Origin of the sequence: Pseudomonas sp. SWRI179, from assembly GCF_014268705.1 — a bacterium.
Taxonomy (GTDB): Bacteria; Pseudomonadota; Gammaproteobacteria; order Pseudomonadales; family Pseudomonadaceae; genus Aquipseudomonas; species Aquipseudomonas zanjanensis.
In genome coordinates this window covers 1-115,343 of record NZ_JABWRA010000004.1, presented here as the reverse complement: position 1 = coordinate 115,343, position 115,343 = coordinate 1, and the positions used below count along the sequence as shown (strand labels likewise).

Sequence of the window (115,343 nt, the reverse complement as noted above, 5' to 3'; positions counted from 1 at the left end):
TTCTGTTCGGAAGCAGCGCATCGCCCATTTTATCCAGAGCCATACGACAACTGGAACTGGATGAGATCGTGGCTACACGGCAGGTCAGCGAAAATGCATCGAATATCTCCGGAGGCGAAGCCAAACGCCTATCGCTACTGCGCCTGATCAACAAGCCTGGAAAATTCAATATGTTCGACGAGCCAAGCGCATCCATCGAACCCAGGTTGACCACGCCCCTTTGGGACCTGTTATTCGAGGTTTTTGCCGGGCAGGGATTGATATGTGTCACCCACGACGTTGATCACCTGCATCGGTTTGACCGGGTCATTGTGATGCATGCTGGGGCAATCGTGGAGGATGGTCCGTGGCGGGAGCTGGTCGACAGACCAGCAATCAAGCTGCTGGTGGATGAGATTCGGATGCAAAACTAGCGAAGATTGGAGGTGTATGTGCCGCCATCATCGCGAGCAAGCTCGGCTCCCACAGTTGTTTTGGAGTGGCCTCAGGATTCGCATATGCCGCAGATCTCCTGTGGGAGCGAGCCTGCTCGCGATGGCAGTCTGCCTGGGACGACGATGCTGGATGTGCCGGCCTCTTCGCGAGCAGGCTCGGCTCCCACACTGATCTCGGGTGTACACCACAGATCCCTGTGGGAGCGGGCTTGCTCGCGAAAGCGGTGTGTCAGTTGACGAAAATGTTGCCTGACACTGCGTCTTCGCGAGCAAGCCCGCTCCCACAACGACTCCAAACCGATCACAAATCCGCACACCAGACAAAATCCCGTTAGTCGCCACCCCCTGCCATGCATTAAAGTAACGCCCCCAGCCCCGGCGTTATCCGAACGCCTGGGGCCACCCTTTCCAGGAACAGTCACCGATGGAACATCGTGAAGCGCTGCTGGCGCTGCGAACCTTTCTTTCAACGCAGATTCTCGGCCAGGAAAAACTCATCGAGCGCCTGCTCATCGCCCTGCTCGCCGACGGTCATATGCTGGTGGAAGGTGCGCCCGGGCTGGCCAAGACCAAGGCCATCAAAGAGTTGGCCGAAGGCATTGAAGCGCAATTCCATCGCATTCAGTTCACCCCTGACCTACTGCCTGCCGACATCACCGGCACCGAAATCTACCGGCCAGAAACCGGCAGTTTCGTGTTCCAGCAAGGGCCGATCTTCCATAACCTGGTGCTGGCGGATGAAATCAACCGCGCCCCGGCCAAGGTCCAGTCGGCCCTGCTCGAAGCCATGGCCGAGCGTCAGGTCAGTGTCGGGCGCAGCACCTATGAGCTGTCGCCGCTGTTCCTGGTGATGGCCACGCAGAACCCGATCGAGCAGGAAGGCACCTACCCGTTGCCCGAAGCCCAGCTCGACCGGTTCCTGATGCACGTCAAGATCGGTTTTCCCGATGCCACCGTGGAACGCCGCATTCTCCAGCAGGCCCGGGGTGAAGCGCTGAACGGCGAGACCAAGCCCGAGCGTCGCGTGAGCCAGCAGGCGATCTTCTCCGCACGCAAGGAAATCCTCGGCTTGTACATGGCCGACGCCGTGGAGGAATACCTGGTGCAACTGATCATGGCCACCCGCAACCCCGCCAAGTTCGACCCGGAGATGGCCGAGTGGATCGCCTACGGCGCCAGCCCGCGGGGCTCCATCGCCCTCGACCGCTGCGCCCGCGCCCATGCCTGGCTGGCCGGACGCGACTTTGTCAGCCCGGAAGATATCCAGGCCGTGCTGTTCGACGTGCTGCGCCATCGCATCATCCTGTCGTTCGAAGCCGAGGCCGCCGGCATCGACCAGGACCGGGTCGTGCAGCGGATTCTCGACGTCGTCGCTGTCGCTTGAGCATGCGTCATGAATAACCCCCTAGCGCCCGCACCGGGCATCCGCGTCAGCCTTTCGGAGCTGATCGAGATGCGCCATCGCGTGCGCGAGGTGCAATTGTTCTCGACACCAGGCCAACGCAGCCCGCTGATCGGCCTGCATCACTCCAAGCTGCGTGGACGCGGGGTGGATTTCGACCAGGTGCGGGTCTACCAGGCCGGCGACGACGTGCGCACCATTGACTGGCGCGTCACCGCCCGGACCCAGGAGCCCCACACCAAGCTGTTCCACGAAGAACGCGAGCGGCCGATCTTCATCATGATCGAGCAAAGCCACCGGCTGTTCTTCGGCTCGGGGTTGATGTTCAAGTCGGTGCTCGCCGCCCAGGCCGCCAGCCTGATCGGCTGGGCCGCGCTAGGGCACAACGACCGGGTCGGCGGCCTGGTGTTCGGCAACAACACCCATTACGAGGTCAAGCCGCGGCGCAGCAAACAGAGCCTTCTGCAATTGCTCAACCGGCTGGTGCGGGTCAACCAATCGCTGCACACCGAGGGCGAGCCGGACCGCGACTCGTTCGGCATCGCCCTGCGTCGAGCCCGGGAAGTGCTGCGGCCCGGCAGCTTGGTGATCGTGATTTGCGACGAGCGTGCCTTGTCCGACAGCGCCGAGCAGCAACTGAGCCTGCTGTCGCGCCATTGCGACCTGTTGCTGCTGCCGCTGTCGGACCCACTGGACCACGCCTTGCCCGCCGCCGGCTTGCTGCGTTTCGCCCAGCGCGATGCCCAACTGGAGCTCGACACCCTGAATGTCGAGTTGCGCCAGGCCTATCGCGCCCAGGCCGACGCTCGCCAGGAACGTTGGGAGCTGCTGGCGCAGAAGCTGCGAATCCTGATGATGCCCCTGAGCACCCAGGGTGACATGGTCGAGCAATTGCGCGAATACCTGAACCCCAAGCGGGCCGGGAAAAGCCGATGAGCAGTCTCGATCAACTGCAACCGTTGATGGCGCCACCGCCCATCGGCTTCTGGCCACCCGCGCCGGGCTGGTGGTTGCTGCTGGTGCTGTTGCCGCTGCTGGGCCTGGGGCTGTGGCATTTGCGCCGCTTCATTCCCGCCAAGCGCACCACGGACCGCAATGAGCAACCCCTGGACCCGGTGCGCGTGGCCGCCCTGGCCGAACTCGCCCGGCTGCCCAAACCCTACGACGGCGCGCCGGCCGGTGCCTGGCTGCAGCAGCTCAACGGGCTGCTCAAGCGCCTGTGTCGCAATCACTATCCCTACAGCCAGAGCCACACCCTCAATGGGCGCAAATGGCTGGCCTTCCTCGACAACCGTTGCCCGGCCGCCGGCCTGACACGCTGGATGGTACTGGTGGAAGGCGCTTACAAACCCGAATGCAAGCTCGACGACAAAGCCATCGCCGGCCTGACCCAGGCGGTGGAAATCTGGATTCGCAAACATGTTTGAATTTGCCTGGCCATGGGTGTTCGCCCTGTTGCCGTTGCCCTGGCTGATGCGCCTGGTGCTGCCGGCGGCCGACAGCGGCGAGCCGGCGCTCAAGGTCAGTTTCCTCGGCGACCTGGAAGGCCTGGTGGGCCGTCGGGCCCGGGCCAATCTGCCGACCTGGCGACAACAGGCACCTTTTATCCTGCTCTGGCTGCTGTTGCTGATCGCCGCCGCCCGGCCGCAGTGGTTGGGGGAACCGTTGCCCATTGCCGCCAGCGGTCGCGACCTGCTGGTGGCGGTGGACGTCTCCGGTTCCATGGACTTTCCCGACATGCAGTGGAAGGACGAAGAAGTCAGCCGCCTCACGCTGGTCCAGCACATGCTCGGGGATTTTCTCGAAGGCCGCGAAGGTGACCGGGTCGGCCTGATCCTGTTTGGCAGCCAGGCCTACTTGCAGGCGCCGCTGACCTTCGACCGTCGCACCGTGCGGCGTTGGCTCGACGAGGCGCGCATCGGTATCGCCGGCAAGAATACCGCGATTGGCGACGCCATCGGCCTGGCCCTCAAGCGCCTGCGCCAGCGTCCGGCCCACAGTCGCGTGTTGATCCTGGTCACCGACGGTGCCAACAACGGCGGCGAAATCGATCCATTGACTGCGGCGCAGCTGGCCGCCGACGAAGGCGTGAAAATCTACCCGATCGGCATCGGTGCCGACCCGGAACAAAGCGGCACGGCGGGCTTCCTCGGCGTCAACCCGAGCCTGGACCTCGACGAGCCGACCCTCAAGGACATTGCCCAGGTCACGGGCGGTCGTTATTTCCGCGCCCAGGATGGTGAGCAACTGCTGGCGATCAAGACCACCCTCGACCAGCTCGAACCGGTGACCCAGCAACCGACCCAAGCGCGCCCTGCCCTGGCGCTGTATCACTGGCCCCTGACCGTTGCACTGTTGCTGAGCGTGCTGCTGGCGGCCCGGACGCGCTGGCCGGACAATCCATTGCAGCGCCTGCTCAACCAGGCGCTGTTCAAACCGGCCCAACACACCGAGTGGCGTCAACGGCTCAAGCGGCTGCGCTTGCGGAGGCGTCGATGATCGCCCTCTGGCCACACTGGCTGCGCCCCTGGTTCGTGTTGCTGCTGCCGTTGCTGGGCTGGTTGCTCTGGCAACTGTGGCATCGACAGAAGCGAGTGGGCCGCTGGCAGATGATCTTGCCCCCGGCCTTCCACGCCGTGCTGCTCAGCGGTGGCACGGGTCGGGAAAGCCGGCTGCCATGGATCGCCCTGGGACTGGGTTGGCTGTTGATCGTGCTGGCGTTGCTGGGGCCGAGCTGGGCGCGGGTCGAGCAGACCAGCCAGAAACCCGCCGATCCGCTGGTGGTGATACTGGAGCTGACCCCGGAAATGCTCGCCACCGACGTCCCGCCGACGCGCCTGGAGCAGGCTCGGCGCAAGCTGCTGGACCTGCTGCAGAACCGCAGCGATGCCCAAACCGCGATCATTGTCTATGCCGGCAGCGCCCACACGCTGGTGCCGCTGTCCGACGACCTGGCCACCAGCGCCAACCTGCTCGAAGCCCTCGCGCCGTCGATCATGCCCCAAGGCGGTCATCGCGCCGACCTGGCGGTCCATAAGGCCATGGCCCTGTTGGACCAGGGTGAACTCGGCCACGGTCGGATCCTGCTGATCGGTTCGTCGTTGAACGAACAGGAACGTGAAGGCATCCGCCAAGTCCTGGACGGTTCCGCCACGCAATGGCTGATGCTGGGCATCGGCACCCGGGAAGGCGCACCGGTGGCCCAGGAAGATGGCAGTTACCTCAAGGATGCCCAGGGTTCGATCCTGGTGCCGCGCCTGGACAGCCCGGGCCTCAAGGCCTTCGCCAACGAATTGGACGGTCGCTACCGACCGGCGCGGCTGGATGACAGCGACCTGCGCGGCCTGGGCCTGCTGGACGGTCCTCGCCATCTGCGCAGTGACGGCCAGACGTTGCGCCTGGACACCTGGGCCGACCAGGGTTATTGGCTGCTCCTGCCATTGTTGCTGCTTGCCGCCTGCGCCGGACGTCGCGGCTGGCTGTTCTGCCTGCCGCTGCTGTTCGTGTTGCCGCAAACCGGCCACGCCTTCGAATTCCAGGACCTGTGGTTGCGCGCCGATCAACAGGGCCAGCACTTGCTCAAGCAAAAGCGCCCCGCCGAAGCCGCCGCCCGCTTCGAGGACAGCCAATGGCAAGGCGTCGCCCTGTACGAAGCCGGTCAATACAGCGAAGCCGCCCGACGCTTCGCCGAAGGCAACGACGCCCGTGCCCACTACAATCGTGGCAACGCCCTGGCCAAGAGCGGTGAGCTGGAGGCCGCACTGGATGCCTACGAACAAGCCCTGGAATTGCAACCCGACCTGCGCCCGGCCCAGACCAACAAAGCGCTGGTGCAGAGCCTGTTGAAGGAGCAGGCACCACCGGCGCCAGAGCCCAAGCCCGCGGAAAACGAGGAACCAGCCCCCTCCGAGCAAGCGCCGGATAGCACTTCGACGAGCCAGTCTTCCGAACCGGGACAGCCATCCACCGAGACCGCCGCGACGCCGGACGAATCCCAGCCCCCACGGGCCGCACAGCCGCCCACCGCCCAGGATGTGCCGGGCAGCGAGCTGCCTGACGAACAGACCACCACGCCACCGCTGCGTCCCGCCGGCGGCCAGCGCAATGAAGAAGAACAACGCCAGGCCATGGAACAATGGCTGCGCCAGATCCCGGATAACCCCGGCGAGCTGCTCAGGCGTAAATTCTGGTATGAACAGCAAAGCCATCAGGCCCAGGGAAAAACCCCATGACCCGCTTCACCGCCTACCTCCTCGTCTTGCTGCTCTGGGCCTCTGGAACCCAGGCTGCACAGCTGACGGCCAGTGTGGACCGCAGCCGCCTGAACTCCGGGGAAACGGTGGAACTGACCCTGGAATCCAATGACGCCACGTTGTTCGGCAAACCCGACCTGGGCCCGCTCCAGGCCTTGTTCGATGTGCGCGGCACCCGCCAGGTCAATCAGTTGACGACCCTCGACGGCGAGAACCGCGCCACCACCCGCTGGATCATCACCTTGCTGCCACGTCGAAGCGGCACCGTGGTCATTCCGCCGCTGCAACTGGGCGAAGTGAGCACTCAGCCGATCACCCTGCAAGTCATCGAAAGCGAAACCCGCAACGCCTCGGGAACCCTGGCGCCAGTGTTCATCGAGGCCAGCCTCGACCAGCGCGACGTGTATGTGCAGGCCCAAGCGATCCTGACCCTGCGCATCTACCATTCGGTGTCGCTGTATGACGACAGCAGCCTGACGCCGCTGCACATCCCCGATGCGCGCACCGAACAACTGGGTGAATCGCGCACCTACGAAAAAGTCATCAACGATGTACGCCATGGCGTCATCGAACTGCGTTATGGCATCTACCCGCAGCGCAGCGGCGAGCTGACGATTCCGGCCCAGACCTTCAGTGCCACCCTGGTCGAACCGGTGGCCCAGGACGCCGCCCCTTCAGGCCCCAAGCCCGGCCAATTGATGCGGGTCAGCTCCGAGCAACTGCTGCTGAGCGTCAAACCCAAGCCGGCCAGCTACCCGGCCGACGTGCCCTGGCTGCCGGCACGCAGCCTGTCGTTGAGTGAAAGCTGGAGCCCGGAGCCGACCCACAGCCAGGTCGGCGACTCCCTGACCCGAAGCCTGACCCTGGAAGCCGAAGGCCTGGCCAGCGCCCAGTTGCCGCCGTTGCCGGCCACCGAGATCAATGGCCTGCGGCGTTATCCAGACCAACCGGTACTGAGCAGCCGCAGCAGTGAACGCGGACTGGTGGGCAGCCGCGAGGACCGCGAGGCACTGGTGCCCAACCGCAGCGGCACCATCGAGCTGCCACCGGTGGAAGTGGTCTGGTGGAACACCCTGGAAGATCATCTGGACCGCACCAGTCTCCCGGCGCGGACCCTGCAAGTGGCGAACAATCCGAGCCTGATGGTGGATACGCCGGCCAGCACGACACAGATCGTGACCACGGTGGACAGCGAGACCCTGTGGTATTGGCAACTGAGCAGCCTGATCCTGGCCTGCACGACGCTGCTCGGCTTCGGCTTGTGGTGGCGCGCCCGTTGGCAGCCGGCGATCCTGCGCTCGACCCAGGCCGGACCGAGCCCACGCACCCTGCTGGACGACCTCAAGCGCACCTGCCTGGCCAACGACCCCCACGCCACCCGCCAAGCCCTGGACGCCTGGGCCCGCCAGCAACCGGAAACCCTGGCCGACATGGCCGCGCGTTTCGTGCCGCTGTCCGACGCCCTGGATGGCCTCAACGGCGCGCTCTACAGCGAGACCGGCCAGCATTGGCAAGGCGAAGACTTGTGGCGGGCCATCCGTACCATTCCGCCCACCGAAGGGGCGCTGGATTCGGCCGGTGATTCCGGATTGCCGCCGCTTTATCCCAAATAACCCGCGTTTTGTTTTGCAGCTTTTTCAGCCTTGTGGCTTTTGTGGCTTTTGTGGCTTTTGTGGCGAGGGAGCTTGCTCCCGCTGGGCTGCGCAGCAGCCCCCTCTTGCGATTGCTGCGCAATCGAGCGGGAGCAAGCTCCCTCGCCACAGGGTCGTGTTCAGATAGATCCAATGAAGTTGAACAGATCCTCCCCCCCGTTTCCCAGTAAACTCCCCTTCTTTTAGCCGCCCTCCTCTTCAACGCGGCCATCATCTGTTTCTGGAGTTCACCTTGCGTCTGTTTCACACCTCCGACTGGCACCTGGGGCAAAATCTGCACGGCCAGGAACGCGATTTCGAACACGCCTGCTTCCTCGATTGGCTGCTGCGTCAGCTGAGCCAGGAAAAACCCGACGTGCTGCTGATCGCTGGTGACATCTTCGACACCGTCAACCCGCCGGTCAAAGCCCAGGAACGCCTGTACGATTTCATCGTCAGCGCCCATGAACAAAACGCCAACCTGACCATCGTGATGATCGCCGGCAACCACGACTCCGGCTCGCGCATCGAATTGCCCGCGCCGCTGATGCGCCGCTTGCGCACCCACGCCTTGGGCCGGGTGCTGTGGCTGGACGACGGCCAATTGGACGTCGAGCGGCTGTTATTGCCGCTGCCCGATGCCAAGGGCAAGGTCAAGGCGTGGTGCCTGGCCCTGCCGTTCCTGCGCCCCGCCGAAGTCACCGGCGCGCAATTGGGCGATGACTACCTGCGGGGCATCGGCCAGGTGCATGAGTGGCTGATCGCCGCCGCCAACAGCAAGCGCAAGAAAGGCCAGGCGCTGATCGCCGTCAGCCATGCGCACATGGCCGGCGGTTCGGTGTCCGAGGATTCCGAACGCAGCCTGATCATCGGCAACGCCGAGGCCCTGCCCGCCAGCCTGTTCGGCCCGAGCATCAGCTACGTCGCCCTGGGCCACTTGCACAAGCCGCAGAAGGTCAACGGTGAAGAACGTATCCGCTACAGCGGCTCGCCAATCCCACTGTCGTTCTCGGAGATTGGCTACCAGCACCAGATTCTCGACGTCACGCTGGACGGCGAGACGCTGGTCAAGGTCGAACCACGCCTGATTCCCCGGGCCGTCAACCTGCAACGCCTGGGCCCGGCCCCCCTGGCCGATATTCTCGGGCAACTCAAGGAGCTGCCCGACATCGACCTGCTGGCCGACATCCAGCGCCAACCCTGGCTGGAGGTGCGGGTGCGCCTCGACGAACCACAGCCAGACCTGCGCCACCAGGTTGAAACCGCGTTGCAAGGCAAGGCCGTGCGCCTGGTACGGATTGGCGCCGAGTACGCCGGCAACGGTGGCACTGGCGGCGCCGATGACGACGGTGCGTTGGTGGAGCTGGATCAGCTCAGCCCGCAGGAACTGTTCAGCCGCGCCTGGCAGGACACCTACGGCAACGAAGTGGATGAACAAACCCTCAAGGACTTTGCCGTGCTGTTGCAAGACGTGCAGATGGAGAGCGAGCAGCCATGAAGATTCTCGCGATCCGCCTGAAGAACCTGGCGTCCCTGGCCGGGCCTTTTGAAATCGATTTCACCGCCGAGCCCTTGGCCAGCGCCGGCCTGTTCGCCATTACCGGCCCCACGGGCGCCGGCAAGAGCACGCTGCTCGACGCCTTGTGCCTGGCGCTGTTCGGCGCCGTGCCGCGCCTCAACAACACCGGTCGCGACGCCAAGGTGCCGGACGTCGATGGCGAGATCGCCACGGGCGACCCGCGCACGCTGTTGCGCCGTGGCACCGGCGACGGCTTTGCCGAAGTGGATTTTCGTGGCATCGATGGGCGCCGCTATCGAGCCCGCTGGGAAGCCAATCGCGCCCGGGAAAAGGCCGGCGGCAAGTTGCAAGCCAGCCGCCAGAGCCTGCGGGACCTGGACAACGATCAACTGCTGGCGAGCCAGAAAGGCGAATACAAGACCCAGCTCGAAGCCGCCCTGGGCCTGAACTTCGAGCAGTTCACCCGCGCCGTGTTGCTGGCCCAGAGCGAGTTCAGCGCGTTCCTCAAGGCCGATGACAACGACCGCAGCGAACTGCTGGAAAAACTCACCGACACCGCCCTGTATACCCGCCTAGGCCGCCGCGCCTTCGACAAGGCCAAACAAGCCAAGGACAGCCACCGGCAATTGCAGGACCAGGCCAGCGGCGTCACGCCGCTGGCTCCCGAAGCCCGGGCCGAGCTGGACCAGCGCTTCAACGACGCCCAGCAGCAGCTCAAGACCCAGCAGGCGCAGCTCAAGCAACTGGAACAGCAACACATCTGGCTGCGGGACCTGCGCCAGTTGCAGGACGAACACGCCAGTGCCGCCGAGCAGTTGCAACAGGCCCAGGTCGATTGGGACGCCCTGGCCGACAAACGCCTGAAACTGACCCGCCTGGAACAACTGGCACCCCAGCGCCATCAATTCATCCGCCAGGCAGAACTGCGCCGACAGCTCGACCCGTTGGCCGGGCAGATCCAGCAGCTCACCCAACAGCAGATCGACTTGCATGAACAACAGGCCGAACTGGAAAAACGCCTGGACGTCGCGCAACTGGCACAGGCCGCAGCCCGGCAACAAAGTAGCGACTGTGCGCCGTTGCTGCGCCAGGCCTTTGAAGAGCAAAACAGCCTGGCCCGCCTCGCCAAGGACACCAGCCAGGCCGCCGAGCGCCAGGAACAGGCGCAACAGGCGTGCACCGAAGGCCAGCGCACCATCGATACCTTGCTCGATCAGCAAAAACAGGTGGCCGAGCGCTTGCAGCGCATCGCCGGCGAACTTGAGCAAAGCACCCACCTGGCGCCGCTGAGCGACGCCTGGAACGCCTATCGCGATCGCCTCCAACAACTGATGCTGATCGGCAATCGCCTGAACCAGGGCCAGGCCGAACTCGCCACCTTGGAACACAGCGCCGCCCGCGCCGCCGAAGAACTGGCCAGCCGCCGGCAAGACCTCGAGGTACTGTACAAGGAAGCGGGCGCCGAGCCCGACGCGGTGGCCGAACAGATCCAGTTGCTCGGCAATTTGCTGCAAGACAACCGCAAGCAACTGCGCGCGTTCGAAGAACTGACCCGGCTATGGGCCAGTCAGCTAGAGCTGGACAAACGCGGCGCCGAACTCGAACAACGCCAGCAACAGGCGTTGCAGGAACGTGACCGCTTGGTGCGTGAGGGCGGCGAAGCCAAGGCCGAACTGACCATCGCGGAGCAGGCCCTGACCGTGACCCGCGAACTGCTGGCACGCCAGCGCCTGGCCCGCAGCGAAAGCGTCGAGCAACTGCGCGCCCAGTTGCAGGACAAGCAACCCTGCCCGGTGTGCGGCAGCGTCGAGCATCCTTATCATCAACCCGAAGCCCTGCTGGAAAACCTCGGGCGCTTCGATGAATCCGAAGAGGCCAACGCCCGCAAAGCCGTCGAACTGCTCAATGAAAAAGTCATCGAGCTACGGGCGCAGTACAGCGGCGTCATGGCCCAGCTCAAGGAGCTTAAACAGCAGCAGGAGCAGCTCGCCAGCCAGCAACAGGGCTTGGCGCCTAGCCTGGAAGCCCACCCGTTGTCGGCGCAACTGCTGGCCCAGGATTCGAGCAAGCGCGACGCCTGGCTTGCCCAGCAGAACAGCCAACTGCACCAGCACATCAGCCAGGACGAACAACGGCAAGCCGCCCTGCTGACCCTGCAGCAAGACGCCGCCCGGATGGGCCAGCGCCTGCGCGAGGCCGAAGTCGCCAGCCAACAGGCCTCACAGCACCTGGACAACCAGCAGCAAGCGCTGGCCCGCGACCGCCAGCGCCTGGACGAGGAATTGAGCCACTTCAGCACCCTGCTGCCGGCGGATACCTTGCAGGCGTTGCGCAGCGATCCCGCCGCGACCTTCTTGCAGCTCGACCAGCAGATCGCCCAGCGCCTGGCGCAACTGGACCAGCAACGCGACGAACTGGGCGAACAGCTCCAGCGCCAGCAGACCCTGGAAAAAGAACAGGACCGCCAGCAGACTCGCGTCCAGCAACTGGACGCGGCCCGCGTGCAATTCAGCACCTTGAGCGAGCAACAGCAGGCCGGCCAGGAAAAACTCGCGCAACTGCTCGGTGAGCACATCAGCGCCGAACATTGGCAACAACAACTCGACCAGAGCCTCGAACAGACCCGGGAGGCCGAGGCAGCGGCCAATCAGCAGTTGCAGCAATTGCGCAACAACCTCGTGCAACTGGCCGCCGAACTCAAGGCCCGCCAGGAACAGGCACAATCCCTGGAACACGAGCTTCAAGCCCTGGCTACGGGCATCGCGCAGTGGCGCACCGGTCATCCTGAACTGGACGATGCCGCCCTCGAAAGCCTGCTCAGCCTGGACGAGCAACAGGTCAGCCAGTTGCGCCAGCGCTTGCTCAACAGCGAAAAAGCCATCGAACAGGCCCGAGTCCTGCTCACCGAACGCGAGCAACGCCTGCACAATCACCAGGCCCAGCACAACGGCAACCTGGCCGCCGAGCAACTCGCCGAAGCCCTCACCGAGCTGCAAGCGCAATTCGCCGCCAGTGAACAGCGTTGCGCCGAACTGCGCGCCGAACAGGCCGAGGACCAGCGCCGGCAGAACGCCAACCAGGCCCTGGCCCAGCAGATCGACCAGGCCTACGCCGAATACCAGCGCTGGGCACGCCTCGATGCCCTGATCGGCTCGGCCACCGGTGATCGTTTCCGCAAGCTGGCCCAGGCCTACAACCTCGACTTGCTGGTGCACCACGCCAATGCCCAACTGCGGCAACTGGTGCGCCGCTACCGGCTCAAGCGCGGCGGCAGCATGCTCGGGTTGCTGGTGATGGACACGGAAATGGGCGACGAACTGCGCTCGGTGCATTCGTTGTCCGGCGGCGAAACCTTCCTGGTCTCCCTCGCCCTGGCCTTGGGCCTGGCCTCGATGGCGTCCAGCACCTTGAAGATCGAATCGCTGTTCATCGACGAAGGCTTCGGCAGTCTCGACCCCGAATCGCTGCAACTGGCGATGGACGCCCTCGACGGTTTGCAGGCCCAGGGTCGCAAGGTCGCGGTGATCTCCCACGTGCAGGAAATGCACGAGCGGATCCCGGTGCAGATCCAGGTGCGGCGCCAGGGCAACGGGTTGAGCACGGTGGAGGTGAAATGAGTTGCGCCACGCTCTACTCCTTCCGTCGGTGCCCCTATGCGATGCGGGCGCGCTTGGCCTTGCGCTACAGCGCGGTCGAGGTGACGATTGTCGAAGTCAGCCTGAAGGCCAAGCCCGCCGAGATGCTCGCCCTCTCCAGCAAAGGCACGGTGCCGGTGCTGCAAGTCGATAACCGGGTGATCGATGAAAGCCTGGAGATCATGAGCTGGGCCTTGGACCTGCATGATCCGCAAGACTGGAGGCTACGGGACGACCCCGAAGGTCAAGCGCTGACAGCGGCGTTGGTCGAGGAAAACGACCGGGTGTTCAAGCTTCACTTGAATCGCTACAAATACCCCGAACGCCATCCCGAGTACTCGAAGGAACATTACCGTAGCGAGGGTGAAAATTTTCTGCGCAGACTGGAGGCATTGCTTGAAGCCCGGCCATTCCTGGCGGCGGAGCACCCGAGCCTGGCCGACGTGGCCGTGCTGCCCTTCATACGGCAGTTCGCCCATGTCGACCGCGACTGGTTTGCCCAGGCGCCCTACCCTCGGCTACAGGACTGGCTGCAGGGGTTTCTGGATTCCGAGCTGTTCGTGGCGATCATGGCTAAGTAACCATTTGCCCAGTTAGCGCGGTTTTTGTGGGTAATGAGCTTCTATGGCTAAGGGGGCTTTTGTGGCGAGGGAGCTTGCTCCCGCTGGGCTGCGCAGCAGCCCCCTTTTAGCGATTGCTACGCAATCGAGCGGGAGCAAGCTCCCTCGCCACAAAGGCAATCATGCAACCCATTGCTGTCTGATCCAATCAGTCGCCCAACAAACTCAACAATCGCTCACGCGCAACTTCCAGCTCACCGGGAACGGGCTGGGCCGCCGAGACAATCGGGGTGGAATAGAGGAACAGCAGCATCACTGCCAGACGCATCGCCATGGTGTCGATCCTTATTGGTAAGGAGTCAATTAACGAGCGTCAAATTTAAACACATGGCCATGTGATATCACAACGGTGATTTTCAACCCTACGCACGAAGCCTGCGATCTTTTCTCTCCCCCGGGATCCAGGTAGGAAACGAAAAGATCGCAGGCTTCAAGGGTCAGCGTTATTCAGTGTTGGGTCTTGTGGTCCAGCGCCGCATAGAAGTTGGCGCTTTGTTGCAGGTACTTCTCGGTGTAGCTCTGGGTGCGGTTTTTCTTGTCACTGATCTCGATGCTGGCACTGGCTGGCAATGCCACGGTGGCGGAGATGGCGGAAGCGGCGATCACGGAAAAAAGATTCAGGTTCATGGCGGTAATCCTCGGATTCAGTTGGCTGATTTGCCCGGTGGGGCCGTGAAGCAAACTTACGCGCCGAGGCGTCTCGCCTTGAAATGCTTTGTAATACTAGCGACTATCAGTCTTGTTGATACAACGGCGAAGGCCCCTGAAATCGGGGCCTGAGCGTTATTGACCCACCAGGAATTTCACATCGCTTGGCGCATCCATGGGCAGTTTCTGAACGGTTTTGCCCAGCAGGCCGGTCTTTGGGTCGCGCTCGATAACCACGATCTGGTTGCTTTTCTGATTGGCGACCAGGACGAATTTTTCGCTTGGATCGAGACTGAACTCCCGGGGGTGATCACCCTCGACGGAGCGTCGTTGCACTTCTTTCAAGGTGCCAGAAGACGGGTCGACAGCGAACACCAGCATTTCGTTGGTGGTGCCACGATTGCTGACGTACAGGAACTTGCCGTCCCTGGACGCATGCAACGCTGCCGCTGCCTTACCCGGCTGGGGTTTGCCGTCGGCCAGATCGACCAACTGGCGCTGGGTCAGGCGGCCGTCCTGGTAATCGAATACCGCGACCTGAGCGGTCATCTCCATCGTCAACCAGGCATGCTTGCCATCGCTACTGAACAACAGATGGCGCGGCCCGCTGCCCGGCGGCAGTTGCACGAAGGGCGGATCGGCAGGCGTCAGCGGCAGTTCGGGGTTGGCCTTGGGGTTGTAGCGGTAGACAAACACCTTGTCCGCCCCCAAGTCATTGGCGAACACATAGTTGCCGTCTGGTGACGGCACCGCGGAATGTACATGAGCGGATTTCTGCCGCTCGGGATTGACCCGGCTCGGCTGATGGCTGCCCGATTGGACCACTGGCGCCAGCTTGCCGTCCGCCCCCACCGGCAGCACCACCAAGGTGCCGCCCGGGTTTTCCAGCACGGAATAGTTACTGACCAACAAATGCTGGCCGTCGTGGCTCAAGCTCGAATGGGTCGGTTCGTTGCCCAGGGATTGCATTTGGTTGATCAGGCTGATGGCATGGGTCTTCGGGTCGATGGCGTAGCTGCTGACCTTGCCCACCGGGTCTTCTTGGCCCGGCCCGTTTTCGTTGACCACGAACAGCCGGGTCATGTCCTTGGACAGGGTCAGCCATGAAGGGTTGTCTGTCTTGATCACTTGCAACGGGTTGGCGTCGATCTGGCCGGTGCGGCTGTCGAACTGCAACCGGTAGATGCCTTGGCTCTGACCGGCGGTGTAGGAGCCCACCAGCAGTTGATGACGTTCTTCGGTGTCCGCCTGGACGCCCATGGCGCCCAAGGTGCCGGCCATCAACAGCGGCCAGAAACTACGCACTTTCATCTTCGTCGTCCTCATCGTCGTCGCCGCCGAATGCCTCTACGCATTCCAGGTGATGATCACCCGAATCACTGGTGATAACCCAGTGATTGCAGGTTGTATCGAAGGTCGCGGCCTGCATTTGCGCCGGTGTGAAACGCCAATGCTCGCGGGTGCGACCGTTCATGCACTCGACGTGCAATTGGTTCTGTTCGTCGAGGAAAAAATCGAACGCATGCAGCCCGTCGATGATGAGCATGTCGCAGGTTTCAAGGGCATGCAGCAGGGTGTCGGTTACGGCAGTCATGGTGATCAGTCGGTCATTGGGAAAGTGGCCATGATAACCCAATGTGGGCGTGGGCCTTGGGCCATAAGGTTCGAAAGCAACTTAGACTGGTAGATCGCCTTCGCGAGCAAGCCCGCTCCCACAGTTGGATTTCCAGCAAACACAAATTTTGCATTCACTGGAGATCCCCTGTGGGAGCGGGCTTGCTCGCGAAGAGGCCGACACATTCAACTTGAATGCATCTGCCTCACCGCAACCCTCAGAGCGCCTCGCGCCCCGGCACCCCATCCACCAACCGCTGGATCCCCAACGGGTTGGCGTTCTTCAGTGGTTCCGGCAACAGGCTGTCCGGATAGTTCTGGAAGCACACCGGACGCAGGAAGCGATCGATCGCCAGGGTGCCCACTGACGTACCACGGGCATCGGACGTCGCCGGGTAAGGCCCGCCGTGCACCATCGAATCACACACCTCCACCCCGGTCGGGTAACCGTTGAGCAAGATGCGGCCGACCTTCTGCTCCAGCAACGGCGTCAGTTCGCCGAACTGTTCGAAATCCGCCGGCTCGCCAATCATCGTCGCGGTGAGTTGGCCGTGCAGGCCGTTCAGCGCGGCGGTCAGTTGCGCCTGGTCGGCGACTTCGACAAACACCGTGGTCGGGCCAAAGACCTCTTCTTGCAGCGCCTCGTCACCGTTGATCAACAGGCTGGCGTCGGCCTTGAACAACTGCGGCTGGGCCTGGTTGCCCTGTTGCTCGCGCCCGGCCAAGTGTTCGATGCCCGGGTGCGCCAGCAGCTTTTGCAGGCCCTTGCCGTAGCTTTGCAGCGTGCCGGCGTTGAGCATGGTCTGGGCAGACTGGTCGCCGATCAGCGCGGCCACCTGTTGGGTGAAGGCGGTGAACTGCGGCGAGCGAATGCCGATCACCAGGCCCGGGTTGGTACAGAATTGGCCGCAGCCCTGCACCACCGAGGCGGTCAGGTCGCGAGCGATGCTTTCGGCGCGGGTTTCCAGCGCCTGGGGCAATACGATCACCGGGTTGATGCTCGACATTTCGGCGAACACCGGGATCGGCTGGGGCCGCGCGGCCGCCATGTCGCACAGGGCACGCCCGCCCTTGAGGGAACCGGTGAAACCCACGGCCTGGATCGCCGGATGCTTGACCAGCCATTCGCCGACGCCACCGCCATAGATCATGTTGAACACACCGGCCGGCATCGCGGTTTTCTCGGCGGCGCGAATGATCGCGTCGGCGACGTGTTCTGCCGTGGCCATGTGGCCGCTGTGGGCCTTGAACACCACCGGGCAACCGGCGGCCAGCGCCGCTGCGGTATCACCACCGGCGGTGGAGAATGCCAGGGGGAAGTTACTGGCGCCGAACACCGCCACCGGGCCGAGGCCGATGCGGTACTGGCGCAGGTCCGGACGCGGCAGCGGCGTGCGCTCCGGCAAGGCGCGGTCGATGCGCGCGCCGTAGAAATCACCACGGCGCAGGACCTTGGCGAACAGACGCATCTGGCCGCTGGTACGCCCGCGCTCGCCCTGGATCCGCGCCGCTGGCAGCGCGGTTTCACGGCAGACCACGGCGACGAAGTCATCGCCCAAGGCGTCCAGTTCATCGGCAATGGCTTCGAGGAACTCGGCCCGACGCGCCGCACTCAGGCTGCGATAGGTCGGGTATGCCGTGGCAGCGGCCTTGGCGGCGGCATCGACTTCTTCGGCCGTGGCCTGGACGAATGCATGGGGCAAGGCCTCGCCGGTGCTGGCGTCGACGCTCTGCAGGCGGGTCTGGCCGGCCGCGCTGCGCGCCCCGCCGATGTAGTTGTGGCCAAGGATCTGGTTCATCGCAAGTCTCCTTTAAAGTGTGCCGATAGTACCCGGATTGAACACCGCGTCCACCGGGGCAATACCGTTGACCAGCGGCGCGCCGAACTCCGCCTGGCTGATTTCGAACACATCCCCCGGCTGGGTGCGGATGCCATCGGCGAACGACAGCGTCGCGGTGCCGAAGAAGTGTACGTGGACGTCCCCCGGGCGCAGGAACTGACTGTATTTGAAGTGGTGGAATTCCAGGTTTTCGAGGCTGTGGCACATGTTCGCCTCGCCACTGAGGAATTCGTTCTGCCACAACACTTCGCCGTTGCGCAGGATACGACTGGTCCCGGACAGATGTTGAGGCAGTTCACCCACGCGAAGTTCCGGGCCAAAACTGCAACTGCGCAATTTCGAATGGGCCAGGTACAGGTAATTCTTGCGCTCCATCACATGGTCGGAAAACTCGTTGCCCACGGCAAAGCCCAGGCGATACGGCTTGCCATCGTGACCGATGACATACAGGCCGCTGATTTCCGGCTCTTCGCCGGCGTCTTCGGCGAACGGCGGCAACGGAAACGGATGGCCCGGACGGACGACAATGCTGCCGTCGCCCTTGTAGAACCATTCCGGTTGCACACCGGCCTGCCCGGCCTGGGGCTTGCCGCCCTCCACGCCCCACTTGAAGATGCGCATGGTGTCGGTCATGGTCGCTTCGTCACCGGCCTGCTGGTGCATCTTGTCCCGGGCCGAGGCACTGCCCAGGTGGGTGAGGCCGGTGCCGCTGACCAACAGGTGGGCCGGATCGGGGTGATCCAGCGGCGGCAGGATGCGCAGCTCGCCGAGCAACTGCGCGTAGTCATGGCTCGCCCCCAGGCCCAGGCCGTTGACCTGCTGCTCAAGCTTCACACCCGCCTCGATGGCCGCCAGCGCCAGCTCGCGCACGGTGCCGGCGCCCTGCACTTCGCGCACTTGATCGCCTTCGACCACACCGACGCGGCGTTCGCCGTTACTCAATTCGAACTGAACTAAACGCATGGGTTTTCTCCCTGTAAACAAAACATGAATAGGCGTAGCAGGCTTTTGTGGCGAGGGAGCTTGCTCCCGCTAGGGGGGCGAAGCACCCCCAACTCCAGGCGCCGCGTTCATTCAGGCAAAACACAGCGCGTGTTTTGCGACTGCTGCGCAGTCGAGCGGGAGCAAGCTCCCTCGCCACAAAAGCTCTCGTCCACAATTGCAATAAGTTCAGGTACGTGTCGCTCCCCGGGCGCTGGCGGCAAACTGATCCGCCGGCAACACATGCTTGCGCTCCAGCAGGCGATAGACCACGCCCGTCAACACCAAGCCAAACACCATCACACAGGACAGGAAATACAGCCCCGAAGCCAGGTTGCCGGTGTACTCCTTCAGCGCACCGATCACGAACGGACCGATGTAGCCACCCAGGTTGCCCACCGAGTTGATCAGCGCGATGCCCGCCGCCGCACTGGCGCCGGCAAAGAACCGTCCCGGCAAGGTCCAGAACACCGCCGTGCAGGAAAACAGCGCGAACGCCACCAGGCACAGCGCCGCCAATTGCAACACCGGCACCGACAACCAGGCGCTGAGGAACAGGCCGATGGCGCCCAGCACGTACAACACGGCCAGGTGACCGTAGCGGTCGTTCAAGCGGTCGGAACTGCGGGGAATGATCAGCAGGCCGACGATGCCGAAAATGTAAGGCACCGATGACACGAAACCGGTCACCAGATCGCTGCCGCCGAACTGCTTGATCAGCGTCGGCAACCACAGGCCCAGACCATAAATGCTCAAGGTCACTGGCAGGTAGAACAGCGCCAGCAGCAACACACGCTTGTCCTTGAGGGCATGCAGCGGATTGCCATGGCGGGTCTGTCCGTATTCCTCCAGGTCTTTTTTCAGCTCACCGGTCAGCCAGTCCTTCTCGGCCTGGTCCATCCATTTCACTTGTTGCGGGCCATCCGGCAGGTAGCGCAGCACCGGCCAGGTCAACAGCACCGCCGGCAGACCGATGACAATGAACAGCCATTGCCAGCCATGGAGGCCAAGGATGCCGTCCATGCCCAGCAAGCCGCCGGATACCGGGCCGGTAATCATCATCGCGATGGGCTGGGAGAGAATGAACAGGCCCAGAATCTTGCCGCGATGGCGCACCGGGAACCATTGGGTGATGTAGTACAGCACGCCCGGGAAGAACCCGGCTTCGGCCGCGCCCAGCAAAAAGCGCATCACATAGAAGCTGTAGGGCCCTTGCACGAACGCCATGCCGATGGTGATGGCGCCCCAGGTAATCATGATCCGGGCGAACCAGCGCCGGGCACCGAAGCGTTCCAGCATCAGGTTGCTGGGGATTTCCAGCAGGAAATAACCGATGAAAAACAGCCCGGCGCCCAGGCCGTAGGCCGCGTCGCCGATGCCGATGTCGGCGCCCATGTGCAGCTTGGCAAAGCCCACCGCAGAGCGGTCCACGTAGGCGATCAGGTACAGCAGGATCAGGAAGGGAATCAGTTTGAGGGTGATGCGACGAATAAGCCGCAGTTCCTGGCTCATGGGACCGGTCTCCGATTGTTGTTGTTATAGAACCTCGGGGGATTTCTCTCGCGAATGACCGCCAGGACAATCCCTCCGTTGAATCGGACTATATAGTAATACTATTTACCCAACAACACTTCCAAACCGCACAAATTGCGCTTATGTTACGCTTCAGCTAGAACAATATAGTCATACAATAAGAGAATCGATCATGTCTGATAAGAAACCCTCCCTGCGCTCGGCCCAATGGTTTGGCACCGCCGACAAAAACGGCTTCATGTACCGCAGCTGGATGAAAAATCAGGGCATCGCCGACCATCAGTTCCACGGCAAGCCGATCATCGGTATCTGCAACACCTGGTCGGAGCTGACGCCGTGCAACGCGCACTTCCGGCAGATCGCCGAACACGTCAAGCGCGGCGTGATCGAGGCCGGGGGCTTCCCCGTGGAATTCCCGGTGTTCTCCAACGGCGAATCGAACCTGCGCCCCACCGCCATGTTGACCCGCAACCTGGCGAGCATGGACGTGGAAGAGGCGATTCGCGGCAACCCCATCGACGGCGTGGTGCTGCTCACCGGTTGCGACAAGACCACTCCGGCGCTGCTGATGGGCGCCGCCAGCTGTGATGTACCGGCCATCGTCGTGACCGGCGGGCCAATGCTCAACGGCAAGCACAAGGGCCAGGACATTGGCTCGGGCACCGTGGTCTGGCAGTTGAGCGAGCAGGTCAAGGCCGGCACCATCACCATCGATGATTTCCTCGCGGCCGAGGGCGGCATGTCCCGCTCGGCCGGTACCTGCAACACCATGGGCACGGCCTCGACCATGGCCTGCATGGCCGAAGCCCTCGGCACTTCCCTGCCCCACAACGCCGCGATTCCGGCCGTGGACGCCCGTCGTTATGTATTGGCCCATATGTCCGGCATGCGTGCGGTGGAAATGGTCCGTGAAGACCTGAAACTGTCGAAGATCCTGACCAAGGAAGCCTTCGAAAACGCCATTCGCGTCAACGCGGCTATTGGCGGCTCGACCAACGCGGTGATCCACCTCAAGGCCATCGCCGGACGCATCGGCGTGCAGTTGGACCTGGACGACTGGACCCGCATCGGCCGTGGCATGCCGACCATTGTCGACCTGCAACCGTCCGGGCGCTTCCTGATGGAAGAGTTCTACTACGCCGGCGGCCTGCCCGCCGTGCTGCGGCGCCTTGGCGAAGCGAACCTGATTCCCCATCCGAACGCCTTGACCGTCAACGGCAAGAGCCTCGGCGACAACACCAAGGACGCGCCGATCTACGGCCAGGACGAAGTCATCCGCACCCTGGACAACCCGATCCGCGCCGACGGTGGTATCTGCGTACTGCGGGGTAACCTGGCGCCATTGGGCGCGGTGCTCAAGCCCTCCGCCGCCACCGCCGAACTGATGCAGCATCGCGGCCGTGCGGTGGTATTCGAGAATTTCGACGAGTACAAGGCCCGGATCAACGACCCGGAACTGGACGTGGACGCCAACTCGATCCTGGTGATGAAAAACTGCGGGCCGAAGGGTTATCCGGGCATGGCCGAGGTGGGCAACATGGGCTTGCCGGCCAAGCTGCTGGCCCAGGGTGTGACGGACATGGTGCGGATTTCCGACGCACGCATGAGCGGCACCGCCTACGGCACGGTGGTGCTGCACGTGGCGCCGGAAGCCGCAGCCGGCGGGCCTTTGGCCGCCGTGAAGGAAGGCGACTGGATCGAGCTCGACTGCGCCAGCGGCCGCCTGCACCTGGACATCCCCGACGCCGAACTCGCCGCGCGCCTGGCCGACCTCGCGCCACCGCAGCAGCTGTTGGTGGGTGGCTACCGCCAGCTGTACATCGACCATGTGCTGCAAGCGGACCAGGGCTGCGACTTCGACTTCCTGGTGGGCTGTCGCGGCGCCGAGGTGCCGCGTCACTCTCACTGACCCAAATCGACCGGTAAGGATTGGATGATCTGAATGTGGGAGCGGGCTTGCTCGCGAAAGCACTGTATCAGACACATAGTTGTTAACTGATACACCGCTTTCGCGAGCAAGCCCGCTCCCACATTGGATCCGCGTCCACATCAAAAACTCGCACTAGCGACCCGCCATCGCCGCGCCTGCTATCATGCGCAACACTCCCCTCCCACAGGATCGCGCAGCGCCCCATGGATTACCGCAAACCCTCCGACCGCAAAAGCATGCACGCGCGCATCGTCCAGGAACTGGGCATGCAGATCGTCTCCGGGCGTTTCAAACCGGACGATAAACTGCCCGCCGAAGCCTTGTTGTGCGAAGAGTATGCGGTCAGCCGCCCGGTGCTGCGCGAAGCCACGCGAGTGCTGGTCGCCAAGGGCCTGGTGTATTCGCGTCCGCGGGTGGGGACGGTGGTCAAGGCCCGCCGTGAATGGCACATGCTCGATCCGGACGTCCTGCACTGGTTGATGCAGAGCAGTCCGCAGAACGAATTCTTCAGCCTGCTGACCAGCGTGCGCAGCATCATCGAACCGGCCGCCGCCGCCCTCGCCGCCCAGTTCGCCACCGACGAGGACATCGCTGCCATCAACGAAGCCTACCAGCGCATGGAAGCGGCCCCGACACCTGAAGCCCTGCTGCAACCGGACCTGGACTTCCACAGCCGCATCGCCGAAGCCACCCACAACGACCTGCTCGCCAACCTCTGCAACATGTTGTCGGTGGCCATCGCCGAAGCCCTCAAGCATTCCAACCAGCGGCCCAACCTGCATGAACTGGCGATGCCGCGGCACAAGGCGATCCTCACTGCCATCGAGAATCGCGACGCCCTCGGCGCCCGCCATGCCACGCTGGTGCAACTGGACGATGCCCGCAGCGCGTTGAATGTAGTGCTGGGCAGCGATCCCGTTCAGGCCTGACACCATCCTCGCTCAATGGGTGGTATCTATATACCGCCCACAGAAGACGGAAATCCTGACACTCGACGCTGGTCGTCATTCCGACGGCCACGCGTTCAGGAAAAGGATTTCTCATGACCTCACCCACCCCAGTCGACAGCCTCTCTGCGCTTGCACAAAATGTCAGCCGGCAATTCGCCGATCGTCCAACGTTCGCGCAGATCGCGCAGCGAACACTTGAGCAGGCCATCAAGGCCCACTACCCGTCGCTGATTATCGACCTCTCCAAGACACGCCTCGCGGTACCGGATGCAACTGCCCGCAGCTGGAGTTTTCAGCCCTTCATGCCGCTGGTGCTCGATTACCTGGCCTTCGGTACGCCCTTGGATCTCAGTCCACGGGGCAACCTTGACTGTTATCTTTCCGACGTCCCTCCACAGCGTCTGTGGTCAGGCACTCAGAAACCGGACATGAAGGTCCTCGAAAAGCTATTGCTTGAATTGCCCTGGCGTATACCGATCGTGCTGGAAGACGCATTGACCCGCTATTGGAACGCTGATATCGGCACCCACGCCACGCCCGCCAGCCGCTGGCAATGGCTCAGCGACACCCTCCATAACCTGTTGCAGATCCGCGCGCTGCAACAGCCAGGCCTCACTGAGCCGGCCCGTGAAACCCTTGATCAACTCGCCCGCTGGCCCGACCGTGCCGCACGTTTCAGCCGCAATACCTCTCCCGTCTACGCCTACAGCCTGGAAAGCACGCTCACCCAAGGCGCCAGCAGCACGATCCTGCCGAGCAACGATATCCTCTTGCTTCATTACACCCCTAACGGGCTCGTCATCCTGCTTTGCAACCCCGGCAGCCCCGTGCAGTCCTTCGCTTCCATGGAAGCCTTCCATCACCATTGGCGTGATCAGATCGCCAGCCGCTATGTGGTCGATACCCTCACCTGCCGGCGCTACGAAATCAGCGGCAATGTGTTCGACACCCAAGCCGCCAGTATCCTGGAGCAGCAGTTGGCCGACTTGAAGGCGGTGCAATTGCCCTCGCGTATTGGCCTGCAAAGCCTCGACGCACTCTATGACGAGCTGAGTGGCCCGGCCCGTTATCTGGACGACACACCGCGCCTCACGCCTGAAACCTCGACACGACTCAAGCCACTGCTCCCCGACTGGTTGAAAAAGGCCTCCCTCGTCGACCAGACCCGGTTCCAGCGCTACAGCCTGGCGCTGGCCAGCGTCAAGAAGCGCGATCAGGGCCGAACCCATCTGAGTGACATCAAGGCATTCACGACCGACGCTTTACTCACCCAGATGCACAAGGCCAACGACAGCAGCCCGGCCAAGACAACCCCCAGCCACTTCCAACCCGACGATGTGGAACTGACTTTTACCGTCTCTGCGGGGTTCCCCGGAACGGCCGGCATCAGCGAGAAACGAACGATGAGCCTGACTCGGCTGGCCATCGACAATCTCGTCGCACGCCCCAGTGGTCATGTGCAGCTCAGCCATCGCCAGGGCCTGGCGTTGCCTGCATGGCTGACGCTGGACTTCATTACCCGCAAGGACGGGCTGATCGAGCAAGTCGATATCGGCACCACATACCCTCGCTACCTGCAACAGGAGTTGTTGGGCGATTCGCTCCAGGCGCAGGAATATCAACGTATGTTTGCCGAGCAGATCCCGGCGCAGTTGCCCCTTGAGGCGCTGCTGGACATGCTCAACCAAAAAAATGGCATGACCCGCCAAGGGCTGCGACTGATCGAGGCGCTGCTGCAGCCCGACGCCGAGGGTCGGCAGGTGGACGGCCGCCCCGTGGTCATTCGGCACCTGGCTTTCCTGCGCAAGCCCCAGGCTCGCCCCGACCTTGTGACCAACATGTTCATCGTCGAAGCACAAGACATCAACACGGGGCCGCACCTTTTGTATCGCCCCTTGTATGCGCCCGCGTTGACGGAGTTCACTACCCGAGAAGCACTGTTGCAGGCTGTCGTCAGCGGTGGGGATTTGCAGGACAGCATCTTGACCTGGCTGTCCGACGACGCTCGCCCGGTCTATGCCAATGGTGGCTTCCTGGAGCCGCACATCGTGCGTTTTTTCCAGGGCGACGAATTCAGTGCTCCTGAAAAACCCGCTCCGGCGACACTGGCTATGGACGGCGCCAATGATGAGTTGCTGCAATACCTGCACAAAGGTGAGTTGATGCAGTACCTCTACGGCTGCAATGCCCGGGCCCTGGTGACCCAGGCCGACCGATCCGCAGTGTCCAACAGCGAAAGCCGCTGGGCCGTGTACCTCAAGGGCGGCAGCCTGCTGTTCAACACCCTGTTGTTTCCGTTACTGCGTGGCCCGGCCATGGCCAGTGTCTGGCTATGGAGCCTGATGGCCAGCGCCAGCCAAGACATCCCGGCGCTGCTCAGTGACGACTCGGCGACCCGTGAACTCGCCGCTGTCGACCTGTTGGTCAACCTGGTGATGCTCGTGGCTCAGCTTCCCTCGGCCGCAGTGCCCTCTCGCCCCGCCGTGCCCGTACGAGTCAGGGACCAGGCAATGCGTGCCCCCGCGCCGCGCCTCCTTGCCGAGCAATGGCCCGCGCCGGAACTGCCGAACTTTCAGGAAGGCCCCATTGCCTTGCCCGGCGAACAATCCGTGGCCGCCAGCCGCACGCTGGACCTGAGCTTCGCCAACGCCCGTCATCGACTGACACCGGAGCAGTCGGCCCAGTTGCGACGCATGCAGGTACCACGCCCCGCATCATTGCCCGAACCGATTGAAAATGGTCCGTTTACCGGTTTGTACGTGATCGACAACAAATGGCACGCCCTGGTGGACCGCAACCTGTATCGCGTCAACACAGAATCGGACGCCAGTGTGACGATCATCGATCCCCTCGCCCCGTCAGGAGGGGGGCCACAACTGCAATCGGATAATCAGGGCAATTGGTCGCTGGATCTGGGTTTGCGCTTGCGCGGCGGAATGCCTCCCAGACGAATGGCCGAACAGCGGCGCCTCAACGTAGAAAGAACAATCGAATTGGTCGATGAATTGAAGACGCACATGGCCCAGGAGGCCGAACGGCAAAAGGCCTTGGACGTGGCCCAACAGGTCATGGTCCGGCTCGAGCAAGGCAGCACGTATACCGAGGAGCAGCGCGCGCCAAGACGCAAGGTGTTTTACGACCTGCTCAACGCGCAGACTGACGGTTACCTCAAACTGCTGGACAGCGCGCCGGAACGCGCCAGGCTGGGAATCGACCTACCCACCCCAAGCATCCGCGGGCTGATGGAGAATGTGATCAACAACGCCCGCAAGGCCTTCCTGATCGTTGACGCCGAGCATAGAGCCTTGATCATTGCTAATCGTCAATTCTCGGATGAGACTGCCACAGAGCTTGTGGTCGCAAATTTGCCTGGTTATCTGAAGTTCCTCGATAGCTCGAGTGAGCTCCTTGATCGTTCGATTCACTGGCTGGACCTCAAAGACGAATACCTGGAAAAACTACTGAATCTGGATTCCGCGGGCGCTCGCGCATACGAACGCCTCACCCGCGACCGACCGTTGGATGAGAGGAATTCGTTAGCATCAAAAGCCATGCTATTGTCGACACTGCCTATGCTGGCGATCAAAAACCCCAACGGCGATTTGCCCGATAGCCTGCGGCGCATCCTTGGTTCCGTGGCCGTACAGGTACGCTCGCACGCCGACCTGGGCCTGCATGAACTCTCCCCGTCGGAACAGTTCGAGGTCCTGGAAAGCCTGAGCGAACAATACGGCAAGACGTTGGACGCCTTGCACGGCATAAAGACGCTTTACGCGGACGACATTGACGAATTTCATTTCGACCGGCTGCTGAAGGTGCTCGACAGTCTCTACCAGGACGCTTCCCGCCAACTGGCCGCCGCCGTCAAGCCTGAGCCCAACCCACGCAAGCGACCGCCCCAGCACACCGGAACGGCTACCGGGCGCCTTCGAAAAAAAGTGATCAATACCCGCAAAAACGGTGTGCTGATCGGTGATCTGAAACCAGCCGACGAGAGCATGCCGATCGACGTCGTCGAGCTGCGCTCCCAGGTCGAGGACACCGTGCTGGCGTCCTATTCGCGTCATGACGATGTCTGGGATGTCATCGAAGTACGCCGCCCAGCGCCCTCCCCAAGCACTCGACCGGTCAAGGCAATCAGGGCTGACGCGCAAAAACTGCTCGATGAATTGGATGAACGCTTGCGCCGGGCCGAAGGCTACAAAAAACGCTGCCGTCATCCTCAGGAAATCGAGGAGATCATGAACAACGAGGCGAGTAGATTCGCAAAACTGGCAGAGGAATTGGATCGCGCCCTGACGTTGTCGAAAACACCGGCGACTGCCGCTGAACAGGCGCTGGTCAAACAGCTGGCAGATGCCATCACCCACCTGAAGGCCAAGGGCAGCGCCCTGCGCACCGAGCTGAGCCTGCAACTGCCTCCCACCGATGGCAACCTTCGCTACCTGTTCGAAAAGAACCTGATACAAGTTGCGCGACTGGGCGAACGCAAAGCCTTGAAAGGAACCCGCAAGGACTTCCTGCAGGAATACGCGATCAACGACCGTAACGGCTTCCCTCTCTGGTACGCGCATTTTCACTACGAAACCGCCGGGACGCCGAAAGCCGATTACAGCGTCGCCCATCTCAAGACCAAGGAGCAGCGTCGGGAGCACTATCATTCGCTGCTCGCCAAGGCGGACAGCCCCTATGCGGTGGTGAACGTGCATCGCGGGCAGATTGGCAAATCCTTGGCCCGCGACAAGTTTCTGCCGTTGGCGCCCTGATGGTTCACTTCAAGCGGGTGTGATCGTGGCGAGGGAGCTTGCTCCCGCTCGGTTGCGCAGCGACCGCCCGAGGGGCCTGCTTCGCAGTCCAGCGGGAGCAAGCTCCCTCGCCACAGAGGGTGTGTTTAGGCAGGAATGATCAGTACCTGAGCGACAAAAAGCCTGTGGGAGCGAGCTTGCTCGCGATGGCGGACGGACATTCAACACCTTCATTGACTGTCACACCGCTATCGCGAGCAACCTCGCTCCCACATGGGGTCGCCACCAGGGCTGTGCCGGGCAGGTCCTGCCCATCCATCAATGGGCAAACAATGAATTGCCCTTCTGCCCCGCCAGCTTCTCGGGCTTGATCAGGAACCGCGCCAAGGCTGGCAGCAGCCACAGCGCACCAAACATGTTCCACAGCAACATGAACGTCAACATCAGCCCCATGTCGGCCTGGAACTTGATGGCCGAGAAGATCCAGGTGCACACGCCAATCGCCAGGCACAGGCCGGTGAACAACACGGCTTTACCGGTGGATTTCAGCGTCTGGTAGTAAGCCTCCTGCAACGGCAAGCCGGCCCTCAGGAAACTTTCCAGGCGGCTGTAGATGTAGATGCCGTAGTCCACGCCAATCCCCACCCCAAGCGCCACCACTGGCAAGGTCGCGACCTTCACGCCAATGCCCATGAAGGCCATCAGGGCGTTGCCCAGCACCGAGGTCAGCACCAGCGGCAGCACGATGCACAGCGTCGCCGCCCAGGAACGGAAGGTGATCATGCACATGGTCGCCACGCAGATGTACACCAGGATCAGAATGGTCAGTTCCGATTCCTTGATCACCTCGTTGGTGGCCGCCTCGATGCCGGCGTTGCCGGCGGCGAGGATGAACTCCAGGCCCTCGCGGTTGTTGTCCTTGGCAAAATCCTGCACCGCCTTCACCGCGCGGTCCAGGGTCTCGGCCTTGTGATCGTTGAGGAACACCAGCACCGGCGCCAGGGAGCAACTGTTGTTGTACAGGCCATCGGCCCGGGCGATGGAGTTGTTCAGCACGTCAGGGTTGCGCGACAAGGTCTCCCATTTCAGGTTGCCCTCGTTCATGCCCTTGATCATTTGCTTGGACACGGTCACCAGGGAAATCGCCGACTGCACCCCCTCGGTGTTCTGCATCTTCCACATCAGCTCGTCGATCGGCGCCATGGCCTCATAGCGCGAGCAGCCTTCGGCCTTGGTCTTGACCATCACCACCAGCACATCGGAACTGGTGGAGTAATTGCTGATGATGAAGTTGTTGTCCTGGTTGTAGCGCGAATCCGGGCGTAGTTCCGGCGCGCCCTGGTCCAGGTCGCCGATCTTCAGGTTCTGGCTGTACCAGAGGCCACCGCCAAAGGCGATCACCGCCAGGGCAATGGACACCGGCGCAACCTTGGCGCTGGCGAAACTCGACAGCAGGCGCCAGAACGGGTGTTCACGGGTCGCGTCTTTCTTGCTGCGCTCGACCGCCCGCTTACTGATGCCGACGTAAGAGATCGCCACCGGCAGCAGGATCAGGTTGGTGAACACGATCACCGCCACGCCGATGGAGGCGCCGATGGCCAGTTCACGGATCACGCCGATGTCGATGATCAGCAAGGTGATGAAGCCCACGGCGTCCGCCAGGATCGCGATCATCCCCGGCAGGAACAACTGCCGGAAAGTACGCCGCGCCGCCGTCAGGGCGTTGTCCGCCTCGCTGGACTGCAAGGCGATGCCGTTGATCTTCTGCACGCCATGGGAAATACCGATGGCGAAGATCAGGAACGGCACCAGCATCGAGTAGGGATCCAGGCCGAAACCGGCCGCGTGCATCAGCCCCAGTTGCCAGACCACCGCCACCAGGGTGGTGCTCAGCACCGCGACGGTGCTGCGCATGCAGTTGGTAAACCAGTACAGCAGGACCAAGGTGATGACGAAGGCCACGCCGAAGAACAGCACCACCATGACCAGGCCGTCGATCAAGTCGCCGACTTTCTTGGCGAAGCCGACGATATGGATCTGCACATTCGGGTTCTGGGCTTCGAACTTGTTGCGAATCTTGTCTTCAAGCTCATGGGAGAACTTGCGGTAGTCGAGGGCGAGCAACTTGCCCTGGTCCTGCGGGTCGGGATAGGACTCCAGCAATGGGATATCGATGATGCTCGACTTGAAGTCGTTGGCCACCAGGCGCCCGACCTGGCCGGACTTGAGCACGTTGTTGCGCAACAGGTCGAGGCTGTCGGCCGAGCCGTTATAGCTCTGGGGGATCACCTCGCCGCCGGCGAAGCCCTCCTCCGTCACTTCGGTCCAACGCACGCTGGGGCTCCACAACGACTTGAGCCCGGAACGATCGACACCGGAGATGTAGAACACCTCGTCATGGATCTGGCGCAGGGTCTCCATGTAGTCCTTGGAGAAAATATCGCCGTTGGTGGCTTCCACGGAAATACGCACCGTGTTGCCCAGGTTCGCCAGGTCGTTGCGGTGCTCAAGCATCTTCTCGATAAAAGGATGCTCGAGGGGAATCATTTTTTCGAAACTGGTGGAGGGACGGATCAGCGTGGCCTGCCAGAACAGGAAAACGCTGACCAGCAGGCAAATGACGATTACTGCCGGGCGGTTGTTGAAAATCAGGCGCTCGAGAAACGTTGCCTTGTCTTGGTGATGACTGCTCATGGGGTCCGCCTTCTTGTTTTTATGCCCGTCTCGCAGGCCTGACTCATTTGCTCAGTTCGGCGCCGGTGGACGTGGTGGCGCGCACGCCGCCTTGCCCCGCCAGGATCAGGTTGCCATTGCCTGCCGCCGTGACGGCCGCCACGGAGATTCGGTCCGGGCGGTTGAACACGCTGAAGGTCTCGCCATCGTCGGTGCTGCGCACCACGCTGCCGCCGTTGCCGACAATCACGATGGAACCGTCCGCCAGCAACGTGGCGCCGGACAGGCCGAACTCCAGCGTTCCACGGGCGGCCTTGAGCTCGACTTGCTCCCAGGTGCCGCCAAAATCGGTGGAACGGTACAGGTTGCCGCGCAAACCGTAGGCCAGCAGCGTCGAAGGCTGGGCGGTGCCGATGACACCGAACAGCGAGCCTTCGTACGGGCCTTCGACCTTTTCCCAGGTCTGGCCCCAGTCGGCGGAGCGGAACATGCTGCCGGCCTCGCCGACAATGAACAGCCCGGCGTCTTTCACGGCCGCGATCGCATTGAGGTGGAACTGGTCTTCGTTTTCGAGGCGGTCGCTGGCGTCTTCCCAGTGCTTGCCGCCGTCAGTGGTCTCGTACAACGCGCCATACGCACCCACGGCAAAACCATTGCCGGCGTCCTTGAACCAGACATCCAACAGCGGCGCTTCACGGGTGAGGTCTTCGAATTGCTTGGTCCAGGTGCTGCCGCCGTCAACACTGGCGAGGATCTGCGCGTCGTGCCCCACCGCCCAGCCGTGCTTGTCGTCAACGAAAAAGACTGCGGTGAGCAGTTGGCGGGTCGGCACCTTGGCCTGAGTCCAGGAAGTGCCCTGGTCATCGGAATAGACAATGTGCCCCCGATCACCGACCGCCACCAGGCGCTGGCCCGCGTGGGCCACATCGAGCATCAGGGTTTTGCTGGCCTTGGCCGATTCGACGGAATAGATGACATCGGACGTCGACGCCGCAACGGCCATCACCGGTGCCGACAACACCGCAGAGCCCAGCAGCGACAGCGCCGAAGCCAGCAGCGCGACTCTGCGCAGCAGCGGCGGCCGGCAGCGGCCCACAGCCATGACAGGCTCATTCATAGACCTTTCCCCCATTATTATTGTTATGGCTTGGTACGTTGCCGGTCTTGGAGCATAGTCCTGAAACCTGCAATCTAGAGCCACTTCGGAAGCTGGCGTTATCCTATCGGGCTTTCGAAAGGTCTGACAATCGACGCCGCGTTATCTTTTGTTAACCGGGGGGATATCGATCAAGGGTGAATCAGAAGACATTCGTGAGGGTGATGGATGTGGCGAGGGAGCTTGCTCCCGCTGGAGGCCGAAGGACTCCCTGATCTTGGTTCGCACGCCTTCTCTGGCGAAATGAATCAAGATCGGGCCTGCTTCGCAGGCCAGCGGGAGCAAGCTCCCTCGCCACAAAAGGCAGCGCCAAGCCTGTTTACGCCAAGCTCTTGCTCACCACCTCGAACACATCGGCGGAAAGCCCGCCGGACGCGAGGATGCGTTCCAGCTCGGCTTTCATTAGCGCCTGGCGGGCGCTGTCGTATTTGCGCCAGCGGGTCAGCGGGGCCAGTTGTCGCGAGGCGATCTGCGGGTTGAAGCCATTGAGCTGGATGACCAGGTCCGCCAGGAAGCGATAACCCGAGCCGTCAGCGGCATGGAAGTTGATCAGGTTCTGCCCGGCAAACGCACCGATCAGGGCCCGCACCTTGTTCGGGTTCTTGATGTTGAACGCCGGGTGCTCCATGAGCGCCTTGACCCGCGCCAGCCCACCCGGCAATGGGCTGCCGGCCTGGACGCTGAACCACTGGTCCATGACCAACGGATTGCCCTTGAAGTTTTCCGCGAACACTTCCAGTGCCTTGGCCTTCTCGGTCTCGAATGGCGAGTTGACCAGCACCGCCAGCGCAGTCAGGCGCTCGGTCATGTTGTCGGCGGTGTCGAATTGATCCAAGGTCGCACTCAGCACTTCCGGCTTGTCGGTCAGCATCAGATACGACAACGCAATATTTTGCAGCGCGCGGCGGGCGAAATGCTCGGCCTCGGCCATGTATGGCGTGCGTTTCGACAGGTCGCGATTGGCTTCATAACGCAGCCACAGGCCTTCAAACAGGTTCTCGGCCAACTGCTGGCGGGCGAACTCACGGGCGACGTGGATCGCCTCGACGTCGGCCACTTCGCTGATTTCCGTCAGGTAGGCTTCGCTTGGCAGCGAGAGCATTTCCGCGACCATGGCCTGGTCCAGGGATTCGTCCGACAGTACGCTGCGCAGCGCACTGACCAGGCGCGGATCCAGCGTCAGGCTGGCGCCCTGCTGATGCTGGGCGATCAGTTCCTGCAACACCTGCACCGACAACTGCTGGCCGGCATCCCACCGGTTGAAGCCGTCGCTGTCGTGTTGCATCAGGAACATCAACTGGTCGCGGTTGTACGGGAAGCTCAGTTTCACCGGCGCCGAGAACCCACGCAGCAACGAAGGCAGCGGTTGTTCAGGGATATCGACGAAGGTGAAGGTCTGCTCGGCCTCGGTCACCGAGATGACCCGGGACGTACCGTTTGCCGCCGCTTCACCGGCCAGGCGCAACGGGATCTCGGCGCCCTGGCTGTCCAGCAGGCCAAGCTCCACGGGAATCACGAACGGCAGTTTTTCCATCTTGTCCGGGGTCGGCGGACAGCTCTGGCGGAAGGTCAGGCTGTAGGTCTTGGCGGCGGCGTCGTAGGACTCGCCCACCGCCAGCCGTGGTGTACCGGCCTGGCTGTACCAGCGCTTGAACTGGGTCAGGTCGACGCCATTGGCATCTTCCATGGCCTTGATGAAATCGTCACAGGTCACGGCCTGGCCGTCGTGGCGTTCGAAGTACAGGTCGCTGCCCTTGCGAAAGCCCTCAGGCCCCAGCAACGTGTGGATCATGCCAACCACTTCCGAGCCCTTTTCGTACACGGTCAAGGTGTAGAAGTTGGAGATCTCGATGAAGCTGTCCGGGCGAACCGGGTGGGCCATCGGGCCGGCGTCTTCGGCAAACTGATGGGTGCGCAGGTAGGCCACGTCCTGGATACGCTTGACGGTGGCCGAGTTCATGTCCGCCGAGAACCCGGCGTCGCGGAACACCGTGAAGCCTTCCTTGAGCGACAGTTGGAACCAGTCGCGGCAGGTCACGCGGTTGCCCGACCAGTTGTGGAAATACTCGTGGGCAACGATCGCTTCTACCCGTTGGTGCGCGGCATCGGTGGCGGTTTCGGCGCGGGCCAGCACGGCGCTGGAGTTGAAGATGTTGAGGCCCTTGTTCTCCATGGCGCCCATGTTGAAATCGTTGACCGCGACGATCATGAAGATGTCCAGGTCGTACTCGCGCCCGTACACCTCTTCGTCCCAGCGCATCGACTTCTTCAGGCTGGTCATGGCGTGCTGGCACTTGTCGATGTTTTCCGGCTCGACATAGATGCGTAGCGCCACGGTGCGCTCGCTCAGGGTGGTGAAAGTGTCTTCGACGCACCACAAGTCACCGGCCACCAGGGCAAACAGGTAGGCCGGTTTCTTGAACGGGTCTTCCCAGGTCGCCCAGTGCCGGCCGTCTTCACCGGGGCCGCTGGCAATCGGGTTGCCGTTGGACAGCAGCACCGGATAGCTGTGCTGCTCGGCCACCACGGTGGTGGTGAACTTGCTCATCACGTCCGGGCGGTCGAGGTAATAAGTGATCTTGCGGAACCCTTCGGCCTCGCACTGGGTGCAGAACATGCTGCCGGACTTGTACAGGCCTTCCAGGGCGGTGTTGGTTTCCGGGTGGATCCGCACGGTGGTGTCGAGCGTGAAGACCTGGGCCTTGGGCTGCAACGTCAGGTGACTGTCGTCCACCTGATAGTCGCCCTGCCCCAGGTCGGCATCGTCGAGCTTGAGCGAGACCAGTTCCAGGTGCTGGCCATCGAGCACCAGCGGCGGCAGCCCGGCGCCGCGCTCGGGGTTGCGGCGCATCACCAGTTGCGCATGGACCAGGCTGTGGTCCTCGAACAACTCGAAGGTCAGGTGTGTTTCGTCGATCAGGTACTCGGGGGCCTGATAATCCTTGAGGTAAATCATCTTCGGTTGTTCGGTGCGCATGGGTCGAATCCTTCTACTGATGCACGGCGAGCTGGTAGGCCGTGTATTTACGAATGTTGATCACGCCGGTGTCGAAAATCAGGTACTGGCCCTTGATCCCCAGCAGCGTGCCCTCGGCGATCGGGTTCTTGTCCAGGTTGAAGCTGACGATCTTGGTCGGGTATTGCTCCACCGGATAACGGATCTCGATGGGTTCGACGTCCGCTATGGTCTGGATCGCTTGCAGGCCGAATCGTTCCTGCAAGCCCTGCAATCCCTGGGCGCAGCTGTCGAACAGCGCGTCGCGGATCGCCGGCAAATCCACCGCCGCCGCGTCGCCCTTGAGCAAGGTGCGCCAGTTGGTCTTGTCCGCTACCTGGCTGCGAAACAGGTCTTCGACGAAGCCCGACTGCTGGCGGGTGGCGACGCGCAGGATCGGCAGCGCCTGGCTCGCGCCCTGGTCGAGCCAGCGGGTCGGCAACTGGGTGGCACGGGTGATGCCGACTTTCACGCCCGAGGAGTTGGCCAGGTAGACCACATGATCGGTCATGCAGAACTGCTCGCCCCAGGCCGGATCACGGCACGTGCCCGCGTCGAAATGGCAACGCTCGGGGCTCATGATGCACAGGTCGCACTGGGCCAGCTTGGTCATGCACGGGTAGCAATAACCCTGGCTGAAGCTGGTCTTGGTCCGGCGCCCGCAATGGGTGCAGTGGATCGCACCGAGGTATTCCAGGCGGATCGTGCTGCCGATCAATGGATTGACCGGCACCTCGACCTCGCCCAGGCGAAAGGCGTATTGAACAGTCGGCCCGTCAAGGCGCGCCGACATCTTGCTGATTGCACCGCGGCCAATCTCGATCAATGGATGGCGTCCGACTTGAACAGGATATTCGGAACGATGGTGGCTTTCGACTGGCACTCCTGCGGTCCCATGTAGCCGGTGCGCTCTTCTTCGGGCAGGTTCTGGATTTCCCAGGCGATCATCGCCTGCAAGGACAGTTCGCGCTGCTCGGCGGTGAGCTTGTTGCCATCGGCCCATTTACCGATTTCCACGGCAAGCTTCAGGCTGCGGTAGATGTCGGGGGTGATGTTCTGGATCATTTCGTTGAAGGAAGACATGGGTTCTCCGCGCAATCGCGCATTCTCAAAAGACACAGGCGCCGGTCAAAGGGCCATTTTACGGCGAGCGAACAGCCCGCCCAATAACCCAGTGAAGCAGCCGACGAGCAGCCCGCCGACGTGGGCCGCGTTGGCGATCTCGCCAAAACCGATCAGCGAAACCAGCCCGGACAGGCACAGCAGCAACCACACCAGCATCATCACCAGCACCCCGCGGGGCAAGTGATAGGCCGGGTTCGGTGCGAGCAGTTGGTAGATCCAGCAATGGCCCAGCAGGCCGTACAACACCCCGGACAATCCGCCGAACAGCGTCGCACCGCTGAAAAAGTACTGGGCGAAATTGGAGACAAGGCTGAACAGCAATGTCAGCCCTAATAAGTTGATACCACCCTGGCGCGCTTCGATCCGCCGCCCCAGCTCCCAATACCACATGCCGTTCATGGCGATGTGCAGGAAACCGAAGTGGATCAGCATCGGCGTCACCAGGCGCCACCACTGTCCCGCCGCCAGGCTGTCGGCCAATGGCGTGAACTGGATGTAGTCGCCAACGACGCGGAACTCGAGGAAGGTCAGCCAGCGCAGGGTCTCAAGATTGTCTCCCAGCAGGGTGACCGCGCTGACGATCAGGCTCAGCAACAGCACCACGGCCGTCACTGGGCTGCGAACCAGTTGCTGGACGAACCCCGCGCGCCGGGACGTGCTGGCGGTGTCCGGCAGTTCCAGTTGCTGATCGGGATCGCCAGCAGGAAAACGCGCGTACAACGAACGCACGTCCTCACTGATCTCGTCCGGCACCCAGAGCACCTGCTCGCCCGCCTCTTCGCTGACGCGATGGGGCACCTGCATGCGTTGCAGCAGCTTGACGAAGCCGCTCAGGTCCACTGCCAGGGGCAGGCGCAAAACCGCGACAGCACTCATTGCACCACCTCCGGCCGTTCGACATCGACCCAGACGAACTTGTGCGGATCCAGGCGGGTTTCCTGATCGAGGCGATAAGCGACCAGCTTGCCGTAGAGCACCGCACTGTAGTCCAGGCAGGCCAGGTTCGGGCGGATTGGCGCGGGTTTGCCGCTGCGCCAATAGTGGCCGACGAACAGCAGCGGCTCATCGACGCCATAACGCAGCAGGTTGTTTTTTTCGTCCGGCGACAGCGGCGTGCGGGCGACCGGCTCCGGCAAGGCGTCGGGCTGGAACACGATGTCGCCGTAGGTCTGCGGGTTGTCTTCCCAGAACTTGGTACGGAAAAACGAACGGGTCAGGCCATCGCCACCGGTCAGTGTCAGGCCGTGGGGCAGGCGCATGTCCGTGCCGCGCAGCAAGCGATCGAACACCGTGCAGGCGAAACTGCCCGACTCGGCCGAGGCCTGGAGAAAATGCTCGTCGATACAACCGTCCGGGAACAACCCCCGCAGCGGTTCGATCAGGCCCGCATCCCAACAGGCATGCACGACCCGGAAACGGCCGGCGTCGACAAACAACGGCAGCTCATAGAACCATTTGAGAAAGTCATGCCAGTCGCCGGGATGCTGCTCGAACTGGGTCAGGGTCTCGTTGAGCAGGCGGGCATGGCGCGGGGTGTGTTCGCGCACGTAGCGCTGGCCGCTGCCCGGCAATGCCGGTGTGCTCCAGCCCAGGGCGTTGAACTCGTGGTTGCCCATGATGCACAGCGCCTGGCCGGCCACAACCATGTCATGGACGATGTGCAGCGCCTCGCGAATCCGCGGGCCACGGTCGATGATGTCCCCCAGGAACACGGCCATGCGCGACGGATGCCGCCAGACCCCGCCCTGCTTGTGGTAACCGAGTCGGTCCAGCAGGTGTTCCAGGGTCAGGGCGCATCCGTGCACGTCACCGATCAAATCGTAACTGCGCGCAGGATCGAGCATCAGTCGCCTCCACCCCCCAACCGACTGCCCCAGCCGAGCTTGGTCCGGCAGACTTCGTAGTAATTGTGATCCAGCGGGTGGATCAGGCGCAGCTTCTGCGCTTTTTTGCTGACGGTGATGGTGTCGCCCGGCGCGCAGGTGAAATGGTTCTGGCCGTCACAGGACACTTGTGGGTAGATCTGCATATCCTTGGACACGACGATTTTCAGCTCACTGTTGCCATCGACCACGATGGGTCGCCCAGACAAGGTATGGGGGTACATGGGCACAATCACAATAGCGTCGAGCTTGGGGTGCATGATCGGTCCGCCGGCCGACAGCGCATAGGCGGTGGAACCGGTGGGGGTGGCGACGATCAGGCCGTCGGCCTTCTGGCTGCAGACGAACTGGCCGTCGATGTACAGCTCGAACTCGATCATCCGAGTGGACTTGCCGGGGTGCAGCACCACGTCGTTGAGGGCGTCGCCCTGGCCAATGGCCTCGGCGTGACGACGGACTTCGGCTTGCAGCAGGAAGCGGTTTTCCACCAGGTAGTGGCCGTCCAGCACCTCGGCGACCTTGATCTCCAGCTCGTCAGGGCGGATATCGGTGAGGAACCCCAGGCTGCCGCGGTTGATCCCCAGCACCGGGATATTGTGCCGCGCCAGGGCCCGGGCGGCGCCCAGCAGGCTGCCGTCGCCGCCCACCACGATCACCATGTCACACACCTCGCCGAGCATCTTGCGCGACGAGGTCTGCAGGCCATGGCCCGGCAGCACTTCGGCGATGGTATCTTCGAGGATCACGTGCAGGTGCCGCTCCAGGAGGAAACGCTTGAGCCGGCGAACGGTGTCCAACACCTGCGAACTGCCCAGGCGACCGATGATGCCGATATTACGAAATTGCTCCATGAGGCTCCTGCGAAGGTCTGCGGCGGGCGAAAACACGATTATGGGCGAAAGCGCGCCGTAGACAAAATCCTTTAAGCCTTCAGCGCAACGGCTATGCTCGCAAGATGATCCTGTTCCCTGAATTGCTGGACTTGCCCCGTCGCCTGCGCCATCCCGAAGTGCGTGACCTCGCGTGGGCGATCATCGCCCCGCCGATGCTCATCGACACGCCCTGGCCCCAGCGCCATCCGCTGGCCGGCAGCGACTGGGTGCAGGAGCCTGGGCGACTCGAACACTGGTTGCGGCAACTGGACCGTGACAGCTACCCCTTGCTGCATTGCCTGTCCCAAGGGCGGACGCGGCGCCTGGGCCTGTATTACGAAAGGCTGTGGCAGTTTGCCGCGCAACACGCCCCGGGTATCGAACTGATCGCCGCGAACCTGCCGATCCGGCGCGAAGGCCATACCCTGGGCGAACTGGACCTGCTGCTGCGCGATCGCGACGGCATCCACCACCTGGAACTGGCCATCAAGTTGTACCTCGGCCCACAGCACGGTAACGGCCTGGACGCCGCGCAATGGCTGGGCCCGGGCTGCCATGACCGGCTCGACCGCAAGCTGGCGCACTTGCGCGAACACCAGCTGCCGATATCCGCCCGCCCGGAAAGCCGCGAGGCCCTTGCAACGCTGGGGATCGAGTCGTTTCGCTCGCACCTATGGCTCGGCGGCTACCTGCTCTATCCCTGGCCGGGCGAGGCCGAACCGCCGAGCGGCGCCCACCCCAGGCACTTGCGTGGCCGTTGGCTGCACCAGCGGGATTGGGCCGGATTCATCGCCCAGCATCCGCCAGGCCGCTGGCAGCCCCTGCCCCGCGCCGCCTGGCTGGCCCCGGCGCATTATCCGGCCGAGCAAACCTGGAGCACCGCGCAATTGGACGCCTGGCGATTGGCCCTGGATCCCATGGCGCCGGCGCAGTTGATGGTACGCCTGAACGAAAACGCCGAGGGCGAATGGGAAGAAGCCGAGCGGGTGTTCCTGGTGGCGGATCTTTGGCCGAATGTGCCGGGTAATGGCTGATTTTTGAAGTGCCCTTCAGGCCCCTTCGCGAGCAGGCTCGCTCCCACAGTGGATTGGTGTTGTGTACGGAATGGATGATCTACACATAATCCTGTGGGAGCGAGCCTGCTCGCGAAGGGGCTACGGTCTAGATGGACAACCGCACAGCCAAAGCCGCCAACGTCACCAGCAACACCGGCACCGTCAGCACGATCCCGACCTTGAAGTAATACCCCCAGCCGATCAGGATGTTCTTGCGCGCCAGCACATGCAGCCACAGCAACGTCGCCAGGCTGCCGATCGGGGTGATTTTCGGGCCCAGGTCGCTGCCGATGACGTTGGCATAGATCATCGCTTCCTTCACCACCCCAGTGGCCTGGCTGGCATCGATGGACAAGGCACCGATCAGCACCGTCGGCAAGTTATTCATGACCGACGACAGCAATGCCGTCAGCACGCCGGTGCCCATCGCCGCGCCCCACACGCCATATTCGGCGAATCCGTCGAGCCACTGGGCCAGGTAACCGGTCAGCCCGGCGTTGCGCAAGCCATAGACCACCAGGTACATGCCGAGGGAGAAGATCACGATCTGCCAGGGCGCTTCCTTCATCGCCTTGCGGGTGGAAATCTTGTGGCCATAGGCCGCGACCCCCAGCAGCAACGCAGCACAGACTGCCGAGATCGCACTGATGGGAATCCCCAGTGGCTCCAGCGCAAAACAGCCCAGCAGCAGGATCACCAACACCACCCAACCGGCGTAGAACGTTGCCTTGTCGTGGATCGCCGTCGCCGGGTCGTCCAGTTGATCGGGGTCGTAGTCCCGCGGGATGTCGCGGCGAAAGACCCACATAAGAATCGCCAGGCTGGCCGCCACGCTGACCAGGTTCACCGGCACCATGACCGCCGCATAGCGGTTGAAACCAATGCCGAAGAAATCCGCCGAGACGATGTTCACCAGGTTCGATACCACCAGTGGCAAGCTCGCGGTGTCGGCAATGAAACCAGCCCCCATCACGAATGCAAGCGTCGCCGCCGGGGAGAAACGCAACGCCAGCAGCATCGAGATCACGATGGGCGTCAGGATCAGCGCCGCCCCGTCATTGGCAAACAAGGCCGACACCAGCGCCCCCAGCAGCACCATGAAGGCAAACAGCTTGCGCCCACTGCCCTTTCCCCAACGGGCCACATGCAGGGCCGCCCAGGCGAAGAACCCGGCCTCGTCCAGCAGCAGGCTGATGATGATAAGCGCGACAAACGTACCGGTGGCGTTCCAGATGATCTGCCAGACCAGGGGAATGTCACTGACCTGCACCACCCCGCTCAACAAGGCCAGCAGCGCGCCCAGCGTCGCGCTCCAGCCGACGCCAAGCCCCTTGGGCTGCCAGATCACCAGCGTAATGGTCAGCAGGAAAATCAACGACGCGATCAGCATGTACAACAGCCTTGGAAGGAGGATTGAAAAGAGGACATCGGCAGCGACGTGTCAGCGGACAATCAGCCATGGCGTTCGAACTGAAGCCATCGACGCGATTGTGGGAATTGGACATGACGAAGGATGATCTGAAGGTGCGGAGGGGCGAATATATGGAAAATTCGAATAGCCCGTAAAGCGCGGATTGAATTGCCGATGCAGATACATTTGTGGCGAGGGAGCTTGCTCCCGCTCGGTTGCGCAGCGACCGCCGAAAGGGGCCTGCTTCGCCCGAGGCGTCGGACCGGTCCAGCGGGAGCAAGCTCCCTCGCCACAGGGTTTACCTGGAATCTCGGGGTATCAAGCCTTCTTATGCTGCTCGACCCACTTGCCGTAGGCATCGATGAACTTCTGCAGGAAAGGCCGTACCGACTCCGACAGGTTGCCCGCCTCGTCAAACGCCGTCCCGGCGCCGCTCAGGTAAGCTTCCGGCTGCTGCATGCAGGGCACGTCAAGGAACACCAGCGACTGGCGCAGATGATGGTTTGCACCGAAACCACCGATGGCGCCCGGTGAAGCGCTGATCACTGCGCCCGGTTTGCCGCTCAGGCAACTCTGGCCGTACGGACGCGACCCCACGTCGATGGCATTCTTCAGCGGTGCCGGCACCGAACGGTTGTATTCAGGCGTGACGAACAACAAGGCATCGGCCGCGCCCACCTGTTGGCGAAATGTGGTGTAGGCTGCCGGCGGCGTGACGTCAATGTCTTCGTTATAAAGTGGCAACTCGCCGATCTCGACGATGTTCAGCTTGAGGTTGGCGGGCGCCAGGTCAGCCAGTGCCAGCGCGACTTTGCGGTTGATCGATGCCTTGCGCAGGCTGCCCACCAAAACGGCCACTGTGTACACGTTACTCATGAGAGGCTTCTCGACTGTCGGCTCAAAGGAGCCTGTAGTTATAGATGATCGGCGTGACAATTGGACCAGTGGAGCGACGAAAACCGGTCGGTTCGACTATTTTTTTCATGTAGGAAAACTTACCACGCTTGGGCAAGGTCTACAGAACCGCAAATCGAGTGATCTATTTCCAGAGGTTCTAAGCAATGGCAGCAGTACTTGTCGGACAATTTCATGCGCGGGACGCCGAAGGTCGCGTCTATTCGGTGCATGAGTTCCAGGAATCGGAGCCGTCTGCGGACGGTAGCGGCAAGGATGTCGTCACTTATAAACTGGCTATCGGTGATCGCGTCAGCAAACTCGACGAAGACCGATTCCTCCTGGTTCAGTCAGGCATCGAACTGAAACGCGAAGCCGCAACGTTCACCAGCGAACCTGAAGCGCAGATAGCGCTATAACCGGTTGTTAGAGCAGAAGTCATGCCCGGACTTGGGTTAGGATTCAGCCACTCAATGGCTCACCCGCCGAACATGGATTTCTTGCATGCGTTTACGCCACATCGAAGTAATCCAGGCGCTGCTGCAGACCGGCCACCTCGGCACGGCGGCCGAATGGCTGCAACTGCCGGTGGCGGAGGTCGAGGCGATCCTGCGCGATGCCGAGGCCCAATTGGGCTTCATGCTGTTTGCCAGCGTGCGCGGGCGCTTGCAGGCCACCCGGGAAACCCTTGAACTGCGCGACGGCATCACGCGGGTGTACGACACGCTCGAACCGGTGCAACGCCTGGCCAGCAGCCTGAAACACCATCAGGCACCGCCCTTGCGCATTATCTGCACCCCGCCGCTGGCCCAGCAGTTGTTGCCCCAGAGCATCGCCGCCTTGCGCCGTCGCCATCCGGATGCGCCGTGCACCCTGCTCAGCCAACCGACCCGTGACATCGTCCACAGCCTGCTGTTGCGTGAAAGCGACCTGGGCCTGAGCCTGCACGACCCTGAACATCCCGACATCCATTGCCAGATGATCGCCCAGGGCAAACTGCAATTGCTCGCGCCCCACGGCTGGCTGCAACCCCGGCAAAAATACATTTCGATCCAGGACCTGGCGGGCCAACCGTTGGTGGGCCTGGATGGCCATGACCCACTGAGCCCTGCGTTCGAGCACAAGTTGGCGGCGCTGCGTCCGGCGCCGATGATCCAGATCCGCGTCCAGACCCATCAGATGATGCGCGCCATGGTCGAGGCCGGCGAAGGCCTTGCCATCGTCGACCCGTTCACCGCCTCGGGCGCCAAGGGCGGCGGTCTCGATGTCTGCCCACTATCGCCCGCCGTCGCGATTGGCCTCTATGCCCTGAGCCTCAACGGCGCACCCTCTTCACCCGCCCTGCAATCGCTGCTGGAGCGGGTTACGGAACAAGCCGAGGCGTTGCTGAGCCACTGATCGACATGCCCAGCGGGTCGTCGAACAACCGGTACCAGAACAACGCCACTTCGGCGGTATGCCGGTCAATGCCGCGATAGCGCAGGTGGTCGATGCCACCGAGCACGTAACCGCATCGTTCATAGAGCCGGCAGGCGCCCAGATTGTTGTTCTGGGTCTCGAGCATGATGCCCGGCAGTTTTTTCTTGCGGCTCCAGAACTGGGCAACGTCGAGCAACGCCTTGGCCACCCCATGGCGACGGGCCGGGGCGTGCACCGCCAACTCGTCGATGTGGGCATAGCCGTTCCAATTGGTACTGATCACCAGGTGCCCTACCGGCTGGTCATCGAGGTAGGCCATGAAGATCTCGCTGTCCGGAGCGTTGCGGAAACTGCTGAACTCTTCGGGATCGATGCCATAGCACTTGCGATAGGGAACAATGGGCGTCACCGGCCATTGGCTGACAGGACGACCGATCTGCGCCGTCGCGTAGTCGTTGACTTCAAAACTGAAGTCACTGCCCCAGATATAGGCGGCAAAGCCGTCATCGACGACTCGCACCGACAACCCGGGGTGCTTGGGATTCATGACCGGTTGCATACTGGGGAAGGTCCTCATTCCTTGAGACAACCAACGGCGTGGTGCCATCCATTGCCCTTGTCTTTCAAATCTTCACACATCAAGCGGGATCCGTAGCCTGCCCGTTCCCTCAGGGTAGAAGGTCGTGGCGATTGTGGCGAGAAATGAACGATGGATGCAGTAGCTCATTTAAGGCTGGCTGAATCAATGTGGCGAGGGAGCTTGCTCCCGCTTGAGTGCGAAGCGCTCACAAAAAGGGGCTGCTACGCAGCCCAGCGGGAGCAAGCTCCCTCGCCACAGGTTCTTTACTTACCTTGAATGAACAGCATGGCTTTCACAGGGTTTCATCAGTGCGTGGCGGCCTGCGACTCGGCCAATTGTGTCCACAATGCCGGAGCACCCGCGGACTTGGCGATGGCTTCCAGACGCGCGGCATGCTCGGCCAGGTCGCTTTCGCTGGCGCGGATGATCCGCGAGGGCTGGCGGTCGGCGGGCAAGCGACGGATTTCCGTGGCCTGGTTGCCGGAGCCTTCGCCCGTACCATTGCCGTCCGAGGCGTTGCCGGCCAGGGACAGGCTGGTCTGGCCGCCGGTCATGGTCAGGTAGACGTCGGCCAGGATCTCGGAGTCGAGCAAGGCGCCGTGCAGTTCACGGCCGGAGTTGTCGACGCCGTAGCGCTTGCACAAGGCATCGAGGCTGTTGCGCTGGCCAGGGTGGCGTTCCCGGGCCATCATCAGGGTGTCGAGGATAGTGCAATGCTGGGTAATGTCGGCCCGGTCGTGCTGGCCCATCAGGGCGAATTCGTTGTTGATGAACCCGACGTCGAACGCCGCGTTGTGGATGATCAACTGCGCGCCCTGGATGAATTCGAAGAACTCATCGGCCACTTCGGCGAAACGCGGCTTGCCCACCAGGAATTCGTTGGTGATGCCGTGGACGCCGATGGCGCCCTCGTCACTTTCGCGGTCCGGTTGCAGGTAAACGTGGAAATGGCGACCGGTCAGGCGCCGGCCGATCAGCTCGACACAACCGATTTCAATAATCCGGTGACCATCGGTCACCGGCATGCCGGTGGTTTCGGTATCCAGTACTACAGATCTGTTGGCCATCAGTGTTCAGCTCTCAACGGGCAGTCTTGCAAAAGCGCGGATCTTAACACGCTATTAGGTGGGATTAGCCTGGGACCGCTTTTGTGGCGAGGGAGCTTGCTCCCGCTCTGTTGCGCAGCGACCGCCGAAAGGGGCCTGCTTCGCCCGAGGCGTCGGACCGGTCCAGCGGGAGCAAGCTCCCTCGCCACAGGCGTCATCCTGCCAGATCCTGACAACGCCTCGATCAAGCCTGCTTATAGCCCCGCACCTCATCCACCCCACGATTGGCCAACTGATCGGCCCGTTCGTTGCCGTGGTGGCCGATGTGGCCACGCACCCATTTCCAGGTGACGTTGTGGCGGTTTACCTGCTCGTCCAGCAACTTCCACAGGTCGGCGTTTTTCACCGGTTCCTTCGCCGCCGTCTTCCAGCCGCGTTTCTTCCAGTTGGCCATCCACTCGTTGATGCCTTTCATTACGTACTGCGAGTCGGTCACCAGCAGCACATCACAAGGCCGCTTGAGCTCTTCCAGGCCACGGATGGCGCCCATCAGCTCCATGCGATTGTTGGTGGTATTGGCTTCGCCGCCCCAGAGTTCCTTCTCCACGCCCTTGCACACCAGCAACGCGCCCCAGCCACCCGGCCCGGGGTTGCCCTTGCAGGCGCCATCAGTGAAGAGTTCTACGCTATCGCTCATGCCAATCTATCCAGAAAAAATGCAAAGGCCCGCCCATCGGGCCCGACAAAACCCGCAGCCCAATGCCGGCAAGAACCATCAGAAAAAGGTTACGGCTCTATGTGGCGACGATTGACCTTGGCCATTGGCAAGGGAATCAGCTTGCCCATCGGCTCGCGTCGCGCCTGACGTACCGGGCGCAACCCGACCGCGATCTTGCGCGCCACCAGCAGGTAGAAACCGCCGCCGGACAGCTGCCAGTCGCCAGCCTTGCGCTCCCAGCCGGCCAGGCGTGCCTGCCACTTGGGTGACGCAAGCGGCGGACGATAGCACCCGAAGCGGCGTTTCTCCAGCGCGAAGCCCAGCAGGTTGAGCCAGTCGCCGACCCTCGACGCCGAGATGCAGCGGGCCTGGCGCAAGGCGTCATGGGCAAAGACGTGACGAAGCCCCCAGGTGCTCCAGGGGTTGATGCCGATAATCAGTAGATGTCCGCCGGGGCGCACGCTGCTGGCGGCCTCGCGGAGCAAGCCGTGGGGTGACAGGCAGAAATCCAGGCCGTGCTGCATGACCACCACGTCGGCGGCATGCTCGCTCAGCGGCCAGGCCTGCTCTTCGCAGACGATTTCCACCCCGGGTAACGGTGCCCCCAGGCGAACGTTGCGCTGGACCTGCGGCGCCGACGGCGGCGTTTGCGCCGACGGCCCGTAATGCACCAGATAGCCGCCGAAGAACCGGCCCAACTCGTCTTCGAGCATGCGCCGTTCTTCATCCAGCAAAAATTGCCCCACAGGGCCGGACAGCCATTCACGGGCGGCGCTGATCAACGCCAGCCAGTCAGGATCAGCCTGAGCGAACGCTTCATCGGTCATTGCATTCTCCAACGCGTCAGGAAGTTCTAAGATGCGCCTTTGTTTTCCGCTTGGCGAATTCCACGATGATACAGATCAGTGCCCTGCCCGCGTTCACCGATAACTACATCTGGTTGTTACAGGATCACTCCACCCAGCGCTGCGTCGTGGTCGACCCGGGGGATGCCGCGCCCGTACAGGCCTGGCTCGACAGCCATCCGGGTTGGGTCCTGAGCGACATCCTGATCACCCACCATCACCATGATCACGTCGGCGGCGTCCAGGCGCTGAAAAAGGCAACGAACGCCACCGTCTACGGCCCGGCCAGCGAAAACATCCCGGCGCGGGACCATGCGTTGAATGATAACGACAAGGTCCACGTGCTGGGCTGGGACTTCGATGTCCATGCCGTGCCCGGCCATACGCTGGGGCACATTGCCTACTACCACCATGGCCTGCTTTTCTGCGGCGACACCCTGTTCGCCGCCGGTTGCGGCCGACTCTTCGAAGGCACGCCTGCGCAAATGCACCACTCCCTCAGTCGCCTCGCCGCCCTGCCTGAAGATACGCTGGTCTACTGCACCCATGAATATACCCTCAGCAACCTGAAGTTCGCCGCTGCCGTGGAACCCGGCAACCCGGACATCGCCGCCCGCCTGGAAAAAGTCAGACGACAGCGCGACGAAGGCGTCATCACCCTGCCTTCGACCCTGGCCCTGGAGAAACTCACCAATCCATTCCTGCGCACCGCTGAAACATCCGTTAAACAAAAAGCGGACGAACGGAACGGCCAGCGAAACCAGACGCCGAGTGAGGTTTTTGCGGCCTTGAGGGCTTGGAAAGATACGTTCTAAGGCAGCTATCGATTGATACAAAAATTCTGAAAGGTTGACCTGCTGGGGTGCGCTTCCTAGAATCGGCCGACATTTTTGCCCGGAACTTACTTCCAGCCAATGTCGTCATCTATACGCAGGTCCGTCCAGTCAGACACATTGACCCGCTTGGCTCAAGCCATCGCGGTGGCTGTGTCCGCCACCTTGGCGGGCTGCCAGAGCACGAGCCAGCTGCCGCAGAGCGATGCGGCGCACACCCCGAATATCGCTGCTCGCGCCAAGCAGAAGCCGGTATGGCTCACCGAGAAACCCAGCCCCCAAGTGCCCCAGGACGTCTGGGAGCGCATGCGCCAGGGCTTCCAATTGCAGGAAACGGCCGGCGTCAACCCGCGTATCGAGCAACAGCGCCTGTGGTTCGCCAGCAACCCGTCCGTCATGGAAAACGCCGGTGAGCGCGGCAGCCTGTACATCCATTACATCGTCGAACGCCTCGAAGAGCGCAACATGCCGCTGGAGCTGGCCTTGCTGCCGGTGATCGAGAGCGCCTACAACCCCATGGCCTATTCCCGGGCGCACGCAGTGGGCCTGTGGCAGTTCATCCCTTCCACGGGGCGCTACTTCAACCTGCGCCAGACCCGCTTTTATGATGGGCGTCGCGACATCACCGCCTCCACCACGGCCGCCCTGGACTACCTGACTCGCCTGCACGACATGTTCAACGGCGACTGGTTGCTGGCGCTGGCGGCCTACAACGCCGGGGAAGGCACGGTCAGCCGCGCCATCGAGCGCAACGAGAAACTGGGTTTGCCCACCGACTACTGGAACCTGCCGCTGCCCAGCGAGACCCAGGCCTATGTGCCGAAGTTGCTGGCGCTGTCCCAAGTGGTGCTCTCGCCCGACGCCTACGGCGTGAACCTCAACCCGATCGCCAACGAACCTTATTTCCAAGTCGTCGAGATCAACCAGCGCATGGACCTGTCCAAGGTCGCGGCGGTGGCCAACATCGACGAAGACGAGCTGTTCCAGCTCAACCCAGCCTTCAAGCAGCGCACCACCATCGACGGTCCCCAGCATTTGCTGGTGCCGACGTCCAAGGCCCAGTTGCTGACTGCCAGCCTGTCGACCATGCGCCCGGAAGAGTTGATCAGCCAGCGCGCCCTCAAGCCGGTTTTCGAATCCGCCGACGACAGCGAAGTGGAAGGTGCCAGGCGCACCTACCGCGTCAAGCGCGGCGACAACCTGGCCCAGATCGCCAAGGCCAACAAGGTCCAGACCAAGGATCTGCAACGCTGGAACAAACTCAGTGGCAACAAGCTCAAGGTCGGCCAGACCTTGGTGATGCAGGACACCAGGGCCAGCAAGACCACCGGCAAGCGCATCAGCACCGTGGTGGCCGCCAACAGCAAGAACCAGAAGAAGCAAACCCAGTACAAGGTCAAGCAAGGTGATTCCCTGTACGTGGTCGCCAAGCGCTTCAACGTGGAAATGCAGCACCTCAAGCGCTGGAACCCGCGAATGGGCAAGGCGCTCAAGCCTGGGCAGATGCTGACGGTTTACTCGCCGCACTAAGCCATCGATGGTTGAAGGGGCTGTTTGTGCCCGAGAAGCTTTTGTGGCGAGGGAGCTTGCTCCCGCAGGGCTGCGCAGCAGACCCGAATCTGGCACCTCGGTGTGACAGATGGATTGGGTCACGGCTTTTGGGGTTGCTGCGCAACCCAGCGGGAGCAAGCTCCCTCGCCACAAAGCGTTCTCGCGCCGGTTTCGAGTAATCCGAGACGCTTTGGCACCCCGCCTTTTTCCTGCCGATACAAGCTGTTACTGTACAGGCCATAAAAGCCCAAGCCGCCTGGATCGGATCTCAGACTTGATACGTCCCCTCCTCCTGCTCCTGATCAGCCTGGCCTTGAGCTCTCCCGCCAGCGCAACCATCAGCGAAAGCCATGGTTATGCGCAGTTCGGCACGCTCAAGTACCCGGCCAGGTTCACCCACTTCGACTGGGTCAACCCGCAAGCGCCCAAGGGCGGAGTCTTGCGGGTCATGGCATTCGGCACCTTCGATACGCTCAATCCCTACACATTCAAGGGCAGCAGCCCGGTTTCCACCCCCAATTTCCTGCAATACGGCATCAATGAGCTGAACGAACCGCTGATGGTCGGCACCGGCCAGTACGCACCGTCCGGTGATGAACCGACGTCGAGCTATGGCCTGATCGCCCAGTCGGTGGAATACAGCGAAGATCGCAGTTGGGTGGTGTTCAACCTGCGCCCCGAGGCGCGGTTCCACGATGGCGCACCCATCACCGCTTATGACGTGGCGTTCTCCTACCGCACGCTGCTCAAGGACGGCCACCCGCAATACCGCACCAACCTGCAGGAAGTGCTACGGGTCGACATTCTCAACCCGCTGAAAATCCGCTTTGTCTTCAAGCGCGCGGGCAATCCGCTGCTGATCCTGCGCCTGGGTGAGCTGCCGGTGTTGCCCCAGCATTACTGGAAAGGCCGCGATTTCAAGGCGACGACCTTCGAGCCGCCCCTCGGCAGCGGGCCGTATCGCATCACCAAAGTGCAACCCGGTCGCCAACTGGTGTTCGAACGGGTCAAGAGCTACTGGGGCAAGGACCTGCCGGTCAATCGCGGCAAGTACAACTACGACCGCATGGATGTGGAGTTCTACCGTGACAGCGAAGTTGCCTTCGAAGCCTTCAAGGCCGGTGAATTCGACATCTACATCGAGCACCAGGCCAAGAACTGGGCCAACGGCTATCAATTCCCGGCGGTCAACCGCGGCGACGTGATCAAGGCGCAGATCCCCCACCAGATCCCGACCCAGACCCAAGGCTTGTTCATGAACACCCGGCGCGGTACGTTCGCCGAGATCAAGGTACGTGAAGCCCTGGGGCTGATGTTCGATTTCGAGTGGACCAACCGCACCCTGTTCAGCGGCGCCTACAAACGCACCCTCAGCTACTACCCCAACAGCGAATTCTCCGCCACCGGCCTGCCGGTGGGTCATGAATGGCTACTGCTCAAGCCGTACCGCGAACAACTGCCACCTGGACTGCTCACCGAACCCTTCAGCTTGCCCAAGACCGACGGGCGCGGCATCCCTCGGGAAACCTTGCGCAAAGCATTGGGACTCCTGAAGGAGGCCGGTTGGAGCCTAAACGGCCAGCGCCTGCTGAACGCCGATAGCCAGCCCCTGAGCTTCGAAATCCTGCTGGTGAACCCGAACCTGGAGCGCATCCTGCAGCCCTACGTCGAAAACCTCGCCAGCATCGGCATCCAGGCACGGCTGCGCACGGTGGACCGAGCCCAGTACAAGCAGCGCCTGGACCAGTTCGACTTCGACATGATCCTGCTGACCTTGGGCCAGACCCTCAGCCCGGGGCTGGAGCAGTGGCAGTACTTCCATTCCAGCCAGGTCGGGGTCAAGGGCAGCAAGAACTACGCCGGGATCGCCAACCCGGTGGTCGACCACCTGTTGGAAAAACTGCTCGCCGCCCAGACCCGCGACGAACAGGTCGCCGCCGGCAAGGCCCTGGATCGCGTGCTGTTGTGGCAGCATTACTGCATTCCCAACTGGTATCTCAATTATCATCGCCTGGCGTACCGCAACCGGTTCGCCTTCGTCACCACGCCGCCCTACACCCTGGGCCTGAGCGCCTGGTGGCTGAAATCTTCGGAGAAAGATCAATGAAGCCTCTACGTGCCCTGCTCCTGCAGGCCAGTTGCCTGTTATTCGCCGGGCTGGCCTGCGCTGCGCCGCAGCACGCCTTGACGCTGTACAACGAGCCGCCGAAGTACCCGGCGGATTTCAAGCATTTCGACTACGTGAACCCCGATGCGCCCAAGGGTGGAATATTCCGCCAAGGCGGGTTTGGCAGCTTCGACAGCCTCAACCCGTTCATCAGCAAAGGCGTACCGGCCGACGACATCGGCCTGATCTACGACACCTTGGCCAAGCAGGGCCTGGACGAACCGTTCACCGAATACGGGTTGATCGCCGAAAAAATCGAGAAAGCCCCGGACAATGGCTGGGTGCGCTTCTACCTGCGCCCTGAAGCCCGTTTCAACGATGGCCACCCGGTACGCGCAGAAGACGTCGTCTTCAGCTTCCAGACCCTGACCAAGGACGGCGCCCCGATGTTCCGCGGCTATTACAACGACGTCGCCGAAGTCATCGCCGAAGATCCGCTCAAGGTCCTCTTCAAGTTCAAGCACACCAATAATCGCGAGCTGCCATTGATCCTCGGACAGTTACCCGTCCTGCCCAAGCATTGGTGGGCCAGTCGAGATTTCAGCAAGGGCAACCTTGAGATCCCTCTGGGCAGCGGTCCCTACAAGGTCGCCGAGGTGAAGGCCGGACGCTCGATCCGCTATGAGCGCGTGAAGGACTATTGGGGCAAGGACCTGCCGGTCAACCGTGGTTTCTACAATTTCGACGTGCTGACCACCGACTATTACCGCGACAACACCGTGGCCGTGGAGGCGTTGAAAGCGGGGCAGTTCGATTACTGGCTGGAAATGGCCGCCAAGAACTGGGCCAACGCCTACAACATTCCGGCGGTGACCGAAGGTCGGTTGGTCAAGGAACAGATCCCCAACGGCAACCCTACCGGCATGCAGGGCTTTATCTACAACCTGCGTCGCCCGGTTTTCCAAGACGTACGGGTACGCAAGGCCCTAAGCCTGCTGCTGGACTTCGAGTGGACCAACAAACAGCTGTTCCATGGCGCCTACGCCCGCACCCGCAGCTATTTCGAGAATTCGGAGATGGCGGCGACCGGGCTGCCTGGCGAAGACGAATTGAAAATCCTCGCCCCCTTGCGTGGCAAGATTCCCGAGCAGGTCTTCACCGAAGCCTTCCAGCCTTCCATGTGTGACGGCAGCGGCATGATCCGTGACCAGCAACGCAAGGCCTATCACCTGCTGCAGGAGGCCGGATGGCGCATCGTCGACGACAAGATGGTCGATGCCCAAGGCAAGCCCGTGGTGCTGGAGTTTTTGCTGGCCCAGACCGAGTTCGAGCGAGTCTTGTTGCCATTCAAGCGCAACCTGAGTGACCTGGGCATCGAACTGGTGATCCGCCGCGTGGATGTATCCCAGTACATCAACCGTGTGCGCTCCCGGGACTTCGACCTGGTGGTGGGCAGCTTCCCGCAATCCAGCTCGCCAGGCAATGAACAGCGTGAGTTCTGGATGTCCGCCGCCGCCGACAAGCCCGGCAGCCGCAACACCATGGGCTTGAAGGACCCGGCCGTGGACCAGTTGGTGGAGCAATTGATCAATGCCGATTCGCGCAAGAGCCTGGTGGCCCATGCCCGGGCATTGGACCGGGTCCTGCAATGGGGCTACTACGTGATCCCCAACTGGCACATCAAGACCTGGCGCGTGGCCTATTGGAACCACATCGGCCACCCGAAAGTCACGCCGACCTACGACATCGGTACCACCACCTGGTGGGTCAAGCCGGAGGTCAAACCGGCCGATGAAGTAGAAAAGCAGGTTATCGAGCAGCAAGTCGCCGCCCCTGCGAGCGTGGAGTAACAAGATGCTGGCTTATATTTTTCGGCGACTGCTGCTGATCATTCCCACCCTGTTCGGCATTCTGTTGATCAACTTCGTCATCATCCAAGCCGCGCCCGGCGGGCCGGTGGAACAGATGATCGCCAAGCTCGAGGGCTTCGAGGGCGCCACCAGCCGCATCGCCGGCGGCGGTGCCGAAGTATCGGTGGCCGGTTCTTCCTACCGCGGTGCCCAGGGCCTGGACCCGGCGTTGGTCAAGGAAATCGAACGCATGTACGGCTTCGACAAGTCGGCGCCCGAACGCCTGTGGATCATGATCAAGAATTACGCCCGCCTGGACTTCGGGGACAGTTTTTTCCGCGACGCCAAGGTCATCGACCTGATCAAGGAGAAGATGCCAGTGTCCATCTCCCTCGGCCTGTGGAGCACGCTGATCATGTACCTGGTGTCGATCCCGCTGGGGATCGCCAAGGCCACGCGGCATGGCAGCCATTTCGACGTGTGGACCAGCTCGGCAATCATCGTCGGCTACGCGATCCCGTCGTTCCTGTTCGCCATCCTGCTGATCGTGGTATTTGCCGGCGGCAGTTATTTCGACTGGTTCCCGTTGCGCGGACTGACTTCAAACAACTTCGACGAATTGAGCATGGGCGGCAAGATCCTCGATTACTTCTGGCACCTGGCCTTGCCCGTGACCGCCCTGGTGATCGGCAACTTCGCCACCATGACCCTGCTGACCAAGAACAGCTTCCTCGACGAAATCAACAAGCAATACGTGGTCACCGCCAAGGCCAAGGGCCTGACCCGCCATCGAGTGCTCTACGGCCATGTCTTCCGCAACGCCATGCTGCTGGTGATCGCCGGTTTCCCTTCGGCATTCATCGGGATCTTTTTCACCGGCTCGCTGCTGGTGGAAGTGATCTTCTCCCTCGACGGCCTCGGCCTGATGAGTTTCGAAGCGGCCATCAACCGCGACTACCCGGTGGTGTTCGGCACCCTGTTCATCTTCACCTTGCTGGGACTGGTGGTGAAACTGATCGGCGACCTGACCTACACCTTTGTCGATCCGCGCATCGACTTCGAAAGCCGGGAGCATTGATGTGAACCTGTCCCCTCTCAATCGCCGTCGCTTCGAATTGTTCAAGGCCAACAAGCGTGGCTGGTGGTCGCTGTGGCTGTTCCTGGTCCTGTTCGGGCTGAGCCTGGGCGCCGAGCTGATCGCCAACGACAAGCCGTTGGTGGTGCATTACGACGACGGCTGGTACTTCCCGGCCCTCAAGCGCTACCCGGAAACCACGTTCGGCGGCGAATTCCCACTGGAAGCCAACTACAAGAGCCCCTACATCCGCGAACTGCTGGCCGCCAAGGACGCCTGGGTGCTGTGGGCGCCGATCCCGTTCAGCTACCAGAGCATCAACTACGACCTGAAGGTCCCGGCCCCGGCCCCCCCTTCTGCCATGAACTGGCTGGGTACCGACGACCAGGGCCGCGATGTCCTCGCCCGGATCATCTACGGCTTCCGCATTTCGGTGCTGTTCGCCCTGACGCTGACGCTGCTCAGCTCGATCATCGGCGTGATCGCCGGCGCCCTGCAGGGCTTCTATGGCGGCTGGGTGGACCTGGCCGGCCAGCGCTTCCTGGAAATCTGGTCCGGGCTGCCGGTGTTGTACCTGTTGATCATCCTGGCCAGCTTCGTGCAGCCCAATTTCTGGTGGCTCCTGGGGATCATGCTGCTGTTTTCCTGGATGAGCCTGGTGGACGTGGTCCGCGCCGAGTTCCTGCGCGGGCGCAACCTGGAATACGTGCGCGCCGCGCGAGCACTTGGCATGCAGAACGGCGCGATCATGTTCCGCCACATCCTGCCCAACGCCATGGTCTCGACCATGACCTTCATGCCGTTCATCCTCACCGGCGCCATCGGCACCCTCACCGCCCTGGATTTCCTCGGCTTTGGCCTGCCGCCGGGCGCGCCGTCCCTGGGCGAGTTGGTGGCCCAAGGCAAGTCCAACCTCCAGGCGCCATGGCTGGGCATCAGCGCGTTCGCCGTGCTGGCCCTGATGCTGAGCCTGTTGGTGTTCATCGGCGAGTCCGCTCGCGATGCCTTCGATCCGAGGAAGTGATATGAACCAGGACAATCTGATCGAAGTACGCGACCTGGCGGTGGAATTCGTTGTCGGCGAACGCCGCCAGCGCGTGGTCGAAGGCGTGAGTTTCGATATCAAGCGCGGCGAAACCCTGGCCCTGGTGGGTGAAAGCGGCTCGGGCAAGTCGGTCACCGCCCACTCGATCCTGCGCTTGCTGCCCTACCCCCTGGCCCATCACCCCACCGGGACCATCCAGTACGCCGGCCAGGATTTACTGGGGCTGAAGGAAAAAACCATTCGCCATATCCGCGGCAACCGGATCGCGATGATCTTCCAGGAGCCGATGACCTCCCTCAACCCGCTGCACTCCATCGAAAAACAGATCAATGAAGTGCTCGGCATCCACAAGGGCCTGAGCGGCAAGGTCGCAACCCGCCGAACCCTTGAGCTGCTGGAGCTGGTCGGCATTCCCGAGCCCCACAAGCGCCTCAAGGCCCTGCCCCACGAGTTGTCCGGCGGCCAGCGCCAGCGGGTGATGATCGCCATGGCCCTGGCCAACGAGCCGGAACTGCTGATCGCCGACGAGCCGACCACCGCCCTGGATGTCACCGTCCAGCTGAAAATCCTCCAATTGCTCAAGGATTTGCAGGCGCGATTGGGCATGTCTCTGCTGTTGATCAGCCACGATTTGAACCTTGTGCGAAGAATTGCGCATCGCGTATGTGTCATGCAGCGCGGTTGCATCGTCGAACAGGCATCGTGTGAAGAGTTGTTCCGCGCGCCGCAGCATCCGTACACTCGGGAACTGCTGGGCGCTGAACCCAGCGGCACCCCGGCGAACAATGTCGTCGGCCCGCCGCTGTTGCAGGTAGAGGACCTGAAAGTCTGGTTCCCGATCAAGAAAGGCCTGTTCAAACGCACGGTGGACTACATCAAGGCCGTGGACGGAATTCGCTTCAGCCTGCCCCAGGGCCAGACCCTGGGCATCGTCGGCGAAAGCGGCTCCGGCAAGTCCACCCTGGGGCTGGCAATCCTGCGGTTGATCGGCAGCCAGGGCGGGATCCGCTTCGAAGGCAAGTCGTTGGACAGCCTGACGCAGCAGCAAGTCCGGCCGCTGCGCCGGGAGATGCAGGTGGTGTTTCAGGACCCCTTCGGTAGCCTGAGCCCACGGATGTGCGTCAGCCAGATCGTCGGCGAAGGCCTGCGGATCCACAAGATCGGCACCGAAGCCGAACAGGAACAAGCGATAATCGCGGCATTGAAGGAGGTAGGCCTGGACCCGGAAACCCGGAACCGCTACCCCCATGAATTTTCCGGAGGGCAACGGCAGCGTATCGCCATTGCCCGGGCCCTGGTGCTCAAGCCGGCGTTGATTCTGCTGGATGAACCCACGTCGGCGCTGGACCGTACCGTGCAACGCCAAGTGGTGGAGCTGTTGCGGTCGTTGCAAACCAAGTACAACCTGACGTACCTGTTTATCAGCCATGACCTGGCTGTCGTCAAAGCGCTGAGCCACCAGCTGATGGTGGTCAAGCATGGCCAAGTGGTCGAACAAGGTGATGCCCGCAGCATATTCGCCGCGCCGCAGCACCCCTATACACAGCAGTTGCTGGAGGCCGCCTTCCTGGCCCCAACAACTGCCGAATAACCTGAAAAGAGGAGCAACACATGGGTTTTCTCGCCGGTAAGCGCGTACTGATCGTCGGTGTCGCCAGCAAGCTGTCCATCGCATCCGGCATCGCCGCCGCCATGCATCGCGAGGGCGCTGAGCTTGCCTTCACTTATCAGAACGACAAACTCAAGGGTCGTGTCGAAGAGTTCGCACAAGGCTGGGGCTCGAGCCCTGAGCTGTGCTTCCCGTGCGACGTGGCCAGCGATGAAGAAATCGCCAAGGTCTTCCAAGAGCTGAGCAAGAAGTGGGACGGCCTGGACTGCATCGTGCACTCCGTGGGCTTCGCACCGGGCGACCAACTGGACGGCGACTTCACCGAAGCCACCACCCGTGAAGGTTTCCGCATCGCCCACGACATCAGCGCCTACAGCTTCGTGGCCCTGGCCAAGGCCGGTCGCGAAATGATGAAAGGCCGCAACGGCAGCCTGCTGACCCTGTCGTACCTGGGCGCCGAGCGCACCATGCCGAACTACAACGTCATGGGCATGGCCAAGGCTTCCCTGGAAGCCGGCGTCCGCTACCTGGCCGGCTCCCTGGGCCCGGACGGCACCCGCGTCAACTGCGTATCGGCAGGCCCGATCCGCACCCTCGCCGCTTCCGGCATCAAGAACTTCCGCAAGATGCTGGCCGCCAACGAAGCGCAAACCCCGCTGCGTCGCAACGTCACCATCGAAGAAGTCGGCAACGCCGGCGCCTTCCTGTGCTCGGACCTGGCGTCGGGCATCAGCGGCGAAATCATGTACGTGGACGGCGGCTTCAACACCACCGCCATGGGTAATATCGAAGAGTAATCTTCACGCGCATCACGCTTAACAAAACGCCGCTTGCCCCGGAAAGGGCAAGCGGCGTTTTTTGTTGTCGATTGCCTGATTGCACCGCCATTCCCTGTGGGAGCGAGCTTGCTCGCGATGGCGGTATGTCGGTGATATGGCCCTGTGGCGAGGGAGCTTGCTCCCGCTCGGCTGCGAAGCAGTCGTGAACCGGCGGGTGCGGTGTGTCTGACGCTCCGCATTCGGCAGGTTTTGGGGCCGCTTCGCGCCCCAGCGGGAGCAAGCTCCCTCGCCACGGATTGTCGACGACCTTAAGTGAACAGCGTTACCTGTGGGAGCGGGCTTGCTCGCGAAAGCGGTGGGTCAGCTTGCATTGATATTGAATGTACCGACGCCTTCGCGAGCAAGCCCGCTCCCACAGGGATTAGCCTGTGTTAACTGCGTAGCACCTGCTTCTGCGCATACATCGCTGCATCGGCGTCAGCCAGCAGGTTGTCGATCGACCGATGGCGCTGGGCGTCGTACTCGATCTGGCCGACGCTGAAACGAATGTCATAGCCGCGCTGCAACATCGCATTGCGTTCATCAAGGATTTCCTGGAGCCGCGCCATGATCGTCGTTGTCTCGACATGGGAAGAACCCGTGAGCAGCGCCACGAATTCATCACCGCCCAGACGACCGATCACATCACTTTCGCGAAAGGCGATGCGCAGCACGTCGGCGAAGGTTTTCAGCGCGTTGTCACCCTCGGCGTGCCCATAGCGATCATTGATCGGCTTGAAGTCATTGAGATCGAAGAACAGCAGCGTCGCCGGTCGCGACAAGCGATCACACACACTCAACGCATGCTGGGCCAGCGTCCTGAAGCCGCGCCGATTGGACAACAGCGTCAGCTCGTCCATGCTCGCCATCTGCACCGCGACCATTTCCTGCTCGGCCATGCGCGCCAGGTCGCGCAGCAGTTCGCGTTCCTCGTCATTGAGACGGCGCGGCTTGGTGTCGAGCAGGCACAACGTGCCCAGCTTACTGCCATCCTCCAACCCCAGCGGATGCCCTGCGTAGAAGCGAATCCCAGGCGTGTCCGTGACCAGCGGGTTGTCGTGGAAGCGCTCGTCCTGTTCCGCATCGCAGATCTCCAGGATCTGATCCTGCAAAATCGCATGCGCGCAAAACGAAACTTCCCGCGAGGTTTCGCTGGCCTCCAGGCCAGCGCTGGACTTGAACCACTGCCGGTTGGCGTCCACCAGCGACACCAGGGCGATGGGCACGTCAAACAGGCGTCGGGCAAGGCGGGTCAGGCGATCAAAGCGCTCTTCGGGTGCGGTATCGAGCAGTTTGAGCGAGTGCAGATTCTTGAGGCGAACGGCTTCGTTGTCCGGTTTACCTGGCGCAAGCATCGGAAACTCCATTGGCGGGATTGCTTGGAGTCTAGTCCAGGACCATGGCCCTTGAAGCCGAACAGCCAAATCCAACGGGCATTTGCCGACCAGGGCTAATACACTGCCACTCAGGTTCACGACGAGGATGCTGACCGATGAAGCACGCCAACCCTGACGCCGCCCCACGCTTCTGGCGCGACGCGGCCCTGCCCTTCATCGAAGCCCGGGCCATCGACGATGGGCGCAAGGTCTGCTATTCGCGTCACTCCCATGATCACTTCTCCATCGGCGCGATCACCGCCGGGCGCAGTACCTATATCCACGAACGCTCGAGTTTCCAGGTGGGAAGCGGCACGGTGGTGCTGATGAACCCCGGCGACGTCCATGCCTGCAACCCGATCGACGATCAGCCCTGGTCCTACGTGATGTTGTACGTCGACACCCAGTGGCTCAGGGATCTGCAGCGCCGTATCGGCTTTGACGAAAACCTCGATTTCCAAGGGTTCGCCACTACCCACAGCCGCGACGCGGAGCTGTTTGCCGCGTTGGGCCGGTTGTATGGGCAATTGGTGGACGAGCAACTCGACACGGCCGGCAAGCACGCCGCCGCCGAGGCTTTTTTCATGGACCTGCAACAACGGCTCAACCCTGCCGGCCGTCCGGACCGGGGCAGTCATCCAGGGCTGATGCGTGCGGCGCAATTTATCCATGACCATTGCAGCGAAGCCTTGAAGCTCGAAGACATCTGCACCGCCGCGCAGCTGTCGCCGTCCTACCTGAGCCGAGCCTTCAAGCGCCATTACGGGATGACGCCCCACGCCTTCCTGGTCAACCGGCGGATCCAGTTTGCCCGGCGCCAATTGCGCGAAGGCAAGCTGATCGCCGACGTGGCGCTGGACTGTGGGTTTGCCGACCAGGCGCATTTCCAGCGCGCCTTCAAGCAACACCTGGCGGCGACGCCCGGGCAATATCGCGGCTGATACCGCAGCCCGGAAATGGGGTGAGTCCCCCTGTGGCCAGAGATTGCTCCCGCTGGGCTACGCAGTAGCCCTCGATTCTGGGCGACTGCTGCGCAGTCGAGCGGGAGCAAGCTCCCTCGCCACAACAGCGTTCCCACCTCTAAAGCGCGGATTGCAGCCACAACAGCACTTGCTTCTTAAAAACCAGGGTTGCCGCCCACTTCAGCTCACGGCAACAACAGATACACCGCACTCACCACCAACAACACCGCCATGGCCCGGTTGAACAGGCGCATGGTCGCCGGATTCCCCAGCCATGAGCGCAGGAAACTCCCGGCGTAGGCCCAGCAGCCCACCGAGAGGTAGCAGATCACCAGGTAGATCGCCGCAAACTGCCACACCAGCCGCACCTCGCCATCGGCGACGAACGCGCCCATTCCCGCCACACAGGCCAGCCAGGCCTTGGGGTTGAGCCATTGCATCAGCGCGCCGTAGAGCATCGACGGCGCACGCCCCTCGTCCCGCCCTCCCAGCTCGCCATTGTCCATCGCCAGTTTCCAGGCCATGAACAGCAGGAAGGCCACACCCGCCAGTTGCACCACGCGCGTAAGCCCCGGCCAACGCTGCAACATTTCATGCAACCCCAACCCCATCAAGACCAACAGCAGGACAAACCCGAGGGTAGCGCCGGCCACATGCCGCAACGTGGCCCGAAACCCGTAGCGGGCCCCGGAGCTGAGGGCGACGATATTGACCGGGCCCGGGGTAATGGAAGCCACCAGCGCAAAGGTCGCCATGGAAAATATCAAGCTCATCACATATCTTCTTCAGTTCAGGAACGAGTCCCAAAGGTAAAGGAGCCCGCTTCGGGGGTATTGAAGAAAACTGCCTTGTCATCGAGCGTCACCGTCTATTTTTTACGCAAACTTTACGCGGTAGCCGATTAACCAAATCGATACTGTGCGGCTCAATGGATCAGGCGTTTCTCATGTCGATTGCGGTTCTGCGTCTCATCGGTTTCATCCTCGGGATTTTCCTGATTACCCTGGCGATCAGCATGGCGATCCCGCTGTTCACGCTGATGTTTTACGAGCGCAACGATGACTTGTCGGCGTTTCTTTGGTCGAGCCTGATTACCTTCGTGTGTGGTATCGCCCTGGTCGCCCGTGGACGACCGGAACATGTCCACATGCGCCCCAGGGAAATGTACCTGTTGACCACCGCCAGCTGGGTGGTGGTCTGCGCCTTCGCCGCCCTGCCGATGGTATTCATCCAGCACATCAGTTACACCGATGCATTTTTCGAGACGATGTCGGGCATCACGACCACCGGCTCGACCATCCTCACCGGGCTGGATACGGCATCCCCCGGCCTGTTGATCTGGCGCTCAATGCTGCATTGGCTCGGCGGCATCGGCTTTATCGGCATGGCCGTGGCAATCCTGCCGCTGCTGCGGGTCGGCGGCATGCGGCTGTTCCAGACCGAATCGTCGGACTGGTCGGAGAAAGTCACGCCGCGCTCTCACGTCGCGGCCAACTACATCCTTTGGATCTATGTCGCGCTGACCGCCTTCGCGACCTTGGCGCTGTGGCTGGCCGGCATGACCCCCTTCGAGGCGATCAACCATGCGATGTCCTTGATCTCCACTGGCGGCTTCTCTACGTCCGACGCTTCCCTGGCGCACTGGACGCAACCGGCCATTCACTGGGTATCAGTCGTTGTCATGATGGCGGGATCGCTGCCCTTTACGTTGTATGTCGCGACACTGCGGGGCAACAGGCGCGCATTGCTCAAGGATCAACAGGTTCGGGGCTTCATTGGATTTTTGGTTGTTACCTGGCTCATGGTCGGTACCTGGCTGAGCCTGAACAGTGATCATGGTTGGTGGGACGCGGTTCGCATCGTGGCCGTCAATGTCACCTCTGTCGTCACGACCACGGGCGTGGCGTTGGGTGACTACACGCTGTGGGGCAGTTTCGCCCTGTTGCTGTTCTTCTACCTGACGTTCGTGGGAGGCTGTTCGGGATCCACGTCTGGGGGCCTGAAAATTTTTCGCTTTCAAGTCGCCAAGGTTCTGCTGATGGGCAGCTTGAAGCAACTGATCCACCCCCGGGCGGTGATTCAGAAGAAATACAACAACCATCCCATCGACGAGGAAATCGTTCGCTCACTGCTGACCTTTTCGTTTTTCTTCGCAATCACGATCGGCGCCATTGCCCTGGGCCTGGCACTGATCGGGCTGGATTGGACCACCGCCCTGACCGGCGCCGCGACCGCGGTGTGCAACGTAGGCCCGGGCTTGGGCAACATCATCGGGCCAGCCGGCAACTTCTCGACCCTGCCGGATGCAGCAAAATGGCTGTTGACCATCGGCATGCTGCTGGGGCGATTGGAGATCCTGACGGTGCTGGTGTTGTTCACCCCGGTGTTCTGGAAATATTGAACGCGATGGTCATGCGTAACTGACAGACGAAAAAAAGCCGCGACACCTTGCAGGCATCGCGGCTTGTTTGGGCGATCAGCGATCGTTCTTGATCGAAGAGCTGGTCGCGTTGGTCAGGCCCTTGGTGTTGTGGGTGCCTGGCGTGGCGGTGGAAATCGCCGACGCCTTGGTCAGGCCGCGCGTATCACGGTCCTTGGCGATGGTCGACGTCAACGAAGCCTTGCTGGTACGGTCGGTGCGGGTGGCACCGGTGTGCTTGCCGCTCACGCCATGGTCCCGGGTGCGGGTACGAGTGCCGGTGTGGTCGCTGGCCAATCCTTTGCCAAGGCCGCGGGCGTCGCCCGACTTGTCATGGCCCTGGCCACCGCCAATGCCAGCACCGTGGCCGCCGCCATTACCACCACCGTTTCCTCCGCCGTGACCGCCACCACCGCCATTGCCGCCACCGCCGCCACCGCCATTGCCACCGCCATTGCCCGCGGCATAACTCGAACCGATCGGCGACAGGTCGGCCGGCAACAAGGCCGAGGCACCGAACGCCAAGGCACAGACAGCAACGGCAATCAGGGATTTCTTATGTTTGGACATGATGTCTCCGAAAGACAAAAACAGCGGGTGAACCTTTAAGACTCGAAGGTTCAATTTTTGTTCGCGACCACCCGACAAACAACCGGAAAATTCACTGTCGATTTTTCGGTGGAGTCCTCCCGGGTGCGGTTCTATGCTCTGCTCCATGAACCTACACGACTCGCTGCTCCCGCCCCATGCCGAGATGGTCCGCGCCATGCTCGAACGAGACACCGCCTACGAGGGGGTGTTCTTCACTGCGGTCAAGACCACCGGCATCTTCTGTCGCCCCAGTTGCACCGCGCGCAAGCCGAAACCGGAGAACGTGGAGTTCTTCGCCCACGCCGACGAAGCGATGTCGGCCGGCTACCGCGCCTGCCTGCGCTGCAAGCCGCTGGACGCTGCGGCCATTGCGCCGGACTGGATCCAAGCCCTGCTCAAGGCGGTGGACGCCGAACCCGACCTGCGCTGGACCGACGCCTTGCTGCTGGAACAAGGCATCGAACCGCTGAAATTGCGCCGCTGGTTCAAACAACATTTCGGCATGACTTTTCACGCCTACCTGCGCACCCGTCGCCTGGGCATTGCCTTGGGCGGTATCAAGGACGGCACTTCCATCGACAATGCAGCGTTCGATTCCGGCTATGAATCGTTGAGCGGGTTTCGCGACGCCTTCGTCAAATCCTTCCACATCACGCCGGGCCGCGCGGCCCTCAGCGAACCCTTGTTGTTCACCCGCCTGACCACGCCATTGGGGCCGATGCTGGCCATGGCCGAACGACGCGGCCTGGTGCTGCTGGAATTCCTCGACCGTCCGGCCCTAACCAAGGAACTGGAAGAACTGCAGCAACGCTACGGCTGCACGGTCGTGCCAGGGCACAACACTCACCTGCAACAGATCGAAACCGAACTGGCCGAGTATTTCGCCGGCAAGCTCACGACGTTCACCGTCCCGCTGCACATGCCCGGCAGTGCATTCGCCATACGAGTCTGGGCTGAACTGCAAAAAATTCCCTACGGCGAAACCCGCAGCTACGGCGGCATCGCCACGGCCCTGGGCAGCCCGGGTGCCAGCCGCGCCGTGGGCTTGGCCAACGGGCAGAATCGCCTGGCCATCGTCATTCCCTGCCACCGGGTGATCGGTGCGGATGGCTCGTTGACCGGCTATGGTGGCGGCCAGCCGCGCAAGGCGTTTCTGTTGCGGCTGGAAAAAGCCGCGGTGCAGGTTTCGCTGCCCCTGGCGTTTTGAGCGCCCCGGAGAATGAATACCTGATGCCCGTGCCCTACCACGACGCCAGCGCCTTCCTGGCCAATCTCGACGAAGACTGGCGACGGCACGTCGAGACGATCGGTCCTTGCCTGCTGCAACCCAAGCCGGCCCGGGATCCCTATGAAGCCTTGGTCCGGGCGATTGCCTACCAGCAACTGCACGCCAAGGCAGGCGATGCGATCCTGGGTCGACTGCTGGCGTTGTTCCCGGCGCAGACCTTCCCCTCCCCCACGCAGATCCTGGCGACAGACGTTGCGCAACTGCGCAGTTGTGGGTTTTCCGCCAGCAAGATCGCAACCATCCAGGGTATCGCCCAAGCAGCCCTGGATGGGGTGGTACCGGATTACGCCACGGCGCGGGCAATGGAAGACGAAGGGTTGATCGAGCGCCTGGTCAGCCTGCGTGGCGTCGGGCGCTGGACCGTGGAAATGCTGCTGATCTACAGCCTGGAGCGGCCCGACATCCTGCCGGCCGATGACTTTGGCGTGCGCGAGGGGTATCGACGGCTCAAGGGGTTGGCGCAACAGCCCAGCCGCAAGCAGATGATCGAGATAGGCCTGGCCTGGCGCCCTTACCGGACGGCGGCCGCGTGGTATTTGTGGCGGGTGCCAAAGTGATGTTGGCTGTACCGACGCCTTCGCGAGCAAGCCCGCTCCCACATTGACCGAGAGCGGACAAAAATCTATGACCGACACAGATCCCCTGTGGGAGCGGGCTTGCTCGCGAAGGCGGTCGCATGGCCCCCTCAATTCAACTGTCAAGACACAAACCGTCTAGGCTGTACTGAGCCATTTCCAATCCACTGGAGGTTCCCATGCAGCTAGAAGGATCCTGCCACTGCGGCGCCGTGTCGTTCAGCCTCGCCTGTGCCCACCCCTATCCTTATCAACGTTGCTACTGCTCGATCTGCCGCAAGACCCAGGGCGGCGGCGGTTATGCGATCAACCTGGGGGGCGAAGCCCAAAGCCTGAAGGTGCATGGTCGCAAGCACATCTCGATCTACCATGCGCGGCTAAAGGACGACGGCGATAAGCGCGCCCACCGCAGCAGTGCCGAGCGGCATTTCTGTTCCCTGTGTGGATCGGGGCTGTGGCTGTTCAGCCCCGAATGGCCGGAGCTGGTGCACCCGTTCGCTTCAGCCATCGACACGCCGCTGCCGGTACCGCCGGAGCATACCCACTTGATGCTCGGGTCCAGGGCTCCGTGGGTAGAGGTCGAGGCGCATAAGGGCGACCAGCAGTTCGAGGTCTACCCCGAAGAGTCGATTGCCCAATGGCATGAACGCCTGGGTTTGACTGGTTGAGAGGCAGCGCTGCAGAAAGCCTCATCGTCGGAACGCCGCCCGGAGCAAGCTCGCTCCCACTGGATTTGGGAAACCCACCCCCTGTGGGAGCGGGCTTGCTCGCGATGGCGGTGGGTCAGCCAGCATTCATTCAACTGACCTGACGCATTCGCGAGCAAGCCCGCTCCCACACTGTTCTGTGGCGTTGCAAATATATTGGTGCCTTACCCAAATTTCCCTGTGGGAGCGAGCTTGCTCCGGGCGGCGTTCCGACGATGGCGTCAGGACAAACAGCCCTATGCCGCAGGCACACCACTGTGGAAGCGAAATTCCACATCCGGCGATTCGATCAGTTCCCGCTCGGCCTCACGGACCTTGTCGATCACCTGGGCAATGTCCTTGGCATCGCCATACTGGTAAGCCAGTTTCAGGTATCCCTGGAAATGCCGCGCTTCGCTTTTCAGCAAACCGAAGTAGAACTTGCCCAACTCCTCGTCCAGGTGCGGCACCAGGGCCTCGAAACGCTCGCAACTGCGGGCTTCGATGAAGGCGCCGACGACGAGGGTGTCTACCAGCTTGACCGGCTCGTGGCTGCGTACCACCTTGCGCAGCCCCGAGGCATAACGGCCGGCGGAGAGCTGGCGCAAGCCGATCTTGCGCTTTTTCATCAGGCGCATGACTTGCTCGTGGTGCACCAGCTCTTCCCGGGCCAGGCGCGACATCAGGTTGATCAGGTCGACGTGGGAATGGTATTTGGCGATCAGGCTCAGGGCGGTGCTGGCCGCCTTGAATTCGCAGTTCTTGTGGTCGATCAGCAACGTTTCCTGGTCGGCCAGCGCGGCCTGGACCCAGGCATCGGGAGTGCGGCAACCAAGGAATTCGTGGATTTCGGGAAGATTCATGGGGCTCACGGGCAAAGGTAGTCGAGCGAAGGGCGCCGATTATACCGGCCTGCCCCCAGACCACCAGCCACCGCCGTTGATATGCATCAAGTCGACGTCACACCCACAACCACTAGACTGCCCCACAACAACTAGACTGCCCCACAAGAACTATAGTTGAGCAACGCCAGCCTTTTCATTTCAGGAGAACGCCGATCATGCAAGCCATTCGCAGCATCCTGGTGGTCATCGAACCCGAACATGCGGAAAGCCTGGCGCTCAAACGCGCCAAACTGATCGCCGGGGTGACTCAGGCCCACCTGCACTTGTTGGTGTGCGACAGAAAACATGACCATGCCGGCCTGCTCGGCGTGCTCAAGAGCGCATTGCTGGCCGACGGCTACAGCGTCACCACCGAGCAAGCCTGGAACGAAAGCCTCTACGAAACCATTATCGACGTGCAACAGGCTGAAGGTTGCGGGTTGGTGATCAAACAGCATTTCCCCGACAGCCCATTGAAAAAGGCCCTGCTGACCCCGGCGGACTGGAAACTGCTACGCCATTGCCCAACCCCGGTGCTGCTGGTGAAAACCGCCGGTTCCTGGAAAGACAAGGTGATCCTCGCCGCCGTCGATGTTGGCAATGCCGACGGCGAGCATCGCCACCTGCATTCCACCATCATCGACCATGGCTACGACATCGCCCTCCTCGCCAAGGCGCACCTGCATGTGATCAGCGCCCACCCCTCGCCAATGCTCTCGTCCGCCGACCCGACGTTCCAGCTCAAGGAAACCATCGAGGCCCGCTACCGCGAGCAATGCCGGGCGTTCCAGGCCGAATTCGACATCGACGACCAGCATCTGCACATCGAAGAAGGCCCGGCGGACGTCTTGATTCCATACATGGCGCGCAAGCTGCAGGCGGCGGTGACGGTCATTGGCACCGTGGCCCGCTCGGGGTTGTCCGGGGTGCTGATCGGCAACACCGCCGAGGCTGTGCTTGACACGCTGGAAAGCGATGTGCTGGTGCTCAAGCCCCAGGAGGTGGAGGATCATCTGGTGGAGTTGGCGGTCAAGGAATGAGATGAACGCTGTGGCTGATCCAGCCTGCTTTTGTGGCGAGGGAGCTTGCTCCCGCTCGGCTGCGCAGCAGACGCCTGGATTTGTCAGGGCCAGGAAATTTTCCAGGTCAAGAGCGAGGGCCGCTGCGCCCGAGGCGTCGGACCGTCCCAGCGGGAGCAAGCTCCCTCGCCACAAAGCGCCCTGGCACAAAAGCTCCTATGCACAAATGGCTGGTGGTCAGCCGCCAATCGCATCCTTCAGGAACCCCGGCGCGATGTAACGCTGGTAGTGGGCTTCGGACAGAAGGAAAAACTCCCGATCAATGGCATCGCGCAGGTCCGGCAGTTCCCAATCGCGAAATTCCGGCATCAACACCATGCCGTAGGCTTCCAGGTTATTGATCACCCGCGCGCCCCGGGCGATCAACTGATAGGCCCAGCAGTATTGCGACTGATGCGGCACGAAGCGGATCTTGCGTGATTCCAGTTGCTGGCGCAGCAATCCGGGGTCGAAAACCTCCAACTTGGCCACCATCACCTGCACCAACAGCTGTTCGAGCCGCATCCACACCGCGCGTTTTTCCTCCTCGTTGTAGCCGTTCCAGTGGATCACTTCATGGTGGAACCGCTTGCAGCCACGGCACACCAGGTCACCATAGACAGTGGAGCAAAGGCCGACGCAAGGGGTCTTGATGAGCTGGTTGGGCATAAGGAAACGCACACGCAAAAACAGGACAGGCCCGCATGTTAGCCCTTTGTCTAAGATTGATCACCCCTCAAACTTCCCGGCCCAACTTACCTTTAATTTTTTTTTCCCGTAGAATCAGCCAGCCTTTTAAGGCGCCAATGTCCGTTAGAAGCTGTTTTCAAAGCGTCACGAGCACAGTCGTTCCTTCAGAGCGGTGTTGGCGAAGGGTATTTCCAGCGGGGAAAGCCCAACGCCAACCCTCATCAGCTCCCGTTCTGCAGGCGTAAAACTTTGAAAGCAGCTTCTGTGAGGAACTCCGGCAACTCTGGCGTGGAGGCCCAAAAAGCCCCCTGACGCGCATGAGTGCCGTGAGTTTCTGGATGAGCGTCCCGGACACCCATTTGGGACCACTGATGAGGGTAATAACTGTGCTTGAAGCCTACCGCAAACATATCGAAGAGCGTGCAGCCCTGGGTATCGTTCCCCAGCCGCTTAACGCCGAACAAACCGCAGGCCTGATCGAGCTGCTGAAAAATCCTCCGGCTGGCGAAGAAGCTTTCCTCGTTGACCTGATCACCAATCGCGTTCCGCCTGGAGTCGACGAAGCCGCCTACGTCAAGGCCGGTTTCCTGTCCGCCCTGGCCAAGGGCCAGGCCCAATCCCCTCTGCTGGACAAGAAGCGTGCCGTCGAACTGCTCGGCACCATGCAGGGCGGCTACAACATCGTGACCCTGGTGGAGCTGCTGGACGACGCCGAGCTGGCGCCAGTCGCCGCCGAAGAACTCAAGCACACCCTGCTGATGTTCGATGCCTTCCACGACGTGGCTGAAAAAGCCAAGAACGGCAACGTTCACGCCAAGGCCGTGCTGCAATCCTGGGCTGACGGCGAGTGGTTCAAGAAGCGCCCGGTGCTGGCCGACAAGATCAGCCTGCGCGTGTTCAAGGTCACCGGCGAAACCAACACCGACGACCTGTCCCCTGCCCCGGACGCCTGGTCCCGCCCGGACATCCCGCTGCACGCCCTGGCCATGCTGAAAATGGCCCGTGACGGCATCGTTCCGGACGAGCAAGGCAAGACCGGCCCGATGAAGCAGATCGAAGAAATGCGCGGCCAGGGCTTCCCGATCGCCTACGTCGGCGACGTGGTCGGTACCGGCTCCTCGCGTAAATCGGCCACCAACTCGGTGCTGTGGTTCTTCGGTGACGACATTCCTTACGTGCCGAACAAGCGTGCTGGCGGTTTCTGCTTCGGCAGCAAGATCGCTCCGATCTTCTACAACACCATGGAAGATGCCGGCGCACTGCCTATCGAGTTCGACGTGTCGAACATGAACATGGGCGACGTGATCGACCTGTACCCACATGCCGGCAAGGTCTGCAAGCACGGTACCGACGAAGTCATCACCACCTTCGAAATGAAGACCCCGGTGCTGTTGGATGAAGTCCGCGCTGGCGGCCGTATTCCACTGATCATTGGCCGTGGCCTGACCGAGAAGGCTCGCGCCGAACTGGGTCTGCCAGCGTTCGACCTGTTCAAGAAGCCTGAAGCACCGGCTGAAAGCACCAAGGGTTTCACCCTGGCGCAGAAGATGGTTGGCAAGGCCTGCGGTCTGGCAGAAGGCCAAGGCGTGCGCCCTGGCACCTACTGCGAACCGAAAATGACCACCGTGGGTTCCCAGGACACCACCGGTCCAATGACCCGTGACGAACTGAAAGACCTGGCGTGCCTGGGCTTCTCGGCTGACCTGGTGATGCAGTCCTTCTGCCACACCGCGGCCTATCCGAAGCCGATCGACGTGACCACCCACCACACCCTGCCTGACTTCATCATGACCCGCGGCGGCGTTTCCCTGCGTCCGGGCGACGGCATCATCCACTCGTGGCTGAACCGCATGCTGCTGCCAGACACCGTGGGTACCGGCGGTGACTCCCACACCCGTTTCCCGATGGGCATCTCGTTCCCGGCCGGTTCCGGCCTGGTCGCGTTCGCCGCTGCCACTGGCGTCATGCCGCTGGACATGCCGGAATCGATCCTGGTGCGCTTCAAAGGCAAGATGAAACCTGGCATCACCCTGCGTGACCTGGTTCATGCCATTCCGTACTTCGCCATCCAGAACGGTCTGCTGACCGTCGAGAAGAAAGGCAAGAAAAACGCCTTCTCCGGCCGCATCCTGGAAATCGAAGGCCTGGAAGGCTTGACCCTGGAACAGGCTTTCGAACTGTCCGACGCCTCGGCCGAACGTTCGGCTGCCGGTTGCACCATCAAGCTGTCGAAAGAGTCGATCACCGAGTACCTGCAATCGAACATCACCCTGCTGCGCTGGATGATCGGCGAAGGCTACGGTGATGCACGTACCCTGGAACGTCGTGCCCAAGCGATGGAAGCCTGGATCGCCAACCCGCAACTGATGGAAGCCGATGCCGACGCCGAATACGCCGAAGTCATCGAAATCGACCTGGCCGACATCAGCGAGCCTGTGCTCTGCGCGCCGAACGATCCGGACGACGCCCGTCTGCTGTCCAGCGTTGCTGGCGAGAAGATCGACGAAGTGTTCATCGGTTCGTGCATGACCAACATCGGTCACTTCCGCGCTGCCGGTAAGCTGCTGGAGCAGGTCAAGGGCCAGCTGCCAACCCGTCTGTGGCTGTCGCCACCGACCAAGATGGACGCTCACCAGCTCACCGAAGAAGGCTACTACGGCATCTACGGCAAGGCCGGTGCACGGATGGAAATGCCAGGCTGCTCGCTGTGCATGGGTAACCAGGCACGCGTCGAGCCGAACTCCACCGTGGTGTCGACATCGACCCGTAACTTCCCGAACCGTCTGGGTGACGGCGCGAACGTCTACCTGGCTTCGGCCGAACTGGCGTCCGTTGCGTCGATCCTGGGTCGCCTGCCGACCGTCGAGGAGTACATGGAATACGCCGGCAAGATCGACAGCATGGCAGCGGACGTGTACCGCTACCTGAGCTTCGATCAGATCGCCGAGTTCCGTGAAGCGGCGGCAAACGCCAACATCCCGGTCGTTCAAGCCTAACGCTTAAAACGCCCGACTAAAAACGCCGCCCTTCTTGCGAGGGGCGGCGTTTTTTTATGGCTTGTTTATTTCGATGCCCGGCGAGCCACCGCTATCGCGAGCAGGCTCGCTCCCACATTGGATTTTCAGCGAACACAAAATTCATATACACCGCAAAACCTGTGGGAGCGGGCTTGCTCGCGAAGAGGCCGGCCCATCCAACATCTTCATCGACTGTGACACCGCCTTCGCGAGCAGGCTCGCTCCCACAAAAAAACAGGTCACGCCAGGAAGGAATAGACCAGCGCGGTAATCGCCACCAACCCCACCAACATCACAAAGACATTGGAAGCCTGACCGCGATAGCGGGCCATGGCCGGGACTTTGCGGATGGCATACATCGGCATCAGGAACAGGATGGCCGCGATAACCGGGCCGCCCAGGGTTTCGATCATGCCCAGGATGCTCGGGTTGAGGGTGGCGACGATCCAGCACACCACCAGCATGAACACTGCGGTGAGGCGGTCCAGGGTCTTGGGGGCCGGGCGGCGGCCGCTCTTGACGATCAGGCCCTTGAGGCCTTCGCTGGCGCCGATGTAGTGCCCCAGGAACGATTTGGAGATGGCAACAAACGCAATCAGCGGCGCGGCAAAGGCGATGGTCGGGTTGCTGAAGTGGTTGGCCAGGTACGACAGGATCGACAGGTTCTGCGCCTTGGCCTCGGCCAGTTGCGCCGGGGTCAGGGTCAGCACGCAGCTGAACACGAAGAACAACACCATCACCACCATCAGCACATGGGCGCGCGACAGGATCTGCGAACTGCGTTCCTCGGCGTTATCGCCATAGCGACGTTTCTGGTCCACCGCAAACGCCGAGATAATCGGCGAATGGTTGAACGAGAACACCATCACCGGGATTGCCAGCCACAAGGTATGCAACAACGCCGAAGGTGCAGGCGGCGTCGACGCCGTGGTCAGGATGCCGCCGCTCCAGTGGGGAATCAGGAACACCGCAAGAAATAGCAGCGCCACGATGAACGGATAGACCATCAGGCTCATGGCCTTGACGATCGCCTGCTCGCCGCAGCGGACCACCGCCAGCAGGCCCAGGATCAGCACCAGGGACAGCACGACCCGAGGGGGCGGCTGGATGTGCAACTGATGCTCCAGGAAACTGCCCACCGTGTTGGTCAGCGCCACGCTGTAAATCAGCAGGATCGGGAAAATGGCAAAGAAGTACAAAAGCGTGATCAGCGCGCCGGCCTTGAGACCGAAATGCTCCTCAACCACTTCAGTGATGTCCGCGCCATCACGACCGGACAACACGAAACGGGTCAGGCCCCGGTGGGCATAAAACGTCATGGGGAACGCCAGCAACGCCAGGATCAGCAGCGGCCAAAAACCGCCCAGGCCCGCGTTGATCGGTAAGAACAGAGTGCCTGCACCGATGGCGGTGCCAAACAGACCCAGCATCCAGGTGGTGTCGTGGCGACTCCATTGGCTGAGGGTGGCTGGGACTGTCGTTTCAAAGCGCTCTTCGACGCTATTGGCCTGATCATTCATCCGGTCGGATCTCCGCTTTCCGGTCACATGCACCCGGCCAGGACGAGTCGGAAAACCCCGACAGGCAGCGCCCTGGCCGAAACAGGGGCGCGATTCTCCGGGATTAGCGAGCAGAAGCAAAGACTTAGCTGAGGAGCGGTTATGCGGATCAGATGGCTGTCATAAAAATGGTCCCCGTATTTCCCTGTCTTCCTGTCTTCCCTGTGGGAGCGAGCCTGCTCGCGATAGCGGAGGATCAGCCGACATTCATGCTGGATGTGCCATCGCCTCGCGAGCAAGCTTTGCTCCCACAGACAAGAGGATCCAAAAATGAATCCAAAAAGCCCAAGCTCCCCCTGCCCCCGACTCCTACAATCAGGTTGAATACCTGATGTTCGACAAAGCGCCCACAGGAGCCCAGCATGACCGCAACCGTTCTGGTACTGGTTGAAACCGTCAATGAATACCTGCCGATTCTCGAGCGGCAGGGTTACCACTTGGAATTGGCGCCCACGCCGGCCGAACGCAAGACCGCGATCTTCGAACACGGTGAACGCTTCAGCGCAGTGCTGACCCGCGGCCCCCTGGGTTTGACGGCGGAAGAAATCGCCGCCCTGCCCAGCCTGCAGATCATCTGCGTGATCGGCGCCGGCTACGAGCAGGTAGACCTGCAAGCCGCACGCAACCGGGGCCTCGTGGTGACCAACGGCGCCGGGGTCAACGCGTCGTCGGTGGCCGACCATGCCATGGCGCTGCTGCTGGCGCTGGTGCGTGACATTCCCCGGGCCGACGCGAGTGTGCGCCGGGGCGAGTGGGCCAAGGTCATGCGCCCCTCCCTGGCCGGCAAGCGCCTGGGTGTGCTGGGCCTGGGCGCGGTGGGCATGGCGATCGCCAAGCGGGCCGCCCTCGGCTTCGACATGAACGTCAGCTACCACAATCGGCGGATGCGCAACGACGTGCCGTACACCTTCTGCGCCACGCCCACGGAACTGGCCCGGGTCTCGGACTTTCTGATCGTCGCCACGCCCGGCGGCCTGGACACCCGGCAATTGATCAACAAACAGGCCCTTGATGCCCTGGGCCCCCATGGTTTCCTGGTGAACATCGCTCGCGCCAGCGTGGTCGCCACCACCGACCTGATCCACGCCCTGGAACATCGACGGATCGCCGGAGCCGCCCTGGACGTGTTCGACCACGAACCCGAAGTGCCAGACGCGTTGAAACACTTGCCCAACGTTGTGCTGACACCCCATGTGGCCGGCCTGTCGCCAGAAGCGACGCGGGACACGGTGGAGCTGGTGGGCCAGAACCTGAACGCATTCTTTTCCGGCAAACCGGTGCTGACGCCGGTGCCGCTACCCGACCCGCAGCCTTAAAGCACCCCTAGCAGGGTCCACAACCGCCGGGACTCGGCATCGGCACTGATCAGTTCACCCAACAGCTCGCTCAGCGGCTTGTTGCCCCACTCCACCCCGCGCCGGATCAGGTAGGGCACCGGGCTGTGGGGCTCGGTGCGGGCCAGGTAACCGGCGATCACCAGCAACTGTCGGTAGGCCTCTTCACGATTGGCCGGCTCCTGGAAGACCTGGGCCACTGCCGCCGGTGGCTGGGATGTCGGTGACGTAGCCGCCGGGTCCGTTTGCACCGGCACGACGGTGGGTTGCTGTGGGTGCATCGCGATGAACTCCTCTACCAATGTCAGCAACGCCTGCATCACGTCCTGCAAGGCTTTGTAACCCGGCGCCAGGTTGCCCAGGTAAGCGTCGCTCCAGGCTTCGAGCCGTTGCAGGTGCTGCAGGCTCAACATCAGGCTGCCCTGGCGATGCAACCAGAACGACAAGGGTGTGCCGCGAATCAGTTCGCTGAGTTTCTTGTGATCGTTGCGCGCCGCTTCCGCCGAGGCCTTGGCGTTCTTGCTGTCGTTGACCAATACCTGCTGGCGCTGCAAGCGTTGCCAGTCGTCCAGGCAGAAACTGGCGAACGTCGGGTCCCGGCCATCGAGCAATGGCACCCGCGTCAGTAGCACTTCGCTGTAGCGACGGGCCAGCCACTCCAGCGGAATCACCCGCCACGACTGGTCGCCTTCGTCAGCTTGGGGGTGCAACTGCTCCGGATAGCGCTCGCACAGCCCCGCCACCAGCGCCAGGCTGCCCGGCAATCCCTCCAGCCCGGCCATGTGCAGCCAGGCCTCCCCCAGCCAGGCGCTGATCATCAGGTCCTTGCTGCGCTCCAGCAGCAGCGTGCTCGCGAGCCGCTCCAGGTCCGGCCACAGGGCACGCTTGATCGAAGATTGCCACACGCCGGTGGGCAGGCTGGTGTCGTCCTCCCGACGCAATTCGCGCAACTGATCGTATTCCGGTTCGTAGCGCAGGTCCTGGCCACAGGGCGATTCGGCGCTGATCGGCTCAAGCAACTGAGTGACCCGTTCCGGCAAAGGCGATATCGGCAAGCTCACAGGCCCTCCTCACGGGTGGCGATGGCGGGGCTCGATGAGGTCGCCATGAAGGGTGAACGGGGGGCCCGCGTCGGCAGCGGCGGGATCGACAACGGCAGCTTGGAGCCCTGGCTCATCAACGACAGGCGCACGAACATCAGGGTCCGCTCCGCCGTGCGCGCCTGGGTCTGGGCGGTGACTGGCAATTGCAGGGCCAGGGGAAAATCGGTGTAGTCGACGTTCGGCTGGCGCTGGGCTGACGCCTGGTTGCGCATCAACCGCAGCAATGACCAAGGCCCTTGGTATTCCCAGCCCGCCTCCAGGTCGCGCACCACCAGGTTCGGTTGCAAGGGGTCGTTGGCCGGACGCTGGTAACCGTTACGGGCCCAGCGCAAGGTCAGGCTCACGGGCTGACCCACCATCCACCGCAGGTTCTGCTGGCCACCGCCGGGGTAGCGGATCTGCTGGTTGCCGGCGTTCAGGCCCCAGGCGATCACCTGGTCGGCGCCGCGTTCCTCATCACGATCGGTCCGCCAGCGCACGTCCATCTCCACGCCAAGAATGCCGCTCTTGTCCCGTACGAACAGCGGTCCGAGCCAAGTACCGGCCTGTTTCAAACGGTTGAGGAAATCCTCGGCCGCGAGCCGCTCCGGCGTCTGACTCAACGCCAACCCGGCCTGGGCCAGGGGCAGGCGTGAGTCGATCAACGCCAGCAAGTGTTGGACCCGCGCCGGGTCGGCATCGCTAGCCCGCACATCCTGGGCAAACGGAAAGCGCCCGGCCAGGTATTGATTGAAATAGTTGGCCAGGTCATTCCAGGCGGTCGCCGCCTGGTCCTGCTGCAAGTACAGGCAGCGCTGCAGGGCGCCCTGCTGCAAGGCAATCGTGCGCTGGGCCAGGTCACCGCGCCCGCTGGGCAGGCTGGCGGTCTGCAAGATCTGCGCGCAGGACGCGGTGTCCATGGCGATAAAGTCGCGGCTCACCAATTGCTCCAGCTGGGCCGCCGAGCTGGCCGGGTTCTGGTTCTTGTACTTGAGCAATTCGTCGTTGAGGGCCATGAAGCGCGCCACCTGGTCGTGCTCCAGGGCCGACAGGTTGTCCTGCTGGACGATCAGCCATTCCAAGGCAGGCATTCGCTGCTCGGCGGCCTGCAGCATCACGCCGAATTGCTGGCTCAGGCTCAGCTTCAAGTCTTGTGGATCGCTGGCACCGTAGAGCTGCAAGCCGAAGTTCTTCGAACCGTCCCAGCGTTGGATATCGGCCCGCTGGCTGAACAGCGGCTGGGCATCGATTTCGTCCAGGCCACTCTTGATCTGCGCCAAGGCCCGGCGATTGAGCAGACGCTGGAAGCGGATCGCCAGGTCGCCGCGGTGCACATCCATGAAGGCTTTTTGCAGTGCCACGGCCTGGGCCGTCTGCACATTGAAGCCCATGCCGGGCAATGACGCGTCGCTTTCGTCCAGGCTCAGCCACATGGCCCGCGCCGCGGCACCTTCGGCGGCCTGCATCAGCGCGTCACGGTAATCCGGCGGAATGCGCGGCAGCTCCTCACTGGCATAGCTCTTGTAGCTGGCGAAGTAGTTCAGGGCGACGCTGAAGTCATCGCTGCCATCGCCCTGGCCCATCGCATCGGGGTTGCTGTCCGACGGATCCTTCTGCATCGCCAACGCCACGAAATCGCGCTTGAACAGTGCCTGCACCGCACCGTCCAGCGCCGTGACATGGTCTTGCAAGACCAGCAGGCCGCTGCCCTGTTGCACCAACAGGTTGTCCCGGGAACCGGTCTGGACAATCCACTGATCACGAAAACTCTGCTGCAACTTCGCCGCCTGGCTCTCCAGGTCCTGTTCGATATCCGGCCCCAGCAAAGCGCTGTGGCTGACCTTGTCGAGCATCTGGCTGTAACCGGGCACCAGGTCCTGGCCCTTGCCTCGACCCCAGGCGGAATTGGTCAAGCTGACCAACGTCTGTAAATCGTCGATCAGCGCCATCAGGTCTTCAAGTTCACTCAAGGAGTTGCCACTGCCGGCCTCCAGCCGTTGCAGGTGCAGCTTGAGGTAACCGGCCTGGCGCACGAAGTTGTCCGCCAGGAAGTAATGGTCCAGCCAGCGCTGCATCAGGCCGGTGAAATTATCGGAGATCACTGGGCGAGCAGCGTTCAGATCCAGCCCTTTCAAGTCGCTGTTCTGGGCGTCGAACAGCACCCGGTTGTAGAAATGTGCGCGGCTCAAGGTGCCGGTGTTGAGGCCCAGGGACAAGGCGGTGTTGCTCAGTTGCACCAGTTCGTCCAGAGGCGCCTTGGGATCGTTCACCACCTGGCTGAACAGTTGGTTGTGCTGTTCCAGGCGTACCGCCAGGTCCACCAGCGCCTTGGCTTTCACGTAGCTCTGCCATTGCGCCGGGTCTTCGCTCTCGACGTTGCCCCGCCGCTCGGTGTTACGGATGGACTTGAGTTGTTCCAGGTCTGAGTTGAGCAGGTCCCGCAGCGGCAATATCCAATGATGCCGGGCGGTCAGGCGCAAGCCATTCTCCAGTTGCGTGTCCACGGAAGAGAACCACGAAGTCGGAAAGACCACCGAGACGAAGCGCCAGCGCGGGGCTTTTTCCAACACGTTCCAATAGTTCTGCACGTTGTGCCGGGTCGGCTCCAGTTGCGGCTCGTCAGCGTCAACCACGAGGTGGTTCTTATGGGCGCTGAGGATCAACCGCGACAGCCCCTCGGCTTCCTCCACTGAATCGTGCCAGACCCAGACCATGCTCCCCAGCCATACCAGCCCTACCACCATTGCCACCACCGCGACCCACCGATGCCCGCGTTGGCGCAAGCGCAACAGCCGTGGCACCGGCTGGGCCAGGCCCCGTTCGGCCACCAATCGCCGCGACCACAACTGCCGGGCGAACACGGTTTGCCGCTGGGCGTTGTCAGAGGCGGTGAACCCGTCGCCGCTGAGGGAAGGTGCCTGGCTGGCGGTGAAATACACCCCACGAAAACGCGGCGCCTCGCCTTGGGCATTGCCCTGGAATACCGGCTCCAGCAGGATCTGCAAAGCCCGCCGCAAGCCTTCGAAACGCTCCGGCAAGCCATAAAGATCGGTACTCAGTTGCCCCGACAGCGCACCGATCTCGATGATCGACTGCGACAGCGCGGCGTTGACTTGGTCCAGGGCCTGGTCACTCCACTGCGACTGCCACGCCGCGTCCGGCAAATACGGCGACGACCAGCCCAGCATCGACTCGCGCGCCTCGGCGGGCAGCGCGCTGACCAGTTCCTGGAACCCGGGCAGTTCTTCCATCCCGGTGATCACCACATACACCGGCAGGCTGAGGCCGAAGCGTTGCAACAGGTCGATGAAACAGCGCCGGACCTTGAGGCTCAGCTCGGTGGTGTGTTCGATGTCATCGAGGGTGCTGAACGGCACGGTCCAGATCACCGCATCCAATGGCCGCTTGCTGCGCAAGCGCAACATCAGCCCGAGCAGGCGCCACCAATTGCCCCGTTGCCGGTTCATGCCCTCATCGGGCAGAAACAGCGCCTGGGGCACCACCAAGGCCGCGCCGTCGGCATCGCAAAACCAGCGCCCGAACCAGGCCGCCTTCTCGGTCGGTTGCAAGCGCCACTGGGCGCATAACTGGGCACCGTCGGTCTCGTTGCCGAGCATCATCAGCCAGGGCATCTGATAGCGGTCGCGAGTGCCCTGCTCCTGCTCCATGTGGCGCACCGCCCCATAGAAACTGCGGATCGCCGCCCCGCCCTGGGTCCGCAGCCACCAGACCAGGGCCGCAATCAACAGCATCACGACAACGGCGAGCAACACCAGGGCAACGAGACTGAACAAGCTCATGAGTCCTGCTCCTGGACCACCGACTCGCCCAGTTGCAGCACGGGTTCGAGCTCCAGGCGAATGTCACGCCAGAACACCTGCCCCAGGCCGGTGAGCAACAACACCATCGCCAGGATCGCCAACCCCAGCCGCAAGCCGTCCGGCAACGACTGCTGCACCGGCATCCGCACCGGCGGCACCGCCGAAGACAGCGCCAGGCGCTGGCTGACATCGACATAATCGGCCTCGTGTTGCCAGGCGAAGGTGAACAGCGCCCCGCGCCATTTGGCCTGCTGGAGCTGGCCGGGTTCGCCACGCAATCGCCCCTGGAACCCGAGGATCAGGCATTGCAGGTAGACATTCGCCAGGTCCCGGGTGCCGGGCATCTGCTCATCCAGCAATTTCTTGATCGCCGCCGGCAAGCGTTCGCCGGCCTGGCGACTGGCGTACATGCGCGATTCGAGGGGGTGTTGCTGCCAAGCCAATTGCCCAGGCCAGGGGCTGAACAGCAGGGTTTCGTCCACCAACGCCACGAAGGCATAGACCAGCGCCTTGACCTGCTCGGTGGCCGCATCGCCGACAGTGGCGAAGGCTACCCGCCACAGACGCTGGGCACTGCGCCCGGAAAACTCCACCACCCGATTGACCAACACCGCAGGGTCGCTGTCCTTGGGCAAGTCCTGCCATTCCTGGGACCACTTCAGCCAGGCCTGGCGAAAAGCGCTGCTCAGCGGCGCCTCATGCAGACTCCGAACCGCCCCGCCACTTCCGTCTGGCATACGACTCCCCTCTGCGATCAGGCACTTTCACCGGCTTGCGCCACGAACAACACCACCTGCCACGGGCTGCTGGCCTGGGCCGATGCCGGGGCCACAATGTGCAGCGGCAATTGCCCGTCGAACCATTGCCCGCTGGCGGCCACCACGAACAGACGGGTGTCGTCGCCGACGCTGTAGGCCACCTGTTCGTTGCGGCTCATGGCCTGGTGGGGCAAACCGCTCATGCGTTGCCGGCTCAGCAGCGGGACGTGCCGTGCCGACGCGATGATCGCCCCGCGCAACCAGTCGGCCGCCGCTTGCTCGCTGGCGCCGTTGGGCATGCGCAGGCCGATCACCAGGCGTTGATCCGGTTGGTCGTCCGGCAATTGGATCGAGAAGACCTGCTCGTTGCGCTCGAAGGCCAGGCTGCGATAGCCGGCGCGGACCAGCTCCAGGGTGGTTTCCAGCCAGTCGAGCAGCGGCTCGTAACCACGCTGCAACTCGAGAAAATCCAGCGGCGCGAAGGCCGGGACGCCTGCCAGCGGATCGAGGGCCGACCAGCTCCCGGCCAGCCCCAGCAGCAGCCCGTAGAGTGCCTGGGGCGTCGCCACCCGGGTGGTCAACGCCCCTTCGACTTCCGGCAAGCGCGCCCACAAGGCGGTCAATTGCCGGCGGATTTCCATGGCGTCGTCCTGGTTGCCAGCCGCCTGGGCCTGGCGCAAGCGACCGGCGAGGAACATGCATTTTTCCCGAGCCCTGGCGCACACCCCGGCGACCCGCCGACCGAGGACCGACTCCGGCAACAGGACCGGCGTCGGCGGCGTGTACGGCACGCGCCAGAAACCGCCGCCCTCCTTGCGGATGCGCAGCAGCGGCAGGCAGATCGAATCGGCCTTGCTCAGTTGCGTGCACAGCCTCGGGTTCGGTCGCCAGACGGTGATTGACTCGGGAAACTCGCCGCTCGTGAGGTCTGGCAGCGCTTCACCGACCACCGATTGCATGCGCCCCTTCAGCGGCAGCAGTTGGCCGGCGCGCCACAACGGGCTGACAGCCAGGTAAACGGTCACGGTGGCGTCGTCGGTCTTATCGATGGCCTCGCTGATGTCCAGCTCCAAGGTCGGCCCGACGCCCGCCTGCAGATTGACCGGCAAACCGTCCGGCAAAGTACCTTGCAATTGCAGCAGTCGAACCTGGCCGGCGCTGAGGGCCGACGGGTCGACTTCCAACTGGCTGACGCCCCAGAACCAAGGGTTGCAAGCCCCGGCGAAATGCGCAGCCAAGGCCTCGGCGCGCAACCCTTGCAATTGAAAATGCTGGGGCAGCAATTGCATGCCCTCATGCCAGCACACCGCGTCAGGTAACAGACTCATACGACTCCCTTCGACATTCCAATGTCGCCGCGCAAGGCGGCCCGCGGTTCACTCAAGGCTGGCTGTCATCGCGCTGGCCATCGTTGACCAGGGTCATCTCGCGACTGTCGAACTTCAGCCAGGCCTTGCGCTGATCGTCCAGCCGAAGCCGGTGGGCTCCGGGAGTGTTATAGCTGGCGAAGACTAAAAGTCCAGCGGCGCGCCGGCCCTCCAACGGGAAGGGTTGACGGTCGATGAACTGCCCCGGAACCAACTCCAGCCCCCACACCGACATGAGTTGACGATAGTCGCGCTGGAACTGTTCGCGCTCGGCGAACCATTGGCTGGCGGTGATGCCCGACAGCTGCTTGAGCAGGTCCGGGTCGTTCACCGCGATGAAATCCACCGCGATCGGCGTGTCGTCGTTGGCGCCGGAAGCGACGTCCAGGGTCAAGCTGTCGAGGTCGACACTGGGGGCGAAGAGCGAGCAACCGGAGAGTGCCAGGCTCAAAAAAAATCCATAAAAAAACCCACGCAAAATGAATCTTCCTTTTCTCAGCGGTCAAAAATTGTTTTTGCTTGCTTTTTTATAGACCTGTTCTAGCGTCTTGGATAGTTCGACCCACACGGTTGAATGGACCAGGTTCGTCAAGGGAATGACAGGTTTTCTGCCGCCCATTTGCAACCTGCGGATCAGCAAGGGAATGCGATGAGCGGGACTCCCGATGCATTGCTCCCACACATGCATCGGAGTCGGCCGCCATGGCAGAAAGTACCCAGCACAAGCTCGACAGAGTCCGCCCTCCCCGCGTCCAGATCACCTACGACGTGGAAATTGGCAACGCCATCGAGAAAAAAGAATTGCCACTGGTCGTCGGCATTCTGGCCGACCTCTCGGGCAAGCCGTTGGACCCGCTGCCCAAGCTCAACGAGCGGCGTTTCACGGAAATCGATCGGGACAATTTCAACGAGGTGCTCGCCTCCATCTCCCCCCGCGCCACGCTGCAGGTGAACAACACCCTCAGCGGCGACGACAGCAAGCTCAACATCGAGCTCAACTTCCGCCACATCGACGACTTCGACCCGGTGAAGGTCGTGGAGCAGGTCACGCCGTTGCGCCGTTTGTTCGAAGCGCGCCAACGCCTGCGGGACTTGCTGACCAAGCTCGACGGCAACGACGACCTGGACAAATTGCTGCGTGACGTGATCGCCAATACCGAAGGCCTGCAGGAGATCAAATCGGCCCGGCCCCAGGACGCGACGCCAGAGCTGCCGACCGTCGCCGCCAACGATGATCCTGCCCCGGCCGAGCCACAGGCCTGATCGCGCGCCTCATTCAAGGGAGATAAAGCCATGCCTGCTTCATCCAGCGCTCAAACCAGCGAGAGCACGACCCAGACCCTGTCCCTGCTGGACAAGATCATCGCCGAAGGCCGCATGGCCCACGACGACAGCCAGCAAGACTACGCCCGCGACATGCTGGCCGAATTCGCTACCCAGGTCCTCGACGAAGGCATGGCCATCGACAAGGACACCGTGGCGATGATCAATGACCGCATCAGCCAGATCGACCAGTTGATCAGCGCCCAGCTCAACGAAGTGCTGCACCATCCCGAACTGCAGAAGCTCGAAGCCTCCTGGCGCGGGCTGCACCTGCTGGTGCAGAACACCGAAACCAGCACCCGGCTGAAATTGCGCCTGCTCAACGTCACCCAGAAAGAACTGCAGAACGACCTGGAAAAAGCCGTCGAATTTGACCAGAGCGCGCTGTTCAAGAAAATCTACGAAGAAGAATACGGCACCTTCGGCGGCCACCCGTTCAGCCTGCTGGTGGGTGACTACACCTTTGGCCGGCATCCGCAGGACATCGGCCTGCTGGAAAAACTCTCGAACGTCGCCGCCGCCGCGCACGCCCCGTTCATTGCCGCTGCCAGTCCGCGGTTGTTCGACATGACCAGCTTCACCGAACTGGCGATCCCCCGGGACCTGTCGAAGATCTTCGAGAGCCAGGAACTGATCAAGTGGCGCGCCTTCCGCGAAAGCGAAGACTCGCGCTACGTGTCCCTGGTGCTGCCGCACTTCCTGCTGCGCCTGCCCTACGGCCCGGACACGTTGCCGGTGGAAGGCATCAACTACGTCGAAGACGTCAACGGCACCGACCACAGCAAATACTTGTGGGGCAACGCCGCCTGGACGCTGGCGCAACGCATCACCGAAGCCTTCGCCAAATATGGCTGGTGCGCGGCGATTCGCGGGGCCGAGGGCGGGGGCGCAGTCGAAGGCTTGCCGGCCCATACCTTCCGCACCAGTTCCGGCGACCTGTCGCTCAAATGCCCGACCGAAGTGGCGATCACCGACCGCCGTGAAAAAGAACTCAACGACCTGGGATTCATCTCCCTGTGCCACAAGAAAAACAGCGACGTGGCGGTGTTCTTTGGCGGCCAGACCACCAACAAGGCCAAGGTCTACAACACCAACGAGGCCAACGCCAACGCGCGGATCTCGGCGATGTTGCCGTATGTGCTCGCGGCTTCGCGTTTCGCCCATTACCTGAAGGTGATCATGCGAGACAAGGTCGGCAGCTTCATGACCCGCGACAACGTACAGACCTACCTCAACAACTGGATCGCCGACTACGTGCTGATCAACGACAACGCGCCGCAAGAGATCAAGGCGCAGTATCCGTTGCGCGAAGCCCGGGTGGACGTCACCGAGGTGGCCGGCAAGCCTGGCGCCTACAAGGCCACGGTGTTCCTGCGGCCGCACTTCCAATTGGAGGAGTTGACCGCCTCGATCCGCCTGGTGGCGACGTTGCCACCACCGGTAGCTGCCTGACCAATAAAACCTTGGCGAGAACGCTTGTTGTGGCGAGGGGATTTATCCCCGTTGGGGCGCGAAGCGGCCCTGAATACCAGCAACCCGGTGTGTCAGGCAGATTGAGCTGACTGCTTAGGGGGCTGCTGCGCAGCCCAGCGGGGATGAATCCCCTCGCCACAGGTCCGGCATTGAACATCTCATTCGTCTTCTTCAGGAGTTCCACACAATGGATGCAATCATTCTCGACCTCGGCGGCGACATCAAGGGCGACAGCCTGCTGGAGGGGTTCACGGACAAGATCGAGGTCATGTCCTACAGCCATAACGTGGCCATGCAGGTCACCAACGACGTCAGCAACTCGGAGCGCACCTCCGGCCGGCCCCACATCGGCGAATTCACCCTGACCAAATTCATCGACAGCTCCACCCCGTCGCTCAACGAATATTGCTGCGCCGGCAAGCCCATCCCGCAAGCCGTCGTCACCATCGGCCGCAACGCCGCCGAAGGCAGCGGCCAGATCATGCCCTTCATCGTCTATACCCTGACCAATGTCGTGCTGTCCAACGTCAGTGTCAGCGGCGGCACCGGCGGTAAACCCGTGGAAACCCTGTCGCTGAATTTCACCAAGATCAAATGGGAGCTCACCGCACAGAAAGACGACGGCACCAAGGAAGGCACGGCCGGCACGACCTGGGACCTGGCCGCCAACAAAATGACCAAGTAAGGAAGCCGTGCCCATGGCTGGCTTCGGGCTGCGCCCGCCCCTGTTCGAACGCCTGGCCAGCCTGGCGGACGATACCGGGCGGGCGTTCGACCGACGGGCGCTGCAAGACTCGGTGCATGCCGAGCTGTCGCGCCTGTTCAATACCCGTCGCGGCCCACGGGCGCTGACCGAACCCCCGAGCATCCTCGACTACGGCATCGCCGACTGGACCGCGCTGCAACAGCAACGCAGCGATGACCGGCGGCAACTGACCCGGGAAATCCGCCAGGCCATCACCCACTTCGAACCGCGCCTGCGCCTGGGCGAGATCGAGGTCTGCCCGGTGCCGGGCCATCCGCAGCAACTGTGCATACGGCTGTCGGGCGAGCTGCGCGGCGACGTGCATGCCTGGCCCGTGGCCTTTGTCATCGAGCACGCCGGCGACGGCCTTGAGGTGCGCCATGAGCGACTCGATTGACCCGCAACTGCTGGACTATTACCAACGCGAACTGACCTGGTTGCGTCATGCCGGGAACCTGTTCGCCGAGCGTTATCCCAAGGTCGCCCGGCGCCTGGAGCTGTCCCCCGGCGAGTGCCCCGACCCCCATGTCGAGCGCCTGCTGGAAGGATTCGCCCTGCTGGCCGCGCGCTTGCAACGGCGGCTGGACGACGACTACGCCGAATTCAGCGATGCCCTGCTCGAACAGCTTTACCCGCTGGCCATGCGGCCCTTGCCGTCGTGCGCCATCGTGCAGTTCGAACCCGACCCGAGCAAAGGCAACTTGAACGAGGGCTATCCGCTGCCCCGCGATACGCCGCTGTTCGTCACCACCGACAAAGGCCAGAGCATTCACTTTCGCACCACCGCCGCTGTCCATTTGTGGCCGGTACAGGTCAGCGAAGCCTTGCTGCTGGGCAGCGATGAAGCCCAGGCATTGACCGGCGTGGTCCAGGCCCGCTCGGCCTTGCGCCTGGAATTGCGTTGCCTGGGGGAAAGCCAGTGGTCAACGCTGGGGATCGACTCGCTGCGGGTGCACCTGGCGGCGTCACCGATGATCAACGCCGGGCTGTACGATCTGCTGGGCGCTCACGCCATCAAGGTCTTGGCCGGCGCGCCGGGAAGCGTGCCGGAACCGTTGGCTGGCCTGCCGCAGATCGTCGGCTTCGCCAGCGACCAGGTCTTGCTGCCAGACGAAGACGGCGTGCACCCGGGCATGCGCCTGCTGGCCGAATACTTTGCCTTTCCGGATAAATTCAGCTTCTTCGACCTGCCCCTGGCCGGCGCCACCAGTGACAGCCAGTCCTTGTACCTGTACATCGTATTCGACCGCGCACCCAGCAGTCGCCTGCCGCTCCAGGCCAGCGACATCGCCTTGGGCTGCACGCCGGTGATCAACCTGTTTCCCCGCACGTCCGAACCGCTGCGCCCGGACGGCACCCGTAGCGAGTACCGGCTGGTGGCCGACAGTCATCGGGAAAACAGCGTCGAGATCCACAGCATCCGGGGCATGCGCGCCATCTCCAGCCAGGGTGTGCGCAAAGTGCCGGCCTATTACGGCAGCCAGCATGGCAACGAGCAAACTTGCTACTGGCATGCGCGCCGGGTCAGCGGCATGAGCCCGAACCGACTGGGCACCGACTTGATGATCAGCCTGGTGGACACCCAGTTCGACCCGCTGGCCGACACTCGCGACTACAGCCTCACCGCCGAACTGCTGTGCACCAACCGCCACCTGGCCCAAAGCCTGCCGGCCGGCACGCCCCTGGGTTTCGAGCGCCCGGGGCCGGTGGCCTGGGCGCGCCTGCGCAACCCACCCAGCCCGCAAAGCCTGCCGCGCCTGGACGGTGAATCGCGCTGGCGGCTGGTGTCGCAACTGACCCTCAACCATCTGTCACTGGTCGAAGGCCCCCAGGCACTCGACGCACTGCGCGAGATTCTCGAGTTACACAACCTGCGGGATGAGGCCAGTGCTCACCGTCAGATCGGAGGGGTTGCGGGACTGGGCTGCGATCGGGTCATCGCCCATGTTGGCGAAGACGCCTGGCGCGGTTGGCGAAACGGCCTGGAGGTGCGCCTGCAACTGGATCCGCAACACTTCGTCGGCAGCAGCGCGGTGCTGTTCTCCGGGGTGCTGGCGCAGTTCTTTTCCCTTTACGCCACCGCCAATCGCTTCGTGCGCACCGTGCTGGTCCAGTCCGACAAGGAGGTGAAGACATGGCAACCCCAAGCCGGCAAACCCCTGGTGCTCTGAACCTGAGCGAACGGTTGCGGCGCGACCCGCAACGCTTCGAATGGCTCCAGGCCTTGCTGTTGCTCGAACGCGAACATCCCCAGGCCGAACCCCTGGGCAGCGGCACCGCGCCGCATGCCGAAGCCTTGCGCCTGCGTGGGCCGTTGACGCCGCTGTTCGCCGCCAGTGAAGTGGAGAGCCTGGGCCAGGAACCCGGTCTGCCGCCCACGTTGACCACACCGATCTTCGGCCTCGGTGGCCCGGACGGTCCGCTGCCCTACGCCTACCAGGAATGGCTACAACAACGGGCGCGGGCGAAGGACCACGCCCCGGCGGAATTCCTCGACCTGTTCCAGCATCGCCTGCTCAGCCTGCTGTACAAGGTGATGCGCAAACATCGCATCGCCCTCGGTTTCACGGCGCCAGGCGCGTCCGCCGTACACGCGCAACTGCGCGCGTTGACCGGCCTGTTGCCCAAGGCCTTGCAGGAACGCCAGGCCGCACCTGACTCGGCGGTCCTGGCCTGCACCGCGCTGTATGCCGATGGCCGGCGCTCCCTGGAGGGGTTCGCGGCGATTGTCCGTGAACAGTTCGGCTTGCCCGTGGAGCTGAGCGCCTACGCAGGTGGCTGGCGTGAGATCCCGCCGGCCAGCCGTAGCCGCTTGCAACCGGGTGGGCGCAACCTGCGCCTGGGTCGCAACGCCGTGGCCGGCACTCGGGTCTGGGACGAACATGCCGGCGTGCGCCTGACTCTCGGCCCGCTGAGCACGGCCCAGGCCAGTGGATTGCTGCCCACCGGGGAAGCCCATCCGTTGCTCGCCAGCCTTTTTGCCTTGTATTTCGGCCCTGACCTGGATTGCACCCTGGCGCTGCTGATCCGCGGCGCCGGCCCACTGCAACTGAGCCGTCAGGCCGCGCCACGGTTGAACTGGAACGGTGGCCTGCAACGCCAGCCAACCCTCGCCGTGCAACGGATCGAAACTCGCCTTCGCCAGCCGGAGATCGCCTGAAATGGAACTGGCCAGCCTGATCGGACGCCTCAACCCGGACAACCGCCGCGCCCTGGAACGGGCGGCACAACGCTGCCTGCAGCGCAGCCACCATTACGTGGAAATCGAACACTTGTTATTGGAGTTGCTCGACATCGAGGGCGGTGACTTCGCCTGCCTGCTGCCGCGCTTCGGCCTGGAACGTGACGCGGTGGCCGCCGAAACCAACAAGGCCCTGGACCTGTTCAAATCCGGCAGCACCCGTACGCCCGCCCTGTCGGCGCAAACCATCGGCCTGCTGGAAGATGCCGTGGTCCAGGCCAGTGTGCTGGGCCTGGACAGCATCCGCTCGGGGCTGTTGCTGCTGGCCCTGCTGGACCGTGACGAGCGCCGCAGCCTGTTGCTCAACAGCGCCTCGTCGTTGCTGCGTATTCCCCGCGATGCCCTGCGCGCCCATCTATTGGAATGGACCGAAAGCTCCCGTGAACATGTCGGTGGCGTGCGCACGGCCAAACCCGGCGAGGTCCCCCAGAAACAGGACCCGGTGCTGGACCAGTACACCCAGGACCTGACCGCCGACGCCCGCAACGGCCGCATCGACCCCATCGTCGGCCGCGACGGCGAGATCCGCCAGTGCATCGACATCCTCCTCAGGCGCCGGCAGAACAACCCGATCCTGGTGGGCGCGCCCGGCGTCGGCAAGACCGCCGTGGTGGAAGGCCTGGCCCTGCGCATCGCCGCCGGGGATGTGCCGCCGTCGTTGCAGGAAGTCACCCTGCGCGTACTCGACCTGGGCCTGTTGCAGGCCGGCGCCGGGGTCAAGGGCGAGTTCGAGCAGCGCCTCAAGGGCGTGATCGACGCGGTACGCAGCGCCGAAAAGCCGATCATCCTATTCATCGACGAGGCCCATACGCTGATCGGCGCCGGCGGTGCGGAGGGCGGCAGCGACGCGGCCAATCTGCTCAAGCCAGCCCTGGCCCGGGGCGAACTGCGCACCCTGGCCGCCACCACCTGGCTGGAATACAAGAAATACTTCGAGAAAGACCCGGCCCTGGCCCGCCGCTTCCAACTGGTTCAAGTCGAGGAGCCGGACGAACTCACCGCCGTGGAAATGCTCCGGGGCGTGGCGAGCAAACTGGAACAGCACCACGGCGTGCAGGTGTTGGACGCTGCCATCCACGAGGCGGTGAAGCTGTCCCACCGCTACATCTCCGGGCGCCAGTTGCCGGACAAGGCCATCAGCGTGCTCGACACCGCCTGCGCCCGGGTTGCCCTCGGCCAGCACGACGTGCCGCCGCCGCTGGAAAGCCTGCGCCACCGGCAGAACAGCCTCAAGGATGAAGTCGAACGCCTGCGCCGGGAACAGGCCACCGGTCTGGATCATCGCGAGCGCATCACCTTGCTGGAAAGCGAATCGACCAGCAACGTGCAGGCCATCCGCGAGCTGGAAATCCGCTGGGGCGAAGAGCGCGAAGCCGTGCGCGAACTGCTCGACACCCGGCGCGAACTGCTCGCCCTGAGCGAACGCGCCGACAGTGAAAAAGCCGACACCGAGATCGATAATCGCATTGATCACCTGGCCGCCGAACTGCTGCGCCTGGAGGCGGGCCTGGATGCCATTCGCCAGGACGATCCGCTGGTGCCCGAACAGGTGGACAGCAAGACCGTCGCCGCCGTGATCGCCGGATGGACCGGTATCCCCGTGGGCAAGATGCTCGCCGATGAAGCCCATGCCGTGCGCACCCTCGGCCAGCGCATGGGCCAGCGAGTCATGGGCCAGGGCACGGCGCTGAACACCATCGCCCAACGCCTGCAAGCCTACCGCGCCGGCCTTACCGACCCGCAGAAACCGGTCGGCGTGTTCCTGCTGGTGGGCCCCACTGGCGTGGGCAAGACCGAAACCGCCTACGCCCTGGCCGATGCCTTGTACGGCGGTGAGCGCAACCTGATCAGCATCAACCTCTCGGAGTATCAGGAAGCCCACACCGTCAGCCAACTCAAAGGCGCCCCGCCCGGCTACGTCGGCTACGGCAGCGGCGGCGTGCTCACCGAAGCGGTGCGGCGCAAACCCTATTCCGTGGTGTTGCTGGATGAAATCGAGAAGGCCCACCCGGACGTGCTCGAAGCTTTCTACAACGTTTTCGACAAAGGCCTGATGGAAGACGGCACCGGCCTGGTGGTGGATTTCAAGAACACCGTGATGCTCGCCACCAGCAACGTCGGCGCCGAACTGCTTTTGGACACGCCAGTGGCGCAACTGGGCAGCGACGCCTTCAACGAAGCCTTGCACAAGGTGCTGCTGCAAGCGTTTCGCCCGGCGTTTTTGGCGCGCATGACGGTGGTGGCGTACCGGCCGCTGGATGAAGCGACGCTGGAAGGGATTGTGTTGGCGAAGTTGGAGAAATTGCGCGGGCGCTATAAGGCGGCGACGGGCAAGCAGTTCGAATTCGATGCGGGAATCGTCAAGGCTGTGTTGGCCAAGTGCAGCGCGGCGGGGGCACGGGATGTCGAGAATGTGTTGATGACGCAGGTGACGGGGAAGTTGGCGGAGTGGGTACTTGAGTAAGGAGCAGGCTCATGCGAATCGGTAGCTTCAACGTTGAAAAAAACGGCAAGTCTTCCACCCTGGAAAAGCAAACCCAAGTAGACATCTTTCTCTACAACTGCTGCTCCAGTAACTACTGGGATGCGGACATCGTGTTCTTGTGTGAAATACATTCGGCACAAATCGACAACTACCGCTCGAACCTGGCGGCCATCTATAAGAATTACAGTGTCTATGCGTTTACGGGCGGCTACTCGAACGCCTACATCGTCATGGTCAAAAGCTTTGAGCAATTGCAAGTGATCAGCCAAGGCAGTCTGTTTACCCTGAACAGGGACCTGATTGCGGTGGAGGCCAACGGTGTGAAGGGCTATACCGGCTACGTGTTCCTTGCGCACTTCAAGTCTGGCCAGAACGGCGTGACCAAGAGCCAACTGAAATCCTGCACAGCCCTGGGCGGGAAATGGGTCGCGACAGGTGACCTGAACCTGGATTATCAAAACGTAGGGCAGCTCGATACGGCGGGGCTTGCCTATGAGTGCTGGAACGGCCAGCAGACCCAGAGCAAGGGCGGCATTCTCGACTGGGTGCTGGCATCGGTGGACGTGAAGGTCGTGCCGGTCGACATCTCCGGACTTGCCCATGTGTTCGATATGTCCGGCCCCGATCATCGCCCCATCCTTTTCGATGTGACGAGCTGAACGACAACGGTCGCCGTTTTTCACGCCCTGCCGAGGACGCTTGATGCCCCGCTCCACCGACAGCAACACCACCCTTTCCCTCAGTGCCAGCTCGCTGTCGGCGCTGTACCCTGAGGCACTGTCCGGCGAAGAACGCCTCAATGCCTTGGGCTCGCATATCCTCACCGGCATCAACGACGGCGCCTCGCTGGACCTCACCACGGCCGTCGCCAGCCATGTCACCACGACGCTGCACAAGGACGCCTTGCTGCGCCCGCTGGATTGGCTGGTGGCCGAGATTCGCCAACTACCGGCCGATGCTACCGCCGAGCGCTATCAACTTTTGCTCCGGCCATGGCTTTGGTGGCTGAGCCTGGCCAGCAACAACCGAGTGTTCCAGAACCTCGCCACGTCGGACATCGTCACGACGATTTTCAAGGCCCACGGCTTCACCGATTTCCAACTCAAGCTCACCGGTAGCTACACCCCTCGCGAATACTGCGTGCAGTACGGCGAAACCGACCTGGTCTTCGTCTCACGCCTGATGGAGGAAGACGGGATTTTCTGGTTCTTCAGCCATGAAGACGGCAAGCACACGCTGGTTCTGGCCGACAGCAACGACGCCTTCGCGCCCATCCCCAATGGGCCGACGGTGAACTATCTCGGGCAAAAAATGGGTGAGCGGGAACTGCACGGCATCCGTTCAGGGCAGGTGTGCCTGCAAGCGGTGGCCGGGGTGTACCAGGCCACCGATTATGAGTTCACCACGCCGACCACCTCGCTCTTCAGCCAGGCCGAAGCCGTGGCCGGGCCAAGTTCGATGTACGAACATCCGGGCGGCTACACCGCCAAGGCCCAGGGCGATGCGCTGACCAAACAGCGGGTGGACGGGCTGCGCAGCCAGGAGAAACGTTTCGTTGGCGAAAGCGATTGCCGCTGGCTGGTGCCGGGGTATTGGTTCACCCTCGCCGGCCATGAAGACACGACGTTGAATATCGATTGGGTGGTGACGTCGGTCAGCCATGAAGCCAGCCACGATAGCTATCGCAACCGCTTCGAAGCGATCCCCAAGGCCACGGTTTATCGACCGGCCCGCATCACGCCAAAACCGTGCATGCACACCCAGACGGCCGTGGTGGTGGGCAAGGCCGGCGAAGAAATCTGGACCGATGAATACGGCCGGATCAAGTTGCAGTTCCCCTGGGACCGCACCGGCAAGAACGACGAGACCTCCTCCTGCTGGGTGCGTGTGGTCTTGCCCTGGAGCGGCAAGGGCTTCGGCATGCAGTTCGTGCCGCGCATCGGCCAGGAAGTCATCGTGACCTTCATCGACGGCGACCCGGATCGGCCCCTGGTCACCGGTTGCGTGTACAACGGCGACAATGCCCTGCCCTATGCGCTGCCGGCGAACCAGACCCAATCCGGGATCAAGACCAACTCGTCCAAGGGCGGCGGCGGTTTCAACGAGCTGCGCTTCGAAGACAAGAAGGACGCCGAAGAGGTGTTTCTCCAGGCTCAGAAAGACTTCAACATCAACGTGCTCAACGACACCACTGCCACCGTCGGCCACGACGAGACCCTCACGGTGCAGAACGCCCGCACCCGCACGGTGAAGGACGGCGACGAAACCGTCACCCTGGAGAAGGGCAAGCGCAGCGTGACCATCCAGACCGGCAGCGACAGCCTCGACGTGAAGGACACCCGCACCGTCACCGTGGGCTCGGACCAGACCCACAGCACCGGTGGCAACTACGACCAGAAGGTCACCGGCAACTACAGCCTGACCGTGGACGGCAACCTGACCATCAAGGTCAGCGGCACCCTGACCTTGCAAAGCGGCGGCAGCTTCGCCATCAAGAGCGGCGCAGACCTGGCGGCCGAGGCCAGCACCTCCATCAGCCAGAAAGCCGGCACGGCCCTGAGCAACCAGGCCGGGACGTCATTGGAGAACAAGGCTGGCACCACCCTCACCAACGACGCTGGCATCAGCCTGGTGAACAAAGCGGCAGCCGAACAGACCGTGGACGGCGGCGGCATGCTGACCATCAAGGGTGGCCTGGTGAAGGTCAACTGATGGGAACGCAACGATGACCACGAAAAGACTGGACCTGGAACGCGGCGACAGCCGGCTGGACGGGCAACTGGTCGATGGCCGGCTCGACGGCCCGCTGCACATCGAAGAAGCCCAACGCCCGCAAGCGAAACTCAACTACAGCCAAGGTGAACTGCAAGGCACCAGCACCCTGTATCACCCTAACGGCAAGGTCTCGGCGGTCTTGCCGTTCGTAAAGGGGAAGTTGCAGGGCGTGGCGAGCTTTTACGCAGCCGAAGGCGGCTTGCAACGCCAGGCCACGTATCGCCGCGGGTTGTTGCACGGTGAGGCGAACAACTACTTCCCCGACGGGCAACTGGCTGAAGCGGAGGTCTATCGCGACGGCGTGCGCGATGGCCGCTATCGCCGCCTGCACCCCAACGGCAATCTGGCGGTCGAAGCCTGCTACCTCAACGGCCAACTGCTGGAACCGGCCCAGGCCTACGCCGACGACGGCCGGCCCCTGGACGCCGAGGGCAAACCCATCTCCCGGCTGCGCTGGTGGTTCAAGCGCTGGAACGACCCCGCATAAGCCTGCTGTGGGAGCGAGCTTGCTCGCGATGGCGCCAGCCCAGACAACGCTGCCCCCGTGGCGAGGGAGCTTGCTCCCGCTCGGCTGCGCAGCAGTCGTAAACCAACCAATGCGGTGCTGTAGACAGACTGAGGGCCCGCTTCGCAGGCCAGCGGGAGCAAGCTCCCTCGCCACAGGGAATTGGGTTGGCTTGGAGTGCAAGCGTTAGGGCTGAGCGGCCTGTGGTGAATGGGCGATCGCCATCGCGAGCAAGCTCGCTCCCACAAGGGTCCTGTGGTGAATGCAAAGCTCATGAACACATCCAGACCCTTTGGCCCTGAGCTGAATGCAACATTCATGAACACTACAGATCCCCTGTGGGAGCGAGCTTGCTCGCGATGGTGGCGGGTCAGTTTGCATCCATAGCGCCTGTGCCGCCCTCACCCCGGCTCACTGAATGCCCATACCTTTTGCTGGGGTCAATCACGCTAAAGCGCCTGCGCAACATACCCACGTATGGTATCGAGCGCGGTTCGACGGGATGCAGACTCATTCTCCAGCGACACCCCTTTCTCATGCCGAGAGAGGCGGTGCTCGCCCAAGCCTTGACCCAAGCCATCGGAGAACGACCATGACCACGCATTTGAACGCCCCTGCCGCCCAGGATGGAATGCATCCGGATTCAACCATGAGCTTGCACGTGACCTCGTACGAGGAGTTGGTCCCTTCGCGCTACGCCCTGAAGATTGGCGAGATCGACGTGCTGGTGGTCAGCGATGGGGTACTGCCGCTGCCGACCTCGACGATGTCCACCAATGCCGATCCAGCCGCCCGCGCGGCCTGGTTCAAGGAAATGTTCCTGGGCCCGGACGCCTTCGATTGGGCGTTGAACGTGCTGGTGGTGCGCAGCGGCGAGCAGACTATTCTCGTCGATGCCGGGCTCGGCGGCCAATTCCCCGGCTTCCCGCGCGCCGGGCAGTTTCCCAAGCGCCTGGCCGCCGCCGGTATCGACCTGGGGTCGGTGACCGACGTGGTGATTACCCACATGCACATGGACCACATTGGCGGGCTGCTGGTCGATGAGGTGAAGAGCCGGCTGCGTCCAGACCTGCGGATCCACGTGGCCGCGACCGAGGTGGCGTTCTGGGCCGAGCCGGATTTCACCCTCACCTCCATGCCCTCGCCGGTACCGGACGTACTGCGCGCCACCGCCGCGCAATTCATGAACGACTACCACGACAAACTGCGCACCTTCGAGGAAACCTACGAGGTCGCCCCGGGCGTGGTGGTCAAGCGCACCGGCGGCCATACCCCAGGGCACAGCGTGGTCCACGTAACGTCCGGCGAGGAGCGCTTGACGTTCGCCGGCGATGCCTTGTTCCCGGTCGCCTTCGACCATCCCGATTGGCAGAACGGTTTTGAACATGACCCAGAAGAATCGGTCCGTGTTCGGGTCCGCCTCATGCAAGAAGCGGCGGCATCCGGCGAGCTGCTGGTCGCTACTCACCTGCCGTTCCCCTCCGTTGGCCGGGTGGCGGTCAACGGTGACGCCTTTCGCTGGGTAGCGGCCTTCTGGGACTATTGAGTACATGTCGGTCCGAGCCAGCGTCCAAACCGGACGCTGGCCCGAACCAGAGGATCAGCCGGCGGGACGCTCGTTGATCGTGCTTGCAGCCTGGAACAGGATTTGCGCCACAAAATCGATTTCCTGCTCGGTGATGATCAACGGCGGCAGCAAGCGCACGGTCGCGCCGTGACGGCCGCCCAGCTCGACGATCAATCCGTGCTTCAGGCACGCCTGCTGGAAAGCCTTGGCCCGGGCCGTGTCCACCGGCGGATGACCCTGTACGTCTGGAGTACCTTGCGGGTCGACGATTTCCATGCCGAGCATCAGGCCGCGCCCACGCACATCGCCGATCCAGGCGAACTCACTTTGCAGTGCCTGCAAGTGTTTTTGCAGGTGAGCGCCCATCGTTTCAGCGTGCTGGACCAAGCCTTGATCACGAATGAAACGCAAGGTCGCGGTACCCGCCGCCATTGCCAACTGATTGCCACGGAACGTGCCCGCGTGAGCACCCGGCTGCCAGACGTCCAGCGACTCGTGGTAAACCATCACCGACAGCGGCAGCCCGCCACCGATGGCTTTGGACAGGGTGATGACATCCGGCGTGATCCCCGATTGCTCGAAGCCGAACATCCGCCCGCTGCGGGCAATGCCGCACTGGATCTCGTCGACGATCAGCGGAATGCCGTGGGCCTGGGTCAACCGGCGCAGTTCCTGCAGCCAGCGATCCGGCGCGGCGATCACCCCACCCTCGCCCTGGATCGGTTCCAGGATCATCGCCGCGGGTGCGGTCACCCCACTCTCCGGGTCGTTGAGCAAGTGCTCGAGGTAGCGAACGTTCAACGTGACCGCTTGATCGCCGGCCACCCCGAACGGGCAACGATAATCATGAGGGAACGGCAGGCGCTGTACCCCGGGCATCAACGCACCGAGGGCATTCTTGGGCGACAGGTTGCCGCTGATGGCCAGCGTGCCCAGGGTCATCCCGTGATAAGCCCCTTCGAACGCCAGGACGGAATGCCGCCCCGTGGCGGTACGGGTCAACTTGAGCGCGGCCTCGACCGCATCGGCCCCACTCGGGCCGCAGAACTGAATGCGTGCGTGTCGAGCGAACTCGCTGGGCAGGCAAGCGAAAATCTCTTGGACGAATGCGTCCTTCACCGGTGTCATGAGGTCCAGGGTATGCATCGGCACACCGGCCGCCATGACCTGGGTGATGGCTTCGACGATCACCGGATGGTTGTGCCCCAGCGCTAGGGTCCCGGCACCGGCCAGGCAATCGACGAACACTTGCCCCCGGCTGTCCTGCACATAAATGCCATGGGCCCTTTCAAGCACCAGGGGAATGCGTCGCGGGTAACTGCGAGCGTTGGATTCCTGCTGTTGCTGACGCTCCAGCAGCGGCGTCGAATCGAGGCAGTAGGGACTCGACAGACCGGTGTGCAACAGGCGTAGCTGTTGCGCGCCACCTGCTGTGACATTCGAAAAAGCACTCATGATTTCCTCCATGGAGGCTGGGTTTGGAAGGGAACGAACAGCCTGGAAACAAACATCCGAAACGTTGCAGGACAGGCGCGGGGAGATTGCCTCCCCGCGCCCATGGGTTTACATGTCGTAGCGCAGGACCATACCCACCGTGCGCGGTGCACCAACATCGATGATGTCGTCGCTGCGGTTGTTGGTGACGTATTCCTTGTCGAACGCGTTTTTCACGTAGGCGGAGACCGCGACGTTCTTGGTGACTTTGTATTCGGTGTTGAAGTTCACGAGCACGTAGTTGTCGCTGCGGCGCTCGCCGGTGACTTTGCCGTTGGCATCGAATTCATATTCCGACGGTGCGGTGCTCTGGTAGACAACATCCGTACCGAATATCAGACGGTCGTCGAAGCGATAGACGCCGCCCACCGACACCTTGTATTTGGGCGCGGAAAGGAACGACTCGCCGCTCATGTCCTGGCCACTACCCGTGACGAAGTCCTTGTATTTGCTATCGGTAACGGCACCACCGACGTTCAAGGTCAGTTGTTCGGAGATATCTTTCTCGACGAAGACCTCCAGACCCTTGATGTCACTGCGACCAGCGTTGAAGACATCGATGACGGAGCTACCGGCCTGCCGCACACTGACCTGCTGGTCTTTCCAGTCGGTGTAGTACAGGTTGGCGCGGGTACGCAGGGTCTTGTCGAAGAACGACCCACGGTAGGACAGCTCGTAGTTGGTGGTGTATTCCGGGTCGTAGGCCTGGTGGCCGCTACCAGAGCGCAGGTTGACGCCGCCACCGCGATAACCTTTCTGCACCATGAAACCGAGGTATTGGTCCGTGGCCAGCTCATAGTCAATGCCGAGCTTCGGCAGTACGGCATCAAACGACTTATTGACTTTGGCCGGCTCGGAAAAATCATCCTGCTTGACGTCGGTGTCGTTCGTCTCATGGTCATAACGCAGGCCGGTGATCAAGGTCCAGCGCGGTGCGAACGTCCAGTTGACTTCACCGAACACGGCCTTGTTCTCGATCGTGGTATCGCCCTTGACCGTGCCGAACAGCGCGTTATCGAACAACAACCGATCGTGGAAATTGTTGGTGTTACGCCCATAGTAGGCACCGACGAAACTCTTCACCGTGTCCGAAGCGTAGTTCAGGCGCAGCTCCTGACTGAACAGGTTACCGTCTTGCTTACGCAGAACGACCTCGTTGTCCACCGCATTTTGGTCAAAGTCCAGACGGTTGCTGTAGTCCGTACTGGTATTGGCGGTCATGCTCGTCAACGACCAGGCATCGTTCAGACGATAATCCACCTTGGCGCTGAGGGTGTCCTGCTTGAGGTTGTCGAAAGCCTCGGTGTTGGACGAGATGTCGTAATAGCTCGGCTTGCCATTGACGCGCATGGTCGAACGGTCGCCCTGGCGGTGTTCGCTGTGGGCGTAGGTCAGCAGGACATCGGTGTCGTCATTGGGCAGGATCAGCAATTTGCCGCGCACGTTGCTGGTGCGACGCGGGTTGGCGTCTTCATTGAGCGCGGTGTTGCGGATGTAGCCGTCACCTTCGCCATAATCCACGGCGATACGCCCGGCGATCTTGTCATCGACGATGGCCCCGCCACCGGCCACGGCCGCGCCGTGCTCACCGTAGTTGCCCACGTTGGTCTGGGCCGAGAAGCTCGGTTCGAAGGTTGGGTTCTTGGTGCGGATCACCACCGCGCCGGCCAGGGAGTTACGGCCTTGGGTGGTGGATTGCGGGCCAAGGAAAACCTCGACCTGCTCGGCATCCCAGAGCGGGACCGGGCTTAAGGTCAGCGCGCGGTTCGGTTGCACCGCGCCGTCGACATACACCGATACCGCACCGTTGAGGGTCGCCGGGCCCTGGTCGTCGAAACCGGACACCGGCACGCCACGGATACCCCAGTTCTCGTTGCCGGCCTGGCTATAGACGCCGGGCGTACGGGCAAACACATCCACCAGGTCCTTGTCGCCGTGCTCACGCAGGTTCTTGTCGGTGACGACCACGACGCTGGACTGGGTTTTTTCGAGGCTGCGGTCGATCTTTTCACCGGTTACGGTGATGGGAGCGATCTCCATCTTGGCGGCTTCTTCCGCCGCCCAAGCGCCGTTGCTCAGACCAATGGCCGACCCTACAGCCAACGCAATTGTGTTCTTTTTGAAATTCACGCCCCACTCCCCTGCGACAGATATTTTTGGTTTTTTGAGCTGGCCGAAGGCTGTGTGGCGCCAGCGGAGCGGAGTCTAATCCAAAAAAAAAATTAAATAAATAGTATTGATAATCCCTCTCATTTGTACCTAGTATGTCGTCTTGTATTGCCTTACATACATTACAGACGAGTCCTACAACACTGACCGCTGCCCTGCTTTCATGGTCTTGTGACTGGTCGAAGACGCTATAAGAGGATGCACAAGGATGACCTCAATCGAACACCTGAACGGGCGTTCCGAGTTTTTTTCAATGGCGCCCACGGATGCAAGCGCCCAATCGCTACCCGTGCTGGTGCAAGGGGTACCGGGACAGTCGATCCACGACCTGGACGCCTCGATTCGCGACCGCGTGGCCCAGGTCCTGACCACCGTTGGCGGCGTGTTGTTTCGCGGTTTCACCGTTGCCACCCCCATCGACTTCAAGCGCTTCGCCGCCAGCTTCGGCGCGCCGCTGGCCAGTTACGAATTCGGTTCCACGCCGCGCAGCAAAGTCTTCGCCGGGGTCTATAGCTCCACCGAATACCCGGCCCATCAATTCATTCCCTTGCACAACGAACAGGCCTACACCCGCCCCTGGCCTTCACGCATCTGGTTCCACTGCATCAAGGCCAGTGAAACCGGCGGCGAGACCCCGATTGCCGACAGCCGCCTGATCTACCAGCGCATGCCTGCCGAGATCCGCGAGCTGTTCGCCAGCCGCGAGCTGCTTTATGTCCGCAACTACAGCGGCGCCCTCGACCTGCCTTGGGAAAAAGTCTTCAACACCCAGGACCGTGCCCAAGTCGAACGCTACTGCCAGGACAACGACATCGAGTGGGAATGGAAAGCCGATGGCGACCTGCGCACCCGCCAGCGTTGCGCCGCCGTGCAACAGCATCCCGAGACCGGCGAATGGGTCTGGTTCAACCAGGCGCACCTGTTCCATGTCTCGGCCATCGAACCGAGCGTACGCGCCAGCCTGCTGGCGGCGGTGGGTGAAGAGAACCTGCCGCGCCATGTCTATTTCGGCGACGGCTCGCCGATTGCCGACGACCTGCTCGACACCGTGCGCGAGGTCTACCGCGAGACTGCCGTCAGTTTTCCCTGGCAGCCCGGCGATATCCTGATGCTCGACAACCGACTGGTGGCACACGGTCGCAATCCTTTCACCGGTGACCGCAAAGTCATCGTGGCCATGGCGTGAATTGCACATGTTTTCTTTCGAACACTGGATCGACGTGCTGGAAACCAACGCCCAGCACTTCCCTCAGCGTGCCGCCCTGCATTTTCTGCCTGACGGCGTAGAGATCGGCGAAACCCTGACCTTTGCCCAACTGCACGAACAATCCCGTTCCCTGGCGGCCGCGCTGCAAACGCGCTATGCCCCGGGTGATCGCGTGCTGTTGATGCTGCCCAGCAGCCTCGACTACGCCCGCGCCTTCTGTGCCTGCCTCTATGCAGGGCTGATTGCCGTGCCGTTGTTTCCACCGCCGTCGCGCAAACCGCGTCACCTCGACCGCGTCCGTAACGTGGTGGTGGATGCCGAGCCGGCGCTGATTCTCGCCCCGGCGGAGTATTGCGAAGGCTTGCTGGAACTGGTGGAGGGACGCGTCGATGTCCTGACCGTCCAAAACCTGAACACGCCACCGGCCAGCCAATGGCAACGCCCGACCATCGACGGTTCGACCGTGGCCTTCCTGCAATACACCTCGGGCTCCACCGGCTCGCCGAAAGGCGTCGAAGTGCGTCAGCGCAACCTGATCGCCAACGTCGAGCTGATGCGCCAGGCCTACGATTTCGACGAACACGGCGCCATGGTCAACTGGCTGCCGCTGTACCACGACATGGGCCTGATCGGCGGGATGCTGGCCCCGCTCTACAGCGGCATGCCGTGCTACCTGATGGCGTCCCAGACCTTCGTCAATGCACCGTCGACCTGGCTGCAGGCGTTGAGTCGCTACCGCGCCACCGCCAGTTTCGCCCCCAACTTCGCCTATGCCCTGTGCAACCGCGTGGTCAGCGACAACCTGATCGCGCAACTCGACCTGAGCGCCTGGAAACACGCCATCAACGGCGCCGAACCGATCCACCCCGGCACCCTGGAGGCTTTCGCCCAACGTTTTGCCGCCTGTGGTCTCAACCCGTTGGCCATCAGCCCCGGTTATGGCCAGGCCGAAGCCACCCTGTGCGTCAGCGCCACGCCGGCCGACGCGCTGCCGGTGGTGCTGCGCCTGGACAAAGCCGTGCTGGAGAGCGGTCGCGTAGCACTGGCGGCGGCCGATGCCGCCGCCGTGGAATTCGTCGCCTGCGGTTACCCGCAAGCCTTGCACAGCATCGCCATCGTCGACCCGCACACCTTCGAGCAATGCGCCGCCGATCGCATCGGCGAAGTCTGGCTCAGGGGGCCGAGCAACGCCGAATCCTACTGGAAGAATCCCGAGGCCACTCGCGAAGCCTTTGAAGCCCAAATTGTCGGTTCGTCGGAGCATTACCTGCGCTCCGGCGACCTGGGTTTCATGCACGAAGGCCAGGTCGTGATCTGCGGACGGCTCAAGGACCTGCTGATTCTCAATGGGCGCAACCTCTACCCCCACGACATCGAATTCGCCATTACCGATGCCGAGCCGGGCATCCGCACCGGACGCATTGCCGCCTTCTCGGAAATGGACCCGGCGTTGGGCCGCGAGAAGTTGGTGATCGTCGCCGAGCCGCAACGCAAGTTCGTCGACCCGGCGCACCACCCGGCGCTGTTCGCGTCGATGCAAAACGCCGTGCGTGAAGCCGCCGACTGCGGCATCGACCAAATCGTGCTGGTGCAAGCCGGCACCATCCCGATGACCACCAGCGGCAAGATCGCCCGTCAAGGCGCGCGCAAGCAACTGGCCGCGGGCACGTTGAGCATCATCGCCCAGAGCGGTGCAACGCTGGCTTCGAATGGCGAGGTCCTGGACCTTGCCCAGCTCAAGCACCTGGCGAGCGAAACGCCGCAACAGGCCCAGGCCGCCTGCCGCCGATGGCTGGAGCAGACGCTGCACGCGGTCAATCCGTATTTTTCCGCCGACTTCGACCTCAGCCTGATCGGCCAAGGCCTGGACTCCATCGGCGTGGCCGACTTCGCCGCGCGCCTGCACAAGGACCTGGGCTGGAACCTCGACACCCAGGACTTGTTTGGGCAAACCACCCTGGGGCAATGGGCGCTGGCCCTGCAAAACTTTCTGAATGAACCGGCGCCGACGGCCGAGGCTTCGACCGCGCGGGCTAACCTCAGCCAGGGGCATCAATCCTTCGCCCAGCGTCGCCTGTGGTTCCTGCGCCAACTGAACCCGGACGACACCCGCCACAACCTGGTGCTGCACCTGCGCCTGCAAGGTCCACTGGACATCGAGGCGCTGGCCCTGCGCTTGAACGCGCTGGTGGCGCGGCACGGCGTGTTGCGCACGGTGTACCGCGACGGTGTCGAGGGCCCACAACAACAGGTATTGCCGGCCACGGCGGTCGCGCTGGTCCATCACGACTTACGCGAACAGAATGAAGCGCAGCAACAACAGACGCTGAGCGAGCGCCTGGCCCATGAACACGCCACCCCTGTCGATCTGCAAGCCGGCCCGCTGCTGCGGGCACAGTTGCTCAGCCGACATGAGCAACAGCATGACCTGCTGCTGACCCTGCACCACATCGCCTTCGACGGACGTTCGGCGCAAGTGCTGCTGGCGGAACTGGCAGGCTCGACAGACGCCGCGCTCCCGGGGCAATACCTCGATTTCGCCCAGTGGGAAGCCCGGCACTGGAGCGAACAGCGGATCGCCAGCGAGCAGGACTTCTGGCGCGAACACCTGGCCGGCATGCCCCAGACCTTGGAGCTGGGCGGCAACGGCCAGGCCCCTGGCGAACACAGCCTGGACTTCAACGTGCCCCAGGCCCGCTGCGAGCATTTGGCAACGCTGGCCCGGGAACAAGGCATGACCTTGTTCATGCTGCTGCTCGCCAGTTACCAACTGGTGCTCAAGCAACTGGGTGGCCAAGCGCAATTCTTGCTGGGCACCGACGTCAGCGGCCGGCCACTGGCTGAGCACAACGACGTCATCGGTTTCTTCGTCAACCAGTTGACCCTGCGCTGTGACCTGCGTGGCGAAGCGACCCTGGGCGGGTTCCTCGAGCGGGCTCGCGATGAAGCGCGCCTGGCCTACGCCCATCAAGGCCTGCCGTTCGACCTGGTGGTCTCGGCCCTCGCGCCGCAGCGCCGGCCCGGTCACTCGCCGCTGTTCCAGGTCAAGCTCAACTATCAACCGTCACGGGTGACCCCGACCACCATCGCCGGCGCGCAGCTGTCCGCGCTGGACGTGGCCCAGGCACCGGGGGATTTCCACCTGGTGCTCGACCTGGTGCACGGCAATGAAGGTCTCGCCGCGACGCTCAAGTATCGCGGCGAATACTTCGACCAAGGCCGTGCCCTGCGCCTGCAACACCTGTGGACGTGCCTGCTGGAGCAACTCCCCAGCCTGCTGGACGAGCCGTTGCCGGCGCTGGCCGAGCGCATCGACAGCTGGGACCAGGCCTTTGCCCGTGAGCGGCAACACTCCCAGGCGCTGGCCGGTCGCAGCCAGATGATGCAAGCCAAACGTCGCTCCTTGTCCCTTTAACCGAGTCGGATGCTGTTATGTCTATCGTGCCCCCATCGCCCCGCGCCCTTGGCGCCGTGCGTCGCAAAGCCATGAACGTCTCGGAACAACAATTGGTCACCGAGCGCCTGCTCAGCCCCGATCACGCCCTGCCCCTGGTGATCGAGCCCGCAGTCAGTGGCGTCGACCTGGTGGCCTGGGCCGCCCGGGAACGCGAGTCGCTGGAAAAGAAGCTGCTGCAGTACGGCGCCCTGCTGTTCCGTGGTTTCAACGTCGCGTCCGTCGAGCAGTTCGACCAGGTGATCGCCGCGCTCTCCCCCGGCGCGCTGGAATACATGTTCCGCGCCTCGCCCCGGACACGGGTCGGCGGCAACATCTACACCTCGACCGACTACCCGGCCGACCAGATGATTTTCCCCCACAACGAGCACTCCTACTCACCACGCTTCCCGTTGCGGCTGTTCTTCTACTGCCAAGTGCCGTCCGAGACCGGTGGCGAAACACCCATTGGTTCGACCCGTGCCGTGAAGGCCAGGATCAGCCCGCAGATCGAAGCGCGGTTCCGGGAAAAAGGCGTGCTGTACGTGCGCAACTACGGCGACGGTTTCGGCCTGCCATGGCAGACCGTGTTCCAGTCCGAAGACCGCGGCGAAGTGGAAGCCTACTGCGCCAGCGTCGGCATCGACGTGGAATGGAAAGACAACAATCGCCTGCGCACCCGCCAACGCGGACCCGCCGTGGTGCGCCACCCGCGCACCGGCGAAGAAGTCTGGTTCAACCACGCCACGTTCTTCCACATCAGCACCTTGCCCGGGCGAATCCGCGATTCGCTGCAAAGCAACTTCAACGACCTCGACCTGCCCACCAACACCTTTTATGGCGATGGCGAACCGATCGAGCCAGAGGTCCTGGAGTCGCTACGCGCGGCCTACCTCGACTCACTGGTGCGGTTCAGTTGGCAACAGGGGGACGTGTTGTTCATCGACAACATGCTCGCCGTGCACGGTCGCGAACCCTTCACTGGCAAGCGCGCCATCATGACCGGCATGGCTGAAGCCCTGCTGTCGAGCGACGTTGCCGTCTGACATTCAACGGGTCCACCCGCCGTTCGCAGGAGGCTTGCCCGACCTATGTCCAGCAAGCCCCGGCGTCTGTGCGGTGATCCAGGCTCAAGCCCTTTTCCAGTCGAGATGAACATGAGCGGACTTCAAGGTTTTCGTATTTCCCCGCAACAGGCATCGGTCTATCCCCACCTCAACGGCGCGACGCAGCACCCGTTCAGTTGCCATTTGCAATGGTCGCTGTCGCAAGCGTTGGACATCGATACGCTGAACAACCGCCTGCAGGCGTTGGTGGCCGGCAGTGAAATCCTGCGCACACGCCTGATGCCCGTGCCTGGCCTGCGCCATCCGGTGCAGGTGATCGACGAAACCGCTGCACTGGCGGTGACCCTCCAGGACCTGCGTCAACACAGCCGCGCCGACCAGGACGCCGCCCTGGCCCAATTCGCCAGCCAGCCTCGCGACTGGACAATCCCTTTGCACGTGACCCTGGCGCGCCTGGACGATGAACAAACGGTCCTGGACCTGGCCGCGGCCAGCAGCCACTTCGACCTCGCCAGCCTGAAATGGCTGGCCGCCGCATTGCTGCAAGACACCGCCACCGACCTGTCCGAGACCCTGCAGTACGCCGACTACGCCGAATGGCGCTGGAGCCTGGTCGAAGACGCGCCGGACCATCCGGGCGTGAGCTTCTGGCAACCCTCGGGCGAAACCGAACAGACCACCTTGCAGCTGCCGCTCGAAGTGGCCATCGATGGCGGGTTCGCGCCGACCCGATTGGACCTGACACTGGCGACCGACCTCGCTCGCCACCCAGCCCTGACCTCGGATCTGCTGCTGGCGGCATGGGCAGCGGTGCTGGGACGATTGGCCGGCCAGCAACAGGTACCGCTCATCCTGATCCATGAAAGCCGCGGTGCGGAACTGGAAAGCACCCTGGGCCTGTTCGAGCAGTGCCTGCCCGTGAGCATCGAACTGGACGCCCAGGCGACCCTGCTGGAGCAAAGCACGCAAGTGGCTGTCACCCTGGAACGGGCGGTTGGCTGGCAGGACTACTACACCGGCACCCTCAACGGCGGATACGCCTTTGCCTGGCGCTCGGGCGATGCCCAGGAGCGTCATGCCAGCGCGGTGATGAACCCGCTGAAAGCGTGCCTGAACGTGCGCCAATTGCCCGATAGCCTGCACGCGCAACTGGTCTACGACCGCCATGCCCTCAGCGCCGAAGCCGCCGGCTGCCTCGCCGAGCAATGGCTGCAACTGTTGCAAGGCGCACTGGCCGAACCGCAACGGGCCTGGGCGCAGTTGCCCCTCGGTGGTGCGCTGCAATCGCGGTTGATCGGCACCGGCGCGGACGTGCCGTCCATCGAACCGGTGACGCTGGTGGAATTGATTGCTCGCCAGGCTCGCCAGCAACCGAACGCCATCGCCCTGAGCGACCAGCACGGTGACCTCAGCTACAGCCGCCTCGACGCCTGCGCCACGCAATTGGCCCATCGACTGGTCGCCGCCGGCATCGGCCCTGGGGTGCCGGTCGGCATCCTGTTCGCCCGCGGCAACCCCGCCATTGTCGCCATGCTCGCCGTCCTGAAAGCCGGTGGCGCCTACGTCCCCGTCGACCCGACCTACCCGGCCGAACGCCGCGCCTACATGCTCGCCGACAGCGCCATCACCCACATCGTGGTCAGCGCCGAACTGGCCGACAGCGTGCCGACCGACCTGCAACGCTTCGTGCTGGATGACCTGGCAACACCCGACCTCGGCAATTTGCCGGCGCTGCCGTTGCCGGACGCGAACGACCTCGCCTACTTGATCTACACCTCCGGCTCCACCGGTGCGCCGAAAGCCGTGGAAATCAGTCACGGCGCACTGAGCTTCTCGACCCAGGTGCGCATGGCGGCCTATGAGACGCCGGTACGCGCCTACCTGCTGCTGTCGTCGTTTGCCTTCGACAGTTCGGTCGCCGGGATTTTCTGGACCCTGGCCCAAGGCGGACGCCTGGTATTGCCCGCCCCGGGTGAAGAGCTGGAGATGGCCCGCCTGGCGCAATTGATTGCCCAGCATCAGGTCAGCCACGGCCTGTCGTTGCCGTCGCTGTATCAAGCCCTGCTCGATCAATTGCAACGCAGCGGCGCAACCGACAGCCTCGCCTGCTGGATCGTCGCCGGTGAGGCTTGCCCGCCGTCGCTGATCGCGCAACACAGCAAGACCCTGCCCCACGCACGGCTGGTGAACGAATACGGCCCCACCGAAGCCACCGTCTGGGCCACCTATGAGGTATTGGAGCCAGGCCGGAACGTCAGCATCGGCCGCCCCATCGCCGGCATGGACCTGCGCCTGCTGAACGAATTCGACAGCGCCTGCGGCATTGGCGAGCCGGGTGAAATTGTCCTCGCCGGCCCAACCCTGGCCCGCGGCTATCGCAACAAGCCCGAAGAAACCGCCAAGGCCTTCGTCACCCTGGCCGACGGCACCCGAGCCTATCGCACGGGTGACTTGGCGTGCTGGTTGGCCGACGGGCGCCTGGCCTTCCTCGGGCGCAAGGACCATCAAGTCAAGGTGCGCGGCTACCGCATCGAGCTGGGGGAAATCGAACGCCAGTTGTGCAGCCACAGCGACGTGCGCGAAGCCGCGGTGATCGTCCAGGAACAGGCCGCTGGCAAGCGCCTGCTCGCCTACATCCTCGCCGCCCACGGCTACGCACCGGACTCGGAGGCGATCAAGCGCTTCCTCGGCGAACGCCTGCCGTCGTACATGGTGCCGGCCCTGGTGCTGACCCTGCCGAGCTTTCCGCGCACGCCCAACGGCAAGCTCGACACCCGCCAGTTGCCCGACCCCGAGCAGTTCGACGAAAGCGCCCACGTGGCGCCGCGCAACGCCATGGAAACCACTTTGCAAGCCATCGTCGCCAAGGTCTTGAAGGTCTCGACGGTGAGCGTCACCGACAACTTCTTCGCCATCGGCGGCGACTCGATCCTGAGCCTGCAAGTGGTGGCCCAAGCCCACGAGCAAGGCATCGCGCTGTCGGCCAAGCAAGTTTTCGAACGCCAGACCATCGCCGCCATGGCCGAGGTCGCGCAAGTGCTGGACCCGAGCGCCGCCGAGCCGGACGCCGACAGCACCGAATTCAGCGCCTCGGGCCTGTCCGATGACGAAATGCAAGCGTTGATGGCCGAACTGGACGAGGCCGACCTGTGAACGGCTCTTCACCTCGCCACGCCATCACCGTTGCCCCTTTTTACGCAGGACGCTTTCAATGACCACCGAAAAAACCACCGGCAACCCGATCGAAGACATTTACCCGCTGTCGCCGCTGCAACAAGGGATGCTGTTCCACTCCCTGTTGCACGAAGACTCCGGGGTGTACCTGATGCAGGATCGCTACCGCATCGGCGGGGCCATCGATGAAGGGGCGTTCCTCGAATCGTGGCGCCAGGTGGTGGCGCTGCACCCTTCCCTGCGCGCCAGTTTCCAGTGGAAAAGCCAGAAGCAACCAGTGCAGGTCATCCATCGCCAAGTCAAGGTGCCGCTGGACACCCTCGACCTGCGCGGGCTCGCCCCCCATGAACAGGAAGCGCGGATCCGCACGCTGCTGGAAGACGAGCAGAAAGTCGGCTTCAACCTGTCCAAGCCACCGCTGATTCGCTTCCGGCTGGTGCGCCTGGCCGACGAGTCCTACGAATTCATTCGCAGCTTCCACCACATCCTGATGGACGCCTGGTGCATTTCCCTGGTGACCGTGGACTTCCTCAAAGTCTACGAAGCGCTGTGTAACGACCGCACGCCCGAGCTGAAAAGCCCTCGGCCGTTTCGCGACTACATCCAATGGCTGCAGCGCCAGGACGCGGGCAAGGCCGAGCAATTCTGGCGCGGCCAGTTGCAAGGCCTCAACGCGCCCACGCCACTGACCGTGGACAACGGCGTGACCCGCGACCGCTACACCGATGCGGTGCTGGTGGACGACCAACTGATTCACCTCGACGAACAGGAAACCCAGGCGCTGGCAGCGTTCTGCCGCAGTCGCCGGATCACCCCGAACACGTTTTTCCAGGGTGTGTGGTCGTTGCTGCTGTCGCGCTACAGCGGGCAACAGGACGTGGTCTTCGGCGTCACCGTGGCCGGGCGTCCGGCCGACCTGACTGGCGTCGCGGAAATGATCGGCCTGTTCATCAATACCTTGCCGTTGCGGGTTTCGGTGGACCCGAACGCCGCGCTCGGCAACTGGCTGGGTGACCTGCAAAAGCTCAACGTCGACATGCGCGACTTCGAGCACACGCCGTTGACCGACATCCAGGGTTGGAGCGATTTCCCCCGGGGCGAGACCCTGTTCGACAGCATCCTGGTGTTCGAGAACGCGCCCATCGACGAACAGATCCTCGAAGGCGGCTTCCAGTTCAGCCTCGAAGGCATGGACCACAGCGTACACACCCACTACGGCTTGACCGTGGTGATCCTGCCGGGCGAACAACTGGGCATCCGCGTGTCCTATGACCGCGAACGTTTCGATGCCGCCACCGTGCAGCGCCTGCTAGGCCACATCGCCGGCCTCGTGCGCAGCATGCTCGCCGCCCCCGACGCGCCGTTGGCCAGCTTCGAACTGCTGGCCGCCGACGAGCGTCAACAGTTGCTCGGCGAGTGGGCGCTCAACCCTCACGATTTTCCGCTGGATCAAAGCTACGCCGAGCTGTTTGCCGCCCAGGTCGCCCAGCGCGGTGATCAGGTCGCCGCGATCTGTGCCGGCGAGTCGCTGACCTACGCCGAGCTGGACCTGCGCTCCACGCGCCTGGCCCATGCGCTGCGCGAAGCCGGCGCCGGTGAAGACCAACTGGTCGCGCTGGTCGCCCCCCGTGGCCTGGCGCTGTTGACCATGATGCTGGCGGTGTTCAAGGCCGGCGCGGCGATGCTGCCCCTGGAGGTCAATCACCCGCCCGAGCGCCTGCGGGAGATCCTCGGGCTGTCCCGCGCGCCATTGCTGGTTGCCAGCGAAGGGTGCAGCGGCCTGCTCGATCAACTGCTCAGCGGCCTCGACCCGGCGCCCAAGGCGCTGTTCGCCGAGGCCAGCTGGACCGGCGGCAACGACGCGCCATTGCCGGTGCTCGCCCGCCCCGACAGCCTGGCCTACGTGCTGTTTACCTCGGGTTCGACCGGCACACCGAAGGGCGTGATGATCGAACAACGCGGCATGCTCAACAACATCTTCGGCAAGGTACCGGCCCTGGGGCTCAGCGCTGCCGACCGGATTCCCCAGACCGCGTCGGTGGCGTTCGACATTTCGGTGTGGCAGTTCCTCGCCGCGCCGGTGCTCGGTGCCACCGTGCACATTCTTCCGGATGAAGTCGCCCACGACCCGCAACGCCTGTTGCAGGTGCTCGCCAGCGAGCGCTTGAACGTGCTGGAAATCGTCCCGAGCCTGATGCGTACCCTGCTCGCGCTGTGCCCGTGCGACCTGCAATTGCCGGACCTGCGCTGGGTCCTGCCCACCGGTGAAGCCCTGCCACCAACCGTGGCCCGGGACTGGTTCGCGCGCTTCCCCGACATCGCCTTGATGAACGCCTACGGGCCGGCCGAATGCGCCGACGACGTGGCCTTTCAGCCGATCTTCGCCGCACCGGGGGCCGAGGTCAGCCACATGCCCATCGGCCAACCGACCGCCAACAACCGCCTGTATGTGCTGGACGAAGCCCTGCGCCCGGTGCCGGTGGGCGTGGCCGGGGAAATCTGTGTCGGTGGCGTCGGCGTTGGCCGCGGCTACCTGCACGACCCGCAGCGCACCGCTGAGGCCTTCATCAACCATCCTCGACTCGAAGGTCGCCTGTACCGCACCGGCGACCTGGGACGCTGGCGAGCAGACGGCGTGATCGAGTACCTCGGCCGCCGCGACCAACAGGTGAAACTGCGTGGGCACCGGATCGAGCTGACGGAAATCGAACACCGTCTCGCCCAGCACCCGAACGTGCGCGAAGCCGCCGTCCTGCTGCGGGAAAACACCGTCGGCGAAGCCTGGCTGGTGGCGTACTGGTCGGCCCATGACCAGAACGTGGGCAGTGATGGCCTGAGCGAACACTTGCGAGCGCAACTGCCGCCGTACATGGTGCCGGCGGCCTTCGTCTGCCTGGACAAACTGCCCCTGAACAATAACGGCAAGGTCGACCGCAAGGCCCTGGCCGCCCGTGAGCTGGACTGGCAGGCCGACACCCAGGAAAGCATCGCCCCGCGCAATGCGCTGGAAACCACCGTGGCCTCCATCTGGGCCGAGGTCCTGGGGCGTGACACCGTTGGTGTGGAAGACAACTTCTTCACCCTCGGCGGACACTCGCTGCTGGCGACCCAGATCGTTGCCCGCCTGCGCACTCAGTTCAAGCTCGACCTGCCGTTGCGGGTGTTGTTCGAACAGCCAACCGTGGCCTTGCTGGCCGAGGCCATCGGCGCCCGCCAGGCCGAGGCCGCCGCACCGCAAACCAACGCGCTGAGCCTGCTCAAGGCCCAACCACGCCCGCCGTTGCTGCCGCTATCGTTCTCGCAACAGCGTCTGTGGTTCATCGAGCAACTGACGCCAGGCACCACGCTGTTCAACATCCCGTTCGCCCTGCACCTCAAGGGTGAACTCAATGTCGAGGCGCTGCATGCCAGCCTCAACGATCTGCTGGCGCGCCACGAAATCCTGCGCACCGGCATCCACAGCAACGACGGCGTACCGTGCCAACGCATCAGCCCGGCGCTCGACATCGCACTGCCCTTCGAAGACTTGTCGGGCCTGACCGCCACTGCGCGCGAAGGCGCGCAGTTCAATGCCCTGCAAAACACCTTCGAGCAACCGTTCGACCTGACCTGCCCACCGTTGCTGCGGGCGCGCTTGCTGCGCCTCGCGCCGGGCGAGCACGTACTCGGCATCGCCCTGCATCACCTGGTCTCGGACGCCTGGTCGGCCACCATCGCCCTGCGCGAACTGGCCCTGGGTTATGAAGCCCGTTGCAACGGCGCCCCCGCCGAACTGCCGGCCCTGCCGCTGCAATACGCCGACTTCGCCCTGTGGCAGCGCGAGCACCTGCAAGGCGCCGAACTCAAGCGCCAGCTCGATTACTGGACCACCACCCTCGACCGCCGTGACAGCGATGCCAGTCCACTGCTGGCCTTGCCCACCGATCATCCCCGGCCGTCGGTGCAAAGCTACCGTGCCGGAATTGTCCAGCGTCAACTCAGCGCCGACCTCAGCGCCCGGGTGCAAGCCTTCGCCAGTCGCCTCGGCACCACGCCGTTCACCGTCCTCTTCGCCGGTTTCGCCGTGTTGATGCACCGCTTGAGCGGCGACGCCACGGTGCTGGTCGGCACCCCGGTCACCCACCGTGAACAGCCGGGCACCGAAGGCCTGCTGGGCATTCTGTTGAACAACCTGGCGATCCGCGCGGACTTCGAGCCGCAAGCGGACTTCACTGTCCTGGTCAAACAAGTGGCCGAACGCCTGCGCAGTGGCCTTCAGCATCAGGACCTGCCGTTCGAGCAATTGGTGGACAGCCTGCAATTGCCACGCAGCCTCAGCCATGCGCCGCTGTACCAAGTGATGGTCGCCCAGCAACTGGCCATGGAGTCGCGGTTGCGCTTCCCCGGCCTGGAATTCGAAGCGCTGGACACACCGCTGCGACACTCCGAATGCGACTTGGACCTGCACGTGCTGTGCCCGGCCAATGCGCCGATCCAGCTGGAACTGATGTTCGCCCTCGATCTGTTCGTCGTAGACAGTGCTCGCCAGACCCTCGCCCGCCTGGAACACCTGCTCGAACACATGCTCGCCGAGCCCCAGCGCCCGGTCGCCGCCTTGCCGCTGCTGATGGACGCGGAGTGGCAACGCACCGTGGTCGAGTGGAACCGTACCGAGATGGCGGTGCCGACGCACCTGACCTTCGCCCAGTTGTTCGAACAACAGGCCGAGCGCACCCCGGAGCGAGACGCGCTGTGTTTCGAAGGCCGCAGCCTGAGCTACGGCGAATTGAACCGTCGCGCCAACCAAGTGGCGCATTACCTGCGCAGCCGCGGCGTCGGGGCGAACAGCCCGGTGGCACTGTGTGTCGAGCGTTCGCTGGAGCTGCTGGTCGGCCTGCTGGGCATCCTCAAGTCCGGTGGCGCCTATGTGCCGCTGGACCCGACCTACCCGGTGGATCGCCTGGCGTACATGCTCGAAGACGCCCGACCGGCACTGTTCCTCGGCCAGCAGGGCCTGCTGGAACAGCTGGGGGCCGAACTGCCACGCTTGCGCCTGGACAGCGACGCGGCGCTGTTCGCCGACCAGCCGGACAGCAACCCCACCCCGCTCGCCGGCCCGCAAGACCTGGCCTACATCATGTACACCTCCGGTTCGACCGGTAAGCCCAAGGGCACCCTGGTGACCAACGGCTCGGTGGTCAACCTGGCCTGGGCGCGTATCCATGGCTTGTATCGCCGCTACACCGACCAGCCGATGCGCACCAGCTTCAACTACTCGTTCGCCTTCGACAGCTCGGTGGCCGAACTGATCCTGTTGCTTGACGGCCACAGCCTGTACCTGACCCCGGAAGACGTGCGCTACGACCCCGAGGCCCTGGCCGGTTTCTTCCGCGACACCCGCCTGGAGGCCTTCGAGTGCACCCCGGCACAGCTCAAGGCGCTGTTGGAAAGCGACGGCGTTCGCCGGGGCGAGGTGTACCTGCCGCGCTTCGTGCTGTTCGGTGGCGACGCGGTGGACGCGCAGCTGTGGCAACGCCTGCCGTCGATTGCCGGCAGCCGCTTCTTCAACACCTATGGCCCGACCGAATGCACCGTGGATGCCACCGGCTGCGCGGTGGATGACTTCCCGCAGCGGCCGATCATCGGCCGGCCCATCGCCAACGTGCGCACCTATGTGCTCGATGCCTTCCTCAATCCGATGCCGGTTGGCGTCCCGGGGGAACTGCACATCGGCGGTGCCGGCGTGACCCTGGGCTACCTCAACCGCGCCGAGCAGACGGCGAAGGTGTTCATCGAAGACCCGTTCGCGTCGCAGCCAGGCGCGCGGATGTACAAGTCCGGCGACCTGGTGCGCTGGTTGCCCGACGGCCAGCTCGAATACCTGGGGCGCATGGATCATCAAGTGAAGATCCGTGGCTTCCGCGTCGAACTGGGGGAAATCGAAACCCTGATCGGCGCCCAACCGGGCGTGCGCCAGGCCGTGGTGCTGGCCCGTGAAGACGTGCCTGGCGACAAGCGCCTGGTGGCCTACGTGACATGCGACCAGCAGGCCGACATCCACGCCTGGCGCAAAACCATTGGCGCCGCCCTGCCCGACTACATGGTGCCCTCGGCGTTCGTGGTGCTCGATGAGCTGCCGCTGACGGACAACGGCAAACTCAACCGCAAGGCCTTGCCGGCCCCGGATATCCAAGCCGCGCCAGACGCCCTGGACCCGCCGCGCAGCGCCGCCGAACAGCAACTGGCCGACCTTTGGTCCGAGTTGCTGAAGGTGCCATCGTCGCAGATCGGCCGTGACAGCCACTTCTTCTACCTCGGTGGCCACTCGCTGCTGGCGGCGGCGCTGTTCGCCCGCCTGCGCCAACGCTTCGCCAGCGTGCCGCCGTTGCGGGCGGTGTTCGAGCACCCGACCCTCGAGGCCTTGGCCGCGCTGCTGGGCGATCCCCTGCAAGCCCCGGAGGCGACCTTCGTCCCGGCGGTTCGTCCGGCGCGCCTGCCGCTGTCGTTCGAACAGCAACGCTTGTGGTTCCTGGAACAACTGAGCGCCGGTGGTGGCGAGTACAACGTGGTCAGCGCCGTGCAACTGGACGGCGAACTCAATGCCCAGGCCCTGCAAACGGCCTTGAACAGCGTGGTCCAACGCCACGAGATCCTGCGCAGCCGCATCGTGCGCGATAGCGACGGCGAATTGCAGTTGGTGATCGACGCGCAGGTCGACATCACCGTGCAGGTGAAGACCCTGCAAGCCGCCAGTGACGAGCAATGGCAGGCACTGACCGACGCGGCGATCCACGCAGAAACCGGCCGCCGCTTCGATCTCGCCGCCGAAGTACCCGTCCGTGCCACGCTATTGCAACGCAGCGGCGCAGCTCAGTCGCTGCTGTTGCTCAACGTGCACCACTGCGCCACCGATGACGCCTCCAGCCAGAACCTGCTGGAGGAACTGCGCCAGTGCTACACCGCCCAGTGCCAAGGCACCCCGGCGACACTGCCGGCGCTGGCGTTGCAATACCCCGATTACGCCCTCTGGCAGCGCGAACCCGGTCAACAGACCGCGTTCAGCAGCCAACTGGACTACTGGCGCAACCAACTGGAGGACGGCGACTACCTGCTGGACCTGCCGACCGCACAGGGCCGTCCAAACCAGCTCGACCCGACGGCCGGCGCGGTGCAATTGCAATTGCCGCCCGCCCTGGTGGAACGCCTGCGGCAGTTCGCCCAGCAACGCGGCGCCACGCTGTACATGCTCATGCTCAGTGCCGCGCAATTGCTCCTGGGCCGCTACGCCAACCAACGCGACGTGCGGGTTGGCAGCCCGGTGGCCCAGCGTCCATTCGCCGAGCTGCAGCCGCTGATCGGCTGCTTCGTCAACACCGTGGTCATGCGTGCCGACCTGGATCCGGCGCTGGACTTCGCAGGCTTGCTCGACCAGGTGCGCAACCGTGTGCTGGATGCCCAACAGCATCAGGACGTGCCGTTCGACCAGGTCGTCGAGCATTTGAAACCGTCGCGCAGCCTCGGCCAGACACCGCTGTTCCAAGTGCTGTTCGCCATGCAGAACGCCGACGTATCGAGCCAACCATGGCCGCAATTGCAAGTCAGCGAACGCGCGGTGACCGCCCAGGCCACCAAGTACGACCTGAACTGGGAAGTGCACGACGGCGAGGTGCTGTCGGTGTTGCTGGAATACCGCGCCGCGCTGTTCAGCGACACCACGGCCCGGCGTTGGCTGGAACAGTGGCAACAACTGCTGGAAACCATGCTCGACGCGCCACACACCCGCCTCGGTGATTGGACGCCGTTGCCAGCGGCCGAGCGTCAGCGCCAACTGATCGAGTGGAACGCCACCGAACGTCACTACAGCGGCCCGAGCAACCTGCACACCGCCCTGAGCCAGCAAGCGGCCCTGAGCCCCAACGCCCCGGCGCTGGTGTTCGAAGGCC

The 115,343-nt window shown here is 62.9% G+C and carries 82 protein-coding genes (1 of these 82 running past the window's edge); 48 read left to right on the top strand and 34 right to left on the bottom strand.

The genetic code is table 11. The features are described 5' to 3' along the window. From HU767_RS03685 to HU767_RS03640, 10 genes are all read left to right on the top strand, one after another. A protein-coding gene (locus HU767_RS03685; RefSeq protein ID WP_186728544.1) for an ATP-binding cassette domain-containing protein crosses the window boundary here: on the top strand, positions 1–413 show its 3' end. 1,303 nt of this gene lie to the left of the window's left edge; only the last 413 of its 1,716 coding nucleotides appear in the window; the start codon falls outside the window, past its left edge; it ends in the stop codon at positions 411–413. Between the two features lie 445 nt (positions 414–858). After that, the gene (locus HU767_RS03680; RefSeq protein WP_109756072.1) at positions 859–1,818 is read left to right on the top strand and encodes a MoxR family ATPase; all 960 of its coding nucleotides are present in this window, start codon (positions 859–861) and stop codon (positions 1,816–1,818) included. Positions 1,819–1,827: 9 nt separating this feature from the next. Beyond that, positions 1,828–2,772, top strand: a complete 945-nt coding sequence (locus tag HU767_RS03675) for a DUF58 domain-containing protein (protein WP_053119738.1) — start codon at positions 1,828–1,830, stop codon at positions 2,770–2,772. After that, complete coding sequence (locus HU767_RS03670; protein WP_186704893.1) at positions 2,769–3,263, top strand: DUF4381 domain-containing protein; 495 nt, start codon at positions 2,769–2,771, stop codon at positions 3,261–3,263. Before HU767_RS03675 ends, HU767_RS03670 begins: the two co-directional genes overlap by 4 nt. Next, positions 3,256–4,335 carry a VWA domain-containing protein gene (locus HU767_RS03665; RefSeq protein ID WP_186728543.1) on the top strand — a complete coding sequence of 360 codons (1,080 nt, stop codon included), beginning with the start codon at positions 3,256–3,258 and terminating at the stop codon, positions 4,333–4,335. The genes HU767_RS03670 and HU767_RS03665 overlap by 8 nt, the downstream gene beginning before the upstream one ends. Beyond that, a complete protein-coding gene (locus tag HU767_RS03660) occupies positions 4,332–6,068 on the top strand; it encodes a tetratricopeptide repeat protein (RefSeq protein WP_186728542.1) in 1,737 nt (578 codons plus the stop codon). Before HU767_RS03665 ends, HU767_RS03660 begins: the two co-directional genes overlap by 4 nt. Next, a complete protein-coding gene (locus HU767_RS03655; protein WP_186704890.1) occupies positions 6,065–7,702 on the top strand; it encodes a BatD family protein in 1,638 nt (545 codons plus the stop codon). Before HU767_RS03660 ends, HU767_RS03655 begins: the two co-directional genes overlap by 4 nt. A 271-nt stretch (positions 7,703–7,973) precedes the next feature. Next, positions 7,974–9,218, top strand: a complete 1,245-nt coding sequence (locus HU767_RS03650; RefSeq protein WP_186704889.1) for an exonuclease SbcCD subunit D C-terminal domain-containing protein — start codon at positions 7,974–7,976, stop codon at positions 9,216–9,218. Continuing rightward, the gene (locus HU767_RS03645; RefSeq protein WP_186728541.1) at positions 9,215–12,856 is read left to right on the top strand and encodes an SbcC/MukB-like Walker B domain-containing protein; all 3,642 of its coding nucleotides are present in this window, start codon (positions 9,215–9,217) and stop codon (positions 12,854–12,856) included. Before HU767_RS03650 ends, HU767_RS03645 begins: the two co-directional genes overlap by 4 nt. Further along, entirely contained in the window at positions 12,853–13,455 is a 603-nt protein-coding gene (locus tag HU767_RS03640) for a glutathione S-transferase (RefSeq protein WP_186728540.1), read from the top strand. Before HU767_RS03645 ends, HU767_RS03640 begins: the two co-directional genes overlap by 4 nt. A 187-nt stretch (positions 13,456–13,642) precedes the next feature. Here the strand turns inward: HU767_RS03640 and HU767_RS29035 are convergent, their stop codons facing one another. The 7 genes from HU767_RS29035 to HU767_RS03610 form a co-directional block, all read right to left on the bottom strand. After that, positions 13,643–13,768, bottom strand: coding sequence for a hypothetical protein (locus HU767_RS29035; RefSeq protein ID WP_272971873.1), 126 nt, complete (start codon positions 13,766–13,768; stop codon positions 13,643–13,645). Between the two features lie 173 nt (positions 13,769–13,941). Next, complete coding sequence (locus tag HU767_RS03635; protein WP_018611529.1) at positions 13,942–14,121, bottom strand: hypothetical protein; 180 nt, start codon at positions 14,119–14,121, stop codon at positions 13,942–13,944. Between the two features lie 156 nt (positions 14,122–14,277). Continuing rightward, the gene (locus HU767_RS03630) at positions 14,278–15,453 is read right to left on the bottom strand and encodes a lactonase family protein (protein ID WP_186728539.1); all 1,176 of its coding nucleotides are present in this window, start codon (positions 15,451–15,453) and stop codon (positions 14,278–14,280) included. After that, positions 15,440–15,736 (bottom strand): DUF5629 family protein, encoded by a 297-nt coding sequence (locus HU767_RS03625; RefSeq protein WP_186728538.1) that lies wholly within the window; start codon positions 15,734–15,736, stop codon positions 15,440–15,442. Before HU767_RS03625 ends, HU767_RS03630 begins: the two co-directional genes overlap by 14 nt. 238 nt (positions 15,737–15,974) lie before the next feature. Continuing rightward, positions 15,975–17,555: an aldehyde dehydrogenase (NADP(+)) gene (locus HU767_RS03620; RefSeq protein ID WP_186728537.1), complete on the bottom strand. Its 1,581-nt coding sequence runs from the start codon at positions 17,553–17,555 to the stop codon at positions 15,975–15,977. Positions 17,556–17,567: 12 nt separating this feature from the next. Continuing rightward, on the bottom strand, positions 17,568–18,560 hold the full coding sequence (gene araD1 / locus HU767_RS03615) for an AraD1 family protein (protein WP_186728536.1): 993 nt from the start codon (positions 18,558–18,560) through the stop codon (positions 17,568–17,570). Positions 18,561–18,767: 207 nt separating this feature from the next. Beyond that, positions 18,768–20,090: an MFS transporter gene (locus HU767_RS03610; RefSeq protein ID WP_186728535.1), complete on the bottom strand. Its 1,323-nt coding sequence runs from the start codon at positions 20,088–20,090 to the stop codon at positions 18,768–18,770. Between the two features lie 193 nt (positions 20,091–20,283). Here HU767_RS03610 and HU767_RS03605 point away from each other — a divergent pair, with 193 nt between their 5' ends. The 3 genes from HU767_RS03605 (at position 20,284) to HU767_RS03595 (ending at position 27,757) form a co-directional block, all read left to right on the top strand. Next, positions 20,284–22,020, top strand: a complete 1,737-nt coding sequence (locus HU767_RS03605) for an IlvD/Edd family dehydratase (protein WP_186728534.1) — start codon at positions 20,284–20,286, stop codon at positions 22,018–22,020. 224 nt (positions 22,021–22,244) lie between these two features. After that, entirely contained in the window at positions 22,245–22,970 is a 726-nt protein-coding gene (locus HU767_RS03600) for a FadR/GntR family transcriptional regulator (protein ID WP_186704880.1), read from the top strand. A gap of 113 nt (positions 22,971–23,083) precedes the next feature. Then, positions 23,084–27,757 carry a DUF6543 domain-containing protein gene (locus HU767_RS03595; RefSeq protein WP_186728533.1) on the top strand — a complete coding sequence of 1,558 codons (4,674 nt, stop codon included), beginning with the start codon at positions 23,084–23,086 and terminating at the stop codon, positions 27,755–27,757. Positions 27,758–28,054: 297 nt separating this feature from the next. On the opposite strand, the gene HU767_RS03590 is transcribed toward HU767_RS03595, so the two are convergent. The 8 genes from HU767_RS03590 to HU767_RS03555 all read right to left on the bottom strand — a co-directional run bounded on the left by HU767_RS03590 (position 28,055) and on the right by HU767_RS03555 (position 38,419). Further along, positions 28,055–30,430, bottom strand: coding sequence for an RND family transporter (locus HU767_RS03590; protein WP_186728532.1), 2,376 nt, complete (start codon positions 30,428–30,430; stop codon positions 28,055–28,057). A gap of 43 nt (positions 30,431–30,473) precedes the next feature. Further along, on the bottom strand, positions 30,474–31,526 hold the full coding sequence (locus HU767_RS03585; RefSeq protein WP_186704877.1) for a YCF48-related protein: 1,053 nt from the start codon (positions 31,524–31,526) through the stop codon (positions 30,474–30,476). Between the two features lie 358 nt (positions 31,527–31,884). After that, entirely contained in the window at positions 31,885–34,542 is a 2,658-nt protein-coding gene (gene pepN, locus HU767_RS03580) for an aminopeptidase N (RefSeq protein ID WP_186728531.1), read from the bottom strand. 13 nt (positions 34,543–34,555) lie between these two features. Beyond that, positions 34,556–35,386: a DUF2797 domain-containing protein gene (locus HU767_RS03575; RefSeq protein ID WP_186728530.1), complete on the bottom strand. Its 831-nt coding sequence runs from the start codon at positions 35,384–35,386 to the stop codon at positions 34,556–34,558. Beyond that, entirely contained in the window at positions 35,383–35,643 is a 261-nt protein-coding gene (locus HU767_RS03570) for a DUF1315 family protein (RefSeq protein WP_186704874.1), read from the bottom strand. Before HU767_RS03570 ends, HU767_RS03575 begins: the two co-directional genes overlap by 4 nt. Positions 35,644–35,688: 45 nt before the next feature. Next, positions 35,689–36,561, bottom strand: coding sequence for a rhomboid family intramembrane serine protease (locus HU767_RS03565; RefSeq protein ID WP_186704873.1), 873 nt, complete (start codon positions 36,559–36,561; stop codon positions 35,689–35,691). Next, positions 36,558–37,532: a metallophosphoesterase gene (locus HU767_RS03560; protein WP_186704978.1), complete on the bottom strand. Its 975-nt coding sequence runs from the start codon at positions 37,530–37,532 to the stop codon at positions 36,558–36,560. Before HU767_RS03560 ends, HU767_RS03565 begins: the two co-directional genes overlap by 4 nt. After that, the gene (locus tag HU767_RS03555) at positions 37,529–38,419 is read right to left on the bottom strand and encodes an NAD(+) kinase (RefSeq protein WP_003180647.1); all 891 of its coding nucleotides are present in this window, start codon (positions 38,417–38,419) and stop codon (positions 37,529–37,531) included. Before HU767_RS03555 ends, HU767_RS03560 begins: the two co-directional genes overlap by 4 nt. Before the next feature lie 104 nt (positions 38,420–38,523). Here HU767_RS03555 and HU767_RS03550 point away from each other — a divergent pair, with 104 nt between their 5' ends. Then, positions 38,524–39,474: a DUF1853 family protein gene (locus tag HU767_RS03550; RefSeq protein ID WP_186728529.1), complete on the top strand. Its 951-nt coding sequence runs from the start codon at positions 38,524–38,526 to the stop codon at positions 39,472–39,474. Positions 39,475–39,601: 127 nt separating this feature from the next. Here the strand turns inward: HU767_RS03550 and HU767_RS03545 are convergent, their stop codons facing one another. Then, positions 39,602–40,885 (bottom strand): arsenic transporter, encoded by a 1,284-nt coding sequence (locus HU767_RS03545; RefSeq protein WP_186728528.1) that lies wholly within the window; start codon positions 40,883–40,885, stop codon positions 39,602–39,604. A gap of 339 nt (positions 40,886–41,224) precedes the next feature. Then, complete coding sequence (locus tag HU767_RS03540; protein ID WP_041476018.1) at positions 41,225–41,782, bottom strand: NAD(P)H-dependent oxidoreductase; 558 nt, start codon at positions 41,780–41,782, stop codon at positions 41,225–41,227. Positions 41,783–41,967: 185 nt separating this feature from the next. Here HU767_RS03540 and HU767_RS03535 point away from each other — a divergent pair, with 185 nt between their 5' ends. Both HU767_RS03535 and HU767_RS03530 read left to right on the top strand, forming a co-directional pair. Continuing rightward, positions 41,968–42,219 carry a hypothetical protein gene (locus HU767_RS03535; RefSeq protein ID WP_186704870.1) on the top strand — a complete coding sequence of 84 codons (252 nt, stop codon included), beginning with the start codon at positions 41,968–41,970 and terminating at the stop codon, positions 42,217–42,219. A gap of 85 nt (positions 42,220–42,304) precedes the next feature. Next, positions 42,305–43,198 carry a LysR substrate-binding domain-containing protein gene (locus tag HU767_RS03530; protein ID WP_186704869.1) on the top strand — a complete coding sequence of 298 codons (894 nt, stop codon included), beginning with the start codon at positions 42,305–42,307 and terminating at the stop codon, positions 43,196–43,198. Here the strand turns inward: HU767_RS03530 and HU767_RS03525 are convergent. From HU767_RS03525 to HU767_RS03510, 4 genes are all read right to left on the bottom strand, one after another. Then, entirely contained in the window at positions 43,164–43,778 is a 615-nt protein-coding gene (locus HU767_RS03525) for a GNAT family N-acetyltransferase (RefSeq protein WP_186704868.1), read from the bottom strand. The two genes, HU767_RS03530 and HU767_RS03525, sit on opposite strands and share 35 nt — an antisense overlap. Before the next feature lie 326 nt (positions 43,779–44,104). Further along, entirely contained in the window at positions 44,105–44,866 is a 762-nt protein-coding gene (gene dnaQ / locus HU767_RS03520) for a DNA polymerase III subunit epsilon (RefSeq protein ID WP_186704867.1), read from the bottom strand. A gap of 223 nt (positions 44,867–45,089) precedes the next feature. Next, positions 45,090–45,542 carry a ribonuclease HI gene (gene rnhA / locus HU767_RS03515; protein WP_030142629.1) on the bottom strand — a complete coding sequence of 151 codons (453 nt, stop codon included), beginning with the start codon at positions 45,540–45,542 and terminating at the stop codon, positions 45,090–45,092. A gap of 89 nt (positions 45,543–45,631) precedes the next feature. Then, the gene (locus HU767_RS03510; protein WP_046062777.1) at positions 45,632–46,390 is read right to left on the bottom strand and encodes a methyltransferase domain-containing protein; all 759 of its coding nucleotides are present in this window, start codon (positions 46,388–46,390) and stop codon (positions 45,632–45,634) included. Positions 46,391–46,455: 65 nt separating this feature from the next. Here HU767_RS03510 and gloB point away from each other — a divergent pair, with 65 nt between their 5' ends. From gloB to fabI, 8 genes are all read left to right on the top strand, one after another. After that, positions 46,456–47,223, top strand: a complete 768-nt coding sequence (gloB, locus tag HU767_RS03505) for a hydroxyacylglutathione hydrolase (RefSeq protein WP_186704865.1) — start codon at positions 46,456–46,458, stop codon at positions 47,221–47,223. Positions 47,224–47,322: 99 nt separating this feature from the next. Beyond that, entirely contained in the window at positions 47,323–48,771 is a 1,449-nt protein-coding gene (locus HU767_RS03500) for a transglycosylase SLT domain-containing protein (RefSeq protein ID WP_186704864.1), read from the top strand. 298 nt (positions 48,772–49,069) lie between these two features. Then, entirely contained in the window at positions 49,070–50,899 is a 1,830-nt protein-coding gene (locus tag HU767_RS03495) for an ABC transporter substrate-binding protein (RefSeq protein WP_186728587.1), read from the top strand. After that, positions 50,896–52,749: an extracellular solute-binding protein gene (locus tag HU767_RS03490; RefSeq protein WP_186728527.1), complete on the top strand. Its 1,854-nt coding sequence runs from the start codon at positions 50,896–50,898 to the stop codon at positions 52,747–52,749. The genes HU767_RS03495 and HU767_RS03490 overlap by 4 nt, the downstream gene beginning before the upstream one ends. A 4-nt stretch (positions 52,750–52,753) precedes the next feature. Next, entirely contained in the window at positions 52,754–53,827 is a 1,074-nt protein-coding gene (locus tag HU767_RS03485; protein ID WP_186704862.1) for a microcin C ABC transporter permease YejB, read from the top strand. Position 53,828: 1 nt separating this feature from the next. After that, positions 53,829–54,848 carry an ABC transporter permease gene (locus tag HU767_RS03480; RefSeq protein ID WP_186704861.1) on the top strand — a complete coding sequence of 340 codons (1,020 nt, stop codon included), beginning with the start codon at positions 53,829–53,831 and terminating at the stop codon, positions 54,846–54,848. Between the two features lies 1 nt (position 54,849). Next, positions 54,850–56,460, top strand: a complete 1,611-nt coding sequence (locus HU767_RS03475; protein ID WP_186704860.1) for an ABC transporter ATP-binding protein — start codon at positions 54,850–54,852, stop codon at positions 56,458–56,460. Positions 56,461–56,480: 20 nt separating this feature from the next. Further along, the gene (fabI, locus tag HU767_RS03470) at positions 56,481–57,275 is read left to right on the top strand and encodes an enoyl-ACP reductase FabI (protein ID WP_186704859.1); all 795 of its coding nucleotides are present in this window, start codon (positions 56,481–56,483) and stop codon (positions 57,273–57,275) included. A 413-nt stretch (positions 57,276–57,688) separates the two neighbouring features. On the opposite strand, the gene HU767_RS03465 is transcribed toward fabI, so the two are convergent. Next, complete coding sequence (locus HU767_RS03465) at positions 57,689–58,651, bottom strand: sensor domain-containing diguanylate cyclase (protein WP_186728526.1); 963 nt, start codon at positions 58,649–58,651, stop codon at positions 57,689–57,691. 137 nt (positions 58,652–58,788) lie between these two features. Here HU767_RS03465 and HU767_RS03460 point away from each other — a divergent pair, with 137 nt between their 5' ends. Continuing rightward, positions 58,789–59,613 (top strand): AraC family transcriptional regulator, encoded by an 825-nt coding sequence (locus tag HU767_RS03460; protein WP_186728525.1) that lies wholly within the window; start codon positions 58,789–58,791, stop codon positions 59,611–59,613. Between the two features lie 206 nt (positions 59,614–59,819). Here HU767_RS03460 and HU767_RS03455 read toward each other — a convergent pair whose 3' ends face one another. Continuing rightward, a complete protein-coding gene (locus HU767_RS03455) occupies positions 59,820–60,407 on the bottom strand; it encodes a LysE family translocator (RefSeq protein ID WP_186704856.1) in 588 nt (195 codons plus the stop codon). Between the two features lie 173 nt (positions 60,408–60,580). Here HU767_RS03455 and HU767_RS03450 point away from each other — a divergent pair, with 173 nt between their 5' ends. Next, complete coding sequence (locus HU767_RS03450; protein ID WP_186704855.1) at positions 60,581–62,035, top strand: TrkH family potassium uptake protein; 1,455 nt, start codon at positions 60,581–60,583, stop codon at positions 62,033–62,035. A 75-nt stretch (positions 62,036–62,110) separates the two neighbouring features. On the opposite strand, the gene HU767_RS03445 is transcribed toward HU767_RS03450, so the two are convergent. Next, a complete protein-coding gene (locus tag HU767_RS03445; RefSeq protein WP_186728589.1) occupies positions 62,111–62,623 on the bottom strand; it encodes a hypothetical protein in 513 nt (170 codons plus the stop codon). Between the two features lie 145 nt (positions 62,624–62,768). Between HU767_RS03445 and HU767_RS03440 the strand changes: the two genes are divergently transcribed. The 3 genes from HU767_RS03440 to HU767_RS03430 all read left to right on the top strand — a co-directional run bounded on the left by HU767_RS03440 (position 62,769) and on the right by HU767_RS03430 (position 65,175). Beyond that, positions 62,769–63,851, top strand: a complete 1,083-nt coding sequence (locus tag HU767_RS03440; protein ID WP_186728524.1) for a trifunctional transcriptional activator/DNA repair protein Ada/methylated-DNA--[protein]-cysteine S-methyltransferase — start codon at positions 62,769–62,771, stop codon at positions 63,849–63,851. Between the two features lie 23 nt (positions 63,852–63,874). Further along, positions 63,875–64,489 (top strand): DNA-3-methyladenine glycosylase, encoded by a 615-nt coding sequence (locus HU767_RS03435; RefSeq protein ID WP_186728523.1) that lies wholly within the window; start codon positions 63,875–63,877, stop codon positions 64,487–64,489. 197 nt (positions 64,490–64,686) lie between these two features. Then, the gene (locus HU767_RS03430; RefSeq protein WP_186704852.1) at positions 64,687–65,175 is read left to right on the top strand and encodes a GFA family protein; all 489 of its coding nucleotides are present in this window, start codon (positions 64,687–64,689) and stop codon (positions 65,173–65,175) included. Between the two features lie 275 nt (positions 65,176–65,450). Here HU767_RS03430 and miaE read toward each other — a convergent pair whose 3' ends face one another. Then, a complete protein-coding gene (gene miaE / locus HU767_RS03425) occupies positions 65,451–66,056 on the bottom strand; it encodes a tRNA isopentenyl-2-thiomethyl-A-37 hydroxylase MiaE (RefSeq protein ID WP_186704851.1) in 606 nt (201 codons plus the stop codon). Positions 66,057–66,253: 197 nt separating this feature from the next. Between miaE and HU767_RS03420 the strand changes: the two genes are divergently transcribed. Beyond that, positions 66,254–67,117: a universal stress protein gene (locus HU767_RS03420; RefSeq protein ID WP_186728522.1), complete on the top strand. Its 864-nt coding sequence runs from the start codon at positions 66,254–66,256 to the stop codon at positions 67,115–67,117. A 216-nt stretch (positions 67,118–67,333) separates the two neighbouring features. On the opposite strand, the gene HU767_RS03415 is transcribed toward HU767_RS03420, so the two are convergent. Next, a complete protein-coding gene (locus HU767_RS03415) occupies positions 67,334–67,804 on the bottom strand; it encodes a DUF1289 domain-containing protein (RefSeq protein ID WP_186704849.1) in 471 nt (156 codons plus the stop codon). Between the two features lie 407 nt (positions 67,805–68,211). Here HU767_RS03415 and acnB point away from each other — a divergent pair, with 407 nt between their 5' ends. Then, positions 68,212–70,821 carry a bifunctional aconitate hydratase 2/2-methylisocitrate dehydratase gene (acnB, locus tag HU767_RS03410; protein ID WP_092348756.1) on the top strand — a complete coding sequence of 870 codons (2,610 nt, stop codon included), beginning with the start codon at positions 68,212–68,214 and terminating at the stop codon, positions 70,819–70,821. Between the two features lie 260 nt (positions 70,822–71,081). Here acnB and HU767_RS03405 read toward each other — a convergent pair whose 3' ends face one another. Further along, the gene (locus tag HU767_RS03405; protein ID WP_186728521.1) at positions 71,082–72,362 is read right to left on the bottom strand and encodes a serine/threonine transporter; all 1,281 of its coding nucleotides are present in this window, start codon (positions 72,360–72,362) and stop codon (positions 71,082–71,084) included. 401 nt (positions 72,363–72,763) lie between these two features. Between HU767_RS03405 and HU767_RS03400 the strand changes: the two genes are divergently transcribed. Beyond that, on the top strand, positions 72,764–73,717 hold the full coding sequence (locus HU767_RS03400; protein ID WP_186728520.1) for a 2-hydroxyacid dehydrogenase: 954 nt from the start codon (positions 72,764–72,766) through the stop codon (positions 73,715–73,717). Here HU767_RS03400 and tssA read toward each other — a convergent pair. Genes tssA through HU767_RS03375 form a run of 5 tightly spaced genes read right to left on the bottom strand, consistent with a single transcriptional unit; the run spans position 73,714 to position 81,241 of the window. Further along, a complete protein-coding gene (gene tssA, locus HU767_RS03395; protein WP_186728519.1) occupies positions 73,714–74,796 on the bottom strand; it encodes a type VI secretion system protein TssA in 1,083 nt (360 codons plus the stop codon). The genes HU767_RS03400 and tssA overlap by 4 nt on opposite strands. Then, the gene (locus HU767_RS03390; protein ID WP_186728518.1) at positions 74,793–78,617 is read right to left on the bottom strand and encodes a type VI secretion protein IcmF/TssM N-terminal domain-containing protein; all 3,825 of its coding nucleotides are present in this window, start codon (positions 78,615–78,617) and stop codon (positions 74,793–74,795) included. The genes tssA and HU767_RS03390 overlap by 4 nt, the downstream gene beginning before the upstream one ends. Continuing rightward, positions 78,614–79,375, bottom strand: coding sequence for a DotU/TssL family secretion system protein (locus HU767_RS03385; protein WP_186704844.1), 762 nt, complete (start codon positions 79,373–79,375; stop codon positions 78,614–78,616). The genes HU767_RS03390 and HU767_RS03385 overlap by 4 nt, the downstream gene beginning before the upstream one ends. A 17-nt stretch (positions 79,376–79,392) precedes the next feature. Continuing rightward, complete coding sequence (gene tssK, locus HU767_RS03380; protein ID WP_186728517.1) at positions 79,393–80,724, bottom strand: type VI secretion system baseplate subunit TssK; 1,332 nt, start codon at positions 80,722–80,724, stop codon at positions 79,393–79,395. A 52-nt stretch (positions 80,725–80,776) separates the two neighbouring features. After that, positions 80,777–81,241, bottom strand: coding sequence for a type VI secretion protein (locus HU767_RS03375; RefSeq protein WP_186704842.1), 465 nt, complete (start codon positions 81,239–81,241; stop codon positions 80,777–80,779). Between the two features lie 224 nt (positions 81,242–81,465). On the opposite strand from HU767_RS03375, the gene tssB reads away from it, so the two are divergent. The 11 genes from tssB (at position 81,466) to HU767_RS03320 (ending at position 94,856) form a co-directional block, all read left to right on the top strand. Further along, positions 81,466–82,026: a type VI secretion system contractile sheath small subunit gene (gene tssB, locus HU767_RS03370; RefSeq protein ID WP_186704841.1), complete on the top strand. Its 561-nt coding sequence runs from the start codon at positions 81,466–81,468 to the stop codon at positions 82,024–82,026. Positions 82,027–82,056: 30 nt separating this feature from the next. Further along, positions 82,057–83,538: a type VI secretion system contractile sheath large subunit gene (gene tssC, locus HU767_RS03365; RefSeq protein WP_186704840.1), complete on the top strand. Its 1,482-nt coding sequence runs from the start codon at positions 82,057–82,059 to the stop codon at positions 83,536–83,538. A gap of 208 nt (positions 83,539–83,746) precedes the next feature. Further along, positions 83,747–84,244: an Hcp family type VI secretion system effector gene (locus tag HU767_RS03360; protein WP_186704839.1), complete on the top strand. Its 498-nt coding sequence runs from the start codon at positions 83,747–83,749 to the stop codon at positions 84,242–84,244. Positions 84,245–84,257: 13 nt separating this feature from the next. Then, positions 84,258–84,701: a type VI secretion system baseplate subunit TssE gene (gene tssE, locus HU767_RS03355; protein WP_186728516.1), complete on the top strand. Its 444-nt coding sequence runs from the start codon at positions 84,258–84,260 to the stop codon at positions 84,699–84,701. After that, positions 84,685–86,475, top strand: coding sequence for a type VI secretion system baseplate subunit TssF (gene tssF / locus HU767_RS03350; RefSeq protein ID WP_186728515.1), 1,791 nt, complete (start codon positions 84,685–84,687; stop codon positions 86,473–86,475). The genes tssE and tssF overlap by 17 nt, the downstream gene beginning before the upstream one ends. After that, the gene (tssG, locus tag HU767_RS03345) at positions 86,439–87,464 is read left to right on the top strand and encodes a type VI secretion system baseplate subunit TssG (RefSeq protein WP_186728514.1); all 1,026 of its coding nucleotides are present in this window, start codon (positions 86,439–86,441) and stop codon (positions 87,462–87,464) included. The genes tssF and tssG overlap by 37 nt, the downstream gene beginning before the upstream one ends. Position 87,465: 1 nt before the next feature. Next, a complete protein-coding gene (gene tssH / locus HU767_RS03340; RefSeq protein WP_186728513.1) occupies positions 87,466–90,009 on the top strand; it encodes a type VI secretion system ATPase TssH in 2,544 nt (847 codons plus the stop codon). An 11-nt stretch (positions 90,010–90,020) separates the two neighbouring features. After that, positions 90,021–90,689: an endonuclease/exonuclease/phosphatase family protein gene (locus HU767_RS03335; protein WP_186704834.1), complete on the top strand. Its 669-nt coding sequence runs from the start codon at positions 90,021–90,023 to the stop codon at positions 90,687–90,689. A gap of 43 nt (positions 90,690–90,732) precedes the next feature. Continuing rightward, positions 90,733–92,742, top strand: coding sequence for a type VI secretion system tip protein TssI/VgrG (gene tssI, locus HU767_RS03330; RefSeq protein WP_186728512.1), 2,010 nt, complete (start codon positions 90,733–90,735; stop codon positions 92,740–92,742). A gap of 13 nt (positions 92,743–92,755) precedes the next feature. Continuing rightward, positions 92,756–93,292 (top strand): toxin-antitoxin system YwqK family antitoxin, encoded by a 537-nt coding sequence (locus HU767_RS03325; RefSeq protein WP_186728511.1) that lies wholly within the window; start codon positions 92,756–92,758, stop codon positions 93,290–93,292. Between the two features lie 649 nt (positions 93,293–93,941). Further along, entirely contained in the window at positions 93,942–94,856 is a 915-nt protein-coding gene (locus HU767_RS03320) for an MBL fold metallo-hydrolase (RefSeq protein WP_238349411.1), read from the top strand. A gap of 54 nt (positions 94,857–94,910) precedes the next feature. Here HU767_RS03320 and HU767_RS03315 read toward each other — a convergent pair whose 3' ends face one another. Next, a complete protein-coding gene (locus tag HU767_RS03315) occupies positions 94,911–96,332 on the bottom strand; it encodes a diaminobutyrate--2-oxoglutarate transaminase (protein ID WP_186704830.1) in 1,422 nt (473 codons plus the stop codon). 108 nt (positions 96,333–96,440) lie between these two features. Next, positions 96,441–98,501, bottom strand: a complete 2,061-nt coding sequence (locus HU767_RS03310; protein WP_186728509.1) for a TonB-dependent receptor — start codon at positions 98,499–98,501, stop codon at positions 96,441–96,443. 247 nt (positions 98,502–98,748) lie between these two features. Here HU767_RS03310 and HU767_RS03305 point away from each other — a divergent pair, with 247 nt between their 5' ends. The 5 genes from HU767_RS03305 to HU767_RS03285 form a co-directional block, all read left to right on the top strand. Then, the gene (locus HU767_RS03305) at positions 98,749–99,726 is read left to right on the top strand and encodes a TauD/TfdA family dioxygenase (protein ID WP_186728508.1); all 978 of its coding nucleotides are present in this window, start codon (positions 98,749–98,751) and stop codon (positions 99,724–99,726) included. 7 nt (positions 99,727–99,733) lie between these two features. Beyond that, positions 99,734–103,162: a condensation domain-containing protein gene (locus HU767_RS03300; RefSeq protein WP_186728507.1), complete on the top strand. Its 3,429-nt coding sequence runs from the start codon at positions 99,734–99,736 to the stop codon at positions 103,160–103,162. Between the two features lie 17 nt (positions 103,163–103,179). Further along, on the top strand, positions 103,180–104,226 hold the full coding sequence (locus HU767_RS03295) for a TauD/TfdA family dioxygenase (RefSeq protein WP_186728506.1): 1,047 nt from the start codon (positions 103,180–103,182) through the stop codon (positions 104,224–104,226). Positions 104,227–104,337: 111 nt separating this feature from the next. Next, on the top strand, positions 104,338–107,400 hold the full coding sequence (locus tag HU767_RS03290; protein ID WP_186728505.1) for an amino acid adenylation domain-containing protein: 3,063 nt from the start codon (positions 104,338–104,340) through the stop codon (positions 107,398–107,400). 58 nt (positions 107,401–107,458) lie between these two features. Further along, the coding region (locus tag HU767_RS03285; RefSeq protein ID WP_186728504.1) for a non-ribosomal peptide synthetase at positions 107,459–115,343 on the top strand (7,885 nt) is incomplete at its 3' end.

Coding starts and splice junctions, on each gene's coding strand:
- HU767_RS03680 (WP_109756072.1), top strand. CDS start 859: ATGGAACATCGTGAAGCGCTGCTGGCGCTGCGAACCTTTCTTTCAACG.
- HU767_RS03675 (WP_053119738.1), top strand. CDS start 1,828: ATGAATAACCCCCTAGCGCCCGCACCGGGCATCCGCGTCAGCCTTTCG.
- HU767_RS03670 (WP_186704893.1), top strand. CDS start 2,769: ATGAGCAGTCTCGATCAACTGCAACCGTTGATGGCGCCACCGCCCATC.
- HU767_RS03665 (WP_186728543.1), top strand. CDS start 3,256: ATGTTTGAATTTGCCTGGCCATGGGTGTTCGCCCTGTTGCCGTTGCCC.
- HU767_RS03660 (WP_186728542.1), top strand. CDS start 4,332: ATGATCGCCCTCTGGCCACACTGGCTGCGCCCCTGGTTCGTGTTGCTG.
- HU767_RS03655 (WP_186704890.1), top strand. CDS start 6,065: ATGACCCGCTTCACCGCCTACCTCCTCGTCTTGCTGCTCTGGGCCTCT.
- HU767_RS03645 (WP_186728541.1), top strand. CDS start 9,215: ATGAAGATTCTCGCGATCCGCCTGAAGAACCTGGCGTCCCTGGCCGGG.
- HU767_RS03640 (WP_186728540.1), top strand. CDS start 12,853: ATGAGTTGCGCCACGCTCTACTCCTTCCGTCGGTGCCCCTATGCGATG.
- HU767_RS29035 (WP_272971873.1), bottom strand. CDS start 13,768: ATGGCGATGCGTCTGGCAGTGATGCTGCTGTTCCTCTATTCCACCCCG.
- HU767_RS03635 (WP_018611529.1), bottom strand. CDS start 14,121: ATGAACCTGAATCTTTTTTCCGTGATCGCCGCTTCCGCCATCTCCGCC.
- HU767_RS03630 (WP_186728539.1), bottom strand. CDS start 15,453: ATGAAAGTGCGTAGTTTCTGGCCGCTGTTGATGGCCGGCACCTTGGGC.
- HU767_RS03625 (WP_186728538.1), bottom strand. CDS start 15,736: ATGACTGCCGTAACCGACACCCTGCTGCATGCCCTTGAAACCTGCGAC.
- HU767_RS03620 (WP_186728537.1), bottom strand. CDS start 17,555: ATGAACCAGATCCTTGGCCACAACTACATCGGCGGGGCGCGCAGCGCG.
- araD1 (WP_186728536.1), bottom strand. CDS start 18,560: ATGCGTTTAGTTCAGTTCGAATTGAGTAACGGCGAACGCCGCGTCGGT.
- HU767_RS03610 (WP_186728535.1), bottom strand. CDS start 20,090: ATGAGCCAGGAACTGCGGCTTATTCGTCGCATCACCCTCAAACTGATT.
- HU767_RS03605 (WP_186728534.1), top strand. CDS start 20,284: ATGTCTGATAAGAAACCCTCCCTGCGCTCGGCCCAATGGTTTGGCACC.
- HU767_RS03600 (WP_186704880.1), top strand. CDS start 22,245: ATGGATTACCGCAAACCCTCCGACCGCAAAAGCATGCACGCGCGCATC.
- HU767_RS03595 (WP_186728533.1), top strand. CDS start 23,084: ATGACCTCACCCACCCCAGTCGACAGCCTCTCTGCGCTTGCACAAAAT.
- HU767_RS03590 (WP_186728532.1), bottom strand. CDS start 30,430: ATGAGCAGTCATCACCAAGACAAGGCAACGTTTCTCGAGCGCCTGATT.
- HU767_RS03585 (WP_186704877.1), bottom strand. CDS start 31,526: ATGAATGAGCCTGTCATGGCTGTGGGCCGCTGCCGGCCGCCGCTGCTG.
- pepN (WP_186728531.1), bottom strand. CDS start 34,542: ATGCGCACCGAACAACCGAAGATGATTTACCTCAAGGATTATCAGGCC.
- HU767_RS03570 (WP_186704874.1), bottom strand. CDS start 35,643: ATGTCTTCCTTCAACGAAATGATCCAGAACATCACCCCCGACATCTAC.
- HU767_RS03565 (WP_186704873.1), bottom strand. CDS start 36,561: ATGAGTGCTGTCGCGGTTTTGCGCCTGCCCCTGGCAGTGGACCTGAGC.
- HU767_RS03555 (WP_003180647.1), bottom strand. CDS start 38,419: ATGGAGCAATTTCGTAATATCGGCATCATCGGTCGCCTGGGCAGTTCG.
- HU767_RS03550 (WP_186728529.1), top strand. CDS start 38,524: ATGATCCTGTTCCCTGAATTGCTGGACTTGCCCCGTCGCCTGCGCCAT.
- HU767_RS03545 (WP_186728528.1), bottom strand. CDS start 40,885: ATGCTGATCGCGTCGTTGATTTTCCTGCTGACCATTACGCTGGTGATC.
- HU767_RS03540 (WP_041476018.1), bottom strand. CDS start 41,782: ATGAGTAACGTGTACACAGTGGCCGTTTTGGTGGGCAGCCTGCGCAAG.
- HU767_RS03535 (WP_186704870.1), top strand. CDS start 41,968: ATGGCAGCAGTACTTGTCGGACAATTTCATGCGCGGGACGCCGAAGGT.
- HU767_RS03530 (WP_186704869.1), top strand. CDS start 42,305: ATGCGTTTACGCCACATCGAAGTAATCCAGGCGCTGCTGCAGACCGGC.
- HU767_RS03525 (WP_186704868.1), bottom strand. CDS start 43,778: ATGCAACCGGTCATGAATCCCAAGCACCCCGGGTTGTCGGTGCGAGTC.
- dnaQ (WP_186704867.1), bottom strand. CDS start 44,866: ATGGCCAACAGATCTGTAGTACTGGATACCGAAACCACCGGCATGCCG.
- rnhA (WP_030142629.1), bottom strand. CDS start 45,542: ATGAGCGATAGCGTAGAACTCTTCACTGATGGCGCCTGCAAGGGCAAC.
- HU767_RS03510 (WP_046062777.1), bottom strand. CDS start 46,390: ATGACCGATGAAGCGTTCGCTCAGGCTGATCCTGACTGGCTGGCGTTG.
- gloB (WP_186704865.1), top strand. CDS start 46,456: ATGATACAGATCAGTGCCCTGCCCGCGTTCACCGATAACTACATCTGG.
- HU767_RS03500 (WP_186704864.1), top strand. CDS start 47,323: ATGTCGTCATCTATACGCAGGTCCGTCCAGTCAGACACATTGACCCGC.
- HU767_RS03490 (WP_186728527.1), top strand. CDS start 50,896: ATGAAGCCTCTACGTGCCCTGCTCCTGCAGGCCAGTTGCCTGTTATTC.
- HU767_RS03485 (WP_186704862.1), top strand. CDS start 52,754: ATGCTGGCTTATATTTTTCGGCGACTGCTGCTGATCATTCCCACCCTG.
- HU767_RS03475 (WP_186704860.1), top strand. CDS start 54,850: ATGAACCAGGACAATCTGATCGAAGTACGCGACCTGGCGGTGGAATTC.
- fabI (WP_186704859.1), top strand. CDS start 56,481: ATGGGTTTTCTCGCCGGTAAGCGCGTACTGATCGTCGGTGTCGCCAGC.
- HU767_RS03465 (WP_186728526.1), bottom strand. CDS start 58,651: ATGCTTGCGCCAGGTAAACCGGACAACGAAGCCGTTCGCCTCAAGAAT.
- HU767_RS03460 (WP_186728525.1), top strand. CDS start 58,789: ATGAAGCACGCCAACCCTGACGCCGCCCCACGCTTCTGGCGCGACGCG.
- HU767_RS03455 (WP_186704856.1), bottom strand. CDS start 60,407: ATGAGCTTGATATTTTCCATGGCGACCTTTGCGCTGGTGGCTTCCATT.
- HU767_RS03450 (WP_186704855.1), top strand. CDS start 60,581: ATGTCGATTGCGGTTCTGCGTCTCATCGGTTTCATCCTCGGGATTTTC.
- HU767_RS03445 (WP_186728589.1), bottom strand. CDS start 62,623: ATGTCCAAACATAAGAAATCCCTGATTGCCGTTGCTGTCTGTGCCTTG.
- HU767_RS03440 (WP_186728524.1), top strand. CDS start 62,769: ATGAACCTACACGACTCGCTGCTCCCGCCCCATGCCGAGATGGTCCGC.
- HU767_RS03435 (WP_186728523.1), top strand. CDS start 63,875: ATGCCCGTGCCCTACCACGACGCCAGCGCCTTCCTGGCCAATCTCGAC.
- HU767_RS03430 (WP_186704852.1), top strand. CDS start 64,687: ATGCAGCTAGAAGGATCCTGCCACTGCGGCGCCGTGTCGTTCAGCCTC.
- miaE (WP_186704851.1), bottom strand. CDS start 66,056: ATGAATCTTCCCGAAATCCACGAATTCCTTGGTTGCCGCACTCCCGAT.
- HU767_RS03420 (WP_186728522.1), top strand. CDS start 66,254: ATGCAAGCCATTCGCAGCATCCTGGTGGTCATCGAACCCGAACATGCG.
- HU767_RS03415 (WP_186704849.1), bottom strand. CDS start 67,804: ATGCCCAACCAGCTCATCAAGACCCCTTGCGTCGGCCTTTGCTCCACT.
- HU767_RS03405 (WP_186728521.1), bottom strand. CDS start 72,362: ATGAATGATCAGGCCAATAGCGTCGAAGAGCGCTTTGAAACGACAGTC.
- HU767_RS03400 (WP_186728520.1), top strand. CDS start 72,764: ATGACCGCAACCGTTCTGGTACTGGTTGAAACCGTCAATGAATACCTG.
- HU767_RS03390 (WP_186728518.1), bottom strand. CDS start 78,617: ATGAGCTTGTTCAGTCTCGTTGCCCTGGTGTTGCTCGCCGTTGTCGTG.
- HU767_RS03385 (WP_186704844.1), bottom strand. CDS start 79,375: ATGCCAGACGGAAGTGGCGGGGCGGTTCGGAGTCTGCATGAGGCGCCG.
- tssK (WP_186728517.1), bottom strand. CDS start 80,724: ATGAGTCTGTTACCTGACGCGGTGTGCTGGCATGAGGGCATGCAATTG.
- tssB (WP_186704841.1), top strand. CDS start 81,466: ATGGCAGAAAGTACCCAGCACAAGCTCGACAGAGTCCGCCCTCCCCGC.
- tssC (WP_186704840.1), top strand. CDS start 82,057: ATGCCTGCTTCATCCAGCGCTCAAACCAGCGAGAGCACGACCCAGACC.
- HU767_RS03360 (WP_186704839.1), top strand. CDS start 83,747: ATGGATGCAATCATTCTCGACCTCGGCGGCGACATCAAGGGCGACAGC.
- tssE (WP_186728516.1), top strand. CDS start 84,258: ATGGCTGGCTTCGGGCTGCGCCCGCCCCTGTTCGAACGCCTGGCCAGC.
- tssF (WP_186728515.1), top strand. CDS start 84,685: ATGAGCGACTCGATTGACCCGCAACTGCTGGACTATTACCAACGCGAA.
- tssG (WP_186728514.1), top strand. CDS start 86,439: ATGGCAACCCCAAGCCGGCAAACCCCTGGTGCTCTGAACCTGAGCGAA.
- tssH (WP_186728513.1), top strand. CDS start 87,466: ATGGAACTGGCCAGCCTGATCGGACGCCTCAACCCGGACAACCGCCGC.
- HU767_RS03335 (WP_186704834.1), top strand. CDS start 90,021: ATGCGAATCGGTAGCTTCAACGTTGAAAAAAACGGCAAGTCTTCCACC.
- tssI (WP_186728512.1), top strand. CDS start 90,733: ATGCCCCGCTCCACCGACAGCAACACCACCCTTTCCCTCAGTGCCAGC.
- HU767_RS03325 (WP_186728511.1), top strand. CDS start 92,756: ATGACCACGAAAAGACTGGACCTGGAACGCGGCGACAGCCGGCTGGAC.
- HU767_RS03320 (WP_238349411.1), top strand. CDS start 93,942: ATGCATCCGGATTCAACCATGAGCTTGCACGTGACCTCGTACGAGGAG.
- HU767_RS03315 (WP_186704830.1), bottom strand. CDS start 96,332: ATGAGTGCTTTTTCGAATGTCACAGCAGGTGGCGCGCAACAGCTACGC.
- HU767_RS03305 (WP_186728508.1), top strand. CDS start 98,749: ATGACCTCAATCGAACACCTGAACGGGCGTTCCGAGTTTTTTTCAATG.
- HU767_RS03300 (WP_186728507.1), top strand. CDS start 99,734: ATGTTTTCTTTCGAACACTGGATCGACGTGCTGGAAACCAACGCCCAG.
- HU767_RS03295 (WP_186728506.1), top strand. CDS start 103,180: ATGTCTATCGTGCCCCCATCGCCCCGCGCCCTTGGCGCCGTGCGTCGC.
- HU767_RS03290 (WP_186728505.1), top strand. CDS start 104,338: ATGAGCGGACTTCAAGGTTTTCGTATTTCCCCGCAACAGGCATCGGTC.